The sequence below is a fragment of the Acinetobacter sp. CIP-A165 genome (assembly GCF_000367985.1).
Classification (GTDB): domain Bacteria; phylum Pseudomonadota; class Gammaproteobacteria; order Pseudomonadales; family Moraxellaceae; genus Acinetobacter.
Genome location: NZ_KB849206.1, coordinates 425,899 through 541,241, shown reverse-complemented (window position 1 = coordinate 541,241; position 115,343 = coordinate 425,899). Strand labels below are relative to the sequence as shown.

105 protein-coding genes and 2 pseudogenes (1 of these 107 running past the window's edge) are annotated in these 115,343 nt (G+C 41.6%); 57 read left to right on the top strand and 50 right to left on the bottom strand.

Annotated elements, in window-relative coordinates:
* Positions 1-356, top strand: the end of a protein-coding gene (locus tag F991_RS16795; RefSeq protein ID WP_004673670.1) for an SLC13 family permease. Its footprint begins 1,420 nt before the window's first position; only the last 356 of its 1,776 coding nucleotides appear in the window; the start codon falls outside the window, past its left edge; it ends in the stop codon at positions 354-356.
* A 52-nt stretch (positions 357-408) separates the two neighbouring features.
* Here the strand turns inward: F991_RS16795 and F991_RS16790 are convergent, their stop codons facing one another.
* Positions 409-1,131 (bottom strand): TIGR04219 family outer membrane beta-barrel protein, encoded by a 723-nt coding sequence (locus F991_RS16790; RefSeq protein WP_034595747.1) that lies wholly within the window; start codon positions 1,129-1,131, stop codon positions 409-411.
* A gap of 115 nt (positions 1,132-1,246) precedes the next feature.
* Between F991_RS16790 and F991_RS17350 the strand changes: the two genes are divergently transcribed.
* The 5 genes from F991_RS17350 (at position 1,247) to F991_RS17345 (ending at position 6,179) form a co-directional block, all read left to right on the top strand.
* Positions 1,247-2,060, top strand: a protein-coding gene (locus F991_RS17350) for an IS5 family transposase (RefSeq protein ID WP_100223924.1) whose coding sequence is annotated in 2 segments (ribosomal slippage) — positions 1,247-1,633 and positions 1,635-2,060 — 813 coding nt in all. Because the reading frame shifts where the segments join, the coding sequence is not laid out codon by codon here.
* Positions 2,061-2,134: 74 nt separating this feature from the next.
* Positions 2,135-3,586, top strand: coding sequence for an aldehyde dehydrogenase family protein (locus tag F991_RS16775; RefSeq protein ID WP_004673666.1), 1,452 nt, complete (start codon positions 2,135-2,137; stop codon positions 3,584-3,586).
* Positions 3,587-3,633: 47 nt separating this feature from the next.
* Positions 3,634-4,206 carry a DUF1287 domain-containing protein gene (locus F991_RS16770; RefSeq protein WP_004673663.1) on the top strand — a complete coding sequence of 191 codons (573 nt, stop codon included), beginning with the start codon at positions 3,634-3,636 and terminating at the stop codon, positions 4,204-4,206.
* A gap of 368 nt (positions 4,207-4,574) precedes the next feature.
* Positions 4,575-6,053 carry a sodium-dependent transporter gene (locus tag F991_RS16765; protein ID WP_004673661.1) on the top strand — a complete coding sequence of 493 codons (1,479 nt, stop codon included), beginning with the start codon at positions 4,575-4,577 and terminating at the stop codon, positions 6,051-6,053.
* A 9-nt stretch (positions 6,054-6,062) separates the two neighbouring features.
* Positions 6,063-6,179, top strand: a complete 117-nt coding sequence (locus tag F991_RS17345) for a methionine/alanine import family NSS transporter small subunit (RefSeq protein ID WP_004673659.1) — start codon at positions 6,063-6,065, stop codon at positions 6,177-6,179.
* Between the two features lie 58 nt (positions 6,180-6,237).
* On the opposite strand, the gene rsmB is transcribed toward F991_RS17345, so the two are convergent.
* Together rsmB and fmt are read right to left on the bottom strand one after the other, a co-directional pair.
* A complete protein-coding gene (gene rsmB, locus F991_RS16760; protein WP_004673657.1) occupies positions 6,238-7,545 on the bottom strand; it encodes a 16S rRNA (cytosine(967)-C(5))-methyltransferase RsmB in 1,308 nt (435 codons plus the stop codon).
* Entirely contained in the window at positions 7,542-8,504 is a 963-nt protein-coding gene (gene fmt, locus F991_RS16755; protein WP_004673655.1) for a methionyl-tRNA formyltransferase, read from the bottom strand. The genes rsmB and fmt overlap by 4 nt, the downstream gene beginning before the upstream one ends.
* 211 nt (positions 8,505-8,715) lie before the next feature.
* On the opposite strand from fmt, the gene ilvD reads away from it, so the two are divergent.
* The 3 genes from ilvD to F991_RS16740 all read left to right on the top strand — a co-directional run bounded on the left by ilvD (position 8,716) and on the right by F991_RS16740 (position 12,854).
* The gene (ilvD, locus tag F991_RS16750; RefSeq protein ID WP_004637289.1) at positions 8,716-10,545 is read left to right on the top strand and encodes a dihydroxy-acid dehydratase; all 1,830 of its coding nucleotides are present in this window, start codon (positions 8,716-8,718) and stop codon (positions 10,543-10,545) included.
* A gap of 134 nt (positions 10,546-10,679) precedes the next feature.
* On the top strand, positions 10,680-11,969 hold the full coding sequence (locus F991_RS16745) for a hypothetical protein (protein WP_004673653.1): 1,290 nt from the start codon (positions 10,680-10,682) through the stop codon (positions 11,967-11,969).
* Positions 11,970-12,122: 153 nt separating this feature from the next.
* Positions 12,123-12,854, top strand: coding sequence for a sulfite exporter TauE/SafE family protein (locus F991_RS16740; RefSeq protein WP_004673651.1), 732 nt, complete (start codon positions 12,123-12,125; stop codon positions 12,852-12,854).
* Here the strand turns inward: F991_RS16740 and F991_RS16735 are convergent.
* The 4 genes from F991_RS16735 to F991_RS16720 form a co-directional block, all read right to left on the bottom strand.
* Positions 12,804-13,760: a LysR family transcriptional regulator gene (locus tag F991_RS16735; protein ID WP_004673649.1), complete on the bottom strand. Its 957-nt coding sequence runs from the start codon at positions 13,758-13,760 to the stop codon at positions 12,804-12,806. The genes F991_RS16740 and F991_RS16735 overlap by 51 nt on opposite strands.
* A gap of 114 nt (positions 13,761-13,874) precedes the next feature.
* Positions 13,875-15,170 (bottom strand): solute carrier family 23 protein, encoded by a 1,296-nt coding sequence (locus F991_RS16730; protein ID WP_004673647.1) that lies wholly within the window; start codon positions 15,168-15,170, stop codon positions 13,875-13,877.
* A 311-nt stretch (positions 15,171-15,481) separates the two neighbouring features.
* Positions 15,482-18,163, bottom strand: coding sequence for a phosphoenolpyruvate carboxylase (gene ppc, locus F991_RS16725; protein ID WP_004673645.1), 2,682 nt, complete (start codon positions 18,161-18,163; stop codon positions 15,482-15,484).
* A gap of 164 nt (positions 18,164-18,327) precedes the next feature.
* Complete coding sequence (locus F991_RS16720; RefSeq protein ID WP_004673643.1) at positions 18,328-18,951, bottom strand: TetR/AcrR family transcriptional regulator; 624 nt, start codon at positions 18,949-18,951, stop codon at positions 18,328-18,330.
* A gap of 163 nt (positions 18,952-19,114) precedes the next feature.
* On the opposite strand from F991_RS16720, the gene F991_RS16715 reads away from it, so the two are divergent.
* From F991_RS16715 to F991_RS16690, 6 genes are all read left to right on the top strand, one after another.
* The gene (locus tag F991_RS16715) at positions 19,115-20,215 is read left to right on the top strand and encodes an efflux RND transporter periplasmic adaptor subunit (RefSeq protein WP_004673641.1); all 1,101 of its coding nucleotides are present in this window, start codon (positions 19,115-19,117) and stop codon (positions 20,213-20,215) included.
* Between the two features lie 2 nt (positions 20,216-20,217).
* Positions 20,218-23,346: an efflux RND transporter permease subunit gene (locus F991_RS16710; protein WP_004673639.1), complete on the top strand. Its 3,129-nt coding sequence runs from the start codon at positions 20,218-20,220 to the stop codon at positions 23,344-23,346.
* A 132-nt stretch (positions 23,347-23,478) separates the two neighbouring features.
* Entirely contained in the window at positions 23,479-23,856 is a 378-nt protein-coding gene (locus tag F991_RS16705) for a hypothetical protein (RefSeq protein ID WP_004673637.1), read from the top strand.
* Positions 23,857-24,000: 144 nt separating this feature from the next.
* Positions 24,001-25,116 (top strand): molecular chaperone DnaJ, encoded by a 1,116-nt coding sequence (dnaJ, locus tag F991_RS16700; RefSeq protein ID WP_004673636.1) that lies wholly within the window; start codon positions 24,001-24,003, stop codon positions 25,114-25,116.
* A gap of 633 nt (positions 25,117-25,749) precedes the next feature.
* Complete coding sequence (gene dapB / locus F991_RS16695; protein ID WP_004673634.1) at positions 25,750-26,571, top strand: 4-hydroxy-tetrahydrodipicolinate reductase; 822 nt, start codon at positions 25,750-25,752, stop codon at positions 26,569-26,571.
* A 98-nt stretch (positions 26,572-26,669) separates the two neighbouring features.
* Positions 26,670-27,320, top strand: a complete 651-nt coding sequence (locus tag F991_RS16690) for an START domain-containing protein (RefSeq protein ID WP_004673632.1) — start codon at positions 26,670-26,672, stop codon at positions 27,318-27,320.
* Between the two features lie 41 nt (positions 27,321-27,361).
* Here the strand turns inward: F991_RS16690 and F991_RS16685 are convergent, their stop codons facing one another.
* Complete coding sequence (locus F991_RS16685; protein WP_004673630.1) at positions 27,362-28,549, bottom strand: MFS transporter; 1,188 nt, start codon at positions 28,547-28,549, stop codon at positions 27,362-27,364.
* Position 28,550: 1 nt separating this feature from the next.
* Positions 28,551-29,357 carry a 2,5-didehydrogluconate reductase DkgB gene (dkgB, locus tag F991_RS16680; RefSeq protein WP_004673629.1) on the bottom strand — a complete coding sequence of 269 codons (807 nt, stop codon included), beginning with the start codon at positions 29,355-29,357 and terminating at the stop codon, positions 28,551-28,553.
* Between the two features lie 135 nt (positions 29,358-29,492).
* Here dkgB and F991_RS16675 point away from each other — a divergent pair, with 135 nt between their 5' ends.
* Positions 29,493-30,395 (top strand): LysR substrate-binding domain-containing protein, encoded by a 903-nt coding sequence (locus tag F991_RS16675; protein ID WP_004673626.1) that lies wholly within the window; start codon positions 29,493-29,495, stop codon positions 30,393-30,395.
* On the opposite strand, the gene F991_RS16670 is transcribed toward F991_RS16675, so the two are convergent.
* Positions 30,343-30,753 carry a hypothetical protein gene (locus tag F991_RS16670; protein WP_004673624.1) on the bottom strand — a complete coding sequence of 137 codons (411 nt, stop codon included), beginning with the start codon at positions 30,751-30,753 and terminating at the stop codon, positions 30,343-30,345. The two genes, F991_RS16675 and F991_RS16670, sit on opposite strands and share 53 nt — an antisense overlap.
* A gap of 91 nt (positions 30,754-30,844) precedes the next feature.
* Between F991_RS16670 and F991_RS16665 the strand changes: the two genes are divergently transcribed.
* On the top strand, positions 30,845-32,272 hold the full coding sequence (locus F991_RS16665) for an aminotransferase-like domain-containing protein (RefSeq protein WP_004673621.1): 1,428 nt from the start codon (positions 30,845-30,847) through the stop codon (positions 32,270-32,272).
* Here F991_RS16665 and ahr read toward each other — a convergent pair.
* The 7 genes from ahr to F991_RS17340 all read right to left on the bottom strand — a co-directional run bounded on the left by ahr (position 32,269) and on the right by F991_RS17340 (position 37,444).
* Positions 32,269-33,294: an NADPH-dependent aldehyde reductase Ahr gene (gene ahr, locus F991_RS16660; RefSeq protein ID WP_004673619.1), complete on the bottom strand. Its 1,026-nt coding sequence runs from the start codon at positions 33,292-33,294 to the stop codon at positions 32,269-32,271. The two genes, F991_RS16665 and ahr, sit on opposite strands and share 4 nt — an antisense overlap.
* A 33-nt stretch (positions 33,295-33,327) precedes the next feature.
* The gene (locus tag F991_RS16655) at positions 33,328-33,882 is read right to left on the bottom strand and encodes a DNA-3-methyladenine glycosylase I (RefSeq protein ID WP_004673618.1); all 555 of its coding nucleotides are present in this window, start codon (positions 33,880-33,882) and stop codon (positions 33,328-33,330) included.
* Positions 33,883-34,134: 252 nt separating this feature from the next.
* Entirely contained in the window at positions 34,135-34,380 is a 246-nt protein-coding gene (locus F991_RS16650; RefSeq protein WP_004673616.1) for a hypothetical protein, read from the bottom strand.
* A gap of 9 nt (positions 34,381-34,389) precedes the next feature.
* A complete protein-coding gene (locus tag F991_RS16645; RefSeq protein ID WP_171063516.1) occupies positions 34,390-34,887 on the bottom strand; it encodes a M23 family metallopeptidase in 498 nt (165 codons plus the stop codon).
* 70 nt (positions 34,888-34,957) lie between these two features.
* Positions 34,958-36,007, bottom strand: a complete 1,050-nt coding sequence (mutY, locus tag F991_RS16640) for an A/G-specific adenine glycosylase (RefSeq protein WP_004673612.1) — start codon at positions 36,005-36,007, stop codon at positions 34,958-34,960.
* 366 nt (positions 36,008-36,373) lie between these two features.
* Positions 36,374-37,111 (bottom strand): dienelactone hydrolase family protein, encoded by a 738-nt coding sequence (locus tag F991_RS16635; protein ID WP_004673609.1) that lies wholly within the window; start codon positions 37,109-37,111, stop codon positions 36,374-36,376.
* A gap of 174 nt (positions 37,112-37,285) precedes the next feature.
* Positions 37,286-37,444, bottom strand: coding sequence for a DUF1328 domain-containing protein (locus F991_RS17340; protein ID WP_004656956.1), 159 nt, complete (start codon positions 37,442-37,444; stop codon positions 37,286-37,288).
* 187 nt (positions 37,445-37,631) lie between these two features.
* On the opposite strand from F991_RS17340, the gene F991_RS16625 reads away from it, so the two are divergent.
* The 5 genes and pseudogenes from F991_RS16625 to yddG all read left to right on the top strand — a co-directional run bounded on the left by F991_RS16625 (position 37,632) and on the right by yddG (position 42,837).
* Positions 37,632-38,084: a YcgN family cysteine cluster protein gene (locus F991_RS16625; RefSeq protein ID WP_004673606.1), complete on the top strand. Its 453-nt coding sequence runs from the start codon at positions 37,632-37,634 to the stop codon at positions 38,082-38,084.
* Positions 38,085-38,190: 106 nt separating this feature from the next.
* Positions 38,191-39,357, top strand: coding sequence for a PQQ-dependent sugar dehydrogenase (locus tag F991_RS16620; protein ID WP_034595794.1), 1,167 nt, complete (start codon positions 38,191-38,193; stop codon positions 39,355-39,357).
* A gap of 25 nt (positions 39,358-39,382) precedes the next feature.
* Complete coding sequence (gene ampC, locus F991_RS16615) at positions 39,383-40,570, top strand: class C beta-lactamase (protein WP_004673603.1); 1,188 nt, start codon at positions 39,383-39,385, stop codon at positions 40,568-40,570.
* An 83-nt stretch (positions 40,571-40,653) separates the two neighbouring features.
* Positions 40,654-41,934 (top strand): replication-associated recombination protein A, encoded by a 1,281-nt coding sequence (locus F991_RS16610; protein WP_004673602.1) that lies wholly within the window; start codon positions 40,654-40,656, stop codon positions 41,932-41,934.
* Positions 41,934-42,837, top strand: a pseudogene (yddG, locus tag F991_RS16605) (aromatic amino acid DMT transporter YddG). Before F991_RS16610 ends, yddG begins: the two are co-directional and overlap by 1 nt.
* A 77-nt stretch (positions 42,838-42,914) precedes the next feature.
* On the opposite strand, the gene purC reads toward yddG, so the two are convergent.
* The 3 genes from purC to dapA are packed head-to-tail and all read right to left on the bottom strand — an operon-like array spanning position 42,915 to position 45,183.
* Complete coding sequence (gene purC, locus F991_RS16600; RefSeq protein ID WP_004673595.1) at positions 42,915-43,634, bottom strand: phosphoribosylaminoimidazolesuccinocarboxamide synthase; 720 nt, start codon at positions 43,632-43,634, stop codon at positions 42,915-42,917.
* A gap of 37 nt (positions 43,635-43,671) precedes the next feature.
* Positions 43,672-44,274: a hypothetical protein gene (locus F991_RS16595; protein WP_004673592.1), complete on the bottom strand. Its 603-nt coding sequence runs from the start codon at positions 44,272-44,274 to the stop codon at positions 43,672-43,674.
* 15 nt (positions 44,275-44,289) lie between these two features.
* The gene (dapA, locus tag F991_RS16590) at positions 44,290-45,183 is read right to left on the bottom strand and encodes a 4-hydroxy-tetrahydrodipicolinate synthase (RefSeq protein ID WP_004673591.1); all 894 of its coding nucleotides are present in this window, start codon (positions 45,181-45,183) and stop codon (positions 44,290-44,292) included.
* A gap of 294 nt (positions 45,184-45,477) precedes the next feature.
* Here dapA and pncA point away from each other — a divergent pair, with 294 nt between their 5' ends.
* From pncA to F991_RS16575, 3 genes and pseudogenes are all read left to right on the top strand, one after another.
* Positions 45,478-46,110, top strand: coding sequence for a bifunctional nicotinamidase/pyrazinamidase (gene pncA / locus F991_RS16585; protein ID WP_034595792.1), 633 nt, complete (start codon positions 45,478-45,480; stop codon positions 46,108-46,110).
* Positions 46,111-46,202: 92 nt separating this feature from the next.
* A pseudogene (locus tag F991_RS16580) lies at positions 46,203-46,666 on the top strand (Lrp/AsnC family transcriptional regulator).
* 213 nt (positions 46,667-46,879) lie between these two features.
* Positions 46,880-47,518, top strand: a complete 639-nt coding sequence (locus tag F991_RS16575) for a YitT family protein (RefSeq protein WP_004673578.1) — start codon at positions 46,880-46,882, stop codon at positions 47,516-47,518.
* Between the two features lie 590 nt (positions 47,519-48,108).
* On the opposite strand, the gene glmS is transcribed toward F991_RS16575, so the two are convergent.
* The 8 genes from glmS to F991_RS16535 form a co-directional block, all read right to left on the bottom strand.
* On the bottom strand, positions 48,109-49,947 hold the full coding sequence (gene glmS / locus F991_RS16570) for a glutamine--fructose-6-phosphate transaminase (isomerizing) (RefSeq protein WP_004673576.1): 1,839 nt from the start codon (positions 49,945-49,947) through the stop codon (positions 48,109-48,111).
* A gap of 12 nt (positions 49,948-49,959) precedes the next feature.
* Positions 49,960-51,324 carry a bifunctional UDP-N-acetylglucosamine diphosphorylase/glucosamine-1-phosphate N-acetyltransferase GlmU gene (gene glmU, locus F991_RS16565; RefSeq protein WP_004673575.1) on the bottom strand — a complete coding sequence of 455 codons (1,365 nt, stop codon included), beginning with the start codon at positions 51,322-51,324 and terminating at the stop codon, positions 49,960-49,962.
* Between the two features lie 22 nt (positions 51,325-51,346).
* A complete protein-coding gene (locus tag F991_RS16560) occupies positions 51,347-51,868 on the bottom strand; it encodes a phosphatidylglycerophosphatase A family protein (RefSeq protein ID WP_004673574.1) in 522 nt (173 codons plus the stop codon).
* On the bottom strand, positions 51,846-52,763 hold the full coding sequence (thiL, locus tag F991_RS16555; protein WP_004673573.1) for a thiamine-phosphate kinase: 918 nt from the start codon (positions 52,761-52,763) through the stop codon (positions 51,846-51,848). The genes F991_RS16560 and thiL overlap by 23 nt, the downstream gene beginning before the upstream one ends.
* A gap of 15 nt (positions 52,764-52,778) precedes the next feature.
* Positions 52,779-53,228 carry a transcription antitermination factor NusB gene (gene nusB, locus F991_RS16550; protein ID WP_004673572.1) on the bottom strand — a complete coding sequence of 150 codons (450 nt, stop codon included), beginning with the start codon at positions 53,226-53,228 and terminating at the stop codon, positions 52,779-52,781.
* Between the two features lie 3 nt (positions 53,229-53,231).
* Positions 53,232-53,702 carry a 6,7-dimethyl-8-ribityllumazine synthase gene (gene ribE / locus F991_RS16545; RefSeq protein WP_004673571.1) on the bottom strand — a complete coding sequence of 157 codons (471 nt, stop codon included), beginning with the start codon at positions 53,700-53,702 and terminating at the stop codon, positions 53,232-53,234.
* A gap of 11 nt (positions 53,703-53,713) precedes the next feature.
* Positions 53,714-54,835: a bifunctional 3,4-dihydroxy-2-butanone-4-phosphate synthase/GTP cyclohydrolase II gene (gene ribBA / locus F991_RS16540; protein ID WP_004673570.1), complete on the bottom strand. Its 1,122-nt coding sequence runs from the start codon at positions 54,833-54,835 to the stop codon at positions 53,714-53,716.
* A 307-nt stretch (positions 54,836-55,142) separates the two neighbouring features.
* Entirely contained in the window at positions 55,143-56,435 is a 1,293-nt protein-coding gene (locus F991_RS16535; protein WP_171063505.1) for a hypothetical protein, read from the bottom strand.
* Positions 56,436-56,498: 63 nt separating this feature from the next.
* Between F991_RS16535 and serB the strand changes: the two genes are divergently transcribed.
* The 3 genes from serB (at position 56,499) to F991_RS16520 (ending at position 59,086) form a co-directional block, all read left to right on the top strand.
* Positions 56,499-57,719: a phosphoserine phosphatase SerB gene (gene serB, locus F991_RS16530; RefSeq protein WP_004673567.1), complete on the top strand. Its 1,221-nt coding sequence runs from the start codon at positions 56,499-56,501 to the stop codon at positions 57,717-57,719.
* Between the two features lie 409 nt (positions 57,720-58,128).
* Complete coding sequence (gene aciT / locus F991_RS16525) at positions 58,129-58,464, top strand: ciprofloxacin tolerance protein AciT (RefSeq protein ID WP_004673565.1); 336 nt, start codon at positions 58,129-58,131, stop codon at positions 58,462-58,464.
* A gap of 142 nt (positions 58,465-58,606) precedes the next feature.
* Positions 58,607-59,086: a hypothetical protein gene (locus tag F991_RS16520; protein WP_004673563.1), complete on the top strand. Its 480-nt coding sequence runs from the start codon at positions 58,607-58,609 to the stop codon at positions 59,084-59,086.
* Positions 59,087-59,135: 49 nt separating this feature from the next.
* Here F991_RS16520 and dtd read toward each other — a convergent pair whose 3' ends face one another.
* Complete coding sequence (gene dtd / locus F991_RS16515; protein ID WP_004673562.1) at positions 59,136-59,576, bottom strand: D-aminoacyl-tRNA deacylase; 441 nt, start codon at positions 59,574-59,576, stop codon at positions 59,136-59,138.
* 151 nt (positions 59,577-59,727) lie between these two features.
* Between dtd and pncB the strand changes: the two genes are divergently transcribed.
* The 3 genes from pncB to asd all read left to right on the top strand — a co-directional run bounded on the left by pncB (position 59,728) and on the right by asd (position 62,996).
* Positions 59,728-60,930 carry a nicotinate phosphoribosyltransferase gene (gene pncB / locus F991_RS16510; RefSeq protein WP_004673560.1) on the top strand — a complete coding sequence of 401 codons (1,203 nt, stop codon included), beginning with the start codon at positions 59,728-59,730 and terminating at the stop codon, positions 60,928-60,930.
* 369 nt (positions 60,931-61,299) lie between these two features.
* On the top strand, positions 61,300-62,148 hold the full coding sequence (locus F991_RS16505) for a sulfurtransferase (protein ID WP_004673559.1): 849 nt from the start codon (positions 61,300-61,302) through the stop codon (positions 62,146-62,148).
* Entirely contained in the window at positions 62,145-62,996 is an 852-nt protein-coding gene (gene asd, locus F991_RS16500) for an archaetidylserine decarboxylase (protein ID WP_004673558.1), read from the top strand. The genes F991_RS16505 and asd overlap by 4 nt, the downstream gene beginning before the upstream one ends.
* Positions 62,997-63,104: 108 nt before the next feature.
* Here the strand turns inward: asd and F991_RS16495 are convergent, their stop codons facing one another.
* On the bottom strand, positions 63,105-64,439 hold the full coding sequence (locus F991_RS16495) for an ISNCY-like element ISAba32 family transposase (protein ID WP_004668300.1): 1,335 nt from the start codon (positions 64,437-64,439) through the stop codon (positions 63,105-63,107).
* Positions 64,440-64,597: 158 nt separating this feature from the next.
* Here F991_RS16495 and F991_RS16490 point away from each other — a divergent pair, with 158 nt between their 5' ends.
* The 3 genes from F991_RS16490 (at position 64,598) to F991_RS16480 (ending at position 68,244) form a co-directional block, all read left to right on the top strand.
* Positions 64,598-65,407 carry a hypothetical protein gene (locus F991_RS16490; RefSeq protein WP_004673555.1) on the top strand — a complete coding sequence of 270 codons (810 nt, stop codon included), beginning with the start codon at positions 64,598-64,600 and terminating at the stop codon, positions 65,405-65,407.
* 138 nt (positions 65,408-65,545) lie between these two features.
* A complete protein-coding gene (locus F991_RS16485; RefSeq protein ID WP_004668300.1) occupies positions 65,546-66,880 on the top strand; it encodes an ISNCY-like element ISAba32 family transposase in 1,335 nt (444 codons plus the stop codon).
* Between the two features lie 155 nt (positions 66,881-67,035).
* Positions 67,036-68,244: an IS256 family transposase gene (locus tag F991_RS16480; protein WP_004672268.1), complete on the top strand. Its 1,209-nt coding sequence runs from the start codon at positions 67,036-67,038 to the stop codon at positions 68,242-68,244.
* A gap of 444 nt (positions 68,245-68,688) precedes the next feature.
* Here F991_RS16480 and F991_RS16475 read toward each other — a convergent pair whose 3' ends face one another.
* Together F991_RS16475 and F991_RS16470 are read right to left on the bottom strand one after the other, a co-directional pair.
* On the bottom strand, positions 68,689-69,030 hold the full coding sequence (locus F991_RS16475; RefSeq protein WP_004673553.1) for a DHCW motif cupin fold protein: 342 nt from the start codon (positions 69,028-69,030) through the stop codon (positions 68,689-68,691).
* Between the two features lie 505 nt (positions 69,031-69,535).
* The gene (locus F991_RS16470) at positions 69,536-70,012 is read right to left on the bottom strand and encodes a GNAT family N-acetyltransferase (RefSeq protein WP_004673551.1); all 477 of its coding nucleotides are present in this window, start codon (positions 70,010-70,012) and stop codon (positions 69,536-69,538) included.
* A 121-nt stretch (positions 70,013-70,133) separates the two neighbouring features.
* Between F991_RS16470 and F991_RS16465 the strand changes: the two genes are divergently transcribed.
* A complete protein-coding gene (locus tag F991_RS16465; protein ID WP_004673548.1) occupies positions 70,134-70,535 on the top strand; it encodes a MarR family winged helix-turn-helix transcriptional regulator in 402 nt (133 codons plus the stop codon).
* A 342-nt stretch (positions 70,536-70,877) separates the two neighbouring features.
* Here the strand turns inward: F991_RS16465 and F991_RS16460 are convergent, their stop codons facing one another.
* Positions 70,878-71,771: a LysR family transcriptional regulator gene (locus F991_RS16460; protein WP_004673547.1), complete on the bottom strand. Its 894-nt coding sequence runs from the start codon at positions 71,769-71,771 to the stop codon at positions 70,878-70,880.
* A 94-nt stretch (positions 71,772-71,865) separates the two neighbouring features.
* On the opposite strand from F991_RS16460, the gene F991_RS16455 reads away from it, so the two are divergent.
* Positions 71,866-72,318, top strand: coding sequence for a PACE efflux transporter (locus F991_RS16455; RefSeq protein ID WP_004673544.1), 453 nt, complete (start codon positions 71,866-71,868; stop codon positions 72,316-72,318).
* An 87-nt stretch (positions 72,319-72,405) separates the two neighbouring features.
* Here the strand turns inward: F991_RS16455 and phoR are convergent, their stop codons facing one another.
* From phoR to F991_RS16440, 3 genes are all read right to left on the bottom strand, one after another.
* Positions 72,406-73,764 carry a phosphate regulon sensor histidine kinase PhoR gene (gene phoR / locus F991_RS16450; protein ID WP_004673543.1) on the bottom strand — a complete coding sequence of 453 codons (1,359 nt, stop codon included), beginning with the start codon at positions 73,762-73,764 and terminating at the stop codon, positions 72,406-72,408.
* A gap of 8 nt (positions 73,765-73,772) precedes the next feature.
* Positions 73,773-74,483 carry a phosphate regulon transcriptional regulator PhoB gene (gene phoB / locus F991_RS16445; RefSeq protein WP_004673541.1) on the bottom strand — a complete coding sequence of 237 codons (711 nt, stop codon included), beginning with the start codon at positions 74,481-74,483 and terminating at the stop codon, positions 73,773-73,775.
* A gap of 255 nt (positions 74,484-74,738) precedes the next feature.
* Positions 74,739-75,416 (bottom strand): TetR/AcrR family transcriptional regulator, encoded by a 678-nt coding sequence (locus tag F991_RS16440; protein WP_004673539.1) that lies wholly within the window; start codon positions 75,414-75,416, stop codon positions 74,739-74,741.
* A gap of 268 nt (positions 75,417-75,684) precedes the next feature.
* Between F991_RS16440 and F991_RS16435 the strand changes: the two genes are divergently transcribed.
* Positions 75,685-76,515: an SDR family NAD(P)-dependent oxidoreductase gene (locus F991_RS16435; protein ID WP_004673536.1), complete on the top strand. Its 831-nt coding sequence runs from the start codon at positions 75,685-75,687 to the stop codon at positions 76,513-76,515.
* An 80-nt stretch (positions 76,516-76,595) separates the two neighbouring features.
* Here the strand turns inward: F991_RS16435 and F991_RS16430 are convergent, their stop codons facing one another.
* The 4 genes from F991_RS16430 to F991_RS16415 form a co-directional block, all read right to left on the bottom strand.
* Positions 76,596-77,963: an MATE family efflux transporter gene (locus F991_RS16430; protein WP_004673534.1), complete on the bottom strand. Its 1,368-nt coding sequence runs from the start codon at positions 77,961-77,963 to the stop codon at positions 76,596-76,598.
* A gap of 150 nt (positions 77,964-78,113) precedes the next feature.
* Positions 78,114-79,424 (bottom strand): DUF445 domain-containing protein, encoded by a 1,311-nt coding sequence (locus tag F991_RS16425; RefSeq protein WP_004673533.1) that lies wholly within the window; start codon positions 79,422-79,424, stop codon positions 78,114-78,116.
* 13 nt (positions 79,425-79,437) lie between these two features.
* Positions 79,438-79,998 (bottom strand): CC0125/CC1285 family lipoprotein, encoded by a 561-nt coding sequence (locus F991_RS16420; RefSeq protein WP_004673531.1) that lies wholly within the window; start codon positions 79,996-79,998, stop codon positions 79,438-79,440.
* 37 nt (positions 79,999-80,035) lie between these two features.
* Positions 80,036-80,575, bottom strand: coding sequence for a DUF924 family protein (locus F991_RS16415; protein WP_004673530.1), 540 nt, complete (start codon positions 80,573-80,575; stop codon positions 80,036-80,038).
* 237 nt (positions 80,576-80,812) lie between these two features.
* Between F991_RS16415 and gshA the strand changes: the two genes are divergently transcribed.
* From gshA to F991_RS16395, 4 genes are all read left to right on the top strand, one after another.
* Entirely contained in the window at positions 80,813-82,390 is a 1,578-nt protein-coding gene (gshA, locus tag F991_RS16410; protein WP_004673528.1) for a glutamate--cysteine ligase, read from the top strand.
* A gap of 18 nt (positions 82,391-82,408) precedes the next feature.
* The gene (locus tag F991_RS16405; RefSeq protein WP_004673527.1) at positions 82,409-82,915 is read left to right on the top strand and encodes a disulfide bond formation protein B; all 507 of its coding nucleotides are present in this window, start codon (positions 82,409-82,411) and stop codon (positions 82,913-82,915) included.
* Positions 82,916-83,086: 171 nt separating this feature from the next.
* Positions 83,087-86,497 (top strand): type VI secretion system Vgr family protein, encoded by a 3,411-nt coding sequence (locus F991_RS16400; protein ID WP_004673524.1) that lies wholly within the window; start codon positions 83,087-83,089, stop codon positions 86,495-86,497.
* A 3-nt stretch (positions 86,498-86,500) separates the two neighbouring features.
* Entirely contained in the window at positions 86,501-86,923 is a 423-nt protein-coding gene (locus F991_RS16395; protein WP_004673522.1) for a hypothetical protein, read from the top strand.
* Positions 86,924-86,930: 7 nt separating this feature from the next.
* Here the strand turns inward: F991_RS16395 and F991_RS16390 are convergent, their stop codons facing one another.
* Positions 86,931-87,863 (bottom strand): IS5-like element ISAba12 family transposase, encoded by a 933-nt coding sequence (locus F991_RS16390; RefSeq protein WP_051064200.1) that lies wholly within the window; start codon positions 87,861-87,863, stop codon positions 86,931-86,933.
* A gap of 217 nt (positions 87,864-88,080) precedes the next feature.
* Between F991_RS16390 and F991_RS16385 the strand changes: the two genes are divergently transcribed.
* Positions 88,081-90,546, top strand: a complete 2,466-nt coding sequence (locus F991_RS16385; RefSeq protein WP_004673520.1) for a hypothetical protein — start codon at positions 88,081-88,083, stop codon at positions 90,544-90,546.
* Between the two features lie 3 nt (positions 90,547-90,549).
* On the top strand, positions 90,550-91,170 hold the full coding sequence (locus F991_RS16380; protein WP_004673517.1) for a hypothetical protein: 621 nt from the start codon (positions 90,550-90,552) through the stop codon (positions 91,168-91,170).
* A 118-nt stretch (positions 91,171-91,288) separates the two neighbouring features.
* Here F991_RS16380 and F991_RS16375 read toward each other — a convergent pair whose 3' ends face one another.
* Complete coding sequence (locus tag F991_RS16375; protein WP_004673516.1) at positions 91,289-92,635, bottom strand: PGAP1-like alpha/beta domain-containing protein; 1,347 nt, start codon at positions 92,633-92,635, stop codon at positions 91,289-91,291.
* Between the two features lie 262 nt (positions 92,636-92,897).
* On the opposite strand from F991_RS16375, the gene F991_RS16370 reads away from it, so the two are divergent.
* The 7 genes from F991_RS16370 to urtE all read left to right on the top strand — a co-directional run bounded on the left by F991_RS16370 (position 92,898) and on the right by urtE (position 101,249).
* Positions 92,898-93,488: a YqiA/YcfP family alpha/beta fold hydrolase gene (locus F991_RS16370; RefSeq protein ID WP_004673513.1), complete on the top strand. Its 591-nt coding sequence runs from the start codon at positions 92,898-92,900 to the stop codon at positions 93,486-93,488.
* A 14-nt stretch (positions 93,489-93,502) separates the two neighbouring features.
* Complete coding sequence (parE, locus tag F991_RS16365) at positions 93,503-95,386, top strand: DNA topoisomerase IV subunit B (protein WP_004673511.1); 1,884 nt, start codon at positions 93,503-93,505, stop codon at positions 95,384-95,386.
* A gap of 249 nt (positions 95,387-95,635) precedes the next feature.
* Complete coding sequence (urtA, locus tag F991_RS16360; protein ID WP_004673509.1) at positions 95,636-96,913, top strand: urea ABC transporter substrate-binding protein; 1,278 nt, start codon at positions 95,636-95,638, stop codon at positions 96,911-96,913.
* 90 nt (positions 96,914-97,003) lie between these two features.
* Positions 97,004-98,638, top strand: a complete 1,635-nt coding sequence (urtB, locus tag F991_RS16355) for an urea ABC transporter permease subunit UrtB (protein WP_004673507.1) — start codon at positions 97,004-97,006, stop codon at positions 98,636-98,638.
* Positions 98,639-98,642: 4 nt separating this feature from the next.
* Positions 98,643-99,713 (top strand): urea ABC transporter permease subunit UrtC, encoded by a 1,071-nt coding sequence (urtC, locus tag F991_RS16350; protein WP_004673504.1) that lies wholly within the window; start codon positions 98,643-98,645, stop codon positions 99,711-99,713.
* Positions 99,714-100,541: an urea ABC transporter ATP-binding protein UrtD gene (gene urtD, locus F991_RS16345; RefSeq protein WP_004673503.1), complete on the top strand. Its 828-nt coding sequence runs from the start codon at positions 99,714-99,716 to the stop codon at positions 100,539-100,541.
* Between the two features lie 9 nt (positions 100,542-100,550).
* Positions 100,551-101,249, top strand: a complete 699-nt coding sequence (gene urtE / locus F991_RS16340) for an urea ABC transporter ATP-binding subunit UrtE (protein WP_004673502.1) — start codon at positions 100,551-100,553, stop codon at positions 101,247-101,249.
* Positions 101,250-101,275: 26 nt separating this feature from the next.
* Here urtE and F991_RS16335 read toward each other — a convergent pair whose 3' ends face one another.
* The 3 genes from F991_RS16335 to F991_RS16325 form a co-directional block, all read right to left on the bottom strand.
* Positions 101,276-102,013, bottom strand: coding sequence for a hypothetical protein (locus F991_RS16335; protein WP_004673501.1), 738 nt, complete (start codon positions 102,011-102,013; stop codon positions 101,276-101,278).
* A gap of 74 nt (positions 102,014-102,087) precedes the next feature.
* A complete protein-coding gene (locus tag F991_RS16330; protein ID WP_034595787.1) occupies positions 102,088-102,636 on the bottom strand; it encodes a GNAT family N-acetyltransferase in 549 nt (182 codons plus the stop codon).
* 132 nt (positions 102,637-102,768) lie between these two features.
* The gene (locus F991_RS16325; RefSeq protein ID WP_004673499.1) at positions 102,769-103,494 is read right to left on the bottom strand and encodes an outer membrane protein OmpK; all 726 of its coding nucleotides are present in this window, start codon (positions 103,492-103,494) and stop codon (positions 102,769-102,771) included.
* A 502-nt stretch (positions 103,495-103,996) separates the two neighbouring features.
* Between F991_RS16325 and F991_RS16320 the strand changes: the two genes are divergently transcribed.
* From F991_RS16320 to F991_RS16300, 5 genes are all read left to right on the top strand, one after another.
* Complete coding sequence (locus F991_RS16320) at positions 103,997-104,368, top strand: HPF/RaiA family ribosome-associated protein (RefSeq protein WP_004673497.1); 372 nt, start codon at positions 103,997-103,999, stop codon at positions 104,366-104,368.
* Positions 104,369-104,512: 144 nt separating this feature from the next.
* Positions 104,513-105,058: an ankyrin repeat domain-containing protein gene (locus tag F991_RS16315; RefSeq protein WP_004673494.1), complete on the top strand. Its 546-nt coding sequence runs from the start codon at positions 104,513-104,515 to the stop codon at positions 105,056-105,058.
* A 30-nt stretch (positions 105,059-105,088) separates the two neighbouring features.
* Complete coding sequence (locus tag F991_RS16310) at positions 105,089-105,856, top strand: transporter (RefSeq protein WP_034594690.1); 768 nt, start codon at positions 105,089-105,091, stop codon at positions 105,854-105,856.
* A gap of 79 nt (positions 105,857-105,935) precedes the next feature.
* Positions 105,936-107,789, top strand: coding sequence for a protein-disulfide reductase DsbD (gene dsbD / locus F991_RS16305; RefSeq protein WP_004673491.1), 1,854 nt, complete (start codon positions 105,936-105,938; stop codon positions 107,787-107,789).
* Between the two features lie 2 nt (positions 107,790-107,791).
* The gene (locus tag F991_RS16300) at positions 107,792-108,487 is read left to right on the top strand and encodes a glutathione S-transferase family protein (protein WP_004673489.1); all 696 of its coding nucleotides are present in this window, start codon (positions 107,792-107,794) and stop codon (positions 108,485-108,487) included.
* A 39-nt stretch (positions 108,488-108,526) separates the two neighbouring features.
* Here the strand turns inward: F991_RS16300 and F991_RS16295 are convergent, their stop codons facing one another.
* A complete protein-coding gene (locus F991_RS16295) occupies positions 108,527-109,714 on the bottom strand; it encodes a GGDEF domain-containing protein (RefSeq protein WP_004673487.1) in 1,188 nt (395 codons plus the stop codon).
* A gap of 280 nt (positions 109,715-109,994) precedes the next feature.
* Positions 109,995-110,906, bottom strand: coding sequence for an alpha/beta hydrolase (locus F991_RS16290; protein ID WP_004673485.1), 912 nt, complete (start codon positions 110,904-110,906; stop codon positions 109,995-109,997).
* Positions 110,907-111,095: 189 nt separating this feature from the next.
* Between F991_RS16290 and F991_RS16285 the strand changes: the two genes are divergently transcribed.
* Positions 111,096-111,533, top strand: a complete 438-nt coding sequence (locus tag F991_RS16285) for a DUF2147 domain-containing protein (RefSeq protein ID WP_004673483.1) — start codon at positions 111,096-111,098, stop codon at positions 111,531-111,533.
* A 59-nt stretch (positions 111,534-111,592) separates the two neighbouring features.
* On the opposite strand, the gene F991_RS16280 is transcribed toward F991_RS16285, so the two are convergent.
* Together F991_RS16280 and F991_RS16275 are read right to left on the bottom strand one after the other, a co-directional pair.
* The gene (locus tag F991_RS16280; protein ID WP_004673481.1) at positions 111,593-111,943 is read right to left on the bottom strand and encodes an arsenate reductase; all 351 of its coding nucleotides are present in this window, start codon (positions 111,941-111,943) and stop codon (positions 111,593-111,595) included.
* A 303-nt stretch (positions 111,944-112,246) separates the two neighbouring features.
* On the bottom strand, positions 112,247-113,071 hold the full coding sequence (locus F991_RS16275) for an exodeoxyribonuclease III (protein ID WP_004673480.1): 825 nt from the start codon (positions 113,069-113,071) through the stop codon (positions 112,247-112,249).
* Positions 113,072-113,112: 41 nt separating this feature from the next.
* Here F991_RS16275 and pyrE point away from each other — a divergent pair, with 41 nt between their 5' ends.
* A complete protein-coding gene (gene pyrE, locus F991_RS16270; protein ID WP_004673479.1) occupies positions 113,113-113,763 on the top strand; it encodes an orotate phosphoribosyltransferase in 651 nt (216 codons plus the stop codon).
* Positions 113,764-114,016: 253 nt separating this feature from the next.
* Here the strand turns inward: pyrE and F991_RS16265 are convergent, their stop codons facing one another.
* A complete protein-coding gene (locus F991_RS16265) occupies positions 114,017-115,216 on the bottom strand; it encodes a tetratricopeptide repeat protein (protein ID WP_004673478.1) in 1,200 nt (399 codons plus the stop codon).
* Between the last annotated feature and the right edge of the window lie 127 nt (positions 115,217-115,343).

Genomic DNA, 115,343 nt, shown 5'->3' with positions numbered 1-115,343 from the left:
AATTCATCGTGCATTTTAGTGCGGGTGAGGCGATCTTATTGCTGATTTTGACCTACTTCTTTGTTTCATTATTGACTGAAGTGATTACCAACAATGCAGCAGCGTTGCTGACCTTGCCGATTGTATTGGAGATTACAGCTCAAGCGAATTTAAATCCGATTCCGTTTGTCTTTGCGATTATGATGGCGGCTTCCGCAAGTTTTGCGACACCGCTGGGTTATCAGACCAATTTAATGGTATTAGGACCAGGAAATTATCGCTTTAGTGATTTTATTAAAATCGGCTTACCCATGAATATTTTTATTGGTTGTGTCACGGTCACGTTATTGATTTTGTTTTTTCCCATTCAGTTATAAAAGATAAAGCCCTGAAGATTTCAGGGCTTTTTTTACGGCTTAAATCGCCTGTTTAGAAGTGGATATCGATACCCAAATAAGGTCCTTTGAAATCAAATTTGAGATCATTTTTTTCGTAGTCATCTAGCTTGATATTTAAGATGCGGTAGCCTGCTTTTAAGCCGACATCCACCAGTAAGTTATCAATAAAGTTGTATTGTAACTCTGCTTGGGCATCGGTAATTTTGGTGTCGTTGAAGTTGCTATATAACAACTCAGCTTTGGCACTTAAACCTGTGAATGGCAGTTTGACACCTGCTGACCCATAAATTACAGGAACTGTTTTGTTGATATCGACTTTCCCCATTTTATAAAGGCTACTCGTTGGGTCTGCTAGAAGTGTTGTGACATCACCATTTAAAGTGGTTGCACCAAATCCCACATCCGCATCGACGATATTGTCTAAGATTTCATAATATAAAATAAAATCGGTATGAGCGATGTCTAGGTCATATATAGGTTGCCCCAAAACCTCATTTTCTGTTTGTGTCTTTAAATTCACATGGCGAATTTTGGCATTTGGCAGTAACGGAATGGGATGTTCAAAAGCCAATGACAGTTGTGCTGAACCTTTACGGTCTAAGTCTTGATCTGGTGCAGATGTTTGCGCAGCCATATTGGCTTTACCATTGTAGTTCCAATAGCTGAGATCGCCTTTGACACCAATTACGTCTGCTTGTGCCAAACCACACAGGCTCGTCCCTAAAGCGAGCATTGATATTTTTAATATTTTCATTGTATTGTTCCAATAAATACGAGAAACAGTAATGAATTGTTGTAAATTCATCACCGATTGGGCGCATCATATAGTAGATCTCTTGCGAAAGTAAAAAATTGTTTATACTAGCCCCATGAAATATGAAAATTTAACTCGATTTAATGATGGGGAATTTAAACGACTCGTTGGAGTTCCTCGTCCATTATTCTTAAAAATGGTATCGGTGTTACAACACGCTGAACTTGCCAAGAAAAAATCTGGAAGACCTCATTCGTTGTGTTTAGAGGATCAATTGTTGTTAACTTTAAATTACTTACGCTGTTATAGAACTCAAATTGAGTTATCCGCTGACTATAACCTAGCTGAAAGCAATGTGAATCGTACTATTCATAAAGTTGAAAATGCTCTGATTCAATCACGGATTTTCGCATTGCCTAAAAGGAATCAAAAGTTTAGTGAGGGGGATTATGTGATCGTTGATGTCACTGAGTCACAGATTGAGCATCCCAAAAAAACAAAGAAAATTCTATAGTGGTAAAAAGAAGAAACATACGCTAAAAACACAGGTCATTTTTAACCCAAGACTAAAGCAAATTGTAAGTATACAGGTCGAAAGTGGCAGAAAACATGATCTGACGATTGCGCGTAAGTATTTTAAGGAGATGATCATTTATCCTTGTATTATGGCAGATTTAGCCTATAAAGGATTTCATCAGATTAAGAGTAAGTTACTCATTCCAATCAAGAAACCTAAGAATTTATCATTACCCAAAATAGCAAAACAGATCAACCAAGAAATCAGTCGGCGTAGGACAGCCATTGAACATATCAACGGCAAACTTAAACATTTTCGGATATTAACAGAACGCTATAGAAATAGACGGAAACGATTTGGTCTAAGAATGAATTTAATTGCTGGAATGGTGAATTGGATGCTCTTAAATTAACTTTCGCAAGAGATCTAGTGAACAATTCAAATATGCAGTAGTCTAATTTTAAATTTTTGCAAAGAGAATAAATAATGTCAGATACACAAAGTGTTGTGGATTACCCACTGTATGTGGCAGGCAAGGCAATCACAACAGGTCAATGGTTAGACGTACAGAATAAATATCAAGGCACGACATTTGCGCGAGTGGCGTTGGCTGATGCTAAGGTTTTAGAAAAGGCGATTGCCGCATCGGTCAAAGCAGAAGCCGAAATGGCAGCATTAAAACCCTTCCAAAAACAGCAAATCTTATTGCACTGTGTAAAACGCTTTAATGAGTTACGTGACGAGCTGACCGAAATTTTAATCGCAGAAGGTGGTAAACCTCGTGGCGCGGCAAGTGCCGAAGTTGAACGTTTAATTAATACTTTTCAGTTGGCTGCGGATGCAGTGACGCAACTTGATGATGGTCGAGTATTACCTTTAGCGGTCACGCCAGCCGCAGCGCGTTATCGCGGCATGGTGAAACAGGTGCCGATAGGGGCTGTTTCATTGATTAGTCCCTTCAATTTCCCTTTAAATTTGGTGGCACATAAGATCGCGCCTGCCATTGCAGCAGGTTGTCCTTTTGTTTTAAAACCAGCGAGTCTAACCCCGATTAGTGCATTAAAAATTGCTGAGGTTTTGGCGGAAACGGATTTGCCGAAAGGTTCGTGGTCGGTGTTGCCTTGTGATCGTCAAGCCGCTGATATTTTAGTCACTGATGATCGCTTTAAATTACTCAGCTTTACGGGTTCTGACCAAGTGGGTTGGGATATGAAAGCGCGTGCAGGTCGTAAAAAAGTGACTTTAGAGCTGGGCGGAAATGCAGCGGTGATGATTGAAGCAGATGCGGTGGTTGACGATGCACTGATTGATCGTTTGATTGGTGCTGCATATAGCCATGCTGGGCAGGTCTGTATTAGTGTGCAACGTATTTTAATTCATGCCGATCTTTATGCTGACGTGAAAAAGAAACTGTTGGCAAAGCTGAAAAAGATCAAAGCTGATGATCCAGCATTAAGTACGACATTGGTTGGTCCGATGATTAAAGCAGCGGAAGCGGTTCGTTTGAAAAAGTGGATTGATAAGGCTGAGAAGAAAGGTGCGAAAGTACTGATCGGTGGCAATCTACAAGGCGTTTTACTCGAACCAACTTTGTTGGAAAATGTCGATGCTAAACTTGAAATTTATAAGGATGAAGCCTTTGGTCCTGTCGCAATACTAGAGAAATATAAAGATTTTGAACAAGGCATTGCCAGCATTAATCAAAGCCGTTTTGGTTTACAAGCAGGTGTCTATACGCAGAGTCTCAATAAAATGCTGTATGCATGGGATCATTTGCATGTGGGTGGTGTGATCATCAATGATGTGCCCACTTTCCGTGTCGATAATATGCCGTATGGTGGTGTGAAGGATTCTGGTTTAGGTCGAGAGGGGATTCATTCTGCGATTCGTGATATGCAGGAAGAACGGTTATTGGTGATTAAGGAAACTCAAGCCTAATTAGCGGTGGGTGGCGTATTGATCTACTGTTGGCGAAAGGAAAGCGTATGTCTAAATTTTATAAGCTAGTCCTATTATGCTTGTGCATGTTGTGGACGCTGTCAGCATGGGCATTTTCTTCGCAGCAGTTGGTGAGCGATGCGCGAAAACAAATTGGCGTCACCCGATTTTATGATCCTGCATATACGCGCTTAGACTATCCGATGGGGGATGTACCGATGGTGAAAGGTGTCTGTACGGATGTGGTGGTTCGAGCATTACGTCGTCAAGGCATCGATTTACAGCAACGGATGCATGAGGATATGCGCCAGCACTTTAAGCTGTATCCAAATAAATGGGGGCTTAAAGCACCCGATAAAAATATTGATCATCGCCGAGTTCCAAATATTGCCACTTATTTCCAGCGAAAAGGTTATCAGGTGCGTGATCAAAACTATCGTGCTGGGGATATTGTGACGTGGGATTTAGGGCAGGGGCTGGTGCATATTGGCATCGTCTCGGATAAGAACAGTTTTTTTCAGAAAACCCCGCTGATTTTACATAATATTGGTCAGGGTACTGAGGAGTCTGATATTTTATTTAAGTATAAAATCATGGGACATTATCGAATCAAAAATTAAATGTATGAAAAGTAATTATGCTGTTCACGTTTTTAAATCAAATGAGAAATTTAAACGAGGTCGGAAAATTGAGTTGAAAAATAATCAATCGTGTCTGAATTGGCGATGAACGGTTATTTTTTTTTGCATAAATTACAGTAAAAATAAATAAAAAAGGGTATTGTTCAATCATCAACAGGCAAAAAATAGTCAAAATTTTTTAAGGAAGAGTTTTCTAATTTTTGCTGGTTTGAATATAAGAAATGAAAACTCAAAAGGTTTTTTCTGATTCAACCAATAATAGGATTTGCATTGGTACTTTTCTTGCTAGCAGTATAACAACCAGAGAACAGCAGCATCGAAAGTTGCCTTAGGAATAGGTTATTTTTATGACAGAAACTCGTGAGCACTGGTCGGCACGATCAGGTTTTATCATCGCCGCAATTGGTTCGGCGATTGGATTAGGTAATATTTGGCGCTTCCCATACGTCGCTTATGAAAACGGTGGCGGTGCGTTTTTAATTCCTTATTTAGTAGCTTTATTGACGGCAGGATTACCCCTCTTATTTTTAGATTACGCAGTCGGGCATCGCAGCAATGGTGCGCCGCCTAAAGCATACCAACAACTCACCAAACGCGCTGAGTCTTTGGGATGGTGGCAGGCATGTGTTTGTATTGTGATTGCGCTTTATTACGCCAGTGTACTGACTTGGGCAGGAAGTTATATTTATTTCTCCTTCGGTCAAAGCTGGGGTACAGACCCAGAAAATTTCTTCTTTAACAAATTCTTGGCGACTTCTCAAGCCGCCACTTTTGATCTGACCTTTATTGGTCATTTGTTTTGGCCATTAATCGGCGTTTGGGCCTTAGTACTGTTTATTTTGTATGGTGGTGTTCGTAAAGGCGTTGAGCTTGCGAACCGTATTTTCATGCCAATTTTATTGGTACTGTTTGGTATTTTGGTGATTCAAGCTTTGCGTTTACCGGGCGCTGTAGATGGTCTAAATGCCTTCTTTACCCCAAACTGGGAAGCCATGAAGAACTATAAAGTCTGGTTAGCGGCTTATGGTCATATCTTCTTCTCGCTTTCGATTGGATTCGGGATTATGGTGACTTATGCCTCTTACCTAAAACCAAAAACCAATTTGACGGGTTCAGGTTTGGTGATTGGTTTTGCTAACTCTTCGTTTGAGATCTTGGCAGGTATTGGTGTTTTCGCGGCTCTTGGCTTCATGGCACATGCCGCAGGAACAAGCGTACAAGACGTGGTGAGCGGCGGTATTGGCTTGGCATTTATTGCATTCCCTAAGATTATTTCAAGCTTAGGTGCAGGCGCAGAGTTATTCGGGATCTTATTCTTTAGCTCGCTCTTCGTTGCTGGTGTTTCATCGATGGTCAGTATTTTGCAAGTACCGATCTCAGCGATGCAGGACAAGTTGAAATGGAGTCGTGCTAAAGCCGTAACCATTATTGGTGGTGGTACTGGCGCAGTTTCTATTTTCTTATTCTCAAGTGCCAACGCGATTAAACTGGTCGATATTATTGATCACTTTATTAATAATCTAGGCATTGTCTCAGGTGCTTTGGTTTCGATCATTATGGTGTCATGGTTCAAGCGTTCACTGATGAAAGATCTAGAGCAGCATGTCAATCGTGTATCTACCATCCAATTGGGTGGGGTTTGGGAATTCACCTTAACCATCATTACCCCAGTTGTTTTGATTTCTACCCTTGGGCTTGCATTAAGTGCATTGTTGCAAAAAGGCTATGGCGATTATGCAATGAGCTTACAGCTTTGGTTTGGTTGGGGCTGTATTTTATTCTGTGCGATCGGTGCATTGTTTATGAGCAGCTTAAAGAATCGCTAGGAGATGACGATGAATACTTCAGCTTTAATCATGATGATCATTGCAATTGGGTTGTTGTGGGGCGGATTGGTGCTTTCAATTATACATTTGATGCGTCATCCCGAACAAAAAGATGATAGCGTATAACAATGCGTTGATCAGAATAAAGAAAGCCATACATTGATGTATGGCTTTCTTGTTTATGTTAGGCGATCTTCTGGATACAACAATAATAGAAGCCATCACCTGAATGTAGGTAAGGTAATAACTGACGACCATGGGCCTGTTCAATACCCCAGTCTGCTTCGATTTTGATTTCTTCAGCATTGCTATGTTCAGCAAAGAAAGTTGCCATTTGCTGTTCATTTTCAACTTTTAGAATCGAGCAGGTAATGTATAACAGCGTGCCACCCACTTTGAGTTGTTGCCACATCTGTTGCAAAATTTGATGCTGTAATGCCACAGTTTGCGCGATGTCGGTCGATTGTCTCAACAAGCGGATATCTGGATGGCGACGAATTACACCTGTTGCAGAACACGGTGCATCGAGCACGATACAGTCGACGGCTTCTGGCGCCTGCCAAGTGGTTGCATCTGCTGTAACAATCTCAACCTCGGTTTGATCTAAGGCAAGACGTTCTATATTTTCAGACAAACGTAATAAACGTTTTGCATCATGGTCAAGCGCAATCAGTTTTTTAGGATTATAGCGCTCAAGAATATGTGCTGTTTTACCACCGGGTGCAGCGCAGGCATCGACAACGACTTTATCATCTAAATTCGGTAAAAGAGTCGCGCATAATTGTGCATGTTCATCTTGAACAGAAAAACCGCCTTCTTCGAAACCTGGTAGATGGGTAATGTTGCCCGTTTGTTCCAAAACAATACCAACATTTGAAAGCATGCAAGGACGAGCATCAATTTGTTCTTCATCCAAAATTTCTAAATATTCGTCACGACTGACTTGGCGTTCATTGACGCGCAGGGTCAGAGGTGCGACTTGTTTTAAATTTTGACAGATTTCATCAAATTGATCAGGCCAATCTTTTTTAAGTCGTTTGAATAACCAACTTGGTAAACCATGCGTATTATTCAACGCTGTTTGAAATTCATCTGTTTCACGTGAAACACGACGCAGAATAGCATTGACCAAACCACTCATTGGCTCGAAACCGAGTTGCTTAGCAGCATTTACAGTTTCTGAAATCGCAGCATGTACAGGAATACGAGTACATAAAATTTGATACAAACCAAGATATAAACAACTTTCCAGTGCTTCATTGTCTAATGGTTTTGTCAGCAAGGGTAAGGTAATTGCTTTTAAAGAATACCACTGGCGTAGACAACCTAAAGTAAGTTCGTGATATAAACCACGGTCACGTTCAGAAACGATATTGATATGTTGATTCAACACGGAAGCCAAAGATTGCCCATTTTGAACAGCCAAAAGTGTTTTGACCACTTGTGCACGTAGATTCAAATGTTTTGCAGATGATTGATTCGATTGGTTCATGGGAGAATTTGTCCAAGATGCAATTTTTGGGTTTGTATCATTTGTATTGGATTGAGTGCTTTACCGCCGGGCCATTGCAGGCTAGTTAAACACACTGCGCTGTTTTCCCCACATGCGACATGGACACCGTGTTTGTCCATCGCAACAATTTCACCGACTTGCGCGTCTGCTTTGCTGTGTGGAGAAAGGGTTGAGCCCCAAACACGTAGCGCATTATTTTCATCCAGTTGAATAAATGCCACAGGCCAAGGATTGAAAGCGCGAATATTCCGATCAATTTGAACGGCATTTTGAGACCAATCAATACGCGCTTCTGCTTTGACCAACTTATGTGCATATACGGTGAGCGCTTCGTCTTGTACTTCACGTTTGGCAATAAAGTCTTGTAGGCTTTGCTCTGATTCGAGCACGGTACAGATCGCGTCTGCACCTTGAGTCGCCAGTTTATCGTGCAAACTCGCAGAGGTATCTTCTGCTGTGATCGGACAATAGGTTTTATACATCATATCGCCAGTATCTAAACCTGCTGCCATCTGCATGATGGTAATGCCAGTTTCTGCATCACCTGTGGCAATGGCGCGTTGAATCGGCGCAGCACCACGCCAGCGCGGTAGCAATGAACCATGAATATTGAGACAACCGTATTTCGGCGTATCTAAAACCGCCTGAGGTAAGATCAAACCATAAGCCGCAACCACCATCACATCTGCGCCAAGTGCAGCAAGCTCTTGTCGAGCAGCTAAGCCTTCTTCGGTCGAAGCTTTAAAATGCAAAGGTTGGTAAACAGGTAAACCGTGTTCAAGTGCAAGTTGCTTGACTGGGGAAGGTGTTAACTTCTGCCCACGACCTGCTTTACGGTCAGGTTGGGTATAAACTGCAACAATCTGGTGTGATGATTTTAATAATGCCGCCAATGCCGTTGCAGCAAATTCAGGCGTACCAGCAAATATGATTTTCACAAATGCATTCCGAAAAAAACTTACTGCAAATTATAAGCGAAAAAGCCATTAGCCCCTAATCAGATGCTATCAATTGCCTTTGAGCAAAAAAAGATAGCTTCAGTGGTCATCTGTTAAACGATAACTTGTAGTATGATGGGCTTAGCTCAGTATCATTTCGCCAGAGAGAATGTCCTATTCGTCTCGAGCACAAACTTGTTGGGAATACAAAATGCCTGATTATCGTTCGAAAACATCAACACATGGAAGAAATATGGCTGGCGCGCGTGGTTTATGGCGTGCGACGGGCATGAAAGATGAAGATTTTGGCAAACCTATTATTGCGGTAGTCAACTCATTTACCCAATTTGTTCCAGGTCATGTGCATCTTAAAGATTTAGGGCAACTGGTTGCGCGAGAAATTGAAGCTTCAGGTGGTGTTGCAAAAGAATTTAATACCATTGCAGTCGATGACGGCATTGCCATGGGTCATGATGGCATGCTCTATTCGCTGCCATCACGTGATTTGATTGCAGATTCTGTTGAATATATGGTCAATGCCCATTGTGCTGATGCAATGGTATGTATCTCGAACTGTGACAAGATCACGCCGGGAATGCTGATGGCGGCGATGCGCTTGAATATCCCAGTGATATTTGTGTCTGGCGGTCCGATGGAAGCGGGTAAAGTCAAATTCCGTGGCAATGAGAAAGCAATTGACCTCGTTGATGCAATGGTAGTTGCGGCAGATGAAAGTTATACCGATGAAGAAGTTGCCGCGTTTGAGCGTTCAGCTTGTCCAACTTGCGGTTCGTGTTCAGGCATGTTTACAGCGAACTCGATGAACTGTTTAACTGAAGCTTTGGGTTTATCTTTACCGGGCAATGGTTCAATCGTCGCTACCCATGCAAATCGTGAAAAATTGTTCTTGAGAGCAGGGCGCTTGGTAGTCGAATTGGCAAAACGCTACTATGAACAAAATGATGACAGCATTTTACCGCGTTCGATTGCAACCAAAGATGCATTTGAAAATGCCATGACCCTAGATATTGCCATGGGTGGTTCAACCAATACGGTATTACACTTGTTGGCTGCTGCTCATGAAGCTGAAGTCGATTTCACCATGGATGATATCGACCGTCTTTCTCGTCTAGTGCCTGTGTTATCTAAAGTTGCGCCTGCAAAATCAGACGTACACATGGAAGATGTCCACCGTGCAGGGGGCATCATGGCGATCTTAGGTGAGCTTGATCGTGCCAATTTGTTAAAGACATCATGTCCAACCGTACATGAACCAACGTTGAAAGATGCATTGGACAAGTGGGATATTATCCGTACCGAAGATGCCGATGTATATGAGTTCTATCGCTCATCTCCGGGTGGTATACCAACCCAAGTGGCGTTCTCACAAAACCGTTATTATTCAACTTTGGACGGTGATCGTGAAAATGGCGTGATTCGTAATGCTGAACATGCCTTCTCGAAAGATGGTGGTTTGGCTGTGCTTTACGGCAACATCGCGTTGGATGGCTGTATCGTGAAAACAGCAGGTGTGGATGATTCGATCCTTAAATTTACCGGCACTGCGCGCGTTTTTGAGAGCCAAGATTCTGCGGTAGAAGCGATTTTAGAGCATAAAATTGTGGCCGGCGATATCGTGGTGATTCGCTACGAAGGTCCACGTGGTGGACCGGGTATGCAAGAAATGCTGTATCCAACCAGCTATTTGAAATCTAAAGGCTTAGGTAAAGACTGTGCTTTGATTACCGATGGTCGTTTCTCGGGTGGTTCTTCGGGTTTATCGATTGGTCACGTTTCTCCAGAAGCTGCGGAAGGCGGAGCAATTGGTTTGGTTGAAGATGGTGATACCATTGAAATCGATATCCCAAATCGTACCATCCATTTAGATGTGGATGATGCAACGATGGCACATCGCCGTACGGTTCAAGAAGCCAAAGGTTGGCATCCAGTAGAAGAACGTAAACGTAAAGTGTCTAAGGCACTCAAGATTTACGCGATGCATTCAACCAGCGCAGCAAAAGGCGCAGTACGCGTTTTGTAAAATTTCAGATCCCCCTAAGTCTCCCTTTTTTCAAAGGGGGACTTCCACGAATTATATTCAAGTATTAAACTCGTGTAGTTCCCCTGTTTTTTAAAGAGGGGTTAGGGGGAGATTTCTATCAAGAGGCAATCGACATGTCTTTGTTACGTCGTTGGTTTGATCCCATCCGATCGAGCTGGTTTTATCAGAAACCTTCTCGTCAGGCGGTATTACCCACGGAACAGGGTTTAAGTATTTATCTACGTTTAGATGATGTGTATAGCTATCTTGCGGTACAACAGTTGGCTCAGCTTAATGAGATTTTGAGCGATGAGCTTAAACCGTTAAAAGTCATTATTTCAAAACAAGATGCTGAACCGCCCAATGGCATGTCAGCACAAGATTGGCAACTATACTGTCTCAATGATGCCAAGATTTTAGCTAAACAACACCGTTTTGGCTTTGATGAAACCCCAGAAATTCCAAGTCCAGAAGCATTACAACAAGCTGAAACCATTCTAAGAAATACGCCTTTACGAGAACAAAATTTTTTACATTTGCTGGAAGATGTTTTCCATATGTTATGGCAACAGCAATATGGAAAATTACGCACCTTATATGCGATGGCGAAACAACACCAAACCCCACAAGATTTTCCTGAACGAATGTTTCAGGATGTGCCTGTTTCAGCTAGTTATTTCGAGTTTAGTGAACGCAAGTATCAAGCCGTTGATGATTTATTGCGTTTAACGCGCCGTTTAAAACAACAAAAATTATTGACGGGAACACCTATTTTTCTGATTAATCACATCGAGTGGCGTGAGCATTTGATCAATGATGGTGAAGCATTGGCAGAAGTGCAAGCCTTACATCCAGAGTTAGATCTCTATATTGCGCTTGAAGACCCGATGAGTTGGTTGTTGTTGGACTACATCAAAGCAGAACTCGCGGATTATTATAATATTCAGCTCAAAGTTTATCCTTTGAGCTATCAAGGTCGAGATTGGTTTGATTGGGGACTGGCAACCCGTGTTTCAAAGCGGACGGAAGTGGCATTCACCCCGTTTTGCCGTCCAACCAAAGAAGCCAGCTATGAAATGGCAAAGCTGTTCTATAGTGTGGAAGAAGAACAACAGGTCGATTGCATTCATCAGATTTTGGAAGGCGTGTGGACACGTGGTAAAGACCTCTCTTTTAAAGCACATTTCCAGCGGATGCAGAAGCGTTTAGAAATTGAGCGCATTACCGAACAAGATATTGAGGCTTTATTACAACAAAATGATGAATTATGTCAGCAGAAGCATCAACCTGATTTTCCCGTTTTAGAGTTACGTATTGATGGGCAAAGTTACGTGTTTAATAGCTTATACCGTGTCTGGATGATTGAAAGTATTATCAGTAATGTGTTGGAAGAAAAATATAAGAATGACAGTTTAGAAGGCTAGAAGGCTTAGCGTCTAACAGAGAAAAATTAAGCGTGGAGGAGCTACACTTAAGTATTTGGCCTCAATCTTTAATTGAGCCATGCTCCTAAAAACAAGAATACGCGATTTCAATTATTTCCGTAGCATAGCTGTATATGAATGCGGAGATAGATCATGACCTTTTTAATTATTGTAATGGCAGTATTTGCATTCGCTGGCATGATAAAAGGCATGATCGGTTTGGGTTTGCCTGCGGTGTCGATGGGATTACTCACCATCGCAATGAGTCCATTTCAGGCGGCCTCACTTTTGATCGTACCCTCAATGGTGACCAATATTTGGCAGCTTTTTGCTGAAGGTCAGGTCTGGTCATTTATCTGTCGTTTCTGGTCTTTGCTGTTGGGCATCATCCTCGGCTCTATTTGGAGCTTTTTGCCTACATTGAGCCAGAGTCAAGGACAGGGCAGTGAGATTTTATTGGGCAGTATGTTGGCACTCTACGGACTCTATGGTTTATGTGCCAAAAAGCTACCTGATCTGGCAGGGCATGAGCGTTGGCTCTCTCCGTTCATTGGTTATATCGGCGGTGCAGTCACCGTCGCGACAGGGGTTATTATTATTCCCATCGTGCCGTATTTGCAGTCTTTACATTTAAAACGTGATGAACTGGTACAGGCTTTAGGGCTGACCTTTACCGTTTCCACGATTTGTTTGGCGATGTTTTTGCATTATCACCCGACTACAGGTGGGGCTTTAGACTATCGATGGTCTTCCGTGGCATTGGTCGCAGCTTTGATCGGCATGTGGTTCGGAAAAAAAGTGCGTTACCAATTGAACGAGCAAAAATTCCGTCAGTTATTTTTTATCGGTTTGCTGGCGCTGGGGAGTTATATGGTCTTGCACTAAAACGCTTTGCTCATCTTGTGGTTTGCGCGACAATAGAAATTTTGCAAAGTCTTGGTAGCTTTGCGGGAGTTGATCGAAGTCTTGGCTGGCGAGGAGAAGTTTGCGATTGGCCCAAGCGCCCAGTAGTTGAATCGCTTGAAAATGATAAATACCTTGTAAACGTTGAGCCGCACGTGCAGGCATAATCGCGATACCTACACCTTTTGCGACCACTTCCGCAATCGCGGAAAAATTCGGTAAACGTAAGCGATATTGGATGTTGAAGCCTAACAGTTTGGCTTGAGTCTCAATCGACTGTTGTAGTGAATGGTGTGGCATGAGACCAATAAAATCATACGCCAAGGCATCGACTAAGTTGAGTTGTGTCTGGTGGGTCAGCACATGTGCATTTGGGCAGATCAGTACCAAGGGATCGCTGGCAAAATCCTGAGTATGTAAATGACGGGTGTCAAAAAAGCTTGAAACCAAGCCTAATCGAGCGATGCCTTTGGTGAGTGCATCTACAATTTCTGAGCTTTCCGCTTCGTGTAAGTCAATATTAATATGTGGATAATGCATCAAATATTGGGGCAGTAAGGCTGGAAGGTATTCACTCTGTGCAGAGGAGTTACACCACAGGATCAAAGACTCTGAGCTTTTCTGACGAAAGCGTTGCATGTCTTGTTCAAGTTTATTTTTTTGTGCGTTGAGTTTTTTGGCATGCTCAACCAAAGCATGACCTGCCGTGGTCAGTTCGACACCTGCATTGTGTCGAATAAATAACGGTGTTTCAAAGTATTGCTCTAGTTTTTTTATCCGTTCACTGGCTGCTTGTAAAGAAATGGCAGCACGATCTGCACCTTGGGTTAGGCTACCTGTTGCCACAATATGAAGAAGCAGTTGTAAATCAAAAAAATCAAAACGCATGAGCTGAACACATTGAAGTGTAAACAGTCATCATACTAAAAATACGGAAAAAAAGGAGATGGTGGATCAAGATCAGCATAAAAAAGGCAGCGCGTGCGCTGCCTTGATTCGGGATTAGTTTTTATCTTTTAAACTAAAGAGCAAATTCAATAAAATCGCAGCAAAGGTTGCGGTACCAATACCACCCAAGTTGAAATTTCCAAACAGCAGTTCAAAGTTACCTGCCCCGAGAATGATGGTCACTGATGCAACGATCAGGTTTTTATTATTAGAAAAATCGACCTTATTTTCGATCCAGATCTTCGCTCCTGCGATGGTAATCAAACCAAATACCACAATCGAAGCACCTGTCAGCACTGCAGTTGGAATGGTACTGATCACCGCACCAAACTTAGGTGAAAGTCCCAAGAAAATCGCAAATACCCCCGCGATCACAAACACGATGGTTGAATACACACGCGTGACTGCCATTACGCCGATATTTTCACCGTATGTGGTCATGCCCGGTGCACCAACACTGCCTGATAAGGTCGTGGCAACACCATCAGCCACAAATGCTTTGCCCAAATAAGGCGTCAGGTTTTCACCCGTCATCGCACCAACGGCTTTGATATGCCCGAGATTTTCTGCCACTAAAATCAGGGCAACAGGGGCAATAATCAACATGGCGTTGAGGTCAAAGGTCGGATTTGAGAAGCTTGGAATACCAAACCAAGGTGCAGCAGCAATTTGCGAGAAATCAATGGCTTTGCCGAGACCTAAACCATTGGTTGCTATGGCATAAATGGCATAGGCTATCAATAAACCAACCAAAAGTAATAAACGCTGTAATAAACCTTTGGTGAAAACGGCGATCAGACCCATACACAGTACGGTGATCAATGCCATCCACATCTCAAAAGGCTGACCTGCCACACTTTTAATGGTAATCGGCGCAAGGTTTAAACCAATAATCATCACCACAGCCCCTGTCACCACAGGCGGCATCAATTTTTCGATCCAGCGCGTCCCGGTCAACATGACGGCTAAACCAATCAAGGTATATAGTACCCCACAGGCGATAATACCGCCTAAAGCGACCGATAAATTGGGATTTGCACCTGAGCCAGTGATATGTCCAGTTGCGGCCGCAACGACGCCGATAAAAGCAAAGCTAGACCCCAAATAACTGGGAACGCGACCACCTGTCATCAGGAAGAACAGGATGGTACAAATCCCTGACATTAAAATGGCAAGGTTAGGACTAAAGCCCATCAACAACGGTGCTAGTACCGTCGCACCAAACATGGCAAATGCGTGCTGAACCCCTAACACCGCACTTTGTAAGGGCGGTAAATATTCATTGGTCGCAACAGGGCGATGATCAATCTTACCCTGATACGGCTGCCATTTTGGGAACCAACTTGACATAAATTAGACTCATAAGGAGATATCAGCGCGTATGATACTCTGTCTTAAATCGTGCTTTCACCTATATTGTTTTAAGAATCTTGGGGCGAACACTTTATCTATTTATATTTTTACCTTTTGGTAAAATACACTTCAAAATAACTTATCGGATTTATTATTTATTTTGGCTAAATTGTTTGAAAAGTTAAGCATCTTATTTTCAAAATAATATTTGAATTTTTTTTCTAAAATTTTATAAAAAATGGCATATTTTGCCAATTGAGCCATCAACAGCAGTGGTCTCTGTTGATGGCGCTGAGGAAAATGACCTATTAGCCCGTGTTGCGCAAGCCCGCAGCGATTCCCGCGATACTGACCATTAAGGCATGATCGACAGGGCTATGTTCGGTTTGATGTTCAGTCAAATATGCACGACGACGTTTCATCAATTCAGCTTGTAATAGATGCAGCGGCAGTAAATAGGGTTTACGTACCTGCATCGATTGATCTAGCACTTCATTATTACTGAGCAGTTTTGATTCACCTTTCAGGCTGAGTAAGGTATCGACTGCATTTTGTAATCGTTGACGTAGTTCAACACCCAATACTTTTAAGTCCTGATCTTGGGTGAGGTGTGATTCATAGTACAGTGCAATATCCGCATCGGATTTCGACAACACCATTTCCAACATATCAATTAAGGTTTGGAAATAAGGCCATTGCTCCAGCATCTCATCCAGTGTGTTTTTATGTTGCTCGTGTACTTGATTAATCGCCGTACCCGTTCCAAGCCATGCAGGTAACATCAAGCGAATCTGTGTCCATGCAAATACCCACGGAATCGCACGTAACGATTCAATCCCACCAGTGACTTTACGTTTCGCTGGACGAGAACCCAGTGGCAACATTTGCAACTCTAGTTCTGGGGTGACGGTACGTAGATAACGGACAAAATTTGGATTTTCACGCACGGTTTGACGATAGACCTGTACTGATAAATCTGTCATTTGATTCATCAAAGCACGCCATTCCTGCTTTGGTTCAGGTGGTGGCAACAAGGTTGCCTCAAGTGTCGCAGCGGTATAAATTTCTAAGTTTTGTAGTGCGATACCTTCCAATCCGAATTTAAATCGAATCATTTCACCTTGTTCAGTGACGCGAATCGCCCCAGAGATTGACCCCGGTGGCTGAGAAAATAAAGCTTGTTGAGTTGGAGCACCACCACGACTGATCGAGCCACCACGACCATGGAATAAGGTCAGTTGCACACCATGTTTTTTTGCAATGGCGGTCAGTTCTTCTTGCGCACGATACTGCGCCCAATTGGCTGACATAAATCCTGCATCTTTGGCAGAATCCGAATAGCCAATCATCACTTCATGTTTGCCTTGGATGTGCTGTTTGTACCAATCCATAGTGAATAAAGTATTCATGGTTTTGGCTGCGCCGTCCAAGTCCTTGAGCGTTTCAAATAATGGCACCACCCGTAAGGCTTGTTGAATGCCTGCTTCTTTTTGCAAAAGTAAAACCGCCAGTACATCGCTTGGGTATTCTGCCATTGAAATGATATAGGCACCTAAACTCTCACTCGGCTGTTCTGCCAAGGTACGCATGGTGGCAAAGACTTCGAGTACATCGGGATGCTGAATCAGGCTGCCTTCAGGTTCATCTAAAAATTTAGGCAATAATGGTCGTTTGCTTTGTAATTCCTGAATTAAAAAATTCTGCCGTGCTTGTTCGGTCCAAGATTCAAAATTACCTAAGCCTAAATATTCAGTAATGGCTGAAATGGCTTGGCGATGTCGTCCTGATTCTTGACGAATATCCAGTTTTAACAGTTCAATCCCAAAACAGTTGACCCGATAGATGAAGTCAAGCAATTGCCCGTTAGCGATTTCGGCTAGGTTGCTGTCCATCAACGAGCGATAACACAGCAGTAAAGGCGCGAGTAGCTCCTCTGTGGTTTTGATGATATTACTATCATCTGCCTCTTGACCTTGTAAGCGTTGCGCCAACCAATAACGGGTTGCTTTTAAGCGTTCGCGGGTACTGCGTAAATATTCACGATACGGTTCAGGATGTTCATAACCCAAAGCTTGGCTCAATTCTGCTGAGCAGCTTTGAATCGACAGTTCCCAACGCAGATTTTCAATATCACGCAGATATAAATCAGCCGCTTGCCAACGCGATAACCACAGCACTTCTTGGGTGACTTGATGGGTGACGTTCGGATTGCCATCACGGTCGCCCCCCATCCATGAGGCAAAACGGATCGGCGCAATGGTCATCGGTAATGCTTGTTCACAATGCTGTTGTGTCAATTCATTCAGTTCTCGAACAAATTTTGGTACAGCATTCCATAAGCTCTGCTCAATGGTGGCAAAGCCCCATTTTGCTTCATCCACAGGAGTTGGGCGGTGCTGGCGAATCTCATCAGTTTGCCAAGCGGAACTGACCAGTTGTTTGAGGGTGGCAACGCTGTGTTGGCGTTCTCTTGGTGTTAGCTTCTGTTGATCCAGTTGGGACAAACAATCAGTAATATCATCATATTTTTGAATCAAGGTACGACGGCTGATTTCGGTCGGATGAGCGGTAAGGACCAATTCAATTTTTAAATCACAAATTTGTTGGTACAGTTGTTGTGGACTGATCTTTTTGGCGTTGAATTTTTCAAATAAATGCGAGAGTGGATTTGGATTTGGGGCGTGCTCATCAAACTCAGCCTGACGACGGCTGCGTACTACGTGATATTGTTCAGCGATATTGGCAAAGTTGAGAAAATGAGAAAATGCGCGCGTCAGCGGCAAAATTTCTTCGTCTTTTAAGTTGAGAAACAATTGTTCAAGCTGTTTTTCTGCTTTGATTTGACCATCACGTGCGTCTTTGGCGAGGGTACGAATTTGCTCAACTTGATTAAACAATTCTTGCCCAGCATGTTGCTTTAAGGTTTCGCCAAGCAAATTGCCTAATAAGCGGACATCTTCACGTAATGGAGCAGTAATTTGCTGAACCATGCTATTTCTCCCTCAATCATCGCTTGTTATTGTCTAAAAAATCTTGTGCCGTATATGGCGCATGTCGAAAGTACCAGTGGCATACAACAGCACCACTGACTATTCGACTATAGCGTGATTGAGAGACAATCCAAGTGCAGAATGCAAGGAAATGTGAAAATTCTCTAAATTTTAGCTTGATATTTCAGCAAAAAAAGTACGATTGCTTGCTGAATGCTCTGATCGATTTCAGTGATTGTGGGTACTGCGTCTAAGCCCAATAAAACTCGATGGTGACGTGTACCTAACATCAGAGACAAGATTAATTCTGTTTGCGCAACTGGTTCATCTGCTTGAATGAATTTAAGCGCGATGGCTTGTTGAAAAAAATCACACCAGACATTGCACATGCGCGTATGTGAGGCATCAAAAAATTGTTGCGTTAATGGACTCTGCTCAGCGGCAAGCTCAAATAGAACTCGATCGAGTTTCAGTGCTTCAGGTAAATAAATAATACTTAAAGCACGGTGACACATTAAATACAGCGCTTGTTCAAAGTTGGTTTCAGCTGTGAGTACAAATTCTTTGGCGCAAATCGATTCTTCGCAGGTTTCTTCAATTGCACAAATAAACAAGTTGGCTTTATCTTGGAAGTGGTTATATACCGTGAGTTTGGTCACTCCCGCTTCTTTGGCGATTTGATTCATATTGGCTGCGTGATAGCCCAATTTTAAAAAAATAGATTTCGCAGCCTGTAATATTTTGGCTCTTTTCTCTAAATCTTTGGGGCGGCCGCTGCTGATTTGCACGTTATGTTCTCTTTTAATTTAATTCAAAATCAAAACACTAGATTTAATTTTTAATTAGTGTACTCATGGGTATATTAATTAAAAATTAAACAATTTATGATGGTTGCTGTCAATAGACTTTATTGTGCCTTAAAAAATCAATTTGAATAAGAGCGAAACAGAGATGAATCTGCTAAATCATGTAATTGTGGGGTTGCTTGTCCTCAGCAGTGTCACTTTATCAGCATGCCAAAAAGAAGTTCCCAAGACCGAGGAAATTCCTTATGTCATGGTGACCCAACCGAGTCGTAATCACACCGATCAAAAAAGCTATGCAGGTGATGTACAGGCAAAACAACAAACAGCATTGGCGTTCCGCGTTGGGGGACAGGTAACGGAGCGTTATGTCGATGTGGGTGATCGAGTCAAGGTTGGGCAAGTCTTAGCAAAACTCGATGTAAAAGATGCGCAATTGCAAATGAACGCAGCCAAGGCACAATTGGAAAGTGCACAGGCAGCAGCTAAAATTGCCGCTGAAGAATATCAACGTTATCAACAATTGTTACCCGTCAATGCCGTCAGTCGCTCACAATTCGATGCGGTAAAAAATCAACACGAATCTGCACAAGCGAACTTACAACAAGCACGCTCGAATTACCAAGTTTCTGCCAATCAAACGGGATATAACCAGCTCATTTCCAATAAAAATGGAGTCATTACCGAGCGTCAAATTGAAACGGGACAAGTGGTCGCCGCAGGACAGGCGGCCTATCAGTTGGCGATTGATGGCGAGCGTGAGGTGGTTTTTGGTGTGCCTGAACAAGCAGTGGGTGACATCAAAGTCGGTCAAGCGGTTTGGGTAACCTTATGGTCTCAGCCAGAAGCTCGTTTTGCTGCAAAAGTTCGTGAAGTTTCACCCGCAGCAGCTCAATCACGGACATTTACTGTCAAAGTTTCACTGCTTGAAGGTCAGTCCAGTATTCAGCTTGGACAAAGCGCCCGCGTATTTTTTGTCAGTCAGGACAGCAATGTTTTGAGTGTGCCGTTGTCGAGTGTCACCGCGACAGATCAGCAAGCTTATCTATGGGTGGTCAATGCCAATCAAACCTTACGTAAAGTTCCTGTCACTTTAGGTACTTATGGACGTGACAGTGTGCCGATTTTATCCGGTTTAAAAGCAACCGACTGGGTGGTGGTTGGGGGCGTACATTTGTTGCGTGATCAGCAAAAAATTCATCCGATTGATCGTGAAAATCGCGAAGTTAGCATAAAAGCGGGAGGTTAATCATGAAATTTAACCTTTCGGAATGGGCCTTAAAAAATAAAGGGATTGTGCTGTACTTTATGCTGCTATTGGGCATTGTCGGCGTGATGTCTTATTCCAAACTGGCGCAAAGTGAAGATCCACCGTTTACCTTTAAAGTGATGGTGGTACAAACCTTCTGGCCTGGGGCAACCGCCAAAGAAGTCTCGACACTGGTCACAGATCGGATTGAAAAAGAATTGATGACCACGGGTCAGTATGACCGCATCATGGCCTACTCACGTCCCGGAGAGTCCTTGGTGACTTTTGTGGCGAAGGACAGCCTGCCATCGAGTCAAATTCCTGATGTCTGGTATAACGTGCGCAAGAAGGTCAATGATATTCGCTCAGAACTGCCTAGTGGTGTGCAAGGTCCTTTTTTCAATGATGAGTTCGGTGATACCTTCGGCAATATCTATGTGCTGACAGGCAAAGATTTTGATTATGCCGTCATGAAAGAGTATGCCGACCGTTTGCAACTGCAATTGCAACGGGTCAAGGATGTGAGCAAGGTCAATTTAGTCGGCTTGCAAGATCAACGCATTTGGATTGAACTGTCCAATACTAAAGCCGTGCAACTCGGTGTTCCTGTCACTGCGATTCAGGAAGCGATTCAAAAACAAAATGACATGGCCAGTGCAGGTTTCTTTGAAACGGGCACAGATCGTATCCAACTTCGCGTCAGTGGACATTTACACAGCGTCGAAGATTTGAAAAAAATGCCACTGTTAGTGGGTGATAAAACCATTCAATTGGGCGATGTGGCAGATGTCTACCGCGGTTTCAGCGAACCTGCTCAGCCAAGAATGCGCTTTATGGGCGAAAATGGCATTGGGATTGCGGTCTCGATGCGTAAAGGCGGCGATATTATCGCACTGGGTAAAAACCTAGAAACCGAATTTAACCAGCTACAAAAAAGCCTGCCTTTGGGTATGAAACTGCAAAAAGTGTCAGACCAACCCGTGGCGGTGCAACGCAGTATTCAAGAGTTTTTAAAAGTGTTGGCTGAAGCGGTGATTATCGTTTTATTGGTCAGTTTCTTTTCTTTGGGTTTCCGTACGGGTTTAGTGGTTGCACTGTCGATTCCTTTAGTTCTTGCGATGACTTTTGCAGGAATGTCTTTATTTGATGTTGGGTTACATAAGATTTCGCTTGGTGCATTGATTCTTGCATTGGGGCTGTTGGTGGATGATGCCATTATCGCGGTTGAAATGATGGCGATTAAAATGGAGCAGGGCTACAGTCGGCTCAAAGCCGCAGGCTTTGCATGGCAAAGCACAGCCTTTCCAATGCTGACAGGAACACTGATTACCGCAGCAGGATTCTTACCGATTGCGACAGCACAATCAGGTACGGGCGAATACACGCGCTCCATCTTCCAAGTGGTGACCATTGCCTTGGTAGTGTCATGGATTGCAGCGGTTTTATTTGTGCCCTACTTGGGTGAAAAATTACTGCCCGATTTTAGCAAGCAACAGCAAAAAGCGGCATGGTATCTACGCTTATGGGCGAGATTGCGTAAACAACCTGCACCTGTGGTACAGGCACATGCAGGGCAGCATGATCCATACCAGACCAAGTTTTATCAGTCTTTCCGCCATGTGGTCGAAATCTGTATTACCTATCGTAAGACGGTGATCGCCATTACCGTTGGGATTTTTGTGCTGTCGGTGATGATGTTTAAACTGGTTCCCCAACAATTCTTCCCGCCGTCAAACCGTGCGGAAATTTTGGTGGATATAAAACTAGAAGAGGGTGCTTCACTGACGGCAACTGAACAAGCTGTGCAAAAGGTGGAACAATTCCTATCTAAACAAGACGGGATTGATAATTATGTGGCCTATGTCGGCACAGGGTCACCACGCTTTTATCTACCATTAGACCAACAGTTGCCACAAGCAAGCTTTGCTCAATTTGTGGTATTGGCTTCCTCTTTGGATGATCGGGACGAGATTCGCCGTTCTTTAGAGACACAAATTAAAGCCTTATTGCCTCAGGTAAGGACGCGTGTTTCTTTATTGGAAAATGGTCCACCTGTAGGTTATCCATTGCAATACCGCATCTCGGGGGAAGATTTGGGCACGGTACGTCAATGGGCACAGCAGGTTTCTAAAGTTGTGAGTGAAGATCCAAATACCACCAATGTACATTTGGATTGGGGCGAGCCAAGCAAAATCATTGCGATTGAAATTGACCAAGATCGTGCGCGGCAATTGGGCGTTTCTAGTGTTGATTTAGCCAACTTCTTGAATGCTTCGATAACGGGTACCGTCATGAATCAATATCGTGAAAAACGAGAATTGATTGAGATCCGTTTGCGTGGTGATCAAACCGAGCGTGCAGAAGTGGCTTCTTTGGCCAGTTTGTCTGTTCCAACCAGCAATGGTACGACTGTGCCATTGGCACAAATCGCACAAATTGAATCACGTTTTGAAGAAGGTTTAATTTGGCATCGTAACCGCCTGCCAACCATTACGGTACGGGCTGATATTCGAACCCAGTTACAACCTGCAACTGTGGTTCAACAATTGGCTGATCCGATGCAAGCGATACGTGCAGAGTTACCAAGTGGCTATCTGCTCGAGGTCGGTGGAACGATAGAAGAGTCTGCACGCGGCCAAAGTTCCGTCAACGCGGGTATGCCGTTATTTTTGGCGGTGGTGATGACACTATTGATGATTCAGTTACGCAGTATGTCTAGAGCAACGATTGTCTTATTAACCGCACCGTTGGGTTTGATCGGGGTAGTGGCTTTTCTATTATTGTTCAACAAACCGTTTGGTTTCGTTGCGATGCTAGGAACGATTGCACTTTCTGGAATGATCATGCGAAATTCGTTGATTTTGATTGATCAAATTGAGCAAGACATACAAGCAGGGCACGCTGCATGGGATGCCATTATTGGCGCGACCATGCGTCGTTTTCGTCCCATCGTCCTCACTGCACTGGCTGCGGTGTTGGCGATGATTCCTTTATCCCGCAGTATTTTCTTTGGTCCAATGGCGGTTGCGATTATGGGCGGATTGATTGTTGCGACTCTACTGACCTTATTTTTCTTACCTGCACTGTACGCAGCGTGGTTTAAGGTCAAGAAAACAGCAGATCTAACATAATTATTTTGTGAATAGAGGTGCGAAATATTGAAAATTTCAATATAGTAGCATCTATATTTAAGACCAAAAAAATAATGGAATTCCATTGCATGGCTGATTTGGCAAAATGTGATGAATGAGGTGATATAGCGCATGGGGCAAGGTAATATTGAGCAGCATCGCCGATACGTGGCGATTTCTTACGTGTTCATGTTTCTTGCATTATTTACAATCGTGTTTGCCGCTTTTGCATATGTATTAGCGCGAAAAGTTGCAGTTGTGGATAATGCTGAGGTGTGGATACATGCGCACGCACTTTGGATTATGCGTAATGTGCTGTTATTTATTCTCATGGCCTTATTTGCAGCGCTATGGTTTATCCCACTGTTCTTTGTTGCGTGGGATAGCACGCTCTGGGTCACAGCGACAACGGTCACAGGTGTGGTATTTAGTCTGATTGCATGGTTGTTTTTGTTAAATGCATGGCTAAAAGGTGTTGCTAAGTACTTTAAAAATAAAGCTGTTTTCTAATTTTGTCTTTTTTTTATGGTATTAGACCTTGTAAAAATATCGTACAGCCCCTATTAAGGCTCTGTTGGCTTTTATAAATAAAATGCCAGCAGAGCCTATTTGTTTGTAGAAATTGAATTAATTCCGTGAGGAGCACCGCCAACCATGGCTAAACGTGATTATTATGAGGTTTTAGGCGTTTCGAAAACCGCAGGTGATGATGAGATCAAAAAAGCCTATCGTAAGTTGGCGATGAAGTATCACCCAGACCGTAATCCAGACAACCCTGAAGCTGAAGACAAATTTAAAGAAGCCTCTGAAGCTTATGAAGTGCTTTCCGATAGTGAAAAGCGCAGCATGTATGATCGTGCTGGACATAGCGCTTTCGAAGGTGGTTTCGGCGGCGGTGGCGGTGGTTTCGGCGGATTTAGCGCAGAGGATATTTTTAGCCAGTTTGGCGATATCTTTGGTGGTGCTTTTGGTGGCGGTGGTCGTCAACAACAGCGTCAACGCCGTGGTTCAGACCTTCGCTATGTCATGGAACTCACGCTTGAGGAAGCCGTTAAGGGGATTAAAAAGACCATTACCTTTACTGCGCCAGCCCCTTGTGATGTCTGTGATGGTAAAGGATCTAAAAACCCGAATGATGTAGAAACCTGCCGTACCTGTCACGGTGCAGGTCAAGTGCGTATGCAGCAGGGTTTCTTCTCTGTTCAGCAAACCTGTAGCACCTGTCGTGGTCAAGGTAAAATCATTAAGAATCCATGTCATGCATGTCATGGTTCAGGTGTTGCTGATCGTCAGCAGACCCTAGAAGTGACCATTCCTGCAGGGGTAGACAATGGTGATCGCGTACGCTTAACCGGTAAAGGTGAAGCCATTCGTGATGGCCAGTCAGGTGATTTGTACGTTGAAGTTGTGGTACGTGAACACGAAATCTTCCAACGTGATGGCGCTGATCTGTATATGGATGTTCCTGTCAGTATCGCGGATGCTGCTTTGGGTAAAGAGCTTGAGATTCCAACCCTTGATGGCCGTGTCAGCCTAAAAATTCCTGAAGGTACGCAAACGGGTAAAATGTTCCGTTTACGCGGCAAAGGTGTCCGTCCAGTGCGCAGCAGTATGCAAGGTGATTTACTGTGCCGTATTGTGATTGAAACGCCTGTGAACTTAACCAGCCGTCAGCGTGAGTTGTTAAAAGAATTACAGATTTCTTTTGATGGTGAAGACAGTACTTCTTCTCCAAAGAAAAAATCATTCTTTGATCGTCTATTTGATTAATCGACATCAACAGAAAAAACCTGCTTCGGCAGGTTTTTTTGTGGGAATTTTTTAGGAACTTAAGGTTCTTTGATTTATAAGAAATTATAACCAGCATTTACTATTGTGCTGGCGGCATGGATGCCGCCCGTTTGGCTGTGGTATCAGGGAAGTACCATCAGCCAAACAGAGGATTTTTGTTTACTTTTGATCCTTCAAAAGTAATAAATTGCCTATACAAAAGATATCTGCTGATTTCTTACTTATGAGGCTGTATAGGCTTAACGGAGTCGTGCCGAGTTCTCATCCTATTTTAGGATAAGCCACTATGTCTTGCACTTCAGTTGAAATATATTTCAACTTCGTTCAGGCTCGACCTGAGAAGCGTTTAAAGCTTCGCAAGTGTTTCGGCAAAATTAGGCAAAACCTGAGGTACGAATAGCAGAGATTAATAATCTCTGCCGTACCGCAAGGCGAAAAGCTATGCTTGAGTATGAACTATGCACTCCGTTTGTCTTGCGCTACGCTAAAGCTATAATCGCTTTAGCTTGCTCAGGTTGTGGATGACGTTATTGAGTATCATATTTCAGACGAGATTTTATATTGAACTCAGGTTATAGTACGAAACATGAAACACAAACTTTGGGAAAAATTATGTCAACTTCTCCACGCATAGGAATCTTGGGTGCAGGCGGACGCATGGGGCGTATTCTGATTCAAGCTGTGCAACAAGCAGGCTATCAACTTGCAGCCGCAGTTGAGCGTCCTGAAAGCAGCTTGGTCGGTGCGGATGCAGGCGAGCTTGCAGGTGTGGGTAGCATCGGTGTCAAGGTGGTGGGAAGTTTGAGTGAAGTTTTAAAAGACTGTGATGTGGTGATTGACTTTACCGCACCTGTGGCAACCGAACAGCATCTTAAATTATGTCGTGAAGCAGGCGTTGCGATGGTGATTGGCACTACGGGCATGTCAGATGAACAGAAGGCATTTTTAGACGAATCAGCGACACAAACACCTGTTGTGTACGCAGCCAACTACTCTGTTGGGGTCAACGTTTCAATTAAACTATTGGAATTGGCGGCTCAAGTGTTTGGTGATACGGTCGATATTGAGATTATTGAAGCGCACCATCGCCATAAAGTCGATGCACCTTCTGGTACTGCATTTATGATGGGTGAGGCGATTGCGGATACCTTAGGGCGTAACTTAAAAGAAGTTGCTGTCTATGGTCGTGAAGGCTATACCGGCCCACGTGATCGTCAAACCATTGGTTTTGAAACCATTCGTGGTGGTGATATCGTGGGTGAACACACAGTGATGTTTATTGGTGAAGGTGAGCGTGTTGAAGTGACGCACAAAGCCACCAATCGTATGAACTTTGCTTCTGGTGCTGTGCGTGCTGCTGCATGGGTGGTGGGACGTGAAGCACGTAAATATGACATGAAAGATGTTTTAGGTTTTAACGATATTCAAGTATAAAATTTTACTTTTTTGCACTATAAAAAGAGCTTGTTGAGCTTTGCATCCAGACCAAAGTTCAGCAAGTTCTCACCATCATTAAAACAATTGAGCATGACATGAATAAAAAACAGATTGTTCTTGCTGCGCTACTGAGTATCACCAGCGTAGTTGTAAGTGCGACAGCAGAAACTGCAAAACTTAGCCTACATCGCAATGATATTAAGGTTTGGACCTATCAAACAGAAAATAATCCTGTGTTTCAGTATAAAGCTGAAACCACGTTTGATGTACCGCTAGAGCGTGCGGTGGCAGTGGTACTGGATGTGGAGCGTACACCGAAATGGGTACCTTATGTCGGTAAAGCACAACTGTTGTCTCGTGACGAGAAAAAAGGTGAATTTATTCTGTACATGGTGCTGGATTTTCCCTTTCCGCTCAAAGACCGTGATGTGGTGATTAAAGGTAAAATGAGTAAAAATGCGGATGGTAGCATTAGTATTAAGAATCAAGCGATTAAGTATGATTATCCTGAACAGCCTGACATTATCCGCTTGAGTCGCTATGAGGGGGATTGGACTTTTCAGAAAGTCGCGGAAAATAAGGTCAAAGTTTCCACCAGTGGTTATGCAGATCCAGCAGGGGCGATTCCGTTGAGTTTTGTCAATATGTTTGTACAGCAACAGCCTTATCAAATGCTGATGAAAATGAAAAAAGAAGTGCATCATCCATTATATAAACAACCGAAATTACCTGATTTGTTGAAATAAAAAATACCTGATTTATGATTTAAATCAGGTATTTTTTTAATTTAAGCTTGAGGGCATTGATGATATTGGACGTTGTGTTTGCGTGAGAGTTTGATTTGAATGAACACCAAGATTAAACCAATGCCTGCTAATACCGCACCGATCATGGAAACCGCGGCATAGTTTAAACCGAGACTAAGTACTATCCCACCTGCGGCCGCACCAATGGCATTGCCCAGATTAAATGCGCCAATATTGACTGAAGATGCGAGTCCTGATGCTTCATGGGCAACGGACATTACCCGCATTTGTAAGGGTGGAACAATCGCAAAGGCTGCTGCACCCCAAACCACCAAACCAATCGCAGCACCCAGCTGAGTTTGTGCGAGGATCGGGAAAATGAGCATCAGTACGATCAATAACAGCAAGAAGCCAATTAAGGTCTTATCAATCGATAAATCAGCAAATTTACCACCGAAATGATTACCCACTGAGAAACCAATCCCGATGAGGACCAGCATCATGGTAATAAAGAATGGTGATGCTTGAGTGAACTCAACTAGACTTGGCGCGATATAGGTATATAGGGTAAACATCGCTGAAGCCCCAAACACGGTGGTGAGCAATGCCAATACCACTGGGAGTCGACTTAGCACGCTGAGTTCCATTTTTATATTGGGTTTTTGTCCAACAGAGCCAACAGGCAGGGCTTTCCAAAGCGATAACATAGTGATAATGCCGAGTACAGAAATCGCAAGGAAAGACATTCGCCAACCGATATTTTGCCCCACCCACGTCGCAAGTGGTACACCTCCGATATTGGCAATGGTGAGTCCCATGAACATGGTTGCAACCGCACTGGCCTGTTTATGTGTTGGAACGACACTGGCGGCAACCACGGAGCCAATGCCGAAGAATGCGCCATGATTCAGACTGGTGATCAGGCGTGCGCCCATGAGGCTCGTATAATTGGGAGCAAACGCTGCGATCAGATTACCGATGGTAAAGATCGCCATCAATAGAATGAGTGCATTACGACGAGCAAAGCCGCCGAACCACAAGGTCATGATTGGCGCACCAAGCATCACGCCCAATGCATAACCTGTGATCAGCATGCCTGCACTGGGGATGGACACGCCAAGATCGTTGGCAATATTGGGCAATAGCCCCATAGGCGAGAACTCTGTCGTACCGATTGCGAATGCACCAATCGCCAGTGTCAGTAAAGGAAGATTAATATGACGGCTCATATTATTGATCCCATTCAGGCGCAAATGCTTCAGGACTGACCTCGCGGCCATTACGTTCAAGTTGTGCAATCATCCGCATTTCTTCAATACTGAGCTGTAGTTGTTGTGCTTTCAAATTGCTAATCAGATTTTCACGTTTGGTTGAAGATGGGATCACCGCATAACCCTGTTGTAATGCCCAAGCCAATGTCACTTGTGCTGTGGTTGCCTGATGCCGTGCGGCGATTTCAAGTAGGATCGGATCATTTAGCACTTTGCCATAGGCAAGTGTCATATATGAGGTCACATCAATGTTTTGTTCAGCCAGATAATTGACCAAGTTTTGGTTCTGTAAATAAGGGCTTAATTCAATTTGATTGGTGGCAATGTGTTCTGCCCCAATGCTTTCAATTGCTTGCTGGGTTAAGGCAATATTGAAATTTGAGATACCAATCTGCTTGGTTAAACCTTTCTGCTTCGCTTCCAAAAGCAATTGCATCACGGTGGGAATAGAGACACCCAATCGCGGAGCAGGCCAATGAATCAAGGTCAAATCAACGGCATCAGTGCGCAGCTTTTGTAGGCTTTCTTTTAAACTTGGAATAAGTTTATCTTCTGCAAAATTATCGACCCAGATTTTTGTGGTTAAGAACACATCTTGGCGTGCAACCCCACTTTCAGCGATTGCTTGCCCGACTTCGGCTTCATTTTCATAAATTTGTGCGGTATCAATCGCACGATAGCCGACATCCAAGGCCGTTTTAACAGAATCAATCACTACTTGATCTTTAAGACGGAAAGTACCTAAACCAAATTGTGGGATATGCATATTATTCACCTTATCTTGTTTTGCTCAACTGAGCGTATTTAGTTTATAGGTGCAATTCTGCGACGATTATTGTTGCTAAAAAATACAGGAATTTGCAAAATATAGTTGATTAATTATCAATAATTGAGCGTTGCAATGAAATCAACAATAGAGGAACTGGTTGCTTTTATTAGTATTGTGGACACGGGTTCTTTTATTGCTGCCGCAGAAAAATTAGGGCAAACCTCATCTGGGCTGAGTCGTTCGTTAAGCCGTTTAGAAGCAAAACTAGAAGTGACTTTGGTCGAGCGAACCACACGTAAATTAAAACTTACCCAAGAAGGGCAACAGTTTCTCGATCATGCCCGTAAAATACTCAATGACTTAAATGCCGCAGAAGAGGCTTTACAACGATCAGATCAAGCGACTTCTGGTTTGATACGGATTGATTCCGCGACGCCTTTTATCTTGCATGTGATTGCGCCGTTGATGCATGGATTTAGACAACGCTATCCCAATATTGAAATAGAAATAAACAGCAATGATTTGGTGATTGATTTACTCGAACATAAAACCGATGTGGCATTCCGTTTCGGCGAACTGCATGATTCAAGTTTACATGCCAAATTGGTGTGTAAAAGCCGAGTCTATATTGTTGCCAGCCCTGACTATCTGAAACGTAAAGGCAGACCAGATCAGCCAAAACAACTGTCTGATCATGATCTGATCGGCTTTACTCGCCCTGCTTATATCAATACATGGCCGATTAAAGTGGATCATGCGTATTTCTTGGCAAAAGCTCAAATTAAGGCATCTAGCGGGGAGACCGTGCGACAATTATGCTTGCGGGGGCAGGGAATCGCACGGCTATCAGAATATGAGATATGGAAAGACCTAAAAGAAGGTCGTTTAGAAGCGCTATTTGAGGATCAAATTGAGCATTCATACCAAAGCATCCATGCGGTTTATTATCAACAAGAACATCTGCCGAAGCGTGTCCGTTTATTTATTGAGTTTTTGACTGAGCAATTAAGTCAGGGCTTTTCGGTTTGCCAATAGCCTCATTCTGAAGTTGTACATTCAAGACTGGAACTAATACACCTTTGGCTTGGATGACTGAAACCATAATCTGCTGATTTTTTAAAGTACATTCAAGTTCAACGGTAGGCAAATATAGACCCGACAAAATCAGCCCATTTTCATTGGGTTTTTTATAGGTCAATTTGAGCGTATGTTGCTGTTCCTGTGTCGGACCTTGTTCAAGTTTCCAAAACTCATAGCTCTGCTGGTTTTGCGTGATTAAATACCCCTCAACAAGTCTTTTACAGACCTGTTGCTGTTGATAAGCATTCTGATCGGTAAATTGGCAGCCCGTAAATAGGATGCTACATACTATAAATAAGAGTTTATTTTTCATTGCCTTATCCTCCTGTAGTTGATTTTTATAGCTTAATGGTGTTGTATAAACCAATACAGATACAGAAATTTTTAAAAAAGCAGTACAGAAAATGACTTTTCAATATCAACGCCTTGCAGAACAGCTTGCACACAAAATTTATCAGCATGAATTACAACCACAACATAAGTTGAGTTCTTTAAGAGAATTTGCACGTCAGCAAAAAGTGAGTTTAAGCACTGCACAACAATGCTATGAATTGTTGGAAGCAAGAGGATTGATTTATGTGAAAGCAAAATCTGGCTATTTTGTCAGCTCAAGGCAATATCAAAGTCCCATTCCAGATAGCCCTCAATTTGAATCAATGGCTCGACAAGTTTCTAATTTGGATTTGCAGAATCAAATTCAGACTGCCTCAATTCAAAGTCATTTAACCCCATTAGGTGCGATTCAACTTTCTCCGCATTTGATTCCTGTCGATGGTTTGCGCCGTTCTTTGCAACGAGCGTTGAAGCATTGTCAGCCTGAAGACTTTTTGTATTGCAATAAACAGGGGCATGAGCAATTACGTCAGGCACTCTCTGACCACTGGCGTGAGGATGGGGTGTACATCGCAGCCGACGATATTTTTATTAGCAATGGTTGTTTGCCTGCGATTTCTTTACTGATTCAACAGATGAGCAAAGAAGGCGATAGCATCATGATTCCAACGCCGACTTTTAATGGTCAGTTGCAGTTGCTTGCAGGGTTGAAACGCAAAATTATCGAAATTCCTGCGGATCATCGAGGTATTGACTTAGAGCGCTTAGAATTCTTTATGCGGCAGGGCAGTGCCAAGCTATGTTTGTTGACTGCCAATTTTCAAAATCCACTGGGCTATTGTTTAAGTAATCAACAGAAACAGCGGATTGCTGAGCTGGCTGAGCAGTATCAATGTTTTATTCTGGAAGATGATATTTATGCCGAATGTAGTTATCAAAAAGAACGTCCATTACCGATTCGGCACTGGGATCGAAAAGGCTACGTGATTTTGTGTGGTTCGGTGTCGAAATCCCTATCCAGTGCCTACCGTGTCGGCTGGTTTTGCTTGGGGCAACAACTTGAGCATCTACGCCCTCAATTTTTGGCGAATAATATTGGGGTGAATACACCTTTACAGCTTGGGTTGGCAGATTTTATTTATAGTCGTGCTTATCGCGAGCATTTAGATCAGTTGAGACCTAGGTTGATGCAGCAGGTGGAACAGTATCGTGCCTGTATTCTAGAGACCTTTCAAGGCATTCCAATTGCATTAAGCCAATCTCTAGGCGGTTATGCTTTGTGGATGCAATTGCCAACTACGATTACAGGTTTGGAGCTGTATTATTTGGCGCAAAGCAAGGGCATTAATATTGTACCTGGAGAGGTATTTGGTGAAGATCAGCGCTATCAACATTATCTACGCTTAAATGCAGGGCATGCCTTTACAGAAGAAATCCGCCAAGCGATTCAACAGTTGGCGGATTGGGTTAGACAGAGTTTGAAGCCAGCTTTGAGTTAGTCAAAGTCGGCTTTCAGCACGACGCGGTAACGTGCTTGACCTGAATGAAGTCGCTCAATCGCATCATTGAGTTGAGACATTGGGAATAACTCAATTTGCGGTGCAATCTGTTTACGTGCTGCGAACTGTAGTAGTTGACGCAGTGCCAAAGGAGAACCTGTTGGCGAGCCAGTGACGGATTTTGCACCATCAATCAGCGAACCGACCGATACAGGTACAGGTTCCAAGGTAAGGCCGAGGAAATGTAAGCTGCCATTGGGTGCAAGGGTACTCAAATAAGCTTGCCAATTCAGCGTTACATTTACCGTGCTAAGTAATAAATCAAATTTACCACGTTGGGCTTTGATCGCTTGCGCATCACGGCTATTCACCACATGGTCTGCGCCCATAGCTTTGAGTTCTTCGGTTTTCTCAGGATTGGAACTGAATGCAGTAATTTCACAGCCCCACGCTTTGAGTAATTTAATCGCGATATGACCTAAGCCACCGATACCAATCACCCCGACATGATGTGTCGCCTGAATCTTATGTTTGAGTAGAGGATCAAAAACCGTAATTCCACCACAAAGCAATGGTCCTGCGCTTTCAGGATCTAAATCGTCAGGAAGAGGGATCACCCATTGCCAACCTGCACGGACTTTCTCAGCAAATCCACCAGCATGCCCGACGATGGTCGCCACGTTTTCACCTGTACAGAGAACTTGATTTCCGCCGATACAAGGATCGCAGGCTTGGCAGCTTTCAGCGGTCCAGCCAATGCCGACACGTTGACCGATTTTGAGTCCTTTGGCTTCTGAGCCAAGTGCAACAATGCTGCCAATAATTTCATGCCCTGCAACAGCAGGATAGCTTGTTGAGCGCCAATCATTATTAATCACAGACAGGTCGGAATGGCACAGACCACAGTATTCCACTTTGACTTCGACTTGATGCGCTTGTAATTCACCTGCATCAAATTGGTAAGGAACCAGTTGTTCTCCTGCTTGCATTGCAGCATAAGCACGAATGAGGTTATTGCTCATAGCAACTCCTATTGAAGGAAAATTTGAAAGAAACTATTTAAAATGGCAGTCATTTTCGTGGTCATTGACCATACCTACAGCTTGCATAAAGGCATAGCAGGTGGTTGGGCCTACAAACTTAAAACCACGTTTTTTCAGTGTCTTGGAAAGTGTTTGACTGATCTCAGTTTGCGCAGGGGCTTCACGATAATTCGCAACATCATTCTCTAAGATCTGCTGATCAACAAAGCTCCATAGCCAAGATGCGACATCATCAACTTCATCTTTGAGCTTGAGCCAAGCAATGGCATTGTCTCGGATCGCTTTGAGTTTGCCCAAATGACGAATTAAACCAGCATCGCTGAGTTTGTTTTCAAGTTGATCATCTGTCAGTGCGGCGATTTCTGTAATCGGAAATTGGAAAAAATGTGAGCGATAGTTTTCACGTTTTTTCAGTACGGTAATCCATGATAAGCCTGCTTGTTGTCCTTCGAGACAGAGCATCTCAAATAAGCGGGCTTCATCATGCTCAGCTTTGCCCCATTCTTCATCATGGTAAGCGATATAGAGTGGATCGTTAGAGCACCAACCACAGCGTTGAGGGGACATGAAACCACTCCTTATTTTTTATGAAATTCGTTTTTGATGGGTTTTTTTTAAGAATCTTTGTGATGTCTTGTTGAATCATTATTGGATTCTATCATCAGCCCACATGATCATGCACTTTAGTTGAAATATATTTTAATTTTGTTCAGACATGATCTGAAAAGTAGTCAAAGCTTCGCAAGTTTTTCAGGGTGAGATGTAGCATCCATGCCATCTCTATAATCATTGTTCGCTGCTCGGTTTTAATCGATTTAATTAAATTTTAAATACCAGCCATTCATCAGCATGTGTATCCCAATAATACAATTCAGCGCTGTCTAAATCCGCAAATTTAAGCCAAAAGTCTTTGCCTGTTTTATCTGCAAAGCCCGTACTAATCAATAATGCATCTTCAGTGATTTCCATGATCCAGCCTTGATAACTGGTTCCATTGATGATGATTTTTTGCTGATTTCCAGACTCTGCAAATTCAACCAGCCGTTCGATTAATACTTCTGACATTGCGTGTTCCTAACGTAAATAAGGGTATGGATTGACTGCACCACGTCCTTTGCCATTTAAATAAATGCCATAGTGCAAATGTGGGGCAGTGTGGCGTGCATTGCCCGTGTTGCCGACATAGCCAATAAAGTCACCTTTACGGACATAATCGCCAACATTGAGACCACGTTTATGCCCATTTAAATGTGCGTAATAATGCCATGAGCCTGCTGGTCCACGGATCCAAATGACTTTGCCACCGAGATTATTATTGCGTAAATCAGCGACCAGCCCATCGGTTGCACTATACACTTTCGTACCACGCTCTGCCATGATATCAATGCCTTCATGGCTACGACCTTGGCTACGCGCAGCACCCCAAGTATCTCGTAATTCACTACGGCTTACTCCTTTAACAGGGATGGGCAAGCGACTGTCTAAACGCATTGTTTGAAGTTTGTTCAGTTGCGCACTTGGCAATGGTGTTGGTTTTTTTGGGGTAGTGCTACACGCTGAAAGAAACACCATGAATACACCAAGAACCGTATAGCGGATTGGATGATGCACATCAACTCCTTGTCATTGGACAGATCATCATTTACTTAATGTCTTCTGCCTTTGGTTTCGCAGTAATCAATTTTTTCATGGCTGTAGGAACACCTTTGGCAATCGCAGCGGCAGGGTTTAACCAGATACCACCGAGTTCGATACTGAGTTGTTCCTTTTGATCATGTTCCACGTGGAACAGTTTTTCATGCAATAGCCAAGTAAAGTGAGTGAAACTATGGCTTATTTGTACAGATGATACTTGAGCTTGAAGTTTGAAGTGTCGCTCAATCTGTTGTAATTCGGTTGCTTGCTCAATAATGGGTAAGCAATATAAGCCACCCCATAAACCGTGGGATTCACGTTGCTGCCATAACCATTCATCACCTGATTGGATCAGCAGCACATCAGCCGTTTTGACAGGGATAGGCTTTTTGGCTTTTTTAAAAGGAAGCTGTTGTTCTAAGCCTTGTTGATAGGCTTGGCAATGTTGTTGCATTGGGCAATATAAACACAATGGTTTCTTCGGTGTGCAAACGGTTGCACCCAAATCCATAATCGCTTGGGTATAGTCGTGGTTGCGTTGCTGCGGACATAGCTGCTTTGCAATGTTCCATAAAGCACGCTCATGCACTGGCTTAGACAAATCATCTTCGATTGCAAAGAACCGTGCTAAAACGCGTTTTACATTGCCATCCATAATTACGCCATATTGGCGTAATCCGAGTGACATCAGCGCACCTGCGGTAGACGGACCGATACCAGGGAGTTCGATCCATTGTTCTAAGGTTTCAGGGAATTTACCTTGTTGACTGACGATCGCTGCGGCTTTGTGTAGGTTACGCGCACGGGCGTAATAACCTAATCCTGCCCAGTACGGAGCAACATCATCCCAACTGGCTTGACCAAGGGTATCTACGGTTGGGAAGCGCTCAATAAAGCGATCGAAATATTGTAGAACGGTTTTGACTTGGGTCTGTTGTAGCATGATTTCTGATACCCAAACTTTGTAGGGATCATCCGCAACTTGCCAAGGTAAATCATGGCGACCGTGTTGATCGTACCAAGTCAGCAGTGCATCGGCAAATGAGAAATCAGGCATGAATCAGAACATTAAAAAGCAGAAGGATAGTATAGCGGAAATAGAACGACGTTCTAATTTAAATTCTCTTAAACATTTGCTGATCTAAGCCGAAACAATTACTTGTGGGTAGGCGGCATGTAACTTTTTCATCAGCCTGCGGCTCGCCTTACTTTTCAAGGATGAAAAGTAAGCAAAAATCCTTTGTTGGACTGACATTGCATCCTGAGCAATTTTAAAGCAACCCTTTGAAAGCAGCGCAAGGCATTCCAATAGGCGGCATTCATGCCGCCTTTGCACGAGAAAATGTTATCGAGGGTTTAGATATCAAGATGATGTTAACTAGGATTTAAGTTTTGAAAAATCATCTAGCCAATTATTTACCGATTATTTTAAATGTTTATCCAGCAACTCATACATCGCTTCAAGACCTTGACGCTCTGCTTCAGCGTTATAGCCCAAATCAACATTGTTGGCTTTGGCACGTTCATCAGCAAGTGGATTACTGAAACCATGTTTAGCATCTTCAAAGATGATCACCTCATGATCTACGTGAGCATCGTGCATTTCCTGACGGAAACTTGCCACGTCATCTAAAGTCACCATGCTATCGAGTTCACCATGCAGCACTAATATCTCAGCTTTCACTTGATCTTTCTGTGCTGGCGCTTTAGGACTGAGTACCGCATGGAAGGTTGCGACTGCTTTTACATCTGCACCCGAACGCGCTAAATCAAGCACAACCTTACCGCCATAACAGAAACCAATAGCCGCCAGTTTCTCAGCATTAACCTCAGGTTGAGCTGCTAATGTTGCTAAACCCGCTTGCGCACGACTGACAATGGTATCGGCATGTTCAAAAGTCTGATTCATCCATTCAGATGCTTGAGGAACAGCAGTTGTGACTTTTTTATCACCATACATATCGATCGCTAAAGCCGCGTAACCATGCTCAGCAAGCTCACGGGCACGTTGCTCAGTATATTCATTACGGCCCCACCATTCAGGTGCCACAATGACACCAGCCACAGGCGTATCAGTATTTGGTGTGGCAAAATAACCAATCAAACGTTGACCATCGGCAGCAGTGTATTCAATTTCACGTGTGGTAATCGGGAAGCTCATTTTTAAATCCTAATCTGTATTTTTAGAATGTATCGATTAAAGCATAAAATCGGAAAATTGAAGACCTCGCCAATGTACAAATTTTGAGGTCTTGGATTACTAAGAGGAAAATGATGAAGCATAAAAAAAGAAGAATACCGAGATTCTTCTTTTTTATTCATTGTTAATAAATATCTAGACTTTACCTCTAGATAAGAAACCAACGATTGCCAAAATAACAGCAACGACTAGTAAAATAACTGCAAAATCTTTTGATAAGCCCGCAACACCACCGAAACCTAATAAACTGGCGATCAGTGCGATTACTGCAAAAATAATGGCCCAACGGAACATAATGTGTTTCCTCCTAATTTATCGTTATGTTTCCACTATAGCGTGTGTTTTTTGGGCTAAATGTGGTGTTTCTGTGGTTGAAATGTTGAATAGATTAAGAAATGTTAATCGGATAATCTGTTTGAAAACCAAGTTAATGATGGATGAATGCTATAATAAAAAGCTCGCTTAAACTGAAAGCCTTGGTATGTCCATCGAACTTCGTGCAAATTTTTGGAAACAATACACACTTGATCAGCTCACGCATGCTGAGTGGGAAGCATTGTGCGATGGCTGTGGTTTATGTTGTTTGATTAAGCTTGAAGATGAGGAAACGGCTGAGGTTGCTTATACCAAAGTGGCGTGCAAGTTATTGGACTGTACAACAGCCAGTTGTTCTGATTATGCACAGCGTCAGCAGCATGTTCCTGACTGTATTCAGCTCACGCTTGAACAATTGCAGACCATCACATGGTTACCACCAAGTTGTGCTTATCGTCGTTTAAGCGAAGGGAAAAACCTACCTTCATGGCATTATCTAAATACCGGTTCACGACATAGCGTTATTCGGGCCAAGAAATCGGCAGCAGGACGATGTATTTCAGAAAGTGATGTCAATGAAGAACAGATCGAAGACTATATTGTTCGTTGGGTGCGTTGATCTGGATTGCAAATGGATTCTTTATAAATAAAAACAACACTTTTACAGCAGTTTTATTCGTCAATCCCCGTACTATTAGAACAAATAAGAGGGAGAGATAAAAATGATGATGAAGCGAATCGCAACCCCACTTTTATGTGGTGGTTTTATAGTTTTACAAGCTTGTGGTGCAAATAATACCAACTCTAAAACGCCAGAACCGAATGCTGCACAGCAGAGCTCAAAAACAGCAACCCAACAACAATCTTATCATGTAGAAACCATTGCTCAATTCAATGAACCGTGGGCTATGACTATTTTACCTGACCAACGCATATTGCTTACTGAACGCAAAGGAAAATTAAAAATATTTGACCCGAAAACTAAGCAAAGTCTGGATGTGCAAGGTGTTCCGACGGTGAGTTATGGTGGTCAGGGTGGTTTAGGTGATGTTGTTTTACATCCGAAATTTCAACAAAACCATTGGATCTATTTGAGTTACGCGACCAAAGGGCAAGGTGGCTATGGCGCTGTGATTTCACGAGCGAAACTTGATTTATCAAATCCAGCACAACCGAAACTTACGGATGTAAAAACAATATGGCAACAAGTGCCTAAAGTCTCAGGACAGGGACATTATGGTCATCGCATGCTATTTGGTTCTGATGGCAAGTTGTGGGTCAGTTCAGGAGAACGACAAAAATTTGATCCAGCGCAGGATATGAAAAGTAATCTGGGGAAAGTTTTACGATTGAATGATGATGGAACAGCGGTGGCAGATAATCCATTTAGCCAACAAGGTGGCGTGACTGCGGAAATATGGTCCCTTGGGCACCGTAATCCACTCGGCATGGCATTTGATGCGAAACAACAGCTCTGGGTGGTCGAAATGGGCCCTGAAGGCGGCGATGAACTGAACCTCATTGTTAAGGGTGAAAATTACGGTTATCCAATTGTCTCGAATGGAGACCACTATTCAGGTTTGAAGATTCCAGATCATCAAACTCGCCCAGAATTTAAAGCACCTGAAATTGATTGGACACCTGTTATTTCACCTTCAAGTATGATCATTTATACAGGCAAAGAATTTCCTTTATGGCAGCAAAAGGCCCTAATCGGTGGTTTGTCCTCTAAAGCCATTGTGGTGGTGGATTTAAATACTCGACCTGTAAAAGAAGTTCAGCGACTGGATATGAAACAACGAATTCGGGGCTTGCAACAAGCTCAGGATGGCTCGATTTGGGTGATAGAGGATGGTCCTCAAGCCAAATTACTCAAACTCAATTCCAATTAAATTTTAACTTAAAGTGAAGTAATCAATGTTAAAGTCAAAACCTTGCTCTCTATCTGCAAAAAAAGTTCTTGTACTCACAGGACTCTTATCTTGCAGTTTACCTCTTTGGGCGCAACAGTTGAGTGAGCAACAGGTCAAACAGGTGCTTGATCAACAATTTAAACCATTGTTAGAACAATATAAAATTCCGGGTATGGCCGTTGCAGTGACTTTGAATGGTCAACACTATTTCATCAATTATGGTGTGGCTTCCAAACAAAGTAAGCAAGCCGTTAGCAGCGATACTTTGTTTGAATTGGGTTCAGTCAGTAAAACCTTTAATGCAACCTTGGCAGGCTATGCTCAGGCGCAAGGGCGCTTATCTTTCTCTGACCATCCTGCCAAGTATTTTCCTGCACTAAAAAATACCGCCGTCAACCGCGCCACCATCCTCGACCTTGGCACTTACAGTGCTGGTGACTTCCCACTCCAGTTTCCTGATTCGGTCGTGAAACAGCAGGATATGTTGAAGTATTACCAAACATGGCAGCCGAAAAGCAAAGTAGGGACGACACGGCAATATTCCAATCCGAGTATTGGTTTGATGGGCTATGTTACGGCTTTGGCGATGAAAAAACCGTATGCAGAATTGGTTGAGAAAACGCTTTTTCCTCAATTGGGAATGACACAAAGCTTTATCAATGTACCAGAACAGCACATGTCGAAGTACGCATGGGGATATAAAGCCGATCAAGCCATGCGTGTTTCTGCGGGGATGCTGGATGCAGAAGCCTATGGCGTGAAAAGTAGTAGTTCGGATATGCTAAAATTTCTGGATACACAGATCAATGTGCAACAGTTGCAACAGCCCATCCGTAAAGCCATTGAAAATACCCATGTTGGTTATTTTAAAGTTGGCTCAATGACTCAAGGCTTAGGCTGGGAACAGTATGCCTATCCTGTCAAACTAGAGACCTTGTTGGATGGGAATTCCAGCAAAATGGCATTGGAAAGCCATGCTGTTACCCCAATCAAACAGCCGAAGATTGCTTCACCAGCAACGTTCTTTAATAAAACAGGTGCGACCAATGGTTTTGGTGCATACGCTGCGTTTATTCCGCAACAAAAAATTGGGATTGTGATGCTCGCCAACACCAATTTCCCAAATGAAGAACGCATTAAAGCGAGCTATCGAAGCATCGAACAGCTCCTTCAACTGCAACAAGTTCGATAGAATGATCAGTTGATCGCAGATTCAAATTGTAGATTTGAGTCAGACACAATAGACTACGGTAAAACAGCATAAAGCCATTGATAATGTCCGATACGCATATTCCTCTACCTGAACGTTTACGTCCTCGTGACTTGTCCGAAATTATTGGACAAGATCATTTGCTCGGTGAAAATGCACCGTTACGTCAAATGATTGATCAGGGGCATCTACCTTCGATTATCTTCTGGGGGCCACCCGGCGTGGGGAAAACCACGATCGCATTATTATTGGCGCAAGCGGTAGATCGCCCTTTTATCAGCTTATCTGCGCTCAATACAGGCGTGAAAGAGCTACGTGAAGTGATTGCGGAAAGTGGTGATCTACTTAACCTGACACCTGTAGTCTTTATTGATGAGATTCATCGTTTCAATAAATCGCAACAAGATGCCTTACTCAATGCCGTTGAGAAAGGCAAAATCACTTTAATTGGTGCAACCACTGAAAACCCCTCTTTTGAGGTCAACAGTGCACTTTTATCACGCTGTCAGGTCTATACCCTCAATAGTCTGGACGCGGATGCAATTCAAACACTGCTGAACAAAGCCATTCAAAGCGATCAATTCTTAAAAGAACGTTTTATTCAAATTGAAGAATACGATGCGCTGACTCAATTTGCTGCGGGCGATGCTCGTAAAGCATTGAACCTGATTGATTTGATCGCCAGCACATTTGAGGCTGATATCGAAAATATCGTCACTGACGCCATTGTGATTAAAGTAGCGCAGCAAAATATTGCGCGTTATGACAAATCGGGTGAGCAACATTACGATGTGGTTTCGGCATTTATTAAGTCTATTCGTGGTAGTGATCCAGATGCAACGTTGTACTGGATGGCACGCATGCTTAAAGGCGGCGAAGATCCTGTTTTTATCGCGCGTCGGATGTTAATCGCTGCCTCGGAAGATATTGGCAACTCCAATCCGAATGCATTATTACTGGCAGGTGAATGCTTCCGTTCAGTACAAGCGGTGGGCATGCCAGAAGCGCGTATTATTTTAGGACAGACCGCCGTTTATTTAGCCACCAGCCCGAAAAGTAACAGTACTTATTTAGCGATTAATCGTGCATTAGAATTGGCTGAAAAGACTGCAAATCTACCAGTGCCATTACATTTGCGTAATGCACCAACCAAGTTGATGAAACAACAGGGTTATGGTGTGGATTATCATTATCCGCATGACTTCCCAGAACATTTTGTGTTGCAGGAATACTTGCCGCCAGAGTTGAAAGGTACAAAGTTGTATGAATCAGCGCGAAATAAACGTGAGGTTGAGGCCGAACGTTTACAACAACGTCGTTGGCAGCAAGAACAACAGCAACAGTAATGAACCCCAAAAAAGCCACACTCATTGGATTGCTTGCGATCTTCTTATGGAGCTTGATCGTTGCTTTGATCAAGGATGTTAGTAGTCATTTTGGCGCAGTGGGTGGTGCAGCACTGATCTATACGCTCGCTTCAATCTTTCTATTTTTCTCGGTTGGCTGGCGCAGCCTCAGAACATTCCCTAGAACATATTTAATTTGGGGTAGTGTTTTATTTGTGGCCTACGAAATTTGTCTATCGCTTTCGATTGGTTATAGCAACACCAATCGAGAAGCGATTGAAGTGGGAATGGTAAATTATCTATGGCCCACGTTTACCATGGTGGCCGCCATTTTGTTTAATCAACAAAAAGCCAATTTTTTGATCATTCCTGGCTTTATCATCTCACTATTAGGCATTTGTTGGGTCTTAGGCGGTGAGCAAGGCTTTGATGTAATAGGCATGTGGCAGAATATTCAAAACAATCCACTGAGTTATGGGTTGGCATTTATTGGAACGCTTTTGTGGGCAGCCTATTGCACACTGACTGCAAGAATTGCCAATGGCAGTAATGGTATCACCCTATTTTTTATTCTGGTTGCGATTGTGCTCTGGATTAAATATCTACTCATGGGGGGGCGGTGCGTTCCAGTTTGAATGGCAAGCTTCAATTATTTTGCTGATTGCAGCCGCAGCTATGGGCTTTGGTTATGCGGCATGGAATATTGGCATTTTGCATGGCAATGTCACGTTGTTGGCTGGGGCTTCTTATTTTATTCCAGTATTTTCTGCATTTTTTGCCGCGATCCTGTTAAATACCCCATTGAGCTTATCTTTTTGGTATGGTGCTTTTATGGTGTGTTTGGGTTCGATCTTATGTTGGATGTCGACAAGGGCACAACATTCGCAAGCTGAAGATGTATAAATAAAACATCATCCTGATATGTTCTAACAGCCATAAAAAAACCAGCCGAAGCTGGTTTTTTAGCATTTCAGAATGGCTTAAAGATCATCTAAGTTAATGCCTAAACGCGTCGCCACTTCTTCATATGCTTCAACCACACCACCTAAACCTTGGCGGAAACGGTCTTTATCTAATTTTTTCTTGGTGTCTTTATCCCACAAACGGCAACCATCTGGAGAGAATTCATCGCCAAGTACGATACGGTCATGGAATACACCAAATTCAAGTTTGAAATCAACCAGAATCATATTACCCGCATCAAATAATGCTTTAAGCACATCATTGACTTGGTAGGTGAGTTCTTTCATTTTTTCAAGTTGTTCAGCAGTCGCCCAACCTAACGCAATCGCTTGAGATTCGTTGACCATTGGATCGCCAAGCGCATCATCTTTGAAGAACAATTCAAAAGTTGGTGGTGTTAATACTTTGCCTTCTTCAACACCTAAGCGACGGCACAATGAACCAGCAGCGTAGTTACGAATCACGCACTCAACAGGGATCATCTCAAGTTTTTTCACCAGTACTTCTGTTGGTGAAAGTAACTTCTCAAAATGTGTTTCGATACCCGCTTCAGCCAATTTTTCCATGATGAAGGCGTTAAAACGGTTGTTGACCTTGCCTTTACGATCTAATTGCTCGATTTTTTCGCCATTGAACGCAGAAGCATCATCGCGAAAGACTAAAATCAGGTGGTCGGCATTGTCTGTTTCATATACAGATTTTGCTTTACCAGTATAGAGCAAGGTTTGTTTTAACATGGGGGAACCTTTTTGAAAAAATATGCCTAATAAACGACTAGGCTGGCCAATTTTGGTAAATCTGGGTTAACACTTCTGTTGCAATGGCTTGCTCTGCAAAGGTTGTGTCAAGTTTGAAAAGGGCAACGGTATTGTTTGAGCCAACCGCAGAAAGCTTCAATAAATAGCTTTGTTCATTGACTTGAATCGTGGCTTCATAACCATTATTTGATTGTGAAATCACTTTGTAGTTCAAGCTATTTAACGTTGCAAAGGTATATTGCCACGCTGCGGCGGTTGGGCCTTCAACTTTCAGTAATGGGTTTCTATTTCCATCCATCACTAACTGAGGACGACCAAGCGCGGTCATACTCTCTTCGGTATTACTCGCTTGTATTTGGATACCATCTGGACGAGGAAGTGCATAACGGTTGCCAGTTTTGTTTTCAAACGTTGGTGCATGTTCGATTGCCAGTGGATCAACTGTTGGAGCAGGATACAAAGGTGTAAATGGTCTAACCGTTGCGCCCTCAGGGAATTTAAGTGGTTCAAGTGCTTCTGCCTTCTTATAATCCAAAGAATGATTATTGAGGGCAAAACGGCCACAACCAGCTAAACTTAACGCTGAAATGACTAGGACAACACCAACACGTAATTGCATCATAAATTGCTCGTATTAAATAATTCCCGCAGCTTTTAAATCTGTGCGGAGAGGTTCACGATATTGTTCTGCAAGCGGGGTCAATGGTAGGCGAATACCTGTGCTCATATATCCCATCTCATGCAAAGCCCATTTCACAGGAATTGGGTTTGATTCGCAAAACAAAATATTGTGTAGATTTGCAATTTGTTGATTCAAACTTTGTGCTTTTGCTTTATCGCCAGTCAATGCCGCTTCACAAACATCGCTCATTTGTTTAGGTGCTACATTCGCAGTAACAGAAATATTGCCTTTAGCACCGAGTAAAATCAGTTCCCAAGCAGTTTCATCATCACCTGAATAGACGGCCATTTTACCATTTAAACCTTCAATCAGCGCTTGTCCACGTGGGAGGTCACCTGTGGCATCTTTGATTCCGACAATGTTTGGAACATCTGCAAGACGAATCACGGTCTCATTTTGCAAATCTACCCCAGTACGGCCTGGAACATTATAAAGAATTTGTGGAATATCAGCAGCTTCAGCAATTGCTTTGTAGTGTTGATATAAGCCTTCTTGGGTCGGTTTATTATAATATGGCGTCACCAACAGTGCGGCATCTGCACCGAGTTCTTTTGCAGCTTTAGTGAGTTCAATCGCTTCACGAGTCGAATTTGCACCTGTGCCTGCGATAATTGGAATACGTTTATTGGCAACACGAACCACTTCTTTGATGACTTGCGTGTGTTCTTCCATGCTTAATGTAGACGCTTCGCCTGTTGTTCCAACAGCAACAATACTATGTGTGCCTTGTTGGATATGCCACTCAACAAGCTTCTCAAGGCTCTTCCAATCTACACCACCATGTTCAAACATTGGGGTAACGATTGCGACAATTGAGCCTTGTATATTTTGTGCTAGCTGAGTCATTTTAAAAAAATATCCTATTTTCCCATCCGAGATTGAAGTAATTAAAACGAAATATTGGATGGATGCAGTATTTTGATTGGTCGTTCAACAATTAAGCCACGTTGAATGACAATTATGCAAATTATGACTGATCGGAGACATAAGAACAATACGCTTTCGTTAAACTGTAAGAAACTTTAATTCATCTTTGGCTTGAATGATTTTCATCTTATAAAATAATCAGAGTTGTAGTCAGATGCTTGAGAGCAGCGTATGGTACAAAAGGAAGCTTTAGTTGGAATGTGGGATGATCAAATGCAAGTACAATTGAAACATACTGCACTTATCGTGGTGGATGTACAAAATGGATTTACGCCTGGTGGAAACTTAGCAGTTGCCGATGCTGATCAGATTATTCCATTGATTAACCAACTCGCTCTAAGCTTTGAACATGTGGTGCTGACTCAAGACTGGCATCCTGAGCAGCATATTTCGTTTGCAGAAAATCACTCTAATAGAATGCCATTTGAAACCATTGAGTTGGCTTATGGAACGCAAGTGTTGTGGCCTAAACATTGTGTACAAGGTTCGCATGATGCGGCATTCCATCCTGAGCTAAATATACCAACGGCTCAACTTATTATTCGTAAAGGATGTCATCAGGACATTGATAGTTATTCAGCCTTTATGGAAGCCGATCGCAAGACACCGACAGGATTAAATGGCTACTTAAAAGAGCATCAAATTGACACGGTTTATATTGTGGGGATTGCTACGGATTTTTGTGTGGCGTGGACGGCTTTAGATGCGGTAGATTTTGGTTTTAAAACCTATGTGGTTGAAGATGCATGTAAAGCAATAGACTTGAATGGTTCATTGCAACAGGCTTGGCAAGCGATGCTAGCGCAGGGCATTCAACGGATTCAATCCTCTGCGATTTTGCCATGAGCTTGTGAGACTTGCGCTAAAAACGTTAAACTGCTCCTCACGATGCATTTTCATCGTGTATATGGCGATGTAACAGGATAACTGAGAGTTTCATGATCGAAGAACTTGATGATTTTGACCAGAAAATTATTCATCATTTACAATTAAATGGTCGTTTGGCCAATCAAGAATTAGCTGAATTAGTTGGGTTGTCGACTTCACAATGTTCACGTCGTCGAATTTATCTTGAGCAGAAAAAATAATCACAGGCTATTATGCTCAGGTTGCTTTATGCGCTGATCCAACCCCAATCATGGGTATTATTGAAGTAAAGTTGCAGAATTATAATGATGCAACCCATGATCGCTTTGTTGACTTTCTTTTACATGAGCCTGCGGTCAAAGATATTCATAAGTTGACGGGGAGCTATGATTTTGCCCTCAAGGTCGCGGTTAGAAACTTAGATGAAATGGTCAAGCTGATTGGGATTTTATCGTCGAGTGATTTTGGTGTCAGTAACTTAAATACGTCAATTGTCTTGGAAAAACTTAAAGAGAATGGGATTGCAATGAAATAAAAAGAGCAGGCAATGACATGAAATCAGTACAAAACAGTCTTTTGCATTAAGATAGGGCAGTACATGCTAAAATCATTATTCTGAATATAAATTGCATTTATGACGAAAACATAAGAATAAATTGCGAAAAAATAATAAAAATGATCAAATATGCCATGTCTTTCCTTGAAAGATCTCTCTCCCTTTGTTGTTCTCCTGTTGAGTTGTACCGTTATGAATACCGATCAAAATGTATCTTTGATAAGTCCTGTCACGCCTGTGATCGAACAACACTCAAAGATTGAAGATGCATTGGCGATGTTGATTGGAACATTTATCTTATCTTTTGCCATGGTGCTATTGAAACAAGCTGGGATTATGACGGGTGGAACTGCGGGCTTATCTTTGTTGATTCATTACATTACCGACATTCAGTTTGGTATTCTATTCTTTCTGATCAATATTCCATTTTATTATTTTGCTTATAAGAAAATGGGGCTTGCCTTGGTGCTCAAGACCTTTATTGCCGTGGCGTTATTGGCAGGTTTTACTGAAACCATTCCTCATTTTGTTCAGCTCTCAACGGTGCATCCGATTTATGCGACTGTTTTTGCTAATGTGTTGATGGGCGTGAGTTTTTTGATTTTGTTTCGCCATCGCTCAAGCTTGGGTGGAATCAATCTATTGGTTCTTTATTTACAAGAACGTTTTAAGATTCCAGCAGGAAAGGCGCAGATGGGGATCGATGTGATGATCTTGTTGGTGTCATTATTTTTTGTGGATTGGAAGTTAATTTTGATTTCAATTTTTGGTGCGGTGATTCTAAATTCGATTATTTTACTGAATCATAAAACCAGTCGTTATGTAGCTTGAATACACTTTCTCATATTGACTCTAGTGTTGAAGAACTAAAGTGATGTTTATAATGAGAATCTAGATTTTATTCAATCCATAAAATTACCGAAGTAATGATATGTCTAGCAGCAAAAGGCTTCATAAAGAATCTCTTTATGGAGCCTTTTTGTCATGACATAAAAAAAATAACGAGAGACCAAAAAGCACAGCTAAAATAATGTTTTTTATAAGGGAATCAAAAATATAGGAAGTCATGATCATGATTGTATTTTCTATTGGATAAGTTACAGGTATTCCATGGAGAATAGGCCTGATGAATATGTGATAAGGTGGAAATATCATAAAAAAAACATATAAGAACCATATAAAGGAAATGGTGATATTCGATTTATTTTTAACTTCTTTTATGTAGAGATAGGTACATGAAAACAAGATTAGATATGAGAATGAGGGATCATAAAACAAAGTTGCAAAAGCAGGAAAGAATAATATTAACCAGCTTAAATAAGTAAATATTTTGTTTGTATTATTCATATCATCAGAATTTAATTGTTGTATGAGAGTAATTTATACTCTCATACACGAACAATTGAAATATCCGAATGAATTTACTCTACAGTAACGCTCTTGGCGAGATTACGTGGTTGATCGACATCGGTCCCACGTAATACTGCAACATGGTAAGACAACAGTTGCACAGGAATACTGTAAACAATTGGCGCTAACCACTCATTGATCGTTGGAATATGCACGACATGTTGACGATCTTTGCCTTGAATGCCGCTATTTTCATCCGCAAACACAAACAATTCGCCACCACGCGCTTGTACTTCTTCCATATTCGATTTTAATTTATCGAGCATTTCATCCTTTGGCGCTAAAATCACGATTGGCATTTCATTGTCCACTAACGCCAGTGGTCCATGTTTTAACTCGCCCGCAGCATAGCCTTCAGCATGGATGTATGAAATTTCTTTCAGTTTCAACGCACCTTCAAGCGCGATTGGGAAATGCGTACCACGGCCTAAGAATAAGCAGTGGTTTTTCTCAACAAACAGTGTGGATAAACGTAGAATTTCGGTATCACATTGCAAGGTATCTAAAATGACTTTCGGACAGTGCCACAATGCCGTTATGATTTCAGTGAGTTGTGCCGCAGAAAGCTGTTGCTTGACTTGTCCTACTTTGAGGATCAGTAACATCAATGCCGCAAGCTGTGTAGTGAAGGCTTTGGTTGATGCAACCCCAATTTCAGGACCTGCCAACGTCAATAAATGATGATCTGTTTCACGAACCATTGATGAGGTCGCAACGTTACAAATCGTCATGGTACTAATGTCGATATTTTGCGCTTTCGCACGTTTTTGTATTTCACGTAATGCCGCTAAAGTATCCGCTGTTTCACCTGATTGAGAGATACAGAGATATAAGGTATTTGCGACAATGACAGGATTGCGATAGCGGAATTCGCTAGCAATCTCAATTTGACAAGATACCCCAATCAACTGCTCAAACCAGTATTTTGCGATCATCCCCGCATGGTAGCTGGTACCACAGGCAATGATTTGTACTTGTTGAATTTTACTAAAATCTGCATTGGCGTAGCTGAGGAAATCTTCACGTAGGGTATTGCCATTCAGTGCTTGAGCAATAGTCTGCTGCATCGCTTCAGGCTGCTCATAAATCTCTTTTAGCATGAAGTGTTTATATGCGCCTTTGGATACATTGCTTACGGTTGCGTCCAATTCTTTTACAGGACGTTCAACAGCCTCACCATTAACAAAAACCTCAATACTGCTGCGTGTTAAACGTGCAATATCACCTTCCTCTAAATAAACAAAGCGATTAGTGACAGGTAATAATGCCAATTGGTCTGAGCTAATAAAATTCTCACCAATTCCCACACCGATGACAAGCGGTGAACCTTCACGTACGGTGATGAGTTCATCTGGATGTGCAGTGTGGATAATACCCAACGCATACGCGCCTTTAAGCTGAGGTGTAACCTTTTGTACCGCTTCTAATAGGCTATCCGTTTGTTTTAGTGCATCATTGACCAGATGCGCAACCACTTCAGTATCGGTCTGAGAGCTAAACACATAGCCTTGTGCTTGTAATGCATCCTTGAGTTCTTGGTAGTTTTCAATAATACCGTTGTGAACCACTGCAACATTACCTGATACATGTGGGTGAGCGTTGTTCTCAGTCGGTTTGCCGTGAGTCGCCCAACGCGTGTGTGCAATTCCGATATTGCCTGTTAATTTTTGTTCAGAAACCGCTTCATCTAAATTGGCGACTTTTCCTACGCGGCGTTCACGTAAGATTTTTTGATTATTTAATAATGCTAAACCTGCCGAATCGTAACCACGATATTCGAGACGTTTAAGACCTTCAATGAGAATATCAGTTACACAACGTTCAGCAACGCCACCAACAATACCACACATAATTTTATCCTCTTATTTTTTCAACTTCTGGGGACGTTGATAATTCGCTTTTTCAAACTGCTTAGATCGTTCGACCGCTAAACTATGCCCAGCTACATCTCGGGTTAGGGTTGAACCAGCGCCAGTGGTGGCACCTTGACCAATTTTGATTGGTGCAACCAGCGAGTTATTGGTACCAATAAAGACTTGATCTTCAATGATGGTTCGATGTTTATTTGCACCATCATAATTACAGGTAATCGTGCCAGCGCCGATATTACAATCCGCACCGATATCGGCATCACCTAAATAGGTAAAGTGATTGGCTTTAGAACCCTGACCGATATTCGAGTTTTTAACCTCAACAAAGTTACCAATATGCACCTCATTGGCTAATTTTGCACCGGGGCGTAGACGAGCAAAAGGCCCGATCTGCGCATTTTCACCAACAACCGCATTTTCAAACACACTATATGCTTGAACTTGGGTGCCCGCAGCAATACGGGTATTTTTTAAAATACATCCTGCACCGAGCTGGACGTTATCGCCAAGTTCACAATCACCCTCAATGATGACATTGACATCAATCAGTACATCTTGACCGCACATTAAGCGACCACGCAGATCGAAACGACTTGGATCAATCAAATGCACACCTTGTTGCATCAGCTCTTTGGCTTGTTGTTGCTGAAATTGGCGCTCTAGGGTTGCAAGCTGTAAACGATCATTGACACCCTCAACTTCAAAGGCCAATTCAGGTTGAATAGATGCAATTTCTAAACCATCCGCAACCGCCATCGCCACAATATCGGTTAGGTAATATTCACCTTGTGAATTGTTGTTGGATAGTTTTGGTAACCATTGATGTAATTTGGCATTACTGACACAGTAAATGCCCGTATTAATTTCTTGAATTTGACGCTGTTCTTCATTCGCGTCTTTATGTTCAACAATCGCTTGAATCTTTCCTGCTTGGCGAACGATACGACCATAGCCTGTTGGATTTTCAACATTGAGCGTGATCATGCCAATGCCAGATTGACTGGAGGCCTCAAGCAGTTGCTCAAGGGTGCTTTGACGAACCAAAGGCACATCGCCATAGAGAATCAAAGAAACGCCATCTTGAGGTAAAACGGGCAAAGTCACTTGAACGGCATGGCCTGTTCCAAGTTGTTCGGCTTGTTCAACCCATTCAATTTGTTCTTCAGCAAAGCTTTGTTTGACCAGTTCTCCACCATGTCCATAAATGGTAATAATATTTTGAGCCTGTAGCTTTTTTGCTGTTTGAACTACATGACCGAGCAGTGGACGACCCGCGAGTGGTTGTAATACTTTTGGTCGTTGTGAACGCATGCGCGTTCCTTTCCCTGCTGCAAGAATAATAACTGTTGTTGACATGATTAACTCTAATATCAATAGCTTAAGTTAGAAAATAAAAGTGAATAATAAAAATACAAAGCGCTGCCCAAATTCCAGCAATGATGTCATCCAGCATGATGCCTAGACCACCAGACACTTTTTGGTCCGCCCAATTGATTGGGAATGGTTTCCAAATGTCAAAGATGCGGAACAAGATGAATCCGACTAGAACCCAGAGCCAATTTAGTTGTTGTAAATACAGTAAAGGCAGTAAGGTGATGGATTGTCCAGCAAATTCATCCCATACAATACGGCCATCATCATGTACATTGAGGACTTTGGCGGTATGTCCACAGATATAAATGCCGATAAGCGACATCAATAGAACCACCACAATACTTGCCGATAATCCAAGATATAGCCAAAGTGGGGCAAACAGCAAGGCGAAAGCTGAACCAAAAGTACCCGGTGCTTTAGGACTGAGACCGGAACCAAAGCCAACACCACAGAAAACGATGCAGCGGTTATACCAAGTCATTTGATTGAAGCGAATGGGTGGTTTATGCAAAGTGTTGGTATCCATGAACATCCAATGGGTAAATCTCGCCCATATACTTAAATAGCAATCCAGTTTGCTGGGTAATTTCGCCGATTATTGTAAGCGGAACATCTAAGTGTTGTCGCAACAGTTTCTCATAGTTTTGCGGTGATATTGTAAAGCATAGTTCGTAATCATCGCCACCAGCCAGCGCATAATGCCAAGCTTGCCGCATATCTTGTGCTTTCAGTGATTTATCTATCGGTAGCTGATCGAGCAATAATTTGGCACCGCGCTTGGATGCTTTAAGAATATGACCAAGGTCTTGCGCAAGCCCATCTGAAATATCAATCATGCTGGATGCCAAGCCTTTGAGCTGTTGTCCTAAATGACAACGTGGCGTTGGATAGTCGAGGCGTTGTTGTAGAGGATGACCTAAATGTTGTAATCCGTATGCAGCATCACCGATTTGACCACTAACACAAATATAATCGCCGACTTGAGCGCCAGATCGAGTAATTGCTTGACCGCGTTCAATCCAGCCGAGTGCAGTCACACTGATCGTCAGTTGCGTACTCTGAGTAGTATCACCACCAATCAATGCAACCCCAAATTGGTCACAACAGTCAAATAGCCCGCGGCTAAATTCGGCTAACCAATCATGGTCGATCGTCGGAAGGCTTAAAGCAAGTAAAATACTATGTGGTTTTGCACCCATTGCAGCCAAGTCAGATAAGTTGACGGCCACACTTTTCCAGCCAATGGCGTGGGCTGAGGTGTCTAAGGGGAAATGCCGACCCGCAACAAGTGTATCTGCACAGATCACTAACTGTTGTGAGGGTGGTGGGGTAACAATGGCTGAGTCATCACCGATGCCTAAACTGACATCAAGCTTTGATGTGCGTTTAAAATATTGATCAATGATCGAAAACTCAGCCATAGAACATCAAGCCTATTATTTTGCTTGCTGTTTTTCAGCTTCACGTAATTTTGATGATAAACGGTCTAATACACCATTGATGTATTTATGACTATCAGCACCACCAAAGTGTTTTGCTAATTCAATTGCTTCATCCAGCACCACACGATACGGAACTTCGAGGTGATCTCGAAGTTCGTAAGCACCGAGTCGTAACGTTGCAAGTTCAACACCATCCAGTGCTTTCAACTCACGGTCAAGGACTGGAATAAGTAACTCATCTAAAGCGTCATGTTGAGCAACCACTTGCGTGAGCAATTCATGGTAATAGTTAAGGTCAACTTTATGCATGGCATTTTCGACACGAGTACGTGCTTCAATTTCATGGACAGGATTATGACTCATTTGCCATTCATAAATTCCTTGTACAGCAAAACGACGTGCTTTGCGTTTCGCTGCATAAGCGGCCTGAAGTGTTTGCGACATGCTTTAAATTGCCTTTAATAAGTTAACCATTTCGATTGCAGTAAGTGCAGCTTCGCTACCTTTATTACCTGCTTTCGTACCAGAACGTTCAATTGCTTGTTCAATGCTGTCCGTTGTCAAGACACCATTGATCACAGGCATTGTGCTTTCAAGTGCCACAACGCCTAAGCCTTTGGCACATTCACCTGCAACGAAGTCAAAGTGTGGTGTACTACCACGGATCACCGCACCTAATGCAATAATCGCATCAAAGTTTTTTGATGCAGCGAGTTTTTTCGCAACAATAGGCAGTTCCCATGCACCCGGTGCATGAATCACGGTGATGGCTTCTTCTGAAACGCCATGGCGTTTTAAAGTGTCGATAGCACCTTCAAGTAAATGTTCAACCACAAAGCTGTTGAAACGACCCACTAAGATCGCATAGCGACCTTCGCTTGCGAGATGTAATAAACCTTCAATTCGGCGAATTGCCATAGCAACCTCGATTATTTTGCTGTGATTTGATCGGCAGTGATGTATTCCACGACCTCTAAATTAAATCCTGATAGGGCATTGAAACGAAGTGGAGAACTCAACAACTTCATTTTTTCAACGCCTAGATCACGTAAAATCTGTGCGCCTACACCAATGGTTTGATATTGATGTGAAAGTGCAGCATTGGATTTGAGCGGTTTTGGTTGATTTAACTGATCGAAAGCATGACCTAAATCTTGTAAATGGTCCTGACCGATCCAAACTAAAACGCCACGTTCGCTTGCTGCAATAGTTTTAAGGGCAAGATCTAAATTCCAAGCAGAAGAACCATCTGCTTTATTTAGCTTTAACAAGTCACGAATTGGGCTGAAACCATGTACACGGACAGTGGTTACACCTTGCTTTGGTTCGCCTTTGACTAAAGCTAAATGAATATCTGGATTACCAAGTTCACGGTATTTATACAGTTCAAATGTACCATATTCAGTTTGTATGCTTTCTTGCGACAAACGCTCTACGGTTTGTTCATTGGTCATACGGTAGTGAATTAGATCTGCAATGGTTCCAATTTTTAAACCATGTTTTTCAGCAAAGATCTCCAAATCCGCACGACGTGCCATGGTGCCATCATCATTGATAATTTCACAAATGACAGAGGCAGGTTCTAAACCTGCAAGTCGAGCCAGATCACAACCTGCTTCGGTATGTCCAGCACGATGAAGTACACCGCCCGGTTGAGCCATTAATGGGAAAATATGACCTGGTTGTACAATATCACTTGGTTTGGCATGTGCAGCAACTGCAGCGTGAATGGTATGGGCACGTTCAGCCGCAGAAATTCCAGTGCTAATGCCTTCCGCCGCTTCAATTGAAAGCGTAAAGTTGGTTGCATGCTGTGCGCCGTTTTGGTCAACCATCAGCGGGAGGTTGAGTTGTTTACAGCGTTCGCGACTCAGGGTCAGGCAGACCAAACCACGTGCATGGGTGATCATGAAGTTAATATCTTCAGGACGCACATGCGTCGCAGCGATGACTAAATCACCTTCATTTTCACGATCTTCGTCATCCATAAGAATGACCATTTTGCCTGCACGAATATCTGCGACAAGCTCTTCAACACAACTTAGCGGCATTCGTTTTCACCTTTTTGCTGCCTTTTAAGGCACTAGTATTCGATAAATCTGACATAGTTTAACGCATTTTAAAAAATTTCGCCTGTGCTTCTTAGCGGCTGTTGATATTTCACCTTAGGAGCTATAGCGCTCATTGCAGCAAAAAAATATTTCTGTCATCGAGCTTCGCCTTGCGCTGCGATCAAAGCAGTGCTTTGCTCTTGCTCAGGTATTGTAAAACGAACAAGACTTTGCGTCAGGGGAGGCGCAAAGTCTTGAATGATGGTGGATAAAAAGAGATGACAGTTCTTTATATGAAGTATGCGTATTAAGATTCTGTCGCAGCTTTGGCTTTTTTCCCCATCAGGATTTCAGTACGTATCGTTTGTGCCAAGGTCGCACATTCTTCATTCATACCATTAATCATAAAAGCATGACGTGTCATGATATTGCTTGGATTCGGCATCGCAACCAACTCATAGCGATGTTGAACGGTTTTGAGCTGATCGTGGTTGAGGTGTAAGGCCGCTTCTTTGGCATGTAAATGTTGGGTTAAACGTTTTGCGGCTTCGATGGCATCCAGTTGCATTGCATCAACAGCGCTAGCAACAGCACCACGGGTTTGTAGCGCAAAGCGTTTATCTTCACGATAGCGCTTGTAAAGCACTTCGGCCAATAACTGGAATACCGCACCAACCATCATCAAACATTCTAGTGCATGTGGTTGTTCCGAGGTGGTCGATAAGGTTGCACCTTCAGCATTGAACTCTTGTACCACGCAAATTTGAGCTGCATCGATTTGATAATGCTTGGCGCAGAGATCGATGCTTTTATCTAAGAACAATTGGCACAATTTAAAATAAGGCACCGAAACAGACTGGTTGACACTATTTAAAAGCTGTTTTGGATCATAAAACTGAATATTGAGTGCCAAAGCTTGATGATTCATTTGAGATGGATCTATTGGTGTTTTTTCAACACGCGGTTTGGCTTGTGCTTTGGTTTGTTGTTGCGCTTGAGCCACTAAGGTGATGGTGTTTTGCTTTTCGAGCGCAAGTGCTTGGGTTAAACGCTGGATCTCATGTTTAAGATGATTTTCTTGATTGATACGCGCTAGGTATTCACTGCGTGTTGGTCGAGCAATCACACGATAGGCCAACCAAATGAGGAAATGTATAAATAAGGATGCAAAGATCGCCAACCATTGGGTACGTAGGATTTCACCAATACTGGCTTGGATTAAGGTAATTTCAACCGTTCCAACTTTCTTTTCATTTTGCAATGCATCACGGACGAACACTTCGCCTTGACGTGTTTTGGCCATGCCGCTGGTCGCCAGCACTTGCTGATTTGCATTCAAAATACGAATCGATGCAACGCTCGGATTGGTGGCATAACGATTGGCAACCAATGCCAACGAAACGGTATTGGCGGGTTCCAGTTCTGCAAGACTATCTGCCACCAGCTGACTGGTCATCAGCTGTCCTTGGCTGGCGCGATTTTCATTGAGTTGATGAGTCGTTGCAATCACCAATAAAAAGGTATGCAATGCAAAACTTACGATCAGTAGGCTAGCAAATAGCCCTTGGCGAGGCGCATTCAAGTTAAATTTCCAAGGCAAATAGATTCATGGGTTATGCTATGATTCTTACACAATAGTTGTCGCTCAAACACGAGTCAATTCATGCGAGAAATCATTCTTATATCCTTTTTAGGACCAGATCAACCGAATCAGTTTACTCGATTAATGCAAGTACTATCCGTACATTCTTTGCAAATACTCGATGTTGGACAGGCCGTTATCCACAATCAACTCACTTTAGGGATTGTTGTTGCTTCGGATAATGAGACTGCAACTGCATTAGCAATGAAAGAGATCCTGATTTTAGCACATGATATTGGCTTAACTGTTCGATTTAAACCAATCTCCAACGCAGAATATGAGCAATGGGTCAGTGAAGGTGGCAGAACACGCTATATTGTCACAGCGCTTGCGCCAGAATTAACCGCAGAACACTTGCAAGCCGTCACAAATATTGTCTCAGGTCAGGGCTTTAATATCGAAACAGTTACCCGACTGTCAGGTCGTTTGGCTTTAGAAGAAGAAAGTCATTTTCCTCGTCGTGCCTGTGTGCAGTTTGGTTTAAGTGGTCAAATGCTAGATGCACAAGCCATGCGTGCTGCCTGTTTAAGTTTATCTGGTGAGTTAAATATTGATGTTGCGGTACAAGAAGACAATGCCTATCGTCGTAATCGCCGTTTAGTCTGTTTTGATATGGATTCAACCTTAATCGAGCAAGAAGTGATTGATGAAATTGCTTTGGAAGCGGGTGTGGGCGCACAAGTGGCTGAAATTACTGAGCGAGCCATGCAAGGGGAGTTGGATTTTCAACAAAGCTTTCGTGCGCGTGTTGCGCTATTAAAAGGTTTAGACGCGTCTGTACTACCAAAAATCGCCGAACGTTTGACCATTACTGAAGGTGCTGAGCGTCTGATTACGACATTAAAATCATTGGGTTATAAGACTGCGATCTTATCTGGTGGCTTTCAGTATTTCGCTGAATATTTGCAAGAAAAACTTGGAATTGATGAAGTTCACGCCAACATCTTAGATGTACAAGATGGCATCGTCACAGGTGAAGTCCAAGGCGCAATCGTTGATGGCGCACGTAAAGCTGAATTGTTACGCCAATTGGCTGAACGGATGGGGATATCACTTGAACAAGCGATGGCGGTAGGCGATGGCGCCAATGATTTACCGATGCTTTCGATCGCTGGGCTAGGCGTTGCTTTCCGTGCTAAACCGTTGGTGCGTCAAAATGCCAATCAAGCCATTTCGAGCGTGGGTTTGGATGGGGTGCTGTATCTATTAGGAATGCATGATAAAGACCTGAATCGTGCTTAAACACAGCGATAATTGCATTAAAATGGTGCCGCTTTTTGAGCGGCACTGTGCATTTTTATCCTGTCTTTTTTTCTTCATATTTATGTCTAAATGTATAGAAAAACAACGATAAAAAAATTCAGAAAAAAGTTTTTATACATCCGAATTGAGGTCTATTTTTTTGTAATGACACGCTGCAATTGATGCTATATGGAAATTCAGGACTTTTGTAATTTAAAAAAATGTAATGACAAAAGCATATTGCGACAGCTTGTGTCGTGTGGCTAATTTAAGGCTCTTTTTTTCTAAAAAAAACACTCCATAATGCTTAAAGACGCAAATGCAATACGAAGTACTGTTAGAGATACAGAACAATTATGATGAGGTCTGAACAAGAATACAGACCATCTTTTTTAAGACGGAGGTTCCTATGGAAGCAGCGAATTTCACCATGTGGGTTGGATTTGGCTTAATCGCTGTCGCAGTTATTGCTGTTTTCTTTTCTCCTTATCGTCGTTGGTTAGGTTTTATGTTGGCAGGTATGCTCTGTTGGGGACTGTTAGAAGTGGTACGCTTTGGTGTGCAAACCATCTTCGAAATATCAGTCGCTTATAGTTATCTGACGGCCCTGAGCCTCGCGATGGTGACGGTTACATTTATCCTTTTACGTGAAGACAAACAAGCACAAAAACAGTTGGCAAATCGTCAGTATATTGAACATACACCAGTATATAAGGATGATCAGCAACAATGTTCTAGCCGATAATTTATAATAATTTGAACAACAACAAAGGCATGCTCAGCATGCCTTTGTTGTATTCTGTGACAAAGCTTTTACCGACCTTTCTACAATTGTGCTAGGATACGGATTGTCTTAATTTCCACCATATACTGTAGGCATAAATGTCATGAAGCTTTCTTCTTTACCTGTGGTTAAGCTACCTATTGTTGATGTAAGTACTGATCCACTTGATTTGTTAGTGGCAGGTTTGGCGTTACGTATGAAGCAATTAGCACGTACTAGCCCGAAGTTTATTGAGTTGGTACATGATCGCGAATTCCGTATTCAAATCGGAACTGATCTAGGATTGGCGCGTCAAATCCTTGTGAATCATGGCAAGATTGAGACAGTTGCAGGTAGCCCAGAAAAAGCTGACTTTATTTTACAATTTGCTGATAGTGAGCAAGGCGTAAAAACGTTAGTGAAAGGTGATCCAACTGCATTCATGACTGGGATGCAAGATGGCAGTATTAAAATGGAAGGTGATTTTAGTTTGTTGGTGTGGTTCAACCAAGCTGCGAAATTAATTCCACCTAAAGTGCCAAAACCTGTAAAACAGAAGCTTCGTCAAGTTCGTGCATTTATTAAAGAAAAAACGGGCAGATAAAAAAGCTATAAAAAAACGCCCAATTTGGGCGTTTTTTTATTGTTTGGAATTATTCGATTTCTAAGTTAAAAGTCACTGGACCATCATTGATTAAGTGCACTTTCATATCCGCTGCAAAAACCCCTGTTTCAACCTGTTCAAATTGTTGACGGCTATACTCAACCAATTGTTCATACAGCGCTTTGGCTTCAGTCGGTGGCATAGCAGGTCCAAAATCGGGTCGTAAGCCTTTTTGGGTTTGTGCCATGAGGGTGAATTGAGATACCAATAAAATCCCACCCTTGGCTTGGCTGACATTCCAGCCCATTTTGCCTTGTTCATCATCAAAGATTCGATATTTTAGAATCTTATCAATCAACTTTCGCCCTTTCTCTAAGGTATCTTCTTTACCGAGGCCTAAAAACACCAATAAACCGTGTTGAATCTCACCAGTCGTTTGACCGTCAACCACAACCTTGGCTTCGAGGACTCGTTGAATAACTGCGCGCATAACATTGAAAGAGAATTGAAAAAAGACAGGCGATTTTAGCAGAGAAGCTTGATTAAAAAGTGACTTTGCAGCAAAAGTCTACTATCCAACAGCAGCGCTTTGGTTGTATAACGAGATATATTTGCAAAAGAATGGGTTAAAACCAGCACCTATGTCTGCCATTATTCGATCTTTACTCGACACCGACTTATATAAATTCACCATGTTGCAAGTGGTGTTACATCAGTTTCCGCAAACCCATAGTGTTTATTTATTTCGTTGTCGGAATTTAAAAGATACGGCTTATCCTCTGGCAGAAATTTTAGCTGATTTAAATCATCAACTCGATTTGTTATGCGATTTAAAATTTGCAGAAGATGAGCTGCAATACTTACGTTCATTGCGCTTTATCAAAAGCGATTTCGTTGATTATCTAGAATTGTTCCAACTGAAACGTCGTTTTATTCAGGCCAGTGTTGATGACGCTGGGCGTTTGGATATTCGAATCGAAGGACCCATGGTTCAAGCGATGATGTTTGAGATTTTTGTCTTGGCCATCGTCAATGAATTGTATTTCCGCCGTATTCGTCATGATGATGTTTGGGTTGAAGGTGAGCGTCGCTTACAGCAGAAGTTGATTCAGTTGCAACAGTACGCTGAATTACAACAAGAAAATGATCCACCCTTTTTGGTTTCAGATTTTGGAACACGTCGCCGTTATAGTTTTGAATGGCAGAAGCATGTGGTACAAGCGTTTCATACTGCTGCACCAACCGTATTCCGTGGAACCAGTAATGTGCTGTTAGCTAAAGAACTCGGTATTAGCCCCATCGGAACCATGGCACATGAGTTTTTACAAGCCTTTCAGGCATTGGATGTGCGATTACGCAACTTCCAGAAAGCGGCACTAGAAGCGTGGGTACAAGAGTATCGGGGAGATCTTGGTATTGCTTTGACCGATGTGGTCGGTATGGACGCGTTCTTGCGTGATTTTGATTTGTATTTTGCCAAGTTGTTTGATGGCTTGCGCCATGACAGTGGTGATCCGTATGAGTGGGGTGACAAAGCTTATGCTCACTATCGTAAATTAAAAATTGATACCAAGACCAAGATGCTGACCTTTAGTGATGGTCTTGATTTAGAAAAGGCATGGTTATTACATCAGTATTTTAAAGATCGCTTCCAAGTTAGTTTTGGAATAGGGACCAATCTGACCAATGATATGGGGCAGACACCGTTGAATATTGTGTTGAAATTGGTGGAGTGTAATCGACAATCTGTAGCCAAAATCTCGGATAGTTCAGGTAAAACCATGAGTGATAATGAGACCTTCCTTGCTTATTTGCGACAGGTGTTTGAGATTGAGGACGTTTAATTATTTTTTGATCACTAAAAAGCGAGTGCTGTCATGGAATGGCTTAAATCTTACAAGTGATTTGTAGAGTTATTCTTTACTTTTGAAAGATCAAAAGTAACAAAAATCTTTTGTTGAACTGACGGCACATCCTTGATGCCGAAGTTCAACAGGCGGCATCCATGCCGCCTTCGCACCAGTAAACTTTCTCTAGAGATTTACAAGGCTTAACTTTCTTAATGTTATTAAGTTTTATACTTTTAATTCATAATCGTTGGACTTATTGCTATATCTGATTTGCTGCCAAATGAATGCAAAAAATCAGACAAAGATACAAACTGAGCTATGCTAAAATCAATCACAATGCTGTGATCACAAGATTCCATAACAATGACTGACATTGATTTTAAACTCGGTTTACTGATTGAACCTGAACAACTTGTTCCGCATTTTGGGCATGAATTGATTCGTGTGATTGATTTAAGTCGGGCATCAGTTTATGAACAGTTGCATATTACCCATGCGATTCATTTACAACCTAAATATTTAGTTGCGCAAAATGAACAAGCCAATGGTGTATTGCCCGATGTAGAGGGTTTAAAAGCCTTGATTGAAAAATTAAATATTTCACCTCAGCATCATGTAGTGGTCTATGACGATGAAGGCGGGGCTTGGGCAGGGCGCTTGATCTGGAATTTACATTGCCTTGGGTTTACTCGCACCAGTCTAATCAATGGCGGCATTCACGCTTGGTTAGGTGCAAGTTTACCAACGACCACAGATGTTGAACCTGTTACTCCTGTTCGTGAACTTGTACAGGTGGATTTGGATGCTGTGCAACAACACCGCATTGAATACAATGAATTATTAGTGCAGGTTCAGGAACACAATATCCAGTTGTGGGATTGTCGTAGTCATGAAGAATATACAGGTCTGCGTTTAGCTGCGCGACGCGGCGGTCACATCCCAAATGCAATGCATTTTGAGTGGAGTACTGCCCTTAATCGTGAAAATCATCTAAAATTACACTCGCTTGAACGCACTCAACAACGTTTAGAGCAATTAGGCTTTGATTTACAACAACCTGTCGTGGTGTATTGTCAGTCACATCATCGTTCAGGTTTGGCGTATATTTTAGCGAGATTGCTCAATTGGCAAGTCAGAGCCTACGATGGTGCGTGGAGTGAATGGGGCAATCGCCTCGATAGTCCTATTATTTCAGGGGAGTCACCGTCTTGAGTTTTGCAGCAGATTTAAAAAAACAATTCTTTATCAAAGCACAAAATTTAGTACCGCAACATCAGCTCAGTCGTGTTATTGGCAAGGTTGCCGCAAGTGAAAATGTTTTGGTCAAAACTGCTGTTATTCAAGCATTTAAAGCAAAATATGGTATTGATATGAGTATTGCTGAGCAAAGCAATGCCTTGCAATACAAGTCTTTCAATGAATTTTTTACCCGTGCCTTAAAAAATGGTGTACGTGGTGTAGATGAGCGAGCAGATAGTGTTGTTTGCCCTGCGGATGGTGCGATTTCACAGCTAGGTAAAATTGAAGCGGGTGATATTTTTCAAGCCAAAGGTCAGAGTTTTTCTGTTGAGAAATTGATTGGTGATCCGCAATTGGCGAAGCCATTCCATGAAGGTCAATTTGCGACTGTTTACTTGTCTCCTAAAGATTATCACCGTGTGCATATGCCGTTGGCAGGCACATTGACGGAAACCTTATATATTCCGGGTGAATTATTTTCAGTGAACCAAGTGACTGCGGAAAACATTCCTGGTTTATTTGCGCGTAATGAACGCATGGTGTGTTTGTTCGATACTGAGCTTGGTCGTATGGCTGTGGTTTTAGTGGGTGCAATGATTGTGGCAGGGATTGAGACTGTTGCAACAGGTAAAGTAAAACCTACAGGTCGCGTTGAGTTACAGCATCATCAGATGAAACTTGAGAAAGGCGCTGAGTTAGGTCGTTTCTATCTCGGTTCAACCGCAGTGATATTGTTTGAAAAAGACAAGATGGTGTGGGACGAACAGTTTAAAGCCAATTCGGCTGTTGTGATGGGTGAGCGGTTGGGTCATTCAGTTTAATTTATAAGTAATTTTTAAAAAGCCTCTTAATATTTTAAGAGGCTTTTTTTACATTGTTATTCACCAATTAAAATGTCTATGCGATAAACCATTTAAAATGTCCTGTTTTTAACCACAAGAGTCAAGCACAGGATTTAACTTTCTTTGTTCAATAACAGCTTTCTGAGCTTTACGACTCGGCATACTTTTCTTGAGACGGGAACGTTTATTCTGTTTTTCCAACTCTTCATGCTGTTGCTGAATATGTGCCAGAACTGTACCTAACCGTTTATTCTCAACGATCTCATTCTGCTGTAGCCCAGCTAACTTATTGAAAATGCTGTAGTTGAGCTTTCGTCCCTCGTGCATGAGGGCCACAGTCCCATCCGGGTACTCCAGAAATGAAATATATTGCCCAACAAGCTTATGATTCAGCTCTATCGGTTCAAGCAGATAAATACATTTGTCATAGGTCAGGGTCAGATTCTTGGTGACCTTACGCGGTTCCTGCCAGGTAAAAATATCATCCAGTTCAAGATGAGATTCGGTTAATGGCCGATGTAAATTCTTTGAGTTTCGCGCACACTTGGCAAACTTCTGATTGAAATGCTCAATAAAGCAGGGCAGCCAGGCATTTGCCTCGGCAATTGAACAGATACCTTCTAGGCGCATTTCCTTGATCAGGCGATCCTGGAGTGTTCTATTGGCACGTTCCACACGGCCTTTAGCCTGGGGTGAGTTGGCGAAGATAATATCAATATTTAACTCATTCAGAATCCGCCCAAATTGCGTGATCTGGCTATCTTGGCTCGATTTCTGATTCACTCGGAATACCGAGTGTTTATCGCTATAAAACGCTAAAGGCTTGCCGTATTGCTCAATGTAGGCTCGGGTTGAAAGCATATAATCAAAGGTCGTTTCAGCCTCACAAAAGCGCAGATGCAACAGCTTTCCAGTGGCGTCATCGATATAAACCAGCAAGCAGCATTTGGAAGCTCGGCCTTCAAACCAGTCATGATATGAGCCATCGATCTGGATCAGCTCACCGAAGCAATCACGGTTATATCTAGGCTGATACGGACGTTTCAGACGCTTGGATCGAGGAATCCACAGGTCATTTGCAGTCATCCAGCGACGAACCGTTTCTACCGGGATATGCAGACCAAACATGCTGCTGAGCTTCTCATGCGCCAAGGTGGGTCCAAAGCCCAGCAAATGTTCAGCAATAATGGAAAGGCACTTTGATTTTAACAAGTCATCATGGCGACGATGGCCAGGTTGACCACGACTGGCATGTGCCATACCTGAGACACCATCTTGATTGAGTTTCTGCAATAACCGGGTAATTTGACGGGTGGAAAGATTCAGGATTTCAGCAGCACGGACCTGGGTAATACGATGATCTCTAACGTCTTGCAGAACTGCAAGACGTTGAATTTCTTTATCAGACATAGTGATCAGCATCTATATTTTATATCCAGTCCATGGTGATAAAAACCATCATAAACCAGACATTTTTATTGGTGAGAATATAGACACTTTAAATGGGTTCTAACATACATATTTCGCATAAGGTGTATTATGTTAATTGTAGAAAATTTAAAGAACTAAGAGTAATAGTTATGTTGAATATCGACGATGAAAGTACTGAGAAAAATTGGAATATATATAATGTAAAATCTAGTGAAGAAGATGCAAAGTACTTTTTATCTTATAAAAATGATGTTCTTATTCCTGCATCACAAGAGTTTTTTGAGTTTTTAGATGAAAATAAATTAAAACTTCATCATGCATTTTCATTCAATGCCATACTTGCACATGCCATTGATTACATGGTTTTCATTGCACAAAAGCATTCAAATATTTTTAGAACAAATTTCATTAGAAGTTTTGATGAAAAATATGCTGTAGATGGATGTAACCATATCAATAATAAATTTTCTTTATTAGATGCTGTGAATAATTCATTCAAACATGTAGAACTGAATAAAACTAGGTATCAACACTTAATTGATGTATATGGTGATTTATCATTTCACTGTTTAAATCAAAAACAAGGGAAAATTTTTTTTGAAATGCAGTCCCATAAATTTGATTATTCAAGAGTGGTACTAAGACCAGTTGCAGCTATCTTCAATTGTGATTTACATAACACAAATGATGTAGATGACTTTATTAATGGAAGAATCTATGGCAGTACAGGATATGGTAGTTTTCCATATAGTTATGAGCCTCATGAAGCGATTGATAGAATGATAGATGCTTGTAATGCTGAGTGTATGGATTGTGGTGAGGATGGAAATAACTGTGATTGTCAGCAATTTGTTTATGCAAATAAGAGAGGAGAATATTCCCCTAATTTAGATCCTAACTTTGAATTTGAGGACGTAATGTCAGAAATTAGTGGAACTCGTGAATGGAATAGAAAATAAATTTTATAAATCCATTTAACATAATGGGCGTTATGTGAAGAAAATTGTTAGAACCCATTTAAAGTGTCTATATTCTCACCAATAAAAATGTCTGGTTTATGATGGTTTTTATCACCATGGACTGGATATAAAATATAGATGCTGATCACTATGTCTGATAAAGAAATTCAACGTCTTGCAGTTCTGCAAGACGTTAGAGATCATCGTATTACCCAGGTCCGTGCTGCTGAAATCCTGAATCTTTCCACCCGTCAAATTACCCGGTTATTGCAGAAACTCAATCAAGATGGTGTCTCAGGTATGGCACATGCCAGTCGTGGTCAACCTGGCCATCGTCGCCATGATGACTTGTTAAAATCAAAGTGCCTTTCCATTATTGCTGAACATTTGCTGGGCTTTGGACCCACCTTGGCGCATGAGAAGCTCAGCAGCATGTTTGGTCTGCATATCCCGGTAGAAACGGTTCGTCGCTGGATGACTGCAAATGACCTGTGGATTCCTCGATCCAAGCGTCTGAAACGTCCGTATCAGCCTAGATATAACCGTGATTGCTTCGGTGAGCTGATCCAGATCGATGGCTCATATCATGACTGGTTTGAAGGCCGAGCTTCCAAATGCTGCTTGCTGGTTTATATCGATGACGCCACTGGAAAGCTGTTGCATCTGCGCTTTTGTGAGGCTGAAACGACCTTTGATTATATGCTTTCAACCCGAGCCTACATTGAGCAATACGGCAAGCCTTTAGCGTTTTATAGCGATAAACACTCGGTATTCCGAGTGAATCAGAAATCGAGCCAAGATAGCCAGATCACGCAATTTGGGCGGATTCTGAATGAGTTAAATATTGATATTATCTTCGCCAACTCACCCCAGGCTAAAGGCCGTGTGGAACGTGCCAATAGAACACTCCAGGATCGCCTGATCAAGGAAATGCGCCTAGAAGGTATCTGTTCAATTGCCGAGGCAAATGCCTGGCTGCCCTGCTTTATTGAGCATTTCAATCAGAAGTTTGCCAAGTGTGCGCGAAACTCAAAGAATTTACATCGGCCATTAACCGAATCTCATCTTGAACTGGATGATATTTTTACCTGGCAGGAACCGCGTAAGGTCACCAAGAATCTGACCCTGACCTATGACAAATGTATTTATCTGCTTGAACCGATAGAGCTGAATCATAAGCTTGTTGGGCAATATATTTCATTTCTGGAGTACCCGGATGGGACTGTGGCCCTCATGCACGAGGGACGAAAGCTCAACTACAGCATTTTCAATAAGTTAGCTGGGCTACAGCAGAATGAGATCGTTGAGAATAAACGGTTAGGTACAGTTCTGGCACATATTCAGCAACAGCATGAAGAGTTGGAAAAACAGAATAAACGTTCCCGTCTCAAGAAAAGTATGCCGAGTCGTAAAGCTCAGAAAGCTGTTATTGAACAAAGAAAGTTAAATCCTGTGCTTGACTCTTGTGGTTAAAAACAGGACATTTTAAATGGTTTATCGCATAGACATTTTAATTGGTGAATAACAAAATACAGTTTAATTAATAAAATCAAAGAGACTGTAAATAAAACTGTGTAAACGCTTAAACTATCCCTCAACGCTGTTGGGGGGCAACACAGGTGTTTACCATGAAAGATGAAGCAATGCTGGCATTGGCAAAAGAATTTGCTAAGAACTTAAAAACAGAAGCTGACCTGAATAATTTCAGTAAAGCTTTAAAGAAACTCACCGTTGAAACTGCACTCAATGCTGAACTGACTGAACATTTAGGCTATGAGAAGAATAGTCCTCGTATAGGCAAAAATACACGTAATGGCTATACAACCAAACGGCTATTTACTGATGATGGTGAATTTGAACTAGACACGCCTAGAGATCGTGATGGCACTTTTGAGCCCCAGCTGATCAAGAAGAGTCAAACCCGTATCACACAAATGGATAGCCAAATCCTATCCCTATACGCCAAAGGCATGACGACACGAGATATCGTTGCCACATTCAAGGAAATGTACGATGCGGACGTCTCCCCAACGCTTATTTCCAAAGTGACGGATGCAGTTAAAGAACAAGTAATAGAATGGCAAAATCGACCATTGGATGCCCTTTATCCTATTGTCTATATGGATTGTATCGTCGTGAAAGTGCGTCAAGATAGTACGATTATTAACAAAGCGGTGTATCTGGCATTAGGTGTCAATACAGACGGACAGAAAGACTTATTAGGTATGTGGATGTCAGAAAACGAAGGTTCTAAATTTTGGCTCTCAGTCCTTACAGAACTGAAAAATCGTGGGTTAAAGGATATTCTGATTGCCTGCGTAGATGGACTGAAGGGCTTTCCTGATGCAATCAATACAATTTACCCTGATACGCATATTCAGTTGTGTATCATCCACATGGTACGCAACAACCTTAAATATGTGAGTTGGAAAGACTACAAAGCTGTCACAGCCGATTTAAAAAAGATATATCAAGCTGTTACAGAAGACGCAGCCTTACAGGCTTTAGATGAATTTGGACAAAAATGGGATGAGAAGTATCCTCAAATCAGCAAGTCATGGCTTGCCAACTGGTCGAATCTAAACACGTTTTTCGCTTATTCTATGGATATTCGCAAAGCGATTTACACGACGAATGCGATTGAATCATTGAACAGCGTTATCCGCCATGCAACCAAGAAAAGAAAAATCTTCCCAACTGATGATTCCGTGAAAAAGGTGGTATATTTAGCAATTATGGCAGCAAGCAAAAAATGGACGATGCCTATTCAGAATTGGAAAGCTGCCATGAATCGCTTTAGTATCATGTTTGAAGAGCGTGTAACCAAGTATTTTTAAAACTGTATTTACACAGAATTATTTACACCCTCAAATCAAATACTTAAAATTTTTTAGTAATATCAAAAAAGATCAGAAAGGTCGATTAGAAACAATTCAGTTTTAATGAGCTGTTTAGGCACTTTCCTCTAAACTTTTAATCACAACCCTGTACGCTTTTTCCTACACCAATTCCAGCCAATGTCCCATATTCAGCCCCAATCAAATCACCTAATATGAACTCATCAGGAACAGGAAGTTCCAAAACATAAAACAAGAATGATAGGTTTTCGCATCGGGATGTGAGATACAACAGGAATGGTATCTAGTGAAAGGAATACGGAAAAAAGCTCGACAGGATGTCGGGCTTTTTTCTTTCAAATTTTTACTTAAAGTCTGATCTATCACTGGATGGATGCATTGAATGTCATTAATTTAAGTTTGCATCAACTGCATTACATTAATTCAATCAATGATTAATAATTTAGCACCATTCAAACTGAAGGATTGGTGCGGCTCGGCATGATCACCAACTTGATAGCTCATTCCTTGGGTTAAAATAAAGGTGCGACCATCTTTTAATCTACTTTCAAGTTCACCTTCTAAGCAAAATAAAATATGACCTTTTTCACACCAATGATCGGCTAAGTAATTGGCTGAATACTCGACAATTCTTACTCGAATTTTATTGGTTTCTTCACCAAAATATTGGGTCTTCCAATACGCTTTTCCTGTTTCTCCACTGTATTCTGTGGTTTCTATTTTTTCCCAATCAGTAACTTGAAATGGAAAAGGAAAAATATTCATATTCTGTTCCAAAAATTTAGGTTCATTCTTAAACTATAGATAAATTTAGTTTTTGCAATACGCCTTTAATATAATGGTTACTATGTGAAAGAAAATTAATTCGATAATCAAAATTAAAAGTTTATTCGCATCGACAACCATAAAAGCGGTAGATTTGAAACAAAATAGCTTTTTTTATGAGCAGTTTAGGTACTTGTTGCCAGATTCTTAAACGCAACGCTGTACGCTTTTTCTTACAACGATTAGGGGCAATGTCCCATATTCAGACCCAATCGAATCACCTAATATGAACTCATCAGGAACAGGAAGTTCCAAAACATAAAACAAGAATCATAAGTTTTCGCATCGGGATGTGAGATACAACAGGAATGGTATCTAGTGAAAGGAATACGGAAAAAAGCTCGACAGGATGTCGAGCTTTTTTCTTTCAAATTTTTACCTAATCTCTGATGTTGTTGAGTGGGGGGAATGCCTGATAACTCGACTGAATCCCTATTTCCCTAGCTTAAAGTTTTAAATGAAAAATGAGTGAATCTCTGTCTGGATATTGGTATACAACAGGTAATAGCTCCTTGGCAACTTCTTCAAATCCAGCTTTACGATAGAATTTATGTGATTGAGTTGCTTTAGCTGGCGTATCTAAAAAGATTTCTAAAAATTGATTTATTTCAGCAAATTTTAAAAGCTCACTATATAAAGCCATTCCAACTTGATGGCCTCGATATTCGGAAATAACAAAAAACTTTTTTAAAATAGCTATTTGTGGGGTAAGTGCTTGAAGCCCAATTGTTCCGATCAGTTTGTCGTTTTGATCTAATGCTAACCAAAAATTTCCACCTGATGTAATAAAGTATTTAGGTATATCTTGAATATCAGGTTGCTCAGCTAACGGGATACCGACATCAAATTCAATATTTTGAATACTTAAAATTAAATCAATAACATCATCTTTAAACTTATCGTTATATTCAACAATTTTCATAGATCAACCACAGTAGTGAAAAATACGGGTATATACCCTCATGTTAGTGGAAAGATATCCGTTCTACAAGATTTATCATTTGTGTCAAACTAAGCTTAACCTGAAGGGATTAATTGGACTTATGATTTTACCTTGTTACAGTGCAAAGTTACGCAGTGCTTCCCGACGTTTAGGGCATCGTTATAATGCCGTATTGGCTGAGTTTGGCATCAATATTACCCAATTCTCTCTTTTATCAATGATTAAGAGAACAGAGCCGATTAGTCTCACGTCTTTAGCAAAAATGATGGAGTTAGAGCGTTCGACAGTGGGGCGGAATGTGAAAGTTCTAGCGAAAATGGCGCTTGTTGAACTGACACAAGGCGATAAAGATCAAAGGGAAGTCACTTTAAAATTAACGCAACAGGGGCGTCAGCTTCTAAAAGCAGCGCTTCCTCATTGGCAGAAGGTTCAACAAGAAATCGAGGATAGTCTAGGAGAAGATCAAATATTAATGCTAACCGATCTCTTAAAACGTCTTTGATTGTGAGTTGGTTTTCTACAAAGAACAATAGACGCTATACGGGAAAAGTCGAAATATCTTCTGTAGTGGTAAAAGCTATATCGAAAACGAATTTGAGATTTTTTGGCTTTTGATCAGCAGTTTTTCAAATCTAAAACCCTGTACGCTTTTTCTTACAAGGATTAGGGGCAATGTCCCATATTCAGACCCAATCAAATTATCTAATATGAACTCATCAGGAACAGGAAGTTCCAAAACATAAAACAATAACAATAAGTTTTCGCATCGGGATGTGAGATACAACAGGAATGGTATCTAGTGAAAGGAATACGGAAAAAAGCTCGACAGGATGTCGGGCTTTTTTTATTCGACGTCAATTTGTTTAACCCAAAGTTCAATTAGCAATTGTAACGCCTTACTCAACGGTTTATGACTCGGCCAAATTGCATGGATCGGCATATCCAGTCCATTGGTGGTATCGTTAAATTCTAATCGTACCAAGCTCCGTTTAGAGAAATGCTCACTCACCACCGAAAGTGGAAAATTTCCCCAACCCATGCCTTGTTCAACCATACTGATTGCCATTGATAAATTATCGGTATACCAACAAGAATCAGAAACCAAGACACGAGGATCGGGAAGCGGATAATTTTTACTGGCAATCACGATTTGTCTCAACTCTGAAAGCATCGTCAGTTCATTCTTATTATGATATTTCAGCTGTTGTGCTTTTTTGGGCGAAACAGCCGCCACAAATTTTTCAACGCCCAATAATCGGAAGCGCTCATTGATGTCGATCGACGATGAGCTATAGGCGATATACAGATCTATTTCATTATTTTGCAGACGTGTTTTCAGCTCTTGTTGTGGCGCACTGAGCATTTCAATATTTAGCAATGGATAACGTTGAATCAGATGTTCAATACCTGCCAATAAAAACTTCTGATTGATATCCGCCGCGACACCAATTGAAATATCAGTTTCTAATCCTGTGGAGAGCTCGGTTAGATGTAGTTCTAATTGGCGCATTTTGGTTACGATCAATCGTGCATGCGGCTCAATCGACAGCGCAACGTCGGTCGGAGCAAGATGATTTTTACTGCGTTCAAATAATTTTAAATTCAATTCAGCTTCTAAATTGGCGATTGCCATACTGACTGCGGAAGGTACGCGATTCAACGCACGCGCAGCGGCTGAAAAATTACCTCGATCAATTATCTCAAGGATTAACTCGAGCTGTTCACTATTGAGTTTCATGCCTATTTCCTTGTCAGTAAATCTGATCACGATTGACTTTTTTTATCAGATTTAAGGCGTAAAATCCACTGATTATTGATTTAAAGGTGTCGTCATGCAAGGAACAAAAAGAAGAGTAACTTATGTATTTTTCTATGAAGTGTTTAGCTTTTTGATCTGTGCGCTGATTTTGGCTGCACTTTCTGGCACCACGATTAGCCATACAGGGCCTTTATCGATTCTGATTGCGGTGATCGCCGTCACGGTCAATTTCTTTTATAACTATGCTTTTGAGATGTGGGAAAAAACCCAAATTTCCAAAACACGAACGGTGTGGAGACGAATTGCACATGCGATTGGCTTCCAAATCATATTGGTGATGATTTTGATCCCATTGATTGCATGGTGGATGCAAATTAGTTTGCTCAAAGCCTTCTTGCTAGATTTTAGTTTGATGGTGATCATCCCATGCTATACCTTTGTTTATAATTATCTTTTTGATCATATTTTTGGTTTGCCGAGTCATTTGCTTGAAGCAACGGAACTGGATGCAAAAGTAAGCAGCTAATTTTCAATCAGCTAAAGCTAAACAAGCCGATCTGTTGGGATCGGCTTGTTTAAATTTAAAATGCACTATAACTATTGTGTAGAATACTTAGATCATTCGATATAAACGTTCTTTTGGGAAAACAGCAGTAAAGGTCGAGCCTTCATTCTCTTTAGAGGTGATTTCTAAATGTGCGCCGTGCTGCATCAAGACATGTTTAACAATCGCAAGCCCTAAACCTGTGCCACCTGTTTGACGGCTGCGCGCGCTATCAACCCGATAGAAACGTTCAGTTAAACGCGGCAAATGTTTTGGGTCAATACCGATCCCATTATCTTGTACGCTAAAAAGAGCTTGATCGTTTTCTTCATGCCAACCAATGGTAATAATGCCGCCTTTGGGGGTGTATTTAATTGCATTGGTGATCAAGTTACTGAAAGCACTGGCAATTTCCATATCTGAACCAATCAGATCACAATGACTGTCGATATCTAAATTGAGCGTATGACCATAATCTAAATTATAAGCACGCGCATCATCAAAGATTTGATTCATTAAATTTGCCATATCAATGATCTGTTTTTTGGCGACTTTTTTATTATTTTCTAAATTGGACAGTAACAGTAAATCATTGACCAATGCATTCATGCGCTTGGTTTGCGATTGCATTTGCGTGAAGGCACGTTTCCAACGCGGGGTAATATCATCCTGATCAGTAAAGGTTTCGATATACCCACTCAGTACGGTGAGCGGTGTACGTAGTTCATGCGAGATATTATCGACAAAATCTTTACGCATTTGTTCAAGGTTGTGTACGCGTGTGGTGTCATAGGCCACCAATAGTCGACTTTCTCCACCAAAGCGAGTCAGTTTGACTTGTACATAACGCTCTTCATCCATCTGTACTTGTAGACGAATCCCATCTGGCGATTGATCACTTTGGTTGAAATATTCAATAAAACTCGGTTGACGCAAAATCGTCAATAAGTTGCGCCCACGATCTAAGGGTTCAATGCCTAATAGCTTTTCGGCTGCTGGATTCCACCATTCGATTTGATGTTGATCATCAATTAACACCACCGCTTCGGCTAAAGCGAACAGCGATGATTGTGCACGGTCTATCAAGCCGACCATTTCTGCCTGAACGATACGCTCTTGGCGTTGGGCACGATAGACATTGAACAGCAACGCACCCCAAATCCCATTTAAGTTCGGTGGCACATCATAAGGACGATTTGAAATCCATTCATTGACCAAGTAGAGCGAGCGGAGCTGTAACGTGAAAAACACCACAAAAGCGATGAAAATACAGCTCCAAAAATACCCAACGCCAAATCCGATTAAGCTCGCAATCAATAAGAAAAAAAGCAACAGTCTTAAATCTTGCTTTGCAAAGGCCCATAAACTACTGTAACGAAAACGTTGGTGTTCACGTGCCAGTTCAGGGACTGGATAAGGTTCGTACATAAAGGGTTTTAACCTGCTGCCAAATCAGCTCGTGTAGAAAAACGATAACCTGTGCCACGTACCGTCTGTACAAAACGATCGACACCATAAGGTTCTAACACTTTGCGTAAACGACGAATATGCACATCAATGGTACGGTCTTCGATATAGACATTACCACCCCACACTTGGTCAAGCAATTGTGCGCGCGTATAAGCGCGTTCAGGATGGGTCATAAAGAAGGCGAGTAAACGATATTCGGTTGGTCCCATCTCTAAAATGCTGTCACCGAAGCTCACACGTTGGCTCACAGGATCAAGCATCAAACCATTGGCATCAATGACTTTTTCGCCACTGAGTGCATTGGCACGACGTAGTACTGCTTTGATTCGAGAAACCAGTTCGCGGGTAGAAAAAGGTTTGGTCATGTAGTCATCTGCACCCGCATCTAGACCTTGTACCTTATGATCTTCTTCGCCACGAGCCGTCAGCATAATCACAGGGATTTCAGCCAAGTTTTCATCGCGTTTGAGGCGACGGCACAAATCTACACCACTAACACCGCCTGGTAGCATCCAATCGAGCAAGATGAGAGCAGGACGCTGATCAACGATAATTTGATGTGCTTGTTTGGCATCCTCTGCTTGTAAACATTGGAAACCTGCCATATCCAAAGAGGTATGGATCATTTCACGAATCGGTAGCTCATCGTCGACAATTAAAATATAGTCATCTTTCACAGCGCAATACCCTCAAATTTATAACGGTAATGTTGAACCGTTTTGTTGTTATGACAGGCTTATTACAAAGATTAATTATGACAATATCATTGCAAAAGAGTGGATAAAGTCGAATTTAGCAATAAATTGTGACAATTGTGCGGCAGCGTAGTGACCAAATGATGACAAGTGATTTATCAATAAAGCAAATGAATTCATTTGGTTAATACCATATCAGTCTAACAGTTTTATTTGTCACAAAACTGTAAAATGATTTTAATTTTTTTGTGATGTTGTTGCGATAAAGGAGATAAATACCGCACAGCATGCTGCTAACACGTCCTCTAATGGTTGTTTAAAGCCTTCTGAGACCCAACGAATAATAATATGCGTGACATAACCATTTAAGCCTGTCGCCATCAAAGACACTTCCTCAGTGCTTTGTTGAACATTGGGCATGGTGATCATCACAAAGCCTTGAATGATCCGATCAAACTGAGTCAAGGTCTCTTGGATCGTGGCTTGATTGTGTAAGTCTTGCACCAACATGGCATCAATATAAATAATGCGAGCCATACGTGGATCGTTTCGAATGGTGTTGAGTAAAGCCGACAGCCCCGCAGTGACCATGTTTTTTGGTTCGGGTGCCGCCAATAATACCGCCTGCGTTAAACAACTTTGCATTTCACCAACCATTCTTAAAAAAACGGTTTGAAATAGCTCCTCACTTTTTTTAAACGATTCATAGAAATAGCGTTCGGTAAGTTTGGCTTCGTTGCAGACATCTTTGACGGTGACTGAGAAAAAACCCTGAGTGCCGTAAGTAGCGATCCCAGCTTCAATCAGTTTTTCACGGCGAGCTTCTTTACGTTCAGTTAAAGAAAGACCTTTGAATTGACGCTCTTTGGTTTCGCTGTTGTTTTTCTTCGCTTTGGCTTGCTTTTGAGTTGTCATTGAAAAAACCGTTTCCTAAAAGTCTTTATAGCGTATGTCTAGCTCAGTTTACATGATGCAACTATGCCTTGTATCGCCTAAAAATCTTATCTCATTAAATGTAAATAGACCCAATATGACAAGTAATGTGTGTGTTATTGCCATTTGTCTTAAAAGTATAGTGTACTATATTGACAACGTGTATTGTCAAAATTATATTGGTTACATCTTAAACTGCACATGATCTAGGCGAATATGTGCATATCATTCGCAATACAAAGGATAGGCAATGAAAAATTTTAAAAATAAAGTCGCAGCGATCACAGGTGCAGGTTCTGGGATTGGGCAACAAGTCGCTGTTTTATTGGCCCAACAAGGTTGTCATTTGTCATTGAGTGATATCAATGAAAAGGGTTTGGCACAAACTGTTGAGCTTTTGAAAGCATATCCTGAAATCACAGTGACCACGACAGTACTTGATGTCTCTAGCCGTGATGCGATGAAACAGTGGGCGCAAGATACCGTCCAAGATCATGGTTCGGTCAATATGATTTTCAACAATGCAGGTGTGGCACTCGGCTCAACGGTTGAAGGTGCAAGCTATGAAGACTTAGAGTGGATCGTTGGGATTAACTTCTGGGGTGTGGTTTACGGGACCAAAGAATTCTTACCGTTTATCAAACAAACCAAAGATGGCCATATCATCAATATTTCAAGTATCTTCGGTTTAACCTCGCAACCAACGCAATCAGCATATAACGCGACTAAATTCGCAGTGCGTGGTTTTACAGAATCTTTACGTCAAGAACTTGATATTGAAAAGAGTGGTGTTAGTTCGCTTTGTGTACACCCAGGTGGGATCCGCACCAATATCGCCAAAGCAGCCAAAATGAATGACAGTATGAAAAGCTTGGGCATGGATCCGGGCAAATCAATCAAACAATTTGATAAATTCTTGCGTACGCCTCCTGAAGAAGCAGCACGTCAAATCTTGAATGCAGTGTTGAAAGATAAACGTCGTTTATTGATTGGTGCTGATGCGCGTATCGTCGACTCTTTCCAACGTTTATTCCCAACGGGATATCAACGTATTGCTGCCCTTGCAACGAAAATGATGTAAGTTCTGCTAATGAAATAAAAAGCCATTCTTGTTTGAATGGCTTTTTATTTGACGCTGAAAATCATGATGAACTTTTACGCTTAAATCAGAATCTTTATCTCGCGTTTCTTCCAGACAAATTGATAATAAGCGGCTTGGAATATGCATAAACACATAAAGGCGAGTGCATAAGCCATCCAAATTCCCTTGAGTCCCCAAAGTGTGTTAAACCAATACGCACAAGGCACTTCGATTAAAATAATGGTAAATATATTGATCAGCATAGGCATGTTGACTGTTCCGCTAGCACGCATGATCGAGGCAAAAATTGCACTTGCGCCAAAAAACAGCAGTGACCACAGCACAATAAACAATAATTGTTGTCCCAGTTCGATGACCGCAGGATCAGTAATAAACAGTGCCATTAAATATTTTGAGAATAAATACGCCAGTACGATCAGACTACCTGTAAATAAAAAATTCATACTCAATGCAGTGCGGGTGACTTTGGCCAACAGATCTGGTTTGCCTGCACCGATCGCTTGGGCGGCAAAGATCGATGCTGCGATGGCAATCGACAACGCAGGAAACTGAATATAGTTGAGGACTTGATTGACTGCACCGTAGGCTGCTGTTGCCTCTGCGCCGTAACGGTTAATCAAGCTTATAATCACCAATCCAGCCAAAGAAGTGGTGACCATTTGGATGCCTGTTGGAATGCCTAGTTTAAAAATCAGTTTGCTTAATTCTGCATCATGGCGGATATGTTGGAGCAATTGACGATCTATTTTAAGTGGATGATTTTTATAGTTGAGGTAGAAAGCTAGAAAAATCAACACTGCACTATAGCCTAAGATGGTGGCAATGGCAGGTGCGATGATGCCTAAGGCTGGAAAACCAAAATAACCTTTAAGTAAAACTGGCGTGACTGCTAAACCGATGAGGCTGGTTAAACCTAGGGCAATCAAAGGGGTAACACTATCACCGACACCCCGTAAAATAGAGGTGTAAATAATATAAACAAACAATAACGGGCTACCTGCCAACATCCACTGCACATAAGGCAGCGACATATGCATGACTTTGGGATCAGTGCCTAATAGTGTGAGAATATGTTCAGCAAAAACAAATCCTAAGATTGCGATAATTGTGCCACCAATTAAGGTGATAAAAAGGGTTGACCCAACCACACTACGAACTTTTTCTAGATTTTGCGCGCCCCACGCTTGACCCACTAAAACAGTGGTACCCGCAGAAATACCAATGGTAAATGCCAGTAAAAAAAATAGGATAGGGAAGAAAACCGACACCGCTGCAATTGCATCGACCCCCATCATTTGACCCACAAATATGGTGTTAATCGTCCCCGACAAGTTTTGCAAAATGTTGGTGGCGATCAGCGGCACTAGAAAAACAAAAAATGTTTTCCAGAGATTGGGTTGCATCACCAATGTTTGGTGTGGGGTCATTCAAATTCCTTTGTTTCTTCCTCTACGCCATTTGCAACATGATTGCTTATTTTTGTTCGGATAAATCATTACGGTTGAGATCTTGGTTGCAACCAAGAAGGCATCTTCTGATGTCCATCTTTACGTGAAAAGTTGAGTATTTCAAGCCATTTACAAAACATTTTCAACAAAGGCACGAATAAGACCCAAGATCAAACCGATAAAGGCCCCAACAATCACTCCATTGACACGGATCATGTGTAAATCACCGCCAACTTCACTCTCGATTTTGGCAATCATTTCGCGTGAATCCCACTCATGGATGCGTTCACTAATATAACGAATGATTTTGTCGCTATATTGCTCACTGAAATTGGTGGCTAAGCCCACCATTTTGCTATTGAGGACTTCACGAACATTTTCATTTTGGATCAGGCTCACACCAAGTTGTTGAATAGCTGCTTGTAAATTGGTGGCAATGCCTGAATCGGGTTGCATCAAATCTGTTTTGATGGCATCGCATAAAATCGCGATTGCACCGCTAATAAAGTTTAAAACTTGTGGGCTATCCAGCAAGGCATCTTTACCACTATTCAAACGTTGGCTTGCTTCGCTATTAGTATCTGCAAGTTGCAACATAAGTGCATGGGTGGTTGCCTCAATGTCTTGTCGCCAAGGGTGTTCAGGATTGGCCAACATGGATTCCACGCGTTCAATCAGTGAATCAATAGTACGCTGCTGCACATCAATGCCGATCCAGCTCGCACCTTTAGCCAGTTTCCACACTCCCAGTTCTTTAAATAATGTGCGAGACAACTCTCGTGCTTCTTCTGGATGTGACACCATCCATTGATGAGCCAGATCGAGTCCACGTTGTAACACATCTTGATGGAAGTCATTTTCCAAAACTGCACGTAACATTTCACTGGCAAGCGTATTGATCTTGGTACTACGCACCCATTGCACACTGTTGTTTTGTACAAAGTTAGCAATTTGATCCTGACTGACAAACTCAAAAATTTTCGGAACGGTTTGCTGGATGATTTGAACCACGTGTCCATTATTTTTGGGGTTGGCTAACCATTGACCGACCGCCAAACTGAGGTCGGTATTTTGCAAACTACGTTGCACAATTTGGGGCGATAAGAAATTTTCCTGAACAAAACGACCCATTGATTCAGCAATACGTGCCTTATTCCGTGGAATAATCTCAGTATGATCACGTAATAGTTTGGGCAATGGTATTTTTCCAAACGGATTGCGGAATAACACCGTCACCGCATACCAATCGGCCAAACCACCGACCACACCTGCTTCGGCGCTTAACATGAAAATATGGATCAGCCACCGATACTCAGGCAGAAAATGCGCCACGACCATTAAACAAATCCACGTCATCACTGCAATCACTAATGCTACGGTGGCGAAGTATTTACTTCTTTGCAGGCTTGGTACTTTGTGGATTTCTTCGGCTGAATTCATTGAGTCATCCTATTCATTCATTTTTGTTTTGAGGTGGTGCAGGGGGTTGCAACACTTCTCCTGTTGGACTCAATCCGTATTTTTGTCCTAAGGATCGCAAAATCAACTGCGCATCAAATGCATCAGGTGATTGCTGTTGAGTCTGAAAACATTCAATAGTATACGACACTTGGATGGGATCAAGATTGACCACTTGTGGTACATCATAGAATGGATCCGGCCAAAAGGCGGGATGACGACGATAATAACCATAAGGATAATACGGTCGACTCGGATAAATCACAGCTTGGCGTTGCTCCTTGAACCGCGCATTGCTTGGATCATCAACTACAGTGAAAAAACGGAACCCATTTTGGAGTGTGGTTTGTGCTGCCTTGAGTAAGGTAATTTCCTCAGCTGTACCATAACTCAGATTATTTCCTGCTTGGAAGCCGATACGGAAGCTTTTGTTATTTAATGGATAAGCGGTGAATTGCCCCAATTGATCAAAGGTCTTGGGTTGAGACGGTATGCTGGCACACCCTGTAAATGCCAATGTGACCAATAGCGGGGCACAGATGAGTAACGATTTCATATGCAATTCCTCTTTCTGACGTCGAGGGGAGATCGACTTAAAAGCTGCTGTTTGGTTGAGTTAGAAACTCAAGTTCCTCGGCGCTAGATGTGCGCCCCAAGATCGCATTGCGATGAGGATAGCGTCCGAAGCGATCAATAATCACTTTATGCTTTTTCTCAAAATTTAAATTGATTTCATTGCCTAAACGTTGAAACAGTTTTAATGCGTACTCATGCATTATTTTTGATTCACTATGCATAAATGGCATATATAAAAAGGAACGTTGTTCGGGGCTTAACTGAGCATCTAATTGTAGGCTAATCGCTTCTTGAGCCAGCATCAATGCCATGCTGTCATAGGCAAAAGCTTGTGCTTGATCACGATATAAATTACGTGAGAATTGATCTAAAACAATAATTTCAGCTAAACGACCTTCAGGTGTCTGACGCCATGACCAAAGTTCTGCTTGAGTTGCTTGATCATGAATCGTTTGAAAAAGCCCGCGAATTTTGGTATCAAAATCATCGCTTTTGGCAAACCAAAGTGAGCGATGATCAGGAGAAAACCAAAAATCAAGAATATCTTGCGCTTGCATCGTTGAGTATCCATTGGAAGATTTATTTTTAATAAAATCACAATTTCAGCATGTCTTATAGAGCAAGATTGTGATAAAAATTGCCAAGCTAAGCTAATACAATCAGATGACTAGATCGTAATAGTCGTTATAATTGGCGGAGTCGTGATAGTAGGCATGTTTGGCATGCGAATACACGCGATGAAGTCACCAGCCTTGATTTGGTTGGCCGATCTTGAATAACCGAGCATATAAATTATGAACCAACCTTGCACACTTTCGTCCGCTATCGTACCGACTTGGGTAAATGCCTCACAATTAGACGGTATGTTACGCGGTATCGAGCGTGAAAGTTTGCGTATGCAAAGCAATGGATTTTTATCACAAAAAAACCATCCAAAAGCTTTGGGTTCAGCACTCACACATCCCCATATTACGACTGATTATTCAGAAGCGTTAATGGAGTTCATTACCACGCCACACAACACCATTGCCGCTGCATTAAATGAGTTAAGCGATATTCATCAGGTGGTGCACCAGCAACTCGAAGATGGTGAGAAATTGTGGCCGCTTTCCATGCCTTGTATGCTGGATGACAATGAAGAAAATATAAAACTTGCTCAGTATGGCACGTCTAATATCGGGCGTTTTAAAACCCTTTATCGTCATGGCTTGGGGGTGCGTTATGGTCGTCGGATGCAGACCATTTCAGGTGTACATTATAATTTATCTTTTCCCGATCAGTTGTTTGCAACTTTGCAGCAGCATGAAAAAAATGAAGAACTAAAACAACTCAGTTTGCAAGATTATCGAAGCCATCGTTATTTTGCCTTGATCCGAAATTTTATTCGCATGACTCCCTTGGTGATGTATTTGCTTGGCGCAAGTCCATCGGTCTGTCGTTGCTTTTTAACAGGGCGTAACCACCATTTACAGCCTTTGGTCAAAGGAACCTTGTACTTACCAGAGGCAACTGCCTTGCGTATGGGACGTTTGGGTTACCAAAACTCAGCACAAAAGCAGTTGGGGATTTATTATAACGATTTGCATGATTATTTAGATGGATTACAAAAGGCCGTCCATACGCCATATCCTGCATTTACTGATTTAGGTTTGAATGATGAGACAGGTGAACCGATTCAAATCAATGACCATGTTTTACAGATTGAAAATGAATACTACAGTCTAGTGCGTCCAAAGCAAGTGCCTCAAGCGGGTGAAACCCCTTCGCAAGCATTGAAGAATCGTGGTGTGGGTTATGTAGAGCTGCGTGCGGTCGATGTGAATCCCTATAGTGCGATTGGGATTGATGAAACCACAGCAGGCTTCTTAGAAAGTCTAGCTTTGTATTGTTTATTGCGGGAAAGTCCTGATCTATGGTCTGACGAACAAGATCAGATTGATCAAAATCAAACTGAAGTGGTTAATCGCGGGCGTGCAGCAGATGCCCAGATCAAAGAAGGGCATCTAACAGTGTCATTTCAGGATTGGGCACAGCAACATTTAAGCAAAATTCATACTTGTGCCGCGACACTAGATCAAATGGATGGTACTTCTCTTTATCAGGATGCTGTTTATGTCATGCAACAGCGTTTAAATGATGTTGAAAATACCCTTTCAGCACAAGTGATCAAAGATACTTTACAACATGGTGGCACATGGAACTTTGGTAGTGTCATGGCTCAACAGCATGTAGATTGTTATGACCAGCATCAGCTCAGTGCAGAAAGACAGCAATATTTTGAACATTTAGCGCAAACGTCGTTGCAAAAACAGTGGCAACTTGAACAAGAAAATGACACGAGTTTTGAACAATATCTTGCACAATACCGTTAAATCTTTTGAGGACTTCCCATGCGATGGAATTACCGTTTGGTCAGTGCAGTATTGGTACTGACCAGTATTATCGGACTCTCGTTCGCGTTGTATTTAGAACATGTGCAAGGATTGGAACCTTGCCCATTGTGTGTGTTTCAACGTGTAGGTCTAATTGGAATGGGATTGATTGCACTGGTTGCATTCATTCATAACCCGATTTCAAATGTATTTAAACGTTTTTATGCATTGCTGGCGACATTAGCGATTGGTTGGTCAGTGGGTGTTGCAGCACGTCATGTTTGGTTGCAAAACTTACCTGCTGATCAAGTTCCAAGTTGTGGTCCAGGTTTGGATTATTTGGTTGATGTCTTGCCCATGAAAGCAGTATTGCAACAAGTGCTTTCTGGTTCTGGTGAATGTGCTTTAGTCGATTGGAGTTTCTTGGGTCAGTCATTACCAGTATGGTCATTGATTTATTTCAGTCTGATATTGCTGATTTGTTTATGGCAGCTTTTTAGAAAATATAGTACAGCTAAACAATAACCATAGCGTTTTTAAAACAACTAAAAAACCCTTGAATATATATCAATATTTAGGGGTTTTTTCTTTTAAATCAATTGGATATATTTTTAGATAAAAACAACTATTTTTTGTGTACAGAAAGGTATTTTTCTTATAAAGTTCAACCGATTCTTAAAATTATGATCATAAAAAATGCTTTTGAATATATTTAATGTATTAGAAAAACTGGGGTTAAATGCACAGAAGCGTGCGATACACGTCCAATTTGCAGATCCGATGTTAACGGCGCAGGTGTTCTTACAACGAATATCTGGGAAACATGTTTTAAATCAAGGGCTAACGTCAGAACTCATTTGCCTGTCTACCAATGCGAGCATTCCGCTTAAAAAATTTATTGGATGTACTGTTGCAGTCGATCAGGTCACTGATACTGGACAATTGGCACGCAGCACAGGGATTATTACCGCGGCAGCTCAAGGTCAAAGTGATGGAGCACTTACGCTTTATCGTCTGACCATGCAAGATGCGACATCATTATGGACAAAACGCCGTAATAGCCGGGTATTTATGAACCAATCGGTGGTTGAAATTGTCCAGACCCTATTTAAAGAGTGGCAAGCACGTAGTCCATTGTTTGCAGCGAGTTTGACATTAGATCTCAGTGGGCTTAGCAAAGACTATGATGTTAGACCCTTTACCATGCAGCACAATGAACTCGATTCAATGTTCATTCAACGATTGTTGGCTTCTGAATCGATCAATAGCTTAATTGATGAAGCTCAGCATCTTGTTCCGTTCAGTGCATCGCCAATTCAAGCGCAAAAACTCCGACTGATTGATGACAATAACCACTACCAAGCGCTTGAGCGCCATAGTATTCGTTACCACCGTAGTAGTGCTACAGAACAATATGACAGCATGACCAGTTTGGTTGCAGAACGTAGCTTGCAACCGACCACGGTGCATATCCAACGTTGGCAAGCGGATGCTCTTGATCAAGAAGATGGCGCAGGCAGCGTCCAAAGTACCCATGGACATAGTGATCACTATGACAATGCAAGTTTGGGATTAGAGGATGCATGGCACTTCACGCCTGCATGGATACAAGATCTGAATGGTGAGGATGGTGCGAGTACCTCAGGCAATCATCAAATCGAACGCATCAATGAACAACTGAGCAATTACCATAGTGCGCAGGCAAAACAATTTATTGCCAATACCACGGTTCGTGATGCGCATGTGGGTTATTGGTTTGAACTCAAACAACACCCAGAAATTGACCAGCATGCCAGTGCGGATAGAAACTTCCTCATTACGGCGAAGCAGTTCTATAACCAAAATAACTTACCTAAAGAGTTGAACCAACAGGTCAAGCAATTGCTACAGCAGAGTCATTGGCAACCTCTGTTGAGTCACTCAATGTTAGAAGAACGTCAAGGTAACCAACTCACACTGCAACGCCGTCATATTCCCACCGTACCTGAATATCAGCCCTTGCAACATCGACCCATTGCATATCCTCAACGAGCAAAGGTGGTAGGCCCAGCAGGTGAAACGATTCATGTGGATGAGTGGGGACGGATCAAAGTACGCTTTCTATTTACCCGTGTCGATGATCATGGCCATGATGGTGGTGCTGGCACCAATGACAACGATACCGACTCCGCTTGGGTGGATGTTCTGACACCTTGGGCGGGTGAAGGTTATGGTGCGCGATTCCTACCGCGCATAGGTGAGATCGTTGTGATTGATTTCTTTGATGGCAATATTGATCGCCCCTTTGTGACGGGGCGAATTCATGAAGCACAGCGTTCACCGACTCGATTCGATATCAAAGGGCAACTCCCTGACACCAAAAAACTCAGTGGTATTCGGAGTCAAGAGGTCGATGGGCGAGGATTCAACCAACTCAGATTTGACGATACCACGGGGCAGATTAGTACCCAATTACAAAGTAGTCATGCTGCAACTCAACTGAACTTAGGGCATTTAAGTCATCCAAAAGAACAAGCACACAGTGCAGGACGTGGTGAGGGTTTTGAACTCAGAACGGATGCTTGGGGTGCGGTACGTGCAGGTAAAGGCATGTTGATCAGTACCTATGCACAAGAACAAGCGATCGCAGATCACTTGGAAGCAGCCCAAGCGCAATCATTGCTGACTGAAGGTTTTGAAAGCATGAAAATGCTAAGTGACATTGCTCTCAAACAACAAGCCGATGCGCTCAATGTCATTGAACGTTTACCCAAATTTATACAATCCTTGGAGTTAAAAACCAAAGGACAGGCATTGAGTAATACCGTAAATCTTTTTAAAAATGAGATGCAAAGCAATCCGCTAAATGCCTTAAAAGATTGTGGTGGTTTTATTGGTGATATTGGTGCGCTTGGTGGAAATAGTAAAGCCATCGTTGATGAATTCAATGCATTTTTCGCAGATGCAAAAGATGCAGTGGAGAATCTTAAAACCTTTATTGAAAATGTCGAAGAACATGGTACAGACATTGTCAAAGGACAACTAGCAGCCCTCAAAGATAAAATTCAACACAATCCCTTTGAAGGGCTAAAAGAAGTCGGACAAGTCCTTGCGAATGTCGATATTAAAGACTTTGATTTGATGAGTAGCTGTGGCACGTTTAGTAAAGGCAGCAGTTTAAAGGTCAGTCCATTACAAGCATTGGGTTCTTTGCAAGGCTTTATGGAAAACTATACCCAAGACTTAGAAAAGAGTAAGGACAGCAAACAACAAGCCCAAGGAAAAATCTTTAGACAAGCATTGATGCTGTTGGCCTCACCGAATGGAATTGCACTGACTACACCTGAGAATATTATTTTACAAGCCTCGCAAGACATTGCAGAAAGTGCCAGTGGTTCCATCAATTTGAGTGCCCAGAAAAATATTATTGGGCACGCGCAAGACAAAATCAGCTTGTTTGCTGCCCAAAAAGGAATACGAGCCTATGCCGCCAAAGGAAAAGTAGAGTTGCAGGCACAGGATGACATGATCGAGGTAATCGCCCGTCGGGTGATTAAGATTATATCGACAGAAGAAAAGATCGAGATCACCAGTCCAATCGAAATCGATCTAAAAGCAGGAGGCTCGCAGCTTAAGATTAATAAGGATGGAGTATTTGTAAATACTGGCGGCAATTTTAAGGTGAAGGCCGGGCAGCATGTCTTTGAGAGTGGCACAACAGTCAATGCAGAGTTACCGACCATGCCAAAGAGCGGGGTTTACAGTCGACGTTTTGATTTTAGTGGTTTGGTTTCTCCTGAATTATTACAAGAAGGTTTTCTTTATAAGGTGATTAATCGCGCGAAGAAAACAGAATATGTGGGTGTGCTGGATGATGGAGCGAGAACACAACGAATCTTTAGCAACAACCCTGACCAAATCGAAGTTGTTTTACTTGGAAAAGACAAAGAAAGTGCAGATAAGTTGCTATTGGTAGAAGAGCCTATGCTCGAAAATCACAGCTCGGATGAAGCATGTTGTGGTGGCGATGATGAACACCATCATGATGACTGTGAACACGCTCAAGTTGGCGCTACAGATGAATCGAATTTAGAACGTGATTTTAAGCAATTTGGATGTGGGGATTAAGAAATGAAAATAGCTAAAGTATTTATTGGCTCATTGGTTTTATTGCAAAGTGTGAGCTTATACGCAGAGAGCTCTAAACAATGCTTAAAATATTGGAATGAGCCAGCAGTGGAGATTAAAGTTCTAGGGGAAGTTGAGTGTGAGCATGTCTGGGAGTTCGGTCAAAATAGTGCAAGCCAGAATCGACTCAAACTGCTAGATCAACTGAATTTAAAACGGAAAAATAATCAATGGATGTCAACTGGTATTTGCTCTAAGGTTTTGTATAACCATAAAGAATATTATATTTATAATGCAAATTACAAGGAAGACAAAGATGATGTATGGATCGCATATGATAATAAAAATGCTTTTGCTTATTTGAGAAAAATAGTTGCTCCCGGCTTTGTTGCACAAAGATTTGAAATGCAAAGCGCCCCTAATTGAGCCAAATTTAAGGCGTAACTTGGGTAAGTGGTCGACCTAATTCCGTAAATCTGTTAAGGACTGCCACACGTGCATGGATCTCATTGACTTGGCTATCAAAACTCCTTGCACTGAGTTTATCTCCTAATAATTTGATGCAATGCATCTTAGTTTCAACCAAACTTCGCCGATGATAGCCTGACCATTTTTTCCATAGTGTCCTGCCTAAACGTTTAATTGTTCGAAGTAATTCATTTCGCTCTAGCGAGCTACTCTTTGTATCTTTCCATGGTTTCGCATTTTTTCTAGGTGGAATCACCGCATGCGCTTGCCGATCTGCAATGACCTGACGGCATTGCTTGGTGTCATAAGCTCCATCGGTATAAACAGAGTTAATCTGCTCATCTTGTGGAATCTGATTAAGTAAATCACCAAGCACCTGTGAATCACTGACATTATTGGTTGTAAGCTGAACTGCTCGTATTTGTAGGGTTTTAGCATCTATACCAATATGAAGTTTACGCCATTGGCGACGATATTCAGGTCCATGTTTCTTGCGTTTCCATTCGCCCTCACCTAGAAACTTCATGCCTGTAGAGTCCATGAGTAGATGCAGCCCATCGCTACTTTTTTGGTAGCTGATTACAATATCAATATGCTTTTGTCTTCTACAAAGCGTGGTGTAATCTGGAGCTATCCAATTTAATCCGCAAAGTTTAATCAGACTTTGCACAAAGCCAGTGACCATACGTAAAGACAGACGGAATAAGGATTTAATCATTAAGCAGCATTGGATGGCTGCGTCGGAGTAGGTTTGATTTCGCCCTTGTTTACCGATGGACGGAGCATACCATTGCGTAGCAGGATCAAACCAAATGGCAATATTTCCGCGACTCATGAGTGCTCGGTTATATGCGGGCCAATTGGTTGTGCGGTAGATTTTGTGTGCAGGCTTCTTCATTTGAAAATTATATCGCTGAAAAACCCTTTACAGATAGGTTTGTGCAACAAAGCCGTTGCTCCCTCAGAAGAAGGTGCTCGCTCAGGTGTTGTTTTAAGTTGTGCTAGTATTGGTGTGGATGATAAATCTAGATACGTTCTAAATAGCTATTTAAAAAATAATACATCTGTGAGTATGAGTTTTTATAAGACCAATGATTGGTATAAAGAGAATTAAAATGATAAAAACAATTAAATTTGATAAAAATGATACCAAGAATTTTGAAAGTAATTTAGCAGGTTTTATTGAGGCAGTAAGTTTTAAAGAGTCTTCATCTGATCTTTCTTTGTCAATAAATCACCCCATAAATACTCGTGCTGCGAATAAAGTAAATGGGTCAGGTTATATGGGGTTGTTTCAATTTGGTGAAGAAGCTTTATATGATTTGGGTTATTATTTAGGAGACCACGGAATATCGTACGAGGATATTAAAGGTGCTGACAAAAAATCGCCTATACGGAAAAGATGGCAGAGTCAATTTGATTCAAATAATTGGATTGGTAAATGGTCTGGTAAAAGAAATATAAACACAAAGCTAGACTTCTTGAGAAATCCTCAAATTCAATATGAGGTTATTAAGGAGTGGATTGGTTATTTATGTAATCAATTGAGAAATAATAATCTAAATGAGTATTTTGGAAGAACGATTCAAGGTATTGAGGTTTCAGAGTCAGGCGCCATAGCTGGTATGCATTTAGTTGGCATTGGGGGGCTGGGTGCTTTTTTGGGCATTCCAAAATTTCAGGGTTCAAAGCAAATAGATGGAAATGGTACACATATCAGTAAATATATCGAAATGTTTAACCATTTTGATTTAGAAAGCTGTTGCAAAAGAAAGATTTATATAAGTTTAACTGACTCTGAAAAAAATGCTTTAGCAAATAAAGAAGTGGTATTAGTTTCGCGTTATGATGGGAAATATGTATCTGGTGAATCGCGAGTAAGGGTAAAAAGCGATGAGCATGGCAAGCTCCCAGTTATTGTTCGTCATCCGAATACAGAAATAAAAATTATAGCGGATGGAAAAGAGTCTAATAGCATCATCCAAAAAGCCAATGAGAAGCAGAAAGCGACCTTAAGTGATTTCGCTGTTTCAAGTTATCCGGCAACTTTAGAAGCAGAAAATACACCTCAACCAAAACCACAAGCCAATAAGACTCCGCAAGAAGTGAGGAATGAGCAAGTTCCACCATCTTCGCCATCGGTAGACTCAACTTCAACATTAAAAGAGATTCAATTCAACGTTCAAATCGTGGAAGGTGATTCAGGTAAACCTATTCCGAATATGAATTTTTTCCTTACTTATAAAGGAAATATTAAAAAGCATACCGCAAATAACAATGGTGTAAGACAAGGAGTTGTTGCAGAAGTAGGTCAAGATATTGAGGTTTCTGTAGAAGGGGATGGGTATAAACAAGTGATTCATCATTTTAAACTGGATGCAGCACTTAATAATCAAACCGTAAAGGTACTGTTACCTGTACATAGTTTTAGTATAAGCGTCACTCAAGATGGTCAACGCGTAGCAAACACATTGTTTAGTATTTTTTATAGAGGGCGCGAGATTCCTAAAAGAACAAATGCATCAGGGATTATCACTGTAAAAATGCTCACAGGCTTTGTTTTTGGCTTTGGAGTCAAAGGTAAAAATTTGGTTCCAAGTCGAGTTGAAAAGTCTGTTGCAACTAAAGGGTTTACTGTAAATGCAAGTGCAGTAAAAACATCAAAACTACATGAAGAAGCGGATGAACAGCGAAAAAAACAACAACAAGCAGAAACAGTGAGATTGCAGCAACAGCAAAAAGAAGCTGCTGAAAAGAAAGAAAAACAAGCAGAGGAGGAAAGAAAAAAAGCTAAAACCGAAGCAGATAAAAATAATCAAGCTCGACAGAATAATAGTTATACTCAAAACGGTGGTCGACCAATCACCTCAGTGAGCCGTCAAGCACCTGTGACTAGTGATACGACTCGTTATCATATTTACCATAATGGAAAAATTAAAAGAGAGAATAGAGCTGCAACGGGGTTTGCAGAATTTATTTACTATGATCAGAATGGTAATGCTCATAATCTGGGGAAGTCGAGGTTTATTGTTGCAAGGCGATGGAGTGCTAAGGGTGTGCACGGACAGGGTAGTATTTTTCTAGTTGATATTCGACCCTTTAAGCAATATAGAAATGGGGATGTTGGCTATAAAATGCTAATTAATACTAGTAGTGGGAGGTATTACTTAGGTGGTCTAGAAATGGCTGCTTTCCTAGGAGCCTTATGTAAATGTGGTTATGATGATATTAGCTTTAATGGATTTAGTATGGTTGATGGTTCTCCTGGTGTAAGTTCTTCACATATTAATGGAGTGGCAGGGGATATTCGTTATTTAAGAAAAGATAAAAAACCTCAGTATGTCGATTTAGGGCAGAGTAATTTATTGGATTTTGATCGAACTTTGCGGATGATACAAATACTAATTGAATTTAATTGGGGGAAGACGAGACGTATGTTTTCTGAAAAATTTAATCATAATGGAGATGCAAATTATGTATTTCCAGGATGTATACATATGAGAAAAGATGGTAAAAATGGATATAGACATCATCATCACCTTCATATGAATGGGTTAGGTAATGATGTTGAGGATATATAAATTATGTTTATTAATGTAAAAAAAATATCATTTTTAATGATTACTTTTATGCTCATAGGTTGTACTGACAGCAATGAAAAACAGCCTTTCATCGAGAGTAAACCTATAAATTTAGAGGTCTCTGAAAGAGATATTTTTTGTAAAAAAGCAAATAATACTTTATTTAATCTTTTTAAGATTAATAATTTGGTTTGTATTAAGGAGTTCCCATTTACTAGAGAAAAATATACGGAGAATAAGCCCACCTATCAAATTACACATGCTCCTCTTTTTTTTAGCCTTCAAAATGATGAGTTTTTTGAGGGAGAGGAGGATATAAGTGAGAAAATACTGGTTGGAGCTATGCCTATCAATGATCAGAAGTTTGCACTCATTTTTGCTCAGAAACAGGGGGATAGTGGATTCAGTATAAATGGGGAAAGTATATATTTGTCAGTTATAAACTATGGGCAAGTTGGAAATCAGGATACTAATCCAAATTTAGGAATGTTCAAAGTGATTTATCATCAAAGTAGCCTAAACGAAAGTGATAATATAGATTTCAAAATTATATCTCCAAATACGCTCAAAATTTTTTACGCTCATGAGGGCATGGGGAACGAAGTAGTGAATCTTTCGCAATAGTGAATCTTTTTTTATATAAAATTCCAGTGGAATCTCATCCTAAAAAATAAACACCGCAATCCTTCCAATATCTAAAAAATGATCGGCAACTAATAAAATAATAGCCGATCATTTTTATTTAGGTCTCAACAATCCCTTCTAAATCATCAAAGGTATAATTATTTGGTACATTAATCAGATGCGTTTGAACCCCTTGTTCAACTTTATCACTGACATCAGGATAGAGCCAACGCGTAATTTGCTCAGCTACACTTGAATGATATTGAATCTCAAAATGATTCAAACCATAGAACACCGCTTTATGCGTATCAGGTAATTTAAGCTGAAAACGAGGATTTGGGTGTTCACCTAAAGCACTCTTCACACTGACCAAATAATCCCCGATCACAGTAAGTGCTTTGGTTCTTAATTTCTCAAACTCTAAAGTTCCTGCGATTAAGAAGGTATTAATATGTGAGGGTAAAGGTGCTGGTTTGCGATTGTCATCTGCAAAACCAATACGTGCATCATTATGTTCCCAGTCATCATCACGGACGCTACCATGACGAAGATCTAAAATACCATTACTGCGAATATTGACCAATTGACCAATGAGGTTAATAAAGGGGAATGCACCAATCTTGTCTTGTAAAATAAAACCAAAACGTTCCAATGCCGCGCCGTGATGTGGCGAACCGATACAGACCAAGTTCTCAACGATATGTACCCATTGGCAGAGGTCTTGTTTGCCATAGAACAATGCACTACGAGAAACCAATCCCCCCATACTATGTCCAATCAAGTCAATACTGGTAATGCGCGGGTTACGCTGCACTAAGTCTTCAAGCACATTGGCAAAACTACGACCATTTGCTGAAATGCGTCGCCCAGTATTATAGTTGAGATACAACATGGTGTTGTTATCACGTTGAGCCAGTAAACGCTCACCAATACCGCCATAACGATTATTCGACCACGTCAAATGGTTCATACATAAACCATGCGTTAAAATCACCACACGACCAGTCAGCTCACCTTGTTGCAATGATCCATAGTGATCATAAAGCACCATCGGCAAAGCCATCGGGTTATGTTGCTTCAAGAAAAAATCACCAAAGATTCCATTCAGCGCACCCACCGCAAAATGTAAAGTTGGGCTAAGCGGTTTATTGTGTAGTGCTGGAAACTTCTCAATGACTCTGCGTAAATTTGGTGCAAGGAAGTTGCTACCATATTTTTGGATGGCAACATAAGAAAATTGATAGAATTTCTGCAATTGCGGATGTTTTTGTAATTTTTTGGCTTTTTGTGCACTTAAACCGAGCGCTGTCCGTAGCACTTCAGTTTGGACCAATTGCATCAATTCGTGTACGCCACTTAAGCTGGTACTGACGAGCTGTGCCAAACCTTCCAAAGCATCTGCCTGACTGGGAGGGGTACTATCCCACTTACAGTAGGTTTCATGCAGAGGTGTTAAACTTGGCATATTGATTTCCTCATCCTTGATATATACCGAAGGGTTGAATTTATGAACCTAACACTGTTTAGATAAACTACAACAAACGCTTATATATTTTGCTGTTTCATCCGTAATTTTTTTAGAATACTGATGAACGGTGCATAGTATCGGTTTTTGTGTCGGACAATTTCAGGGTTATATGTAAATTATATTGTTATTTGATTATCAATTATGATTAATAATGTGATTTATTTCACTATATGTCAAGTTGGTGTCTAATTTGGTGCATATGCAAGTTATCTATTTACATGGTTTTCGTAGTGGCCCGATGTCAAAAAAGGGGCAACAATTGAGACAATACTGTGCAAAGTATGATTCTATTCAGGTGCATTTGCCTGATTTGAACCAATCGCCCGAGCGCGTGCTTGAGCAAGTTTCACAACTCATCGAAACTCACCCGCGAGAGCAAGTGGTTTTGGTAGGTAGTAGTTTAGGTGGTTTTTATGCGACGTATTTTGTCGCCAAGTATGCCTGTCCTGCTGTATTGATCAATCCAGCTATGCAACCATGGCAGCTATTTCAAGCGCTATTCGGGATTGATCAAATCCCACTCAAAATCACCGAGTCATGGACACTCAATGCCGAACACTTGCAACAATTACAGTCGATTGCTGAAGTAGAGCTAAAAAATGCCGATAAAATTTTAGTGCTATTGCAACAAGGCGATGAAGTCTTGGATTATCATCAGGCACAACGTTATTATAGTGCAGCACAACCGTCCTCTTTGATTTTCACTGACACTGGTGGCAGTCATGCGATGGATGATTTTGAAGAAAGATTAGCGTTAGTACTCGAATTTCTATCGGCAGCGATTCAATAAGGAAGTCAGACCAAGTGACACAATATACAGCACAATCTCTTGAAGTTCTTTCTGGTTTAGATCCTGTGCGTCGTCGTCCAGGCATGTATACCGACACCACACGGCCTAACCATTTGGCTCAAGAGGTGATTGATAATGCTGTCGATGAAGCGCTTGCAGGACATGCCAACCAAGTCTATGTCACGGTTTATGAAGATGGATCGTTGTCTGTCGAGGATAATGGGCGAGGTATGCCAGTCGATATTCATCCTGAATATGGCCAAAGTGGTATCGAAATTATTTTAACCAAGCTGCATGCAGGCGGTAAGTTTAGTACCGATAACTATCAGTTTTCTGGTGGTTTGCATGGGGTTGGGATTTCGGTGGTCAATGCATTGTCTACACGGGTTGAGGTTGCGGTACAACGCCACGGAAATTTATATCAAATGGCGTTTGAGCAGGGCGAGCCTGTTGCACCGTTATCAGTCTTAGAGGGCAAGGTAGCAAAGCGTGCCACAGGAACAACCGTGCGTTTTTGGCCTGAAGCAAAATATTTTGATAGTCCGAAGTTTGCATTAAAAGCCTTAAAACATAATTTAAAAGCCAAAGCTGTTCTAGCAGCAGGCTTGAAAATCATTTACGACGATAAGATTAATAACGAACGGATCGAGTGGCAGTTTGAAAATGGTTTAGTCGACTATTTGATGGATGAGCTACAAGATCGTGAGATTTTACCTGATCCAGCCTTTGTCAGTAGTGGAAAAGCAGACCGCGCAGCATGCGAGCTTGCGATTTGCTGGAATGTAGAGGGTGGCGAGCAAATTCAGGAAAGCTATGTCAACCTGATTCCAACTGCCCAAGGCGGAACACATGTTAATGGTTTGCGTTCTGGTGTCACCGAAGCGTTACGTGAGTTTTGTGAGTTACGTAATTTACTGCCGCGCAACGTGAAACTCTCTGCTGAAGATGTGTGGGATGGGGTGAATTTCATTTTATCGTTGAAATTCCAAGAGCCTCAGTTTTCAGGACAGACCAAAGAACGTTTATCTAGTCGTGAAGCATCCAATATTGTGTTGAATATTGTGAAAGATGCCTTTGCTTTATGGCTCAATCAACATGCTGAGATTGCAACGCAACTGGCGGAAATGGCGATTGCGAAAGCTGGGCGTCGTTTAAAAGCTGCGAAAAAAGTTGAGCGCAAGAAGATTGTTGCGGGTCCTGCATTACCTGGAAAACTAGCAGATTGTGTCGGGTTGACCCGTGAAGACAGTGAACTGTTTATTGTCGAAGGGGATTCCGCAGGTGGAAGTGCCAAACAAGCTCGGGATAAAAACTTTCAAGCGATTATGCCGATTCGTGGAAAGATCTTAAATACGTGGGAAGTGTCTTCGGATGAGGTATTAGCCTCGCAAGAAGTCCATGATATTGCCATTGCAATAGGGGTTGATCCGGGCAGTGATGATCTATCGGAACTCCGCTATGGCAAAGTTTGTATTCTTGCCGATGCCGACTCGGATGGTTTACATATTGCGACTTTATTGTGTGCCCTGTTTGTCAAACATTTTCCAACTTTGGTAGAAGAAGGGCATTTGTTTGTTGCGATGCCACCTCTATATCGTATTGATGTGGGAAAAGATGTGCATTACGCCCTTGATGATGAGGAACTTGAAGCGATCTTGAAGAAAGTGAAGGGCAATAAAAACCCACAAATTACCCGATTTAAAGGACTGGGTGAGATGAACGCTAGCCAGCTTCGTGAAACCACGATGGATCCCAATACACGTCGTTTAGTACAGTTAGATTTGGATGATGCCCATTATACTGCGAGTTTGTTGGATAAATTACTTGCCAAAAAACGTTCGGCTGATCGTAAGCATTGGTTAGAGCAAAAGGGTAATTTGGCTGATATTGTGGTTTGATTTGAGCTAAAACTGAGTAAGCAGAGATTCGTAGAAGCCAAGCATCATGCTTGGCTTTTTTATTGAGAACAAAAATGCATCATTTTAGATCACGATGTATTTTTTGTATGCAATGTTGTATACAAGATTGGATTTTTCTCTTTCGATTTTAATTAATGTTTATATAAAACAATAAATTAACTTGTTGGCATAAAAATTGAATAACTCCACTTAGTCAACATCACAACACACAAAATGTGGAGAAAAAAGATGCAACAAAAATTAATGCCGATTTCTATGCTTATGGCTGCCATGATGGGTATGGGGCTAGTGGGTTGTTCTAAGCCTGCTGAAACATCTGAACAAACAAAAACAGAAACCAAAGCTGCACCAGCCGATGGTGAAACCATTAAAGTCGGAATTTTACACTCCCTTTCAGGCACGATGGCGATTTCTGAAACTTCGCTGAAAGATACGGCATTGATGACCATTAATGAAATCAATGCCAATGGTGGGGTACTTGGTAAAAAGTTAGAACCTGTGGTGGTCGATCCTGCATCGGATTGGCCGTTATTTGCTGAGCGCGCTCGTCAGTTAATTACCCAAGACAAGGTCGCGGTGATTTTTGGAAGTTGGACGTCGGTATCACGTAAATCTGTTCTCCCTGTGGTGGAAGAGTTGAATGGCTTAATGTTTTACCCTGTGCAATATGAGGGTCAGGAACAATCTAAAAATATTTTCTACACAGGCGCAGCACCGAATCAGCAAGCGATTCCTGCGGTGGAATATTTAATGAGTGATGAGGGGGGTAAAGCTGAACGCTTTGTATTACTCGGCACGGATTATGTCTATCCACGCACCACCAATAAGATTTTACGTGCGTTCTTGAAGTCGAAAGGCATTGCTGATGCCGACATCATGGAGGAGTACACCCCATTTGGTCATAGTAATTATCAAACCATTGTTTCCAATATTAAAAAATTCTCAGCCGGTAAGAAAACCGCGGTGATCTCCACCATCAATGGTGATTCAAACGTGCCTTTCTATCGTGAGTTAGGCAACCAAGGGATTAAAGCCTCAGAGCTTCCGGTGATGGCATTCTCTGTCGGTGAGGAAGAATTGCGCGGGATCGATACTAAACCATTGGTGGGGCATTTGGCGGCATGGAACTATTTCATGTCGATTAAAAATCCGAAAAATACTGAATTCGTGAATAAATTCAAACAATTCGCGGTGGAATACAAGTTGCCAAATGCGGACAAAGTGGTCACCAATGACCCAATGGAAGCAACCTATGTTGGCATCAATATGTGGAAACAAGCTGTTGAGAAAGCAGGCACGACAGATGTAGATAAAGTTCGTGAGGCGATGGCAGGTCAAACCTTTGCTGCGCCATCGGGTTATACCTTAAAAATGGACGCCAGCAATCATCATTTACACAAGCCTGTGATGATTGGACAAATCCGTGCCGATGGTCAGTTTGATGTGGTTCATAAAACGCCTGAAACCATTCCAGCAGAGCCTTGGAGTCCATACATCCCGAAATAAAAGCTTGTTAGAACCTGCCGTTGATGCAGCAGGTTCTTTTCATTTTTTTGATTTAACCATTCAAATATAGATTCAATAAAGGGGAGTCATATGGCGAAACACTATGTGTTAGCACTGCTCTGCGTTATGGCACAGTTTTTTTGTGGTCTTGCTTGGGCAGAGCAAAGTACTTCGGCGTCCACATCTCCTATCGTAACGCCTACAACTACTCAAGATGCGATTCAAAGTTTTGTGAAGGCAGATTTCGCCACGCGCCGTGCCATGCTAAATCAATGGCCAGCCAGTATTGAACAGCTTGATCAGTTAGTTGCGTATATTGACCAAAATGAGTTGTATACCGATAGTGCAGGACAGACTTACATCTTACAAAATGATGAGGTCTTATTGAGTTACCCTGCCAAACAGGTATTGGAAGATTGGCCTGCCGATTTGTCCCAAGTTACTTTGGTCAATACTTTACGCAAAGCGCTCAATTTTGGGCAAGCCAAAGCCAAGCTTGATTCTGACGATGCCTCGCAACGTTTGGCTGCGGTAGATATTTTGGAAAATAATCTCGCTGAAATCGATTTGGCGATGGTTAAACGACTGTATTTGACTGAACAGAATAATAAAGTCAAAGCCAGATTAGCACAGCTCAAAGCCCGATTAGAGTTTAATGATTCTGATGTGTTTGGAAAAATTGCTGCGGTCAATGTCTTAGCTGAGTCGAATCGTCCTGATGTATTGGCATTGATGGAACAAAGTCTAGCGCAACCGATCAACAATCAAGAATTACATGCCGCTTTGGTTGATGCCAAGAGCAAAATTAAAACCAGAATTCAGGCCAGTGAATGGTCTGGACACGTTTTTTCGGGTTTAAGCACCGCCAGTATTTTATTGTTGGCTGCGCTCGGTCTTGCGATTACCTACGGTTTGCTTGGCGTGATCAATATGGCGCATGGCGAACTGATCATGATCGGTGCTTATACCACTTATGTGGTGCAAAGTTTCTTTAAAACCCATTTTGCTGGATTGGTCGATTGGTATTTACTGGCCGCGATTCCCGCTGCCTTTTTGGTGAGTGCTTTGATCGGCATGTTGATCGAACGCACGGTGATTCGCCCCTTATATGGTCGCCAACTTGAAACGCTGCTGGCAACTTTTGGTGTCAGTTTGATTCTGATGCAATTGGTTCGCATGTTTTTTGGTGCGCAAAATGTCGAAGTCTCCAATGTCTCATGGCTCAGTGGCGGTATTGCACTGACGCCAAGCTTGATGCTGCCGTATAACCGTATCGCGATTATTGTCTTTACCGTTGCAGTGTTATTTCTGTTGATTTTCCTACTCAATAAAACGCGTTTTGGTCTGTTCGTTCGTGCGGTCACGCAAAACCGTCAGATGGCACGCGCAGTCGGCATTCGCTCAGCGCGGATTGACATGATGGCATTTGGTTTAGGTTCGGGTCTAGCGGGGCTGGCAGGCTGTGCGTTGGCACAAGTCGGCAATGTTGGGCCTGATCTTGGACAAAACTACATTATTGATGCCTTCCTTGTGGTGGTGGTTGGTGGCGTTGGACAAGTGTGGGGCGCAGTATTGGCAGCACTCGGTCTAGGCATTAGCGGCACAATGTTGGAAATCGGCATGGGTGCTGTATTGGCAAAAATTATTCTACTGGTACTTGTGATTTTGTTTATCCAAAAACGTCCACAAGGTTTGTTCGCCATCAAAGGCCGTTTTGTGGAGTAAGCCAATGAAAATCACTTCTTTATTTGCAGATAAACCCTATAGCGGTATTGCCATCGCCGTGTGTTTTACGGTGATGATGATTTTACCGTGGTTACACCTGCTCCCTCCGGATTCAGCATTTTACTTATCCGCGTATTGGGTCACCTTGATTGGCAAAATTATGTGCCTTGCTTTAGTGGCATTGGCATTGGATTTGGTCTGGGGCTATGCCGGTATTTTGAGTTTAGGGCATGGTTTGTACTTCGCACTGGGTGGTTATGCTTTTGGCATGTATCTGATGCGCCAATCCGCAGGCGATGGCTTACCCGATTTTATGCGCTTTCTCAGTTGGACTGAATTGCCGTGGTATTGGACAGGAACAGAACATATTCTCTGGGCAATGGCATTGGTGATTTTAGTCCCTGGAATTGTGGCCTTTATTTTTGGTTTCTTTGCATTTCGCTCGAAAATCAAAGGGGTGTATTTCTCGATTATTACTCAGGCAATGGTGTTTGCCGCAGCGTTATTATTCTTCCGTAACGAAACAGGCTTTGGCGGAAACAATGGTTTCACAGGTTTTAAAACCTTATTGGGTTTTGATATTACCTCTGCGCCGATGCGTGCCACCTTATGTTTTGTAACTGCTTTGGTATTGATGCTGTGCTTTATTGGATTACGTCAATTGATGAATCGTCCTTATGGTCGTGTTCTCGGTGCAATCCGTGACAGTGAAAACCGTTTGCAATATTTAGGTTATCGCACGCTGTGGTACAAACTATCAGCATGGGTGCTTTCGGCTGTGATCGCAGGGATTGCAGGTGCGCTCTATGTACCGCAAGTTGGCATCATCAATCCGAGTGAAATGAATCCTGTCAACTCGATCGAAATGGCCGTGTGGGTTGCTGCGGGTGGGCGTGGTACCTTGATTGGCCCAATTTTAGGTGCAGGTCTGATCAATGCCGCTAAAACCTATTTCACGGTAGCTGCACCTGAAGCATGGCTGCTGATTTTGGGCGCATTATTTATTGTGGTGACTTTATTCCTTCCTAAAGGTGTCATTGGTTTGTTTGACCGCTTTAAAAAGGAGCGTAATTAAATGAGTGATTTAGACAACAACTCAGCTCAACATGGTGGTCAACTGGGTGAGGGTTACGGACGCGCCAAAACACAAGGTGCGGACTTTAGTCATGGTATTGCCTTGTATTTAGAAAAAGTCAGTGTTTGGTTTGATTCATTTCGTGCTTTAAATGATTTATCGCTGTATATCGCAGAGGGTGAGTTGCGTTGCATTATCGGGCCAAATGGTGCAGGAAAAACCACCTTAATGGATGTGATTACAGGTAAAACTCGACCGACCACAGGTACTGCATTTTTTGGACAAAATTATGATTTAGCCAAAATGAGTACTGAACAAATTGCCGAAGCGGGTATTGGACGCAAGTTTCAAAAGCCCACGGTATTTGAAAATTTCACCGTGCTGGAAAATTTATTGTTGGCTGCACCACGAGATAAACGGGTCAAAAAAAGTTTGTTTAGTCGCTTAGATCCTGAAGCGCAATTGGCTTTAGATGAAACACTGGAGCAAATCCGCCTCAAAGAGTTTTTACATAAGCCAGCAGGCTTATTGTCCCATGGACAAAAGCAATGGTTAGAAATTGGCATGTTGTTGATGCAACGTCCCAAGCTGATTTTATTGGATGAGCCTGTGGCAGGCATGACCGATGCAGAAACTGAGCGCACAGCCGAACTCTGTTTAGAGTTGAAAAAGAACCACACCTTAGTGGTGGTTGAGCATGATATGAGCTTTATTGACACCATCAGTGAAAAAGTTACGGTGTTGGCGCAAGGGGCGATCTTGGCTGAAGGCACATTGGCAGAAGTACAAGCCAATGAAGATGTGATTGAAAAATATTTGGGACGATAGGGGACACTGATGCTAGAAGTGAAAGAAATTAACCAGTTCTATGGTGGTAGTCATATTCTGCGTGATGTGTCGTTGTCTGCACCTGTAGGTGAATGCAGTGTGGTTCTTGGGCGTAATGGTGTAGGTAAAACCACGTTATTAAAGTGCTTAATGGGGATTTTGCCGATTAAATCAGGACAGATTCTATTAGATGGAAAAGATATTGCCAAGATGTCACCTGAACAACGAGTACGTGCAGGTTTGGCCTATGTGCCGCAAGGGCGTGATATTTTTTCGACGCTCACTGTTGAGGAAAATATTTTAATTGGTATGGCGAAATTTTCAGGGGCAAAGACGCGGAAAGTACCGAGTCATCTCTATGAAATTTTCCCTGTGTTGGATGAAATGAAACATCGCCGTGGTGGGGATCTGTCAGGCGGTCAGCAACAGCAGCTCGCCATTGCCAGAGCTTTAGCCTCTGAACCTCGGGTTTTGATTTTGGATGAGCCAACGGAGGGGATTCAACCCTCGATTATTAAAGATATTGGTCGGGTGATTCGTAAGTTGGCAGATCAAGGGGAAATGGCAATCGTGTTGGTTGAGCAGTTTTATGATTTTGCTGAGGAGCTTGCGGATAATTATACCGTGATGGCTCGGGGGCAGGTGGTTGCACAAGGGCGTGGTGATGATATGCCTGAGAAGGGGATTCGGGAGTTGGTGGCGATTTAAAAAAAGCCTCGAAAGAGGCTTTTTTCTTATTTATCTTCAACCTTATAAAACGTACCACCTGCATAGACATTATGTCCAAAGCCGCATGTGGACTGACCATTGTTTTGTTCTACCTCGATTTTTTGTCCATTCTGTGGATCATTTAAAAATTGAAGTTTGATCTGACAGTCTTCATAACGATATTTTGCCTGTTTTGCGGTGATCGGCATGCTGGTTTCAAATGAACCCAGATTTGGACCATAAATTAGCCCGCGCAGTCCAAAATAATAGCCTTCAAAGTCAATCAGATATCGGTTCTGTTGCTTTTTGACGGTGATGTAATCCCATTGACCAAAACCATTGGCTCGTACATAGCTTCCTTGTAAGTCTTTAGAGATTTGCGGTTTAGGCAGTTGGTTCAAATTATATTGACTGGTTTTAGTGTCTTTATTCCGTAAAAACCAGACTCTTGCCCATTGTGGTTTGCCTAGCTTGGCATAGCTCAATCCGACATTATTATTGGCGATCTCAACGTCTCGATCAGTGACTCGAATGCCGCTTTCTTCGGCATTTAGTTGGCAGAAATGTGCCCATGCGGCTTGATCTTCAAATTGTTTCACCGCTTTTGCATATTGCTTCTGATCGTAGAACTTTTTGCCCGCTTGAGCATATTGTTTTACTTTGGCACAGCCTTGTTGTAACTCTTGTTCAAAGGATGATTCAGCGAAACTTGTGGTCGCTGCGAAAACACTAGTGATAACGAAATATAAGGGTAATGCTTTCATCTTATTGGTCTTTTAAAAATCTAAGTCTTTTTGATTTTAGCCAACTATCCACCATGACGGCAGTGATGAAATTGTTATGCTTGTTGAAGATGCAATTGCATTAAAACTAAGTCACGCCATTGACCAAACTTTTGTCCGACTTGTGGCATGTAACCTGTTTGCACAAAACCGAGTTGTTGGTGTAGCACGATTGAGCCTGTATTTTCGCTATCAATTGCTGCAACCATAATATGCATCTGTTGTTGTGTTGCGAGATGAATCAGTTGCAGCATTAAGGCTTTACCTAGACCCTGACGTGCGTAGCTTGGATCAATAAAGACAGAATGTTCAATGGTTTGACGATATCCAGCAATGCTCCGAAATGCAGCATAGTAAGCATAACCGACCACTTTTTTATGTTGTAGATCTTCGACCACAATCATGGGAAATTGCTGTTGCTGTAAATCCTGAAAGCGTTGTTGATATTGAGTGAGGGAAACAGTTTGATCATTCCAATTGGCTATTCCAGTTGAAATTTCAGCATTGTAAATGGTCAGTATTTGTTTTAAGTCTTCGATCGTTGCAAAACGGATTTGATATTGTGAAGCCAAAGTATAGGGTGCAAGTGAGATATTTACTGACATGGGATCGGTCATCAAATCATATGGGAAAAGTGTGATTTTTCAAAATAAGAGAAAAATCAACCAATTCTAATATGAATGATCGTAGCAAAAACAGCAAGGAATGCCTTGCTGTTTTTTAAACGGATCTAAGGCTTAGAAATGATATTTGACTAAAGCGCTAACGTTGTTTTCGTCGCTACCTTTGATACCGAATTTGTTATTCCAAACCGAGTGTTCAACACCAAGATACAAACGAGTGTCTGGTGAAATGTGCTTACCGACATTCCATTTATATTGTGTGGTCCAGTTGAGTTCGCTGGCATGATCTTTTTCAGCCGTTGACCAATCGAGGAAACCATCGACCAAGAATTCTTCTGTAGAAACTTTAAATGGCAACGCATAGACCAAAGTCATTTGATAGTCATCAGCGGTGTTTTCATTGTTGGCACGATAGAAGTTGATATTCGCATATTGGAAATATGGAATTTTAAGATCAAAACCTACGCCGTATAAGAAATTATCGAAGTTACTGCCATCGGCGCTGTTTGCTTCCCAAGTTGTTGAGATCAAAATATCTGTAACTGGGCCAAAAGCTAGTTTTTGACCTGAAATTTCACCCAAGCTTAAACGTGGAGAAAGCTCGAAATAGGTGCTTTTATGGTCGTCACTACCACGCATACGATCCATAAAAAAGAATACATCGGCATATTTTACTTTTGCCGCATATTCAACCGTTAAAGTTGTTTGCTTTTCATCAACAACTTCATAGTTTTCACCATATAAACCCGTGAGGCTAAAGTCTTGCCAAATAGGCTTTGCCTGAGTGAAAGCTGCTGTTGATACCAATAAACATGTCGCCGCAAGTTGCTTAAATTGCATTAAAAAGATCCCCCTAAAAAGGCGTGTAAAGCATACAAGGAATTAAGCAAAAATAAAGCCAAATTTGACCAAATGCTCAAAAGAATTGTATAGGCTGGAGCACTGGAAAATGCGGATCCAACTCAGTCGTTTTTATCGCACGCAGACTCGATTTCAACATAGAGTATTGTGCGTGATTTGAGGATGTTTATTTTCATCCAATTGGCTTGATATTATTCAAAAATTTTTGCTGCGAGAGGGGAAACCTGTGCTAAGCGCTTTAACGGATGCACCAACGCAAATAAAAAATGTCAAAAATCAGCTTGCATATTTTTAATTATGGACGGATATTGGAAATATAGAAGATCTTCTCACATACTGAAAAGCAACAGATGCAAAGCAAGGAGACTACAGGTATTTACACAATCAGAATATACAGCTGCACTGAATGACGGCATGCTCAAAATGCGTCTAAATAACAAGTTTAGTCAAAACGTCTCATCGAAAAGAGAGGAAGATATTTATGAATATTGAAATCCGTACAGATAAAAACATTCAAGGTAGTGAACGTTTAATTGGTTATGTCCGTGCAGAACTAATGCAAGAATTTCAACGCTATAGTGAGCGTATTACACATTTTTCAGTTCATCTTAGTGATGAAAATGGGGAAAAAACGGGAGATCATGATAAACGCTGTATGATCGAAGCTCGCCCAGCAGGTTTGAAACCTGTCGCAGTAACGCATAAAGCTGCAAATATTGATTTTTCTATTCATGGTGCGATTGATAAGTTGAAACGCAGTCTGGAGCATTTGTATGAGAAAAAAGACCACCATCGTGGTGGCTTGCCTGAATATATTGATGTAGATGATGATTTAGATGTAAAAGAAGCATAATCATATCTACATAAAAAAAGCCCAATATCGGGCTTTTTTTATGCGTGTATCAAATTTATACATGATTTTTAGTTCGTTTTATAAAAAGCTGTCGGGATATTCGGCATAATAGAAACATTAAATATTATATTGTGAGAATTGGTCATGTTAAGCAAACAGCAACAGGCCTTGGTACAAGCCATACAACAACTCGATTTAGCCCAAGTGCAATCTCTACTTGCTGAAGGACTTGACCCAAATTTTATTGATCCTGAGCAAGGTCCACCTGTTTCAGTCATTTGTGATGGCTTATTTGCATGGTGGGAAAAGATTTGTGAGGCCTATGAAGCCAATCAACCCATTGCTGAAACTGAAAAACAACAACAACTTAAAGTCTATTTAGATATTTTAGATGCACTCATTCAGGCGAAAGCGAATTTGCATTTGTGGGATGCAGAAGAGTTTTATGGCCCACTTTGGGATGCAGCGAGTTCAGCTTGTGCGCCAGTGGTAAAACGCTTATTGGATGAAAAAGTTGATCCAAATACACGTGATGAAGAAGGTTTAACGATTTTATCATCAATCAGCCAACTGTTCTTTGATTGTGACTTTGATGAAATCGATTGGTCAGAGTCATTAGCTGAAGAGCGTGAGACGCTTGAGTTACTGCGTAACAATGGTGCAAAAATGTCAAAAGAACTGACCGCCTAAGCGTAGTCAAAGAAAAGAAAGGGGATAATGATGAATAAACTTCAAACATTGAGTTTTATTGCTGTATCGATGATGGCGAGCACGACTTTTGCTGCAGATTTCTCTTTTGATCGTCCTGGCGCTGGCATGGGTACAGGAATTACGCCTGTTGGGCAGCTGGCATGGGAACAAGGTTTGCCGACAGTCAGCTATCAACAACAAACCGTAGATGGTGAAAAAGAGAAAACCTTAACCCTCAATGGCGACATGTTATTGCGTACAGGTTTGGCTAAAGGCTTGGAATTACAACTTGGTTGGCAAGGTCCTGTGTGGCAGCAGCATAAACGTGCGGGCATGACCAAAGAAAACAATGGCCTAGGTGATGTCAGCATTGGTTTGAAAAAAGCCATTAATCTACACGATGATCGTCTCACCATGGCTTTGTTGGCCGAAGCTATTTTGGCGACAGGAAATGATGAGTTCACTGCGCATGATGATATCTATAGTTTAACTTCAGCTGTAGCGTATGAGTTTAGTGATCTGATCGGTACCTCAATCACCATGCGTTATGAAGCGCAAAACAGTAATTGGGCGGTAACTGCGATACCTACCATTGATTATAAAATTGCTGGAAAATTATCTGGATACTCAGAATTTATTTACCGTAAAGCAGAAAGCCAAGATTATGAATATGGCTTAGGCACAGGTTTGGTGTATGCGGTGAATAATCGGATGCAGCTTGATGCCAGTGTTGGGGTCGATTTAAATGGTGATGCCAGAAGCTACAATGGTGGTTTAGGCGTATCGGTTTTATTTTAAGCAAAAAGTCTTCTCATGATCTCCCGTGAATTCCTGTATATCTCATCGGGAGCATTGGGCTGATCGAAGAGAAATCATCATGAAAAAATGTACTCAGGGTGGCTACAGTTCCGAACTGATGTGTTACTTCCTTGGTAGTTTATTGTTGTTGTGTGGGTCGATGACCTATGCCCAAGAGAGTGTATCCGAGCAACTGTTAAGCCCTGAAGATGCATTTGCCTTTTCGGTTGAATCGACTGAGCGTAATCAGGCGCGACTCCATTGGAATATTCAACCAAACTATTATTTGTATCAACACAAATTTGAAGTACAACAAGGCAATCAACCCGTACAATTAAATTTGCCTAAAGCAGTTGAACAATATGATGAGAACTATGGACATAGCCAAGTTTATTATCAGCAAGCTGAATTTGATATCCCAACACAAGCATCTCAACATTATCGAGTAACGTGGCAAGGCTGCGCCAAAGATCGGATTTGTTACCCACCCCAAAATATAGAATTTCAGACCGATGTCGATGGTCTGGTCAGTGTGCAAAATACAGGCTCAAATTCACAAAAACGTTTTTTAGATGTGGCTCGTTCTGCCAACGCCTTAAATACCCAAACTACCGCCTTTGATACCGCTTCAGATGAAGCCTTATCTCCTGTCGACTCCACTACGACTGACTCAGCAGGTATGGCACAAGACCAAAAGTGGTCTACCACCTTGGCACAACACTCACTGGCCTATAGTGTATTGTTATTCCTCGGTTTAGGTATATTGCTTGCATTTACGCCGTGTTCATTACCGATGTTGCCGATTCTGACCTCGTTGATTGTCCGTGACAATAAAGGGGTAAAAGCATGGGCGATCGCCTTTACTTTTGTGGTCAGTATGGCCATGGTTTATGCCGTGTTAGGTATGATTGCTGCATCGGCAGGACTTAATTTTCAACGGTGGTTGCAACAACCTGCGACTTTGATTGCTTTTAGCCTATTATTTATCGTGTTTGCCTTAAACCTATTCGGTTTGTTTGAGCTAAAACTGCCACAAAAATGGGTCAATCAATTGGATCGTATGCAGTCGATGCAACAGGGAGGTACTTTAGTTGGTGCCAGTGTCATGGGCATGATTTCGGCGTTATTGGTTGGGCCATGTATGACTGCACCATTGGCTGGGATTTTGTTGTTTATTTCACAAAACCAAAATCAATGGCAAGGTGCTTTACTGTTGTTCACGCTTGGCTTTGGGATGGGACTGCCTTTATTGCTTGCGAGTGTTTTAGGTGCTAAAGCCTTACCGAAAGCAGGCGAGTGGATGCATCAGATTAAGGTAATTTTTGCCTTTTTAATGTTGGCATTAAGTCTTTATTTTCTGCGCCCGTTATTGCCAGAGCTGGCGATGCAGTTGCTTAGCCTGATTTTAGGTCTGGCTTTTATTATTTATGCGCTGTACCGATTATTTGCTCAAAAGGGTAAGTTGCAGTGGCTTTATGTGTTATTGCTCATACTCACCATACCATTTCTTGCTTATACTCAATATCAACATATTCAGAATTTGGGTTCTGTTCAGGCGGAGAAGTTGGCTGAATGGCATGTGGCAAAGACCGCTGAGCAATTTCAACAGATGTTAGCCAATGCGCCGGAAGATCGCGGCATTATTATTGATGTGTATGCAGATTGGTGTGTGGCATGTCAGCCAATTGAGCACCGTATTTTAAAAGATGCAGGAGTACAGCAGGCTCTGTCGCCGTATTATTTAATTAAGCTAGATCTAAGTCAGTATGATGCTTCTCATCAAGCTTTATTAAAACAATGGGATATTTTAGGACCGCCGACCTACTTATTTTTAGATCAGCAACAACAAGAAATTCGTTCGTTACGATTAACTGGGGCATTTAAAAAGGCAGATTTATTACAGCAACTGGCTTTATTTGAAGGAAAATCATAAGCATGTATACTTTATTTATTGGCAATAAAAATTACTCTACTTGGTCGATGCGTCCTTGGATATTATTAAAACAGGCAGGGATTTCGTTTCAAGAGCATCTCATTCAGTTTGATGATTTTGAACTAGATAGTCCATTTAAGACAGAAATTTTGAAACTGAATCCGACGGGTAAAGTACCTGTACTGGTAGATGGTGATGTTACGGTTTGGGATAGTTTGGCGATTTGTGAATACGTCGCAGAGCAATCTCCTGAAAAAAACTTGTTTCCGCAAGATAAAAAATTACGTGCTCGAGCGCGTTGCATTAGCGCAGAAATGCACAGCAGTTTTCAAAGCTTACGTAATCTTTGTCCAATGAATATTGAAGCTGATTTAGCCCATATTGGTCAAAAACTTTGGGCTGAACATGATCAACTTCGTGCTGATGTGGCTCGGATTGAACAAATTTGGTCAGAACGCCCAAGTGAAGATAGCTTCTTATGTGGTGAGTTTAGTGTTGCCGACGCATTTTATGCACCTGTAGTCATGCGTTTTGTGTGTTTCCAATTCCCTGTCTCTGCTTCAAGCCAAGCTTACATGCAAAAAATCTTGTCTTTGTCATCGGTTCAGCAGTGGATTGCCGAAGCCAAACAAGAACAAATGTTTGTGCTTGTTGATGAGCCGTATCGTCAAAATCGGGAAGAGTATTTACAGGCTTAAATATCAATCAATCGCGCAGAAGATTATTCATTTTCTGCGTTAATCAGGAATCAAATCTTCAAAAATTTGGACTTGATTCCGTCCAGCCGCTTTCACCGCATAGAGTGCTTGATCCGCCTGACTAATAATAAGATGCGGTTCATCGGCACTGAGTGAACTACTGATCCCAAAGCTGGCACTGACCGAAAACGCTTGTTGATCTTCTGCCACAAAACGTAGGTTCGCAATCGCCACACGACAACGTTCCGCGATATTCTGCGCTTGAGTGGTGGTGGTATGCGGCAATAATAAAATGAACTCCTCCCCACCAAAACGACCAATCATATCTTGATCACGTAAATGCTTGGTTAAGCAGTCCGCGACTTGAATGAGAACCTGATCTCCCATGCTGTGTCCAAAATGATCATTAATATTTTTAAAATGATCCAGATCAAGCAATACAATTGAATATAACGAGTTGGGTTGTTGATGTAATTTTTCTAGATAAGCACTAATGCTACGACGATTTAACACATCGGTGAGAGGATCGAGACGGCTTAGATGCTGAATTGCCAGCTCTCGTGAACGCCATTGGGTCAGTAAAATTTCAAATAGAAATAAACAGGCAATCAAAATTGGTAATAGAAAAAACAGCATGCTCCCTACCCAAAAGGGATGCATCTCGGATTGATTGAGAACTTCTGGTTTAAATAGCGGTGCGTACTGAAGCACGCCAAACATACTGAGAAAATTGCAAAATAATAAAGCCATGGTGGCAGGCACTAGCGCGCAATAAATCATCTTACGATTAAATAAAACCAATCCAACTGCGACGACGCTGACATATACCACCATGGTTGCAGGGCTAAAACTCCCGATCAAATAACTGGTATGGCAGAGCAGCACGGTAAAAAGCTGTACAGTTAAAATTGGAATGATTTCATATGCCCAAGCTTGGTCTTTGTAGCGATAGCAAGGCACGATTAGGCTTAAAAAGACCATCAGCATAATCACGTTGGTCCATAACTTGGAATAAACCAACGGTAAATTTACCCACTGCCATGTGATGGGATTGAGCAACACCAGCACATCCCAAACAATCCCGAAAAGGGTCATAAAAGCAGCAAGGATCAGTAGCAGAATCGACTTCTTTAACATGTTCCAGTTGATCAGTGGTTCATGTTCCCAAAGCTGTGAGAAACTCCATTTCTCTCGATTCGCCGTCCTCTTAAAATGAATCTTCGTCATTGGCATGCATCCTTTTATGCAATGAGATTCCTAAGAAACTTTATAAATGTAAATTTGACATCAAATGTTGATCAAATGCGTATATAACGAACAATAGCATCTTTGGAATGCGAAGAAAGTCTGCTTCTAAGCTTTGAGTGCAAATCAGAACGGGAAAAATTTTTAGAAAAATAGAGTATGATCTAAATAATCGATTAATTTTATTTTATGATGACAAAAGTGAATCAAGAATGACAATGGTCAGCGATAGCTGACCATTTTTCACACATCGTGAAGGTGTTTAGTCACGATCGAGTCGATGTGCAAATTTAGCAATATCTGCCAATGCTTGCTTGGCTTCTGGGAACCATGCATTGAACATTTGGAAGTTGTGCCACATGCCAGTATAGAGTTTAAAGATCACTTTGACATCGGCTTGTTCCGCTTTCTCACGGAAGCGTTTTGAATCATCCAATAGAATCTCTTTTGATCCAACCTGAACCAGTGTCGGTGGTAGGCCTGTTAAATCATCAAATAGAGGTGATACCCGAGGATCGTCCGCTTGGATATCTTCGGTTAAATAATGATTGATGCCTGCTTGTAATGCTTCAATTGAAAGTAAAGCATCATGCTTTTGATTGAAACGCAGTGATTCGCTGGTGAGAGTCAAATCTAAATAAGGTGACATTAGAATCAAACCACTTGGCATCAACTCAGGTTGTTGTTTGAGACGCAAGCACAGTGCCAATGCGAGATTTGCACCACAAGAATCACCAGAAACAATAATATCTTTGGGTTTAATCCCTTGAACAAGCAGTGTTTGATACACATCGAAGATTGCATCGATCGCATCTGGGAACGGGTGTTCAGGCGCCAAAGGATAATCGATATGAATCACTTGCATTTGTGTACATGCCGCAATATCAGTCATTAGAGCGCGGTGTGTATTGAGGCTTCCCAAGAAAAAAGCACCACCATGAATATGAAAAATGAGCTGAGTTGCCGCGGCTTGAGTTTTAATTTCTTCACCACGAATACCTGCCAAACGCAAAGGACGAATTCGTGCATTAGGATTATGTGGAAATAAGCGACACAATTGATCCAATACAGGGCGCAAAGCATTCGGTGCTAGATTGAACTGACTCGGTGTACGGATGGTCGCTTTGAGTAGGGATTCAGTAAAATAATATTTCCAAACAGTACCAAATTTCATAATTTTTCCATATTGTTAGAGCAATATACAACTAAGAGAGCGCTTGATTTTAGTCCACATTTTGTTGTGATCAGAACAGTGTTTTGTAGCTGTTCAGATTGTACCTAATAGTCACAATCAAGAATTGCAATATTAATGGAAGTTCTCAATACTCTTAGTCTTAAAAGACCCATTAAGGATATTACAAAAATGAAGAAAATTGCTCTAGCACTAGGATTGTTTAGTTTGACAGCTTTTGCCAATGCGGCGGATGCATTACACGGTAGCGTGTGGCAAACCATTGATGATGAAACCAAGCAACCAAAAGCGATCGTCAAGTTTACTGAACAAAAGGACGGTTCATTATCTGCATCGATTCAGAAGTATTTAGTCCCTGGCCAAGAAAGTGTTTGTACGAAATGTGAAGGTCCATTTCATAATAAATCACTGAATGGTGTGGTCATTGTTCGCAACCTGAAGAATTCAGGTGGTGTAAATTATGATGGTGGTTCTATCGTTGATCCAAAAAATGGTAAAACCTATAAACTTAAAGCTGAACTCACTGACGGTGGTAAAAAGCTAAAATTACGCGGTTATATCGGTGTTGCGGCACTGGGTCGTAACCAAACTTGGGTACGTTCTAACTAAGTTATCTTGATAAATCCAAAAAACCGAGTCAAATGACTCGGTTTTTTGTGATATCTGCTTTAAGCAGATAAGTTCTGATAAGTCTCCTCATCAAAACCGACAACAAAACCTTGTGGCGTTTGTAGGACTGGACGTTTAATTAAACTTGGTTGCGCGATTAAAGCCTCAATCAGATTTTGTTCAGTGCTGGTGGCGAGAGCTTGTTCGTCCGCCGTCAATTTGCGCCATGTAGTGCCTTTTTTATTCAGGACTTTCTCTGCGCCGATGTCTTTTAACCAAACTTCTAAAGTCGCAGCATCAATGCCTTGTTTTTTATAATCATGAAACTGGTAATCGATTCCTTTTGCTTGTAGCGCATCAAAGGCTTTTTTCATCGAATTACAATTTTTAATACCGTAAATTTTAAACATGCTGAAAACCATCGGGAAATAAAAAATATCAATGACAGCCTAACGCAAAGTACAAAAAGAGAAAACCCGCATTTAATCATCCTGATCATGCGGGTCTCATTTCAACGTCCAATGTCTCATCCTTGCAAATAAACTTAAACTAAGTTTATTTTGTCTTCCTACGGCGTCCTATCCTTTTGTGGTCATCCTGACCGCTTCCCTGTGCCGTGCAGCTATAATGCCGATACAGCAGCTAAATAAAAATACACAAAAAACGACATGGCATGTAAGTTAAAGAAGCGGTCAAAGTGAACAGTTGTTCACTTAATCGTGTATTTTATAGTCAATAATCACAGGTGCATGGTCGCTAAACCATTGTTCTTTATAGACCCAAGCGTTTGCAGCACGTGCTTTCCAGTCTGGAGAGCAGGCGTGGTAGTCGATACGCCAACCGACATTTTTTGCACGGGCTTGTCCACGATTTGACCACCATGAGTACAATTCTGCTTCAGGTCGTACTTCACGGAAAGTATCGACATAACCCAATTCATCATAGATATGATCGAGCCATGCGCGTTCATGAGGCAAGACGCCTGATGATTTCTGGTTGCCTGACCAGTTCTTAATATCAATGCGTTTATGCACGATATTGTAATCACCACACACGATGATCGATTTATTTTCATCTCGCCATTGTTTTAGTATTTGGGCATATTCTTGTAGAAATAAATCTTTACGTGCTTGCGCTTCGTCACCACTTGATCCTGATGGTAAGTATAACGAGGCAATATGAACAGGATGTGACAGCCCTAAATCGAATTCAGCCGCGATAAAACGACCTTGCGAGTCTGCCAGTTCGAAACCCAAACCATTTTTCACTGAAACAAAGGGCAGACGACTATAAATCGCCGTGCCTGCATAGCCTGCACGTTCAGCAGGGAACAGGTGGGTATACCAGCCTTCAGGTTTGAATTTATCGGTCCATTGTTCATGCGTGATGCGGCTTTCTTGCATACATACCACGTCAGCATCGGACTGTTCTAACCACTCCAATAGTCCTTTGGTTACGGATGCGCGTAGTCCATTCACATTAATTGAAACGACTCGAAGAATTTTTACATCACTTGGATAGCTATCCTTTGGTATCATACGTCTGTTTAACCTCAATTGAAGAATTTGGAGCACCTTATATGACAACGCCTGTGTCATTTCATCCGCAAGCTTTTATCGAACTCGCATTATCACGTGGTGTGCTTAAATTTGGTGAGTTTACCTTAAAATCAGGTCGTGTCAGTCCTTATTTCTTTAACGCAGGTTTGCTCAATGATGGTGAAGCACTCTCGCTTTTAGCGCAAGGTTATGCGGATAAATTGGTTCAGTGTGACAATGTTGGTGTGATTTTTGGCCCTGCGTATAAAGGGATCCCTTTTGTTGCAGCGACAGCAGTGGCGTTATCTCAAGTACATGGTAAGAGCATACCGTGGGGTTTTAACCGTAAAGAAGCCAAAGATCATGGTGAAGGTGGCATGTTGGTTGGTGCATCGGTTGCTGGTCAAAAAGTTTGGATCATTGATGATGTGATCACTGCGGGTACTGCGATTCGTGAAGTGGTCACGATCTTGAAAAATGCAGGTGCGACCATTGCAGGGGTTTTAGTGGCGTTAGATCGTCAGGAATGTGGTCAGGGTGAACTTTCTGCGATTCAGGAAGTGCAAAAAGAATTGGAAATTCCAGTGCATGCACTCATTACCATGAAAGATTTGATGGATTATTTGGATGCTAAAGGCGAAAAAGAAGCTTTGGCAAATATGCAAGCCTATCGTGAAAAATATGGCATCTAAGTTTTAGGTAGTAGGAAAGGAAGCTGAGGCTTCCTTTTTATTTTAACGAATGGTTTAAAAATAAACGTAGATCGTGAGAAAGTAAAAGCCGTTCCAGTGCGTTGGATTCTAGAATGGCTTCCTTTAAGGCATTGATATAAACATTAAGAAAACGCAAAAGCTGTATTATGTTAGTTTCAGCTATTCTTAAAGATAGCTAAAACTGTAAAAGTACCTTAATACGATTTCATCTATTGGACTTAAAAATTTAATGTTACTCCAACTTAAGTACTTCTAATGACATTTCTGCTGGTAAATTCCCTTTATTCTTTAGTTCTGTTAATATTTTTAAAGCCTCTTTTGGGTTTTTAATAAACCCATTCTTACCATGAAAATAATTAATAGCTAACATGAATTTAGCCAAATCATTATCATTGTAAGAAGCTTGTATTAATAAATTATTCGCTTTTTTAATATTTTTTTCGATACAAATCCCATTTCTATATAAAAGAGATAAGTTATATAAGGCATGCTTATTTTTATTTTGAGCAGCCATTTTAAACATTTCTAATGCAGAGCAATAGTTTAAAGATGTATGTATTCCATGGAAATAGAAAAAACCAAGAGTATTTTGGGCATCACCATTTCCAGAATTTGAAGCTTCTTTGTAGTAACTGATAACCATTTTGTTTAGCTTCTCTTGTTTAATTTTTTCTTTGTTTAAAAAATAAAGTTGTGTGATTGAATTGACATCATCAATACTTAACCTAATATTAGCTAAAGGAATTGGATCATTTAGCTTAATGAGTAAATCCTGATTCCATTGTTCTCTTTTTTCCCAAGGACGATTTATTTCATAGTGATTTACAAATGTATTTCCTATTCCTAGAGGGCCTAGTAATAGTGAAATCACGGCATAGGAATATATGAATTTTTTAAGATCCATGAAGTTTGATGCTATTAGATTTCTGTCAATTTTGTTCATTATTGCTAATGACATAAATATTATAGATAGGTTAAATAAGAATAAAGCAATCCATCTAATATAATCAAATGCTATTAATGTTAGAGCTAAGGGCGATGCTGAAAAGAATAAGATTAGAAGAAAAGTTTTTTTATCTGTGCTATTTTTAACAAATAAAAAAATAGGTGCGCAAAATATAAACGTAAAAAATATTTTTAAATATGCTTTGGTTTCAAAAAAAGTTTGATAGTTAGTTGTGAAGTTTTCTTTTAAAGTTAGTAATGATGTACTTACTGCATAAGGTTGAAAATGTTCATAATACATAAAGGTTTCAATAATTGAATTAACCTGGAAAGCAGACATCTTTCCATAGATAACTACAGTGACCAGCAATATAAAAGATTCTGCCCCAATCAGAAAAATGTGGCTTATATTTCTATATTTCTGATAATAAATAAAGGCTAAAGTTGGAACAAAAAATACCAGCATCGCTTCATGCGTTAAAGCCATTATTGGCAATGTTAGCAATATAAATATTAGAACAATAGACTTCCTTCATAAATCATTTTTCAATCAATTTAATTGTTTATCTTTCACCCAATCTAAATTGTATATGCCAGCAAGTAAATTAAACCGC

Coding starts and splice junctions, on each gene's coding strand:
- F991_RS16790 (WP_034595747.1), bottom strand. CDS start 1,131: ATGAAAATATTAAAAATATCAATGCTCGCTTTAGGGACGAGCCTGTGT.
- F991_RS16775 (WP_004673666.1), top strand. CDS start 2,135: ATGTCAGATACACAAAGTGTTGTGGATTACCCACTGTATGTGGCAGGC.
- F991_RS16770 (WP_004673663.1), top strand. CDS start 3,634: ATGTCTAAATTTTATAAGCTAGTCCTATTATGCTTGTGCATGTTGTGG.
- F991_RS16765 (WP_004673661.1), top strand. CDS start 4,575: ATGACAGAAACTCGTGAGCACTGGTCGGCACGATCAGGTTTTATCATC.
- F991_RS17345 (WP_004673659.1), top strand. CDS start 6,063: ATGAATACTTCAGCTTTAATCATGATGATCATTGCAATTGGGTTGTTG.
- rsmB (WP_004673657.1), bottom strand. CDS start 7,545: ATGAACCAATCGAATCAATCATCTGCAAAACATTTGAATCTACGTGCA.
- ilvD (WP_004637289.1), top strand. CDS start 8,716: ATGCCTGATTATCGTTCGAAAACATCAACACATGGAAGAAATATGGCT.
- F991_RS16745 (WP_004673653.1), top strand. CDS start 10,680: ATGTCTTTGTTACGTCGTTGGTTTGATCCCATCCGATCGAGCTGGTTT.
- F991_RS16740 (WP_004673651.1), top strand. CDS start 12,123: ATGACCTTTTTAATTATTGTAATGGCAGTATTTGCATTCGCTGGCATG.
- F991_RS16735 (WP_004673649.1), bottom strand. CDS start 13,760: ATGCGTTTTGATTTTTTTGATTTACAACTGCTTCTTCATATTGTGGCA.
- F991_RS16730 (WP_004673647.1), bottom strand. CDS start 15,170: ATGTCAAGTTGGTTCCCAAAATGGCAGCCGTATCAGGGTAAGATTGAT.
- ppc (WP_004673645.1), bottom strand. CDS start 18,163: ATGGTTCAGCAAATTACTGCTCCATTACGTGAAGATGTCCGCTTATTA.
- F991_RS16715 (WP_004673641.1), top strand. CDS start 19,115: ATGAATCTGCTAAATCATGTAATTGTGGGGTTGCTTGTCCTCAGCAGT.
- F991_RS16710 (WP_004673639.1), top strand. CDS start 20,218: ATGAAATTTAACCTTTCGGAATGGGCCTTAAAAAATAAAGGGATTGTG.
- F991_RS16705 (WP_004673637.1), top strand. CDS start 23,479: ATGGGGCAAGGTAATATTGAGCAGCATCGCCGATACGTGGCGATTTCT.
- dnaJ (WP_004673636.1), top strand. CDS start 24,001: ATGGCTAAACGTGATTATTATGAGGTTTTAGGCGTTTCGAAAACCGCA.
- dapB (WP_004673634.1), top strand. CDS start 25,750: ATGTCAACTTCTCCACGCATAGGAATCTTGGGTGCAGGCGGACGCATG.
- F991_RS16690 (WP_004673632.1), top strand. CDS start 26,670: ATGAATAAAAAACAGATTGTTCTTGCTGCGCTACTGAGTATCACCAGC.
- F991_RS16685 (WP_004673630.1), bottom strand. CDS start 28,549: ATGAGCCGTCATATTAATCTTCCTTTACTGACACTGGCGATTGGTGCA.
- dkgB (WP_004673629.1), bottom strand. CDS start 29,357: ATGCATATCCCACAATTTGGTTTAGGTACTTTCCGTCTTAAAGATCAA.
- F991_RS16675 (WP_004673626.1), top strand. CDS start 29,493: ATGAAATCAACAATAGAGGAACTGGTTGCTTTTATTAGTATTGTGGAC.
- F991_RS16670 (WP_004673624.1), bottom strand. CDS start 30,753: ATGAAAAATAAACTCTTATTTATAGTATGTAGCATCCTATTTACGGGC.
- F991_RS16665 (WP_004673621.1), top strand. CDS start 30,845: ATGACTTTTCAATATCAACGCCTTGCAGAACAGCTTGCACACAAAATT.
- ahr (WP_004673619.1), bottom strand. CDS start 33,294: ATGAGCAATAACCTCATTCGTGCTTATGCTGCAATGCAAGCAGGAGAA.
- F991_RS16655 (WP_004673618.1), bottom strand. CDS start 33,882: ATGTCCCCTCAACGCTGTGGTTGGTGCTCTAACGATCCACTCTATATC.
- F991_RS16650 (WP_004673616.1), bottom strand. CDS start 34,380: ATGTCAGAAGTATTAATCGAACGGCTGGTTGAATTTGCAGAGTCTGGA.
- F991_RS16645 (WP_171063516.1), bottom strand. CDS start 34,887: ATGGTGTTTCTTTCAGCGTGTAGCACTACCCCAAAAAAACCAACACCA.
- mutY (WP_004673612.1), bottom strand. CDS start 36,007: ATGCCTGATTTCTCATTTGCCGATGCACTGCTGACTTGGTACGATCAA.
- F991_RS16635 (WP_004673609.1), bottom strand. CDS start 37,111: ATGAGCTTCCCGATTACCACACGTGAAATTGAATACACTGCTGCCGAT.
- F991_RS17340 (WP_004656956.1), bottom strand. CDS start 37,444: ATGTTCCGTTGGGCCATTATTTTTGCAGTAATCGCACTGATCGCCAGT.
- F991_RS16625 (WP_004673606.1), top strand. CDS start 37,632: ATGTCCATCGAACTTCGTGCAAATTTTTGGAAACAATACACACTTGAT.
- F991_RS16620 (WP_034595794.1), top strand. CDS start 38,191: ATGATGAAGCGAATCGCAACCCCACTTTTATGTGGTGGTTTTATAGTT.
- ampC (WP_004673603.1), top strand. CDS start 39,383: ATGTTAAAGTCAAAACCTTGCTCTCTATCTGCAAAAAAAGTTCTTGTA.
- F991_RS16610 (WP_004673602.1), top strand. CDS start 40,654: ATGTCCGATACGCATATTCCTCTACCTGAACGTTTACGTCCTCGTGAC.
- purC (WP_004673595.1), bottom strand. CDS start 43,634: ATGTTAAAACAAACCTTGCTCTATACTGGTAAAGCAAAATCTGTATAT.
- F991_RS16595 (WP_004673592.1), bottom strand. CDS start 44,274: ATGCAATTACGTGTTGGTGTTGTCCTAGTCATTTCAGCGTTAAGTTTA.
- dapA (WP_004673591.1), bottom strand. CDS start 45,183: ATGACTCAGCTAGCACAAAATATACAAGGCTCAATTGTCGCAATCGTT.
- pncA (WP_034595792.1), top strand. CDS start 45,478: ATGCAAGTACAATTGAAACATACTGCACTTATCGTGGTGGATGTACAA.
- F991_RS16575 (WP_004673578.1), top strand. CDS start 46,880: ATGAATACCGATCAAAATGTATCTTTGATAAGTCCTGTCACGCCTGTG.
- glmS (WP_004673576.1), bottom strand. CDS start 49,947: ATGTGTGGTATTGTTGGTGGCGTTGCTGAACGTTGTGTAACTGATATT.
- glmU (WP_004673575.1), bottom strand. CDS start 51,324: ATGTCAACAACAGTTATTATTCTTGCAGCAGGGAAAGGAACGCGCATG.
- F991_RS16560 (WP_004673574.1), bottom strand. CDS start 51,868: ATGGATACCAACACTTTGCATAAACCACCCATTCGCTTCAATCAAATG.
- thiL (WP_004673573.1), bottom strand. CDS start 52,763: ATGGCTGAGTTTTCGATCATTGATCAATATTTTAAACGCACATCAAAG.
- nusB (WP_004673572.1), bottom strand. CDS start 53,228: ATGTCGCAAACACTTCAGGCCGCTTATGCAGCGAAACGCAAAGCACGT.
- ribE (WP_004673571.1), bottom strand. CDS start 53,702: ATGGCAATTCGCCGAATTGAAGGTTTATTACATCTCGCAAGCGAAGGT.
- ribBA (WP_004673570.1), bottom strand. CDS start 54,835: ATGCCGCTAAGTTGTGTTGAAGAGCTTGTCGCAGATATTCGTGCAGGC.
- serB (WP_004673567.1), top strand. CDS start 56,499: ATGCGAGAAATCATTCTTATATCCTTTTTAGGACCAGATCAACCGAAT.
- aciT (WP_004673565.1), top strand. CDS start 58,129: ATGGAAGCAGCGAATTTCACCATGTGGGTTGGATTTGGCTTAATCGCT.
- F991_RS16520 (WP_004673563.1), top strand. CDS start 58,607: ATGAAGCTTTCTTCTTTACCTGTGGTTAAGCTACCTATTGTTGATGTA.
- dtd (WP_004673562.1), bottom strand. CDS start 59,576: ATGCGCGCAGTTATTCAACGAGTCCTCGAAGCCAAGGTTGTGGTTGAC.
- pncB (WP_004673560.1), top strand. CDS start 59,728: ATGTCTGCCATTATTCGATCTTTACTCGACACCGACTTATATAAATTC.
- F991_RS16505 (WP_004673559.1), top strand. CDS start 61,300: ATGACTGACATTGATTTTAAACTCGGTTTACTGATTGAACCTGAACAA.
- F991_RS16495 (WP_004668300.1), bottom strand. CDS start 64,439: ATGCTGATCACTATGTCTGATAAAGAAATTCAACGTCTTGCAGTTCTG.
- F991_RS16490 (WP_004673555.1), top strand. CDS start 64,598: ATGTTGAATATCGACGATGAAAGTACTGAGAAAAATTGGAATATATAT.
- F991_RS16485 (WP_004668300.1), top strand. CDS start 65,546: ATGCTGATCACTATGTCTGATAAAGAAATTCAACGTCTTGCAGTTCTG.
- F991_RS16480 (WP_004672268.1), top strand. CDS start 67,036: ATGAAAGATGAAGCAATGCTGGCATTGGCAAAAGAATTTGCTAAGAAC.
- F991_RS16475 (WP_004673553.1), bottom strand. CDS start 69,030: ATGAATATTTTTCCTTTTCCATTTCAAGTTACTGATTGGGAAAAAATA.
- F991_RS16470 (WP_004673551.1), bottom strand. CDS start 70,012: ATGAAAATTGTTGAATATAACGATAAGTTTAAAGATGATGTTATTGAT.
- F991_RS16465 (WP_004673548.1), top strand. CDS start 70,134: ATGATTTTACCTTGTTACAGTGCAAAGTTACGCAGTGCTTCCCGACGT.
- F991_RS16460 (WP_004673547.1), bottom strand. CDS start 71,771: ATGAAACTCAATAGTGAACAGCTCGAGTTAATCCTTGAGATAATTGAT.
- F991_RS16455 (WP_004673544.1), top strand. CDS start 71,866: ATGCAAGGAACAAAAAGAAGAGTAACTTATGTATTTTTCTATGAAGTG.
- phoR (WP_004673543.1), bottom strand. CDS start 73,764: ATGTACGAACCTTATCCAGTCCCTGAACTGGCACGTGAACACCAACGT.
- F991_RS16440 (WP_004673539.1), bottom strand. CDS start 75,416: ATGACAACTCAAAAGCAAGCCAAAGCGAAGAAAAACAACAGCGAAACC.
- F991_RS16435 (WP_004673536.1), top strand. CDS start 75,685: ATGAAAAATTTTAAAAATAAAGTCGCAGCGATCACAGGTGCAGGTTCT.
- F991_RS16430 (WP_004673534.1), bottom strand. CDS start 77,963: ATGACCCCACACCAAACATTGGTGATGCAACCCAATCTCTGGAAAACA.
- F991_RS16425 (WP_004673533.1), bottom strand. CDS start 79,424: ATGAATTCAGCCGAAGAAATCCACAAAGTACCAAGCCTGCAAAGAAGT.
- F991_RS16420 (WP_004673531.1), bottom strand. CDS start 79,998: ATGAAATCGTTACTCATCTGTGCCCCGCTATTGGTCACATTGGCATTT.
- F991_RS16415 (WP_004673530.1), bottom strand. CDS start 80,575: ATGCAAGCGCAAGATATTCTTGATTTTTGGTTTTCTCCTGATCATCGC.
- gshA (WP_004673528.1), top strand. CDS start 80,813: ATGAACCAACCTTGCACACTTTCGTCCGCTATCGTACCGACTTGGGTA.
- F991_RS16405 (WP_004673527.1), top strand. CDS start 82,409: ATGCGATGGAATTACCGTTTGGTCAGTGCAGTATTGGTACTGACCAGT.
- F991_RS16400 (WP_004673524.1), top strand. CDS start 83,087: ATGCTTTTGAATATATTTAATGTATTAGAAAAACTGGGGTTAAATGCA.
- F991_RS16395 (WP_004673522.1), top strand. CDS start 86,501: ATGAAAATAGCTAAAGTATTTATTGGCTCATTGGTTTTATTGCAAAGT.
- F991_RS16390 (WP_051064200.1), bottom strand. CDS start 87,863: ATGAAGAAGCCTGCACACAAAATCTACCGCACAACCAATTGGCCCGCA.
- F991_RS16385 (WP_004673520.1), top strand. CDS start 88,081: ATGATAAAAACAATTAAATTTGATAAAAATGATACCAAGAATTTTGAA.
- F991_RS16380 (WP_004673517.1), top strand. CDS start 90,550: ATGTTTATTAATGTAAAAAAAATATCATTTTTAATGATTACTTTTATG.
- F991_RS16375 (WP_004673516.1), bottom strand. CDS start 92,635: ATGCCAAGTTTAACACCTCTGCATGAAACCTACTGTAAGTGGGATAGT.
- F991_RS16370 (WP_004673513.1), top strand. CDS start 92,898: ATGCAAGTTATCTATTTACATGGTTTTCGTAGTGGCCCGATGTCAAAA.
- urtA (WP_004673509.1), top strand. CDS start 95,636: ATGCAACAAAAATTAATGCCGATTTCTATGCTTATGGCTGCCATGATG.
- urtB (WP_004673507.1), top strand. CDS start 97,004: ATGGCGAAACACTATGTGTTAGCACTGCTCTGCGTTATGGCACAGTTT.
- urtC (WP_004673504.1), top strand. CDS start 98,643: ATGAAAATCACTTCTTTATTTGCAGATAAACCCTATAGCGGTATTGCC.
- urtD (WP_004673503.1), top strand. CDS start 99,714: ATGAGTGATTTAGACAACAACTCAGCTCAACATGGTGGTCAACTGGGT.
- urtE (WP_004673502.1), top strand. CDS start 100,551: ATGCTAGAAGTGAAAGAAATTAACCAGTTCTATGGTGGTAGTCATATT.
- F991_RS16335 (WP_004673501.1), bottom strand. CDS start 102,013: ATGAAAGCATTACCCTTATATTTCGTTATCACTAGTGTTTTCGCAGCG.
- F991_RS16330 (WP_034595787.1), bottom strand. CDS start 102,636: ATGTCAGTAAATATCTCACTTGCACCCTATACTTTGGCTTCACAATAT.
- F991_RS16325 (WP_004673499.1), bottom strand. CDS start 103,494: ATGCAATTTAAGCAACTTGCGGCGACATGTTTATTGGTATCAACAGCA.
- F991_RS16320 (WP_004673497.1), top strand. CDS start 103,997: ATGAATATTGAAATCCGTACAGATAAAAACATTCAAGGTAGTGAACGT.
- F991_RS16315 (WP_004673494.1), top strand. CDS start 104,513: ATGTTAAGCAAACAGCAACAGGCCTTGGTACAAGCCATACAACAACTC.
- F991_RS16310 (WP_034594690.1), top strand. CDS start 105,089: ATGAATAAACTTCAAACATTGAGTTTTATTGCTGTATCGATGATGGCG.
- dsbD (WP_004673491.1), top strand. CDS start 105,936: ATGAAAAAATGTACTCAGGGTGGCTACAGTTCCGAACTGATGTGTTAC.
- F991_RS16300 (WP_004673489.1), top strand. CDS start 107,792: ATGTATACTTTATTTATTGGCAATAAAAATTACTCTACTTGGTCGATG.
- F991_RS16295 (WP_004673487.1), bottom strand. CDS start 109,714: ATGACGAAGATTCATTTTAAGAGGACGGCGAATCGAGAGAAATGGAGT.
- F991_RS16290 (WP_004673485.1), bottom strand. CDS start 110,906: ATGAAATTTGGTACTGTTTGGAAATATTATTTTACTGAATCCCTACTC.
- F991_RS16285 (WP_004673483.1), top strand. CDS start 111,096: ATGAAGAAAATTGCTCTAGCACTAGGATTGTTTAGTTTGACAGCTTTT.
- F991_RS16280 (WP_004673481.1), bottom strand. CDS start 111,943: ATGTTTAAAATTTACGGTATTAAAAATTGTAATTCGATGAAAAAAGCC.
- F991_RS16275 (WP_004673480.1), bottom strand. CDS start 113,071: ATGATACCAAAGGATAGCTATCCAAGTGATGTAAAAATTCTTCGAGTC.
- pyrE (WP_004673479.1), top strand. CDS start 113,113: ATGACAACGCCTGTGTCATTTCATCCGCAAGCTTTTATCGAACTCGCA.
- F991_RS16265 (WP_004673478.1), bottom strand. CDS start 115,216: ATGGCTTTAACGCATGAAGCGATGCTGGTATTTTTTGTTCCAACTTTA.